Annotated in this window: 106 protein-coding genes, 3 tRNA genes and 2 pseudogenes (1 of these 111 running past the window's edge); 54 read left to right on the plus strand and 57 right to left on the minus strand. The window is 69.8% G+C overall.

The annotated features are described in order from the left end of the window. Positions 1-110: 110 nt before the first annotated feature. The 8 genes and pseudogenes from MA875_RS08415 to galU form a co-directional block, all read right to left on the minus strand. Positions 111-186, minus strand: a tRNA-Ala gene (locus tag MA875_RS08415). Between the two features lie 65 nt (positions 187-251). Beyond that, positions 252-1151, minus strand: coding sequence for a large exoprotein (locus tag MA875_RS08420; RefSeq protein ID WP_248241696.1), 900 nt, complete (start codon positions 1149-1151; stop codon positions 252-254). 70 nt (positions 1152-1221) lie between these two features. Beyond that, a complete protein-coding gene (locus tag MA875_RS08425; protein ID WP_248242134.1) occupies positions 1222-1554 on the minus strand; it encodes an LLM class oxidoreductase in 333 nt (110 codons plus the stop codon). 73 nt (positions 1555-1627) lie between these two features. Next, positions 1628-1969 (minus strand): annotated as a pseudogene (locus MA875_RS08430) (LLM class flavin-dependent oxidoreductase); the annotation flags it as partial. Between the two features lie 309 nt (positions 1970-2278). After that, positions 2279-2485 (minus strand): hypothetical protein, encoded by a 207-nt coding sequence (locus MA875_RS08435; RefSeq protein ID WP_248241697.1) that lies wholly within the window; start codon positions 2483-2485, stop codon positions 2279-2281. Between the two features lie 337 nt (positions 2486-2822). Then, positions 2823-4211: an HNH endonuclease gene (locus tag MA875_RS08440; protein WP_248241698.1), complete on the minus strand. Its 1389-nt coding sequence runs from the start codon at positions 4209-4211 to the stop codon at positions 2823-2825. 86 nt (positions 4212-4297) lie between these two features. Then, the gene (locus tag MA875_RS08445) at positions 4298-4927 is read right to left on the minus strand and encodes a GNAT family N-acetyltransferase (protein WP_248241699.1); all 630 of its coding nucleotides are present in this window, start codon (positions 4925-4927) and stop codon (positions 4298-4300) included. Positions 4928-4963: 36 nt separating this feature from the next. Continuing rightward, entirely contained in the window at positions 4964-5851 is an 888-nt protein-coding gene (galU, locus tag MA875_RS08450; protein WP_308221510.1) for a UTP--glucose-1-phosphate uridylyltransferase GalU, read from the minus strand. 92 nt (positions 5852-5943) lie between these two features. On the opposite strand from galU, the gene MA875_RS08455 reads away from it, so the two are divergent. The 3 genes from MA875_RS08455 to mscL are packed head-to-tail and all read left to right on the plus strand — an operon-like array spanning position 5944 to position 7355. Beyond that, complete coding sequence (locus tag MA875_RS08455; RefSeq protein ID WP_248241700.1) at positions 5944-6540, plus strand: 5-formyltetrahydrofolate cyclo-ligase; 597 nt, start codon at positions 5944-5946, stop codon at positions 6538-6540. A 30-nt stretch (positions 6541-6570) separates the two neighbouring features. After that, positions 6571-6882, plus strand: coding sequence for an FmdB family zinc ribbon protein (locus tag MA875_RS08460; protein WP_248241701.1), 312 nt, complete (start codon positions 6571-6573; stop codon positions 6880-6882). Positions 6883-6917: 35 nt separating this feature from the next. After that, positions 6918-7355 carry a large conductance mechanosensitive channel protein MscL gene (gene mscL, locus MA875_RS08465; protein ID WP_248241702.1) on the plus strand — a complete coding sequence of 146 codons (438 nt, stop codon included), beginning with the start codon at positions 6918-6920 and terminating at the stop codon, positions 7353-7355. Here mscL and MA875_RS08470 read toward each other — a convergent pair. Beyond that, entirely contained in the window at positions 7349-7543 is a 195-nt protein-coding gene (locus MA875_RS08470) for a hypothetical protein (RefSeq protein WP_248241703.1), read from the minus strand. The genes mscL and MA875_RS08470 overlap by 7 nt on opposite strands. Positions 7544-7547: 4 nt before the next feature. After that, entirely contained in the window at positions 7548-11246 is a 3699-nt protein-coding gene (locus MA875_RS08475) for an AAA family ATPase (RefSeq protein ID WP_372492561.1), read from the minus strand. 199 nt (positions 11247-11445) lie between these two features. On the opposite strand from MA875_RS08475, the gene MA875_RS08480 reads away from it, so the two are divergent. Next, positions 11446-11967 (plus strand): methylated-DNA--[protein]-cysteine S-methyltransferase, encoded by a 522-nt coding sequence (locus MA875_RS08480; protein ID WP_248241705.1) that lies wholly within the window; start codon positions 11446-11448, stop codon positions 11965-11967. A gap of 82 nt (positions 11968-12049) precedes the next feature. Here MA875_RS08480 and MA875_RS08485 read toward each other — a convergent pair whose 3' ends face one another. Next, positions 12050-13681, minus strand: coding sequence for a monocarboxylic acid transporter (locus MA875_RS08485; RefSeq protein WP_248241706.1), 1632 nt, complete (start codon positions 13679-13681; stop codon positions 12050-12052). Next, the gene (locus tag MA875_RS08490) at positions 13678-14031 is read right to left on the minus strand and encodes a DUF485 domain-containing protein (RefSeq protein ID WP_248241707.1); all 354 of its coding nucleotides are present in this window, start codon (positions 14029-14031) and stop codon (positions 13678-13680) included. The genes MA875_RS08485 and MA875_RS08490 overlap by 4 nt, the downstream gene beginning before the upstream one ends. 192 nt (positions 14032-14223) lie before the next feature. Between MA875_RS08490 and MA875_RS08495 the strand changes: the two genes are divergently transcribed. From MA875_RS08495 to MA875_RS08510, 4 genes are all read left to right on the plus strand, one after another. Next, positions 14224-15030, plus strand: a complete 807-nt coding sequence (locus MA875_RS08495; RefSeq protein WP_248241708.1) for a LuxR C-terminal-related transcriptional regulator — start codon at positions 14224-14226, stop codon at positions 15028-15030. 60 nt (positions 15031-15090) lie between these two features. Beyond that, a complete protein-coding gene (locus MA875_RS08500; protein ID WP_248242114.1) occupies positions 15091-15438 on the plus strand; it encodes a histone-like nucleoid-structuring protein Lsr2 in 348 nt (115 codons plus the stop codon). 145 nt (positions 15439-15583) lie between these two features. Further along, a complete protein-coding gene (locus MA875_RS08505; protein WP_124293736.1) occupies positions 15584-15868 on the plus strand; it encodes a Fe-S cluster assembly protein HesB in 285 nt (94 codons plus the stop codon). Positions 15869-15945: 77 nt separating this feature from the next. Further along, positions 15946-16017 (plus strand) — tRNA-Arg (locus tag MA875_RS08510). Between the two features lie 207 nt (positions 16018-16224). On the opposite strand, the pseudogene MA875_RS08515 reads toward MA875_RS08510, so the two are convergent. Together MA875_RS08515 and MA875_RS08525 are read right to left on the minus strand one after the other, a co-directional pair. Further along, positions 16225-17354 (minus strand): annotated as a pseudogene (locus MA875_RS08515) (tyrosine-type recombinase/integrase). 402 nt (positions 17355-17756) lie between these two features. Next, positions 17757-20204 carry a GmrSD restriction endonuclease domain-containing protein gene (locus MA875_RS08525; protein WP_248241711.1) on the minus strand — a complete coding sequence of 816 codons (2448 nt, stop codon included), beginning with the start codon at positions 20202-20204 and terminating at the stop codon, positions 17757-17759. A gap of 100 nt (positions 20205-20304) precedes the next feature. Here MA875_RS08525 and MA875_RS08530 point away from each other — a divergent pair, with 100 nt between their 5' ends. From MA875_RS08530 to MA875_RS08555, 6 genes are all read left to right on the plus strand, one after another. Continuing rightward, a complete protein-coding gene (locus MA875_RS08530) occupies positions 20305-23055 on the plus strand; it encodes a type I restriction endonuclease subunit R (protein WP_248241712.1) in 2751 nt (916 codons plus the stop codon). Further along, a complete protein-coding gene (locus tag MA875_RS08535) occupies positions 23052-24350 on the plus strand; it encodes a restriction endonuclease subunit S (RefSeq protein WP_248241713.1) in 1299 nt (432 codons plus the stop codon). The genes MA875_RS08530 and MA875_RS08535 overlap by 4 nt, the downstream gene beginning before the upstream one ends. Before the next feature lie 129 nt (positions 24351-24479). Further along, on the plus strand, positions 24480-25958 hold the full coding sequence (locus tag MA875_RS08540; protein WP_248241714.1) for a class I SAM-dependent DNA methyltransferase: 1479 nt from the start codon (positions 24480-24482) through the stop codon (positions 25956-25958). A 172-nt stretch (positions 25959-26130) separates the two neighbouring features. Beyond that, entirely contained in the window at positions 26131-27243 is a 1113-nt protein-coding gene (locus MA875_RS08545) for a hypothetical protein (protein WP_248241715.1), read from the plus strand. Beyond that, positions 27221-28054, plus strand: a complete 834-nt coding sequence (locus MA875_RS08550; RefSeq protein WP_248241716.1) for a hypothetical protein — start codon at positions 27221-27223, stop codon at positions 28052-28054. The genes MA875_RS08545 and MA875_RS08550 overlap by 23 nt, the downstream gene beginning before the upstream one ends. Positions 28055-28232: 178 nt before the next feature. Next, entirely contained in the window at positions 28233-29522 is a 1290-nt protein-coding gene (locus MA875_RS08555; protein WP_248241717.1) for an ATP-dependent DNA helicase, read from the plus strand. 162 nt (positions 29523-29684) lie between these two features. On the opposite strand, the gene MA875_RS08560 is transcribed toward MA875_RS08555, so the two are convergent. Both MA875_RS08560 and MA875_RS08565 read right to left on the minus strand, forming a co-directional pair. Continuing rightward, a complete protein-coding gene (locus MA875_RS08560; RefSeq protein WP_248241718.1) occupies positions 29685-30206 on the minus strand; it encodes a general stress protein in 522 nt (173 codons plus the stop codon). A gap of 127 nt (positions 30207-30333) precedes the next feature. Continuing rightward, the gene (locus MA875_RS08565) at positions 30334-31431 is read right to left on the minus strand and encodes a fatty acid desaturase family protein (RefSeq protein WP_248241719.1); all 1098 of its coding nucleotides are present in this window, start codon (positions 31429-31431) and stop codon (positions 30334-30336) included. Positions 31432-31624: 193 nt separating this feature from the next. Here MA875_RS08565 and MA875_RS08570 point away from each other — a divergent pair, with 193 nt between their 5' ends. The 7 genes from MA875_RS08570 (at position 31625) to MA875_RS08600 (ending at position 37412) form a co-directional block, all read left to right on the plus strand. Further along, complete coding sequence (locus tag MA875_RS08570) at positions 31625-33010, plus strand: LLM class flavin-dependent oxidoreductase (protein WP_248241720.1); 1386 nt, start codon at positions 31625-31627, stop codon at positions 33008-33010. Between the two features lie 132 nt (positions 33011-33142). Then, positions 33143-34711: a sulfatase-like hydrolase/transferase gene (locus tag MA875_RS08575; RefSeq protein ID WP_248241721.1), complete on the plus strand. Its 1569-nt coding sequence runs from the start codon at positions 33143-33145 to the stop codon at positions 34709-34711. 44 nt (positions 34712-34755) lie between these two features. Then, complete coding sequence (locus tag MA875_RS08580) at positions 34756-35538, plus strand: isocitrate lyase/PEP mutase family protein (RefSeq protein WP_248241722.1); 783 nt, start codon at positions 34756-34758, stop codon at positions 35536-35538. A 13-nt stretch (positions 35539-35551) separates the two neighbouring features. Next, complete coding sequence (locus MA875_RS08585; protein ID WP_248241723.1) at positions 35552-35983, plus strand: SRPBCC family protein; 432 nt, start codon at positions 35552-35554, stop codon at positions 35981-35983. A gap of 76 nt (positions 35984-36059) precedes the next feature. Then, complete coding sequence (locus tag MA875_RS08590) at positions 36060-36230, plus strand: hypothetical protein (protein ID WP_248241724.1); 171 nt, start codon at positions 36060-36062, stop codon at positions 36228-36230. 58 nt (positions 36231-36288) lie between these two features. Beyond that, a complete protein-coding gene (locus MA875_RS08595) occupies positions 36289-37014 on the plus strand; it encodes a VIT1/CCC1 transporter family protein (protein ID WP_248241725.1) in 726 nt (241 codons plus the stop codon). Positions 37015-37118: 104 nt separating this feature from the next. Next, positions 37119-37412 carry a hypothetical protein gene (locus tag MA875_RS08600; protein WP_248241726.1) on the plus strand — a complete coding sequence of 98 codons (294 nt, stop codon included), beginning with the start codon at positions 37119-37121 and terminating at the stop codon, positions 37410-37412. Positions 37413-37449: 37 nt separating this feature from the next. Here the strand turns inward: MA875_RS08600 and MA875_RS08605 are convergent, their stop codons facing one another. The 11 genes from MA875_RS08605 to MA875_RS08655 form a co-directional block, all read right to left on the minus strand. Then, positions 37450-40860, minus strand: coding sequence for an error-prone DNA polymerase (locus MA875_RS08605; RefSeq protein ID WP_248242115.1), 3411 nt, complete (start codon positions 40858-40860; stop codon positions 37450-37452). A 21-nt stretch (positions 40861-40881) separates the two neighbouring features. Then, positions 40882-42450: a DNA polymerase Y family protein gene (locus MA875_RS08610; RefSeq protein ID WP_248241727.1), complete on the minus strand. Its 1569-nt coding sequence runs from the start codon at positions 42448-42450 to the stop codon at positions 40882-40884. Further along, a complete protein-coding gene (gene imuA', locus MA875_RS08615) occupies positions 42450-43166 on the minus strand; it encodes a DnaE2-dependent mutagenesis accessory factor ImuA' (protein ID WP_248241728.1) in 717 nt (238 codons plus the stop codon). Before imuA' ends, MA875_RS08610 begins: the two co-directional genes overlap by 1 nt. Before the next feature lie 102 nt (positions 43167-43268). After that, entirely contained in the window at positions 43269-44537 is a 1269-nt protein-coding gene (locus MA875_RS08620; RefSeq protein ID WP_248241729.1) for an endo-1,4-beta-xylanase, read from the minus strand. Between the two features lie 52 nt (positions 44538-44589). Beyond that, positions 44590-45888, minus strand: coding sequence for an ABC transporter permease (locus MA875_RS08625; protein WP_248241730.1), 1299 nt, complete (start codon positions 45886-45888; stop codon positions 44590-44592). Beyond that, positions 45885-46565 (minus strand): ABC transporter ATP-binding protein, encoded by a 681-nt coding sequence (locus MA875_RS08630; RefSeq protein WP_248241731.1) that lies wholly within the window; start codon positions 46563-46565, stop codon positions 45885-45887. The genes MA875_RS08625 and MA875_RS08630 overlap by 4 nt, the downstream gene beginning before the upstream one ends. Further along, a complete protein-coding gene (locus tag MA875_RS08635; protein WP_248241732.1) occupies positions 46562-48169 on the minus strand; it encodes an efflux RND transporter periplasmic adaptor subunit in 1608 nt (535 codons plus the stop codon). Before MA875_RS08635 ends, MA875_RS08630 begins: the two co-directional genes overlap by 4 nt. Further along, the gene (locus MA875_RS08640) at positions 48166-49140 is read right to left on the minus strand and encodes a hypothetical protein (RefSeq protein WP_248241733.1); all 975 of its coding nucleotides are present in this window, start codon (positions 49138-49140) and stop codon (positions 48166-48168) included. Before MA875_RS08640 ends, MA875_RS08635 begins: the two co-directional genes overlap by 4 nt. Before the next feature lie 151 nt (positions 49141-49291). Next, complete coding sequence (locus MA875_RS08645) at positions 49292-49789, minus strand: HNH endonuclease (RefSeq protein WP_248241734.1); 498 nt, start codon at positions 49787-49789, stop codon at positions 49292-49294. Positions 49790-50143: 354 nt separating this feature from the next. Then, positions 50144-51058, minus strand: coding sequence for a M23 family metallopeptidase (locus MA875_RS08650; RefSeq protein ID WP_248241735.1), 915 nt, complete (start codon positions 51056-51058; stop codon positions 50144-50146). Between the two features lie 173 nt (positions 51059-51231). Continuing rightward, positions 51232-51948, minus strand: coding sequence for an iron-dependent transcriptional repressor DtxR (locus tag MA875_RS08655; RefSeq protein WP_248241736.1), 717 nt, complete (start codon positions 51946-51948; stop codon positions 51232-51234). A 131-nt stretch (positions 51949-52079) separates the two neighbouring features. Here MA875_RS08655 and serC point away from each other — a divergent pair, with 131 nt between their 5' ends. After that, the gene (gene serC / locus MA875_RS08660) at positions 52080-53192 is read left to right on the plus strand and encodes a phosphoserine transaminase (RefSeq protein ID WP_248241737.1); all 1113 of its coding nucleotides are present in this window, start codon (positions 52080-52082) and stop codon (positions 53190-53192) included. Positions 53193-53216: 24 nt separating this feature from the next. Here serC and MA875_RS08665 read toward each other — a convergent pair whose 3' ends face one another. Both MA875_RS08665 and MA875_RS08670 read right to left on the minus strand, forming a co-directional pair. Further along, on the minus strand, positions 53217-53828 hold the full coding sequence (locus MA875_RS08665; RefSeq protein WP_248241738.1) for a DUF3027 domain-containing protein: 612 nt from the start codon (positions 53826-53828) through the stop codon (positions 53217-53219). After that, positions 53812-54195 carry a cold-shock protein gene (locus MA875_RS08670; protein WP_124293764.1) on the minus strand — a complete coding sequence of 128 codons (384 nt, stop codon included), beginning with the start codon at positions 54193-54195 and terminating at the stop codon, positions 53812-53814. Before MA875_RS08670 ends, MA875_RS08665 begins: the two co-directional genes overlap by 17 nt. A gap of 196 nt (positions 54196-54391) precedes the next feature. Between MA875_RS08670 and MA875_RS08675 the strand changes: the two genes are divergently transcribed. The 4 genes from MA875_RS08675 to MA875_RS08690 all read left to right on the plus strand — a co-directional run bounded on the left by MA875_RS08675 (position 54392) and on the right by MA875_RS08690 (position 59338). Continuing rightward, entirely contained in the window at positions 54392-54658 is a 267-nt protein-coding gene (locus MA875_RS08675; RefSeq protein ID WP_248241739.1) for a multidrug ABC transporter ATPase, read from the plus strand. Next, positions 54658-56391 carry a helicase-associated domain-containing protein gene (locus MA875_RS08680; RefSeq protein ID WP_248241740.1) on the plus strand — a complete coding sequence of 578 codons (1734 nt, stop codon included), beginning with the start codon at positions 54658-54660 and terminating at the stop codon, positions 56389-56391. The genes MA875_RS08675 and MA875_RS08680 overlap by 1 nt, the downstream gene beginning before the upstream one ends. A 69-nt stretch (positions 56392-56460) precedes the next feature. Further along, on the plus strand, positions 56461-58104 hold the full coding sequence (locus MA875_RS08685; protein WP_248241747.1) for a DNA repair helicase XPB: 1644 nt from the start codon (positions 56461-56463) through the stop codon (positions 58102-58104). 7 nt (positions 58105-58111) lie between these two features. After that, the gene (locus tag MA875_RS08690; protein ID WP_248241749.1) at positions 58112-59338 is read left to right on the plus strand and encodes a saccharopine dehydrogenase family protein; all 1227 of its coding nucleotides are present in this window, start codon (positions 58112-58114) and stop codon (positions 59336-59338) included. Between the two features lie 19 nt (positions 59339-59357). On the opposite strand, the gene MA875_RS08695 is transcribed toward MA875_RS08690, so the two are convergent. Beyond that, positions 59358-60254, minus strand: a complete 897-nt coding sequence (locus MA875_RS08695; RefSeq protein ID WP_248241751.1) for an alpha/beta fold hydrolase — start codon at positions 60252-60254, stop codon at positions 59358-59360. Positions 60255-60327: 73 nt separating this feature from the next. Between MA875_RS08695 and MA875_RS08700 the strand changes: the two genes are divergently transcribed. From MA875_RS08700 to MA875_RS08715, 4 genes are all read left to right on the plus strand, one after another. Next, entirely contained in the window at positions 60328-60876 is a 549-nt protein-coding gene (locus MA875_RS08700) for a TetR/AcrR family transcriptional regulator (protein ID WP_248241754.1), read from the plus strand. Positions 60877-60961: 85 nt separating this feature from the next. Further along, a complete protein-coding gene (locus MA875_RS08705; RefSeq protein WP_124293769.1) occupies positions 60962-61654 on the plus strand; it encodes a response regulator transcription factor in 693 nt (230 codons plus the stop codon). Positions 61655-61757: 103 nt separating this feature from the next. Then, entirely contained in the window at positions 61758-63446 is a 1689-nt protein-coding gene (locus MA875_RS08710; protein ID WP_248241755.1) for a sensor histidine kinase, read from the plus strand. Between the two features lie 126 nt (positions 63447-63572). Then, complete coding sequence (locus MA875_RS08715; RefSeq protein WP_248241756.1) at positions 63573-63860, plus strand: WXG100 family type VII secretion target; 288 nt, start codon at positions 63573-63575, stop codon at positions 63858-63860. Positions 63861-63934: 74 nt separating this feature from the next. Here the strand turns inward: MA875_RS08715 and MA875_RS08720 are convergent, their stop codons facing one another. From MA875_RS08720 to MA875_RS08745, 6 genes are all read right to left on the minus strand, one after another. Continuing rightward, positions 63935-64603, minus strand: a complete 669-nt coding sequence (locus MA875_RS08720; RefSeq protein ID WP_248241758.1) for a DUF2461 domain-containing protein — start codon at positions 64601-64603, stop codon at positions 63935-63937. A gap of 179 nt (positions 64604-64782) precedes the next feature. Beyond that, a complete protein-coding gene (gene groL / locus MA875_RS08725; RefSeq protein ID WP_179560587.1) occupies positions 64783-66402 on the minus strand; it encodes a chaperonin GroEL in 1620 nt (539 codons plus the stop codon). Positions 66403-66557: 155 nt separating this feature from the next. After that, the gene (locus tag MA875_RS08730) at positions 66558-66758 is read right to left on the minus strand and encodes a cold-shock protein (protein ID WP_248241759.1); all 201 of its coding nucleotides are present in this window, start codon (positions 66756-66758) and stop codon (positions 66558-66560) included. A gap of 130 nt (positions 66759-66888) precedes the next feature. Then, positions 66889-67491 (minus strand): LytR C-terminal domain-containing protein, encoded by a 603-nt coding sequence (locus tag MA875_RS08735; protein ID WP_248241761.1) that lies wholly within the window; start codon positions 67489-67491, stop codon positions 66889-66891. Positions 67492-67570: 79 nt separating this feature from the next. Further along, positions 67571-67822, minus strand: coding sequence for a DUF3263 domain-containing protein (locus MA875_RS08740; protein WP_248241763.1), 252 nt, complete (start codon positions 67820-67822; stop codon positions 67571-67573). A gap of 9 nt (positions 67823-67831) precedes the next feature. Further along, the gene (locus MA875_RS08745; RefSeq protein WP_248241765.1) at positions 67832-68869 is read right to left on the minus strand and encodes a DUF2332 domain-containing protein; all 1038 of its coding nucleotides are present in this window, start codon (positions 68867-68869) and stop codon (positions 67832-67834) included. Between the two features lie 117 nt (positions 68870-68986). On the opposite strand from MA875_RS08745, the gene msrB reads away from it, so the two are divergent. Together msrB and MA875_RS08755 are read left to right on the plus strand one after the other, a co-directional pair. Further along, entirely contained in the window at positions 68987-69394 is a 408-nt protein-coding gene (msrB, locus tag MA875_RS08750) for a peptide-methionine (R)-S-oxide reductase MsrB (RefSeq protein ID WP_248241766.1), read from the plus strand. Then, positions 69391-69960, plus strand: coding sequence for a nitroreductase family protein (locus MA875_RS08755; protein WP_372492553.1), 570 nt, complete (start codon positions 69391-69393; stop codon positions 69958-69960). The genes msrB and MA875_RS08755 overlap by 4 nt, the downstream gene beginning before the upstream one ends. Before the next feature lie 43 nt (positions 69961-70003). Here the strand turns inward: MA875_RS08755 and MA875_RS08760 are convergent, their stop codons facing one another. Further along, positions 70004-70951, minus strand: a complete 948-nt coding sequence (locus MA875_RS08760; RefSeq protein WP_248241769.1) for a DMT family transporter — start codon at positions 70949-70951, stop codon at positions 70004-70006. A gap of 102 nt (positions 70952-71053) precedes the next feature. On the opposite strand from MA875_RS08760, the gene MA875_RS08765 reads away from it, so the two are divergent. Next, the gene (locus tag MA875_RS08765; RefSeq protein WP_248241771.1) at positions 71054-71686 is read left to right on the plus strand and encodes a hypothetical protein; all 633 of its coding nucleotides are present in this window, start codon (positions 71054-71056) and stop codon (positions 71684-71686) included. A gap of 247 nt (positions 71687-71933) precedes the next feature. Here MA875_RS08765 and MA875_RS08770 read toward each other — a convergent pair. Both MA875_RS08770 and MA875_RS08775 read right to left on the minus strand, forming a co-directional pair. Beyond that, positions 71934-72009: transfer RNA gene (locus MA875_RS08770), tRNA-Thr, on the minus strand. A gap of 55 nt (positions 72010-72064) precedes the next feature. Beyond that, complete coding sequence (locus MA875_RS08775; RefSeq protein ID WP_248241773.1) at positions 72065-73027, minus strand: DsbA family protein; 963 nt, start codon at positions 73025-73027, stop codon at positions 72065-72067. 254 nt (positions 73028-73281) lie between these two features. On the opposite strand from MA875_RS08775, the gene MA875_RS08780 reads away from it, so the two are divergent. Both MA875_RS08780 and MA875_RS08785 read left to right on the plus strand, forming a co-directional pair. Next, positions 73282-74388, plus strand: a complete 1107-nt coding sequence (locus MA875_RS08780; RefSeq protein WP_248241775.1) for an ABC transporter ATP-binding protein — start codon at positions 73282-73284, stop codon at positions 74386-74388. Between the two features lie 66 nt (positions 74389-74454). Continuing rightward, complete coding sequence (locus tag MA875_RS08785; protein WP_248241776.1) at positions 74455-75762, plus strand: DUF4032 domain-containing protein; 1308 nt, start codon at positions 74455-74457, stop codon at positions 75760-75762. Positions 75763-75776: 14 nt separating this feature from the next. Here MA875_RS08785 and MA875_RS08790 read toward each other — a convergent pair whose 3' ends face one another. The 3 genes from MA875_RS08790 to MA875_RS08800 form a co-directional block, all read right to left on the minus strand. Then, positions 75777-76418, minus strand: coding sequence for an NAD(P)-dependent oxidoreductase (locus MA875_RS08790; protein ID WP_248241778.1), 642 nt, complete (start codon positions 76416-76418; stop codon positions 75777-75779). Positions 76419-76496: 78 nt separating this feature from the next. After that, the gene (locus tag MA875_RS08795) at positions 76497-77801 is read right to left on the minus strand and encodes a dihydrolipoamide acetyltransferase family protein (protein WP_248241784.1); all 1305 of its coding nucleotides are present in this window, start codon (positions 77799-77801) and stop codon (positions 76497-76499) included. Beyond that, positions 77801-79990, minus strand: a complete 2190-nt coding sequence (locus MA875_RS08800; protein WP_248241786.1) for an alpha-ketoacid dehydrogenase subunit alpha/beta — start codon at positions 79988-79990, stop codon at positions 77801-77803. The genes MA875_RS08795 and MA875_RS08800 overlap by 1 nt, the downstream gene beginning before the upstream one ends. Positions 79991-80135: 145 nt before the next feature. Here MA875_RS08800 and MA875_RS08805 point away from each other — a divergent pair, with 145 nt between their 5' ends. Then, the gene (locus tag MA875_RS08805) at positions 80136-80666 is read left to right on the plus strand and encodes a VOC family protein (RefSeq protein ID WP_248241787.1); all 531 of its coding nucleotides are present in this window, start codon (positions 80136-80138) and stop codon (positions 80664-80666) included. Further along, positions 80663-81346, plus strand: a complete 684-nt coding sequence (locus MA875_RS08810; protein ID WP_248241789.1) for a GntR family transcriptional regulator — start codon at positions 80663-80665, stop codon at positions 81344-81346. Before MA875_RS08805 ends, MA875_RS08810 begins: the two co-directional genes overlap by 4 nt. Here MA875_RS08810 and MA875_RS08815 read toward each other — a convergent pair. Further along, positions 81339-82364, minus strand: coding sequence for a ketopantoate reductase family protein (locus MA875_RS08815; protein WP_248241790.1), 1026 nt, complete (start codon positions 82362-82364; stop codon positions 81339-81341). The two genes, MA875_RS08810 and MA875_RS08815, sit on opposite strands and share 8 nt — an antisense overlap. 172 nt (positions 82365-82536) lie before the next feature. On the opposite strand from MA875_RS08815, the gene MA875_RS08820 reads away from it, so the two are divergent. Further along, positions 82537-82848, plus strand: a complete 312-nt coding sequence (locus tag MA875_RS08820; protein ID WP_248241792.1) for a Dabb family protein — start codon at positions 82537-82539, stop codon at positions 82846-82848. Positions 82849-82853: 5 nt separating this feature from the next. Beyond that, a complete protein-coding gene (locus tag MA875_RS08825; RefSeq protein ID WP_248241794.1) occupies positions 82854-83972 on the plus strand; it encodes a zinc-dependent alcohol dehydrogenase in 1119 nt (372 codons plus the stop codon). Here MA875_RS08825 and MA875_RS08830 read toward each other — a convergent pair. After that, positions 83894-84601 (minus strand): helix-turn-helix domain-containing protein, encoded by a 708-nt coding sequence (locus tag MA875_RS08830; RefSeq protein ID WP_248241795.1) that lies wholly within the window; start codon positions 84599-84601, stop codon positions 83894-83896. The genes MA875_RS08825 and MA875_RS08830 overlap by 79 nt on opposite strands. Before the next feature lie 17 nt (positions 84602-84618). Then, positions 84619-85326 (minus strand): SDR family NAD(P)-dependent oxidoreductase, encoded by a 708-nt coding sequence (locus tag MA875_RS08835; RefSeq protein ID WP_248241797.1) that lies wholly within the window; start codon positions 85324-85326, stop codon positions 84619-84621. Positions 85327-85449: 123 nt separating this feature from the next. On the opposite strand from MA875_RS08835, the gene MA875_RS08840 reads away from it, so the two are divergent. The 3 genes from MA875_RS08840 (at position 85450) to MA875_RS08850 (ending at position 89192) form a co-directional block, all read left to right on the plus strand. Further along, positions 85450-86832, plus strand: a complete 1383-nt coding sequence (locus tag MA875_RS08840; protein WP_248241799.1) for a M24 family metallopeptidase — start codon at positions 85450-85452, stop codon at positions 86830-86832. Next, positions 86829-87698, plus strand: a complete 870-nt coding sequence (locus tag MA875_RS08845; protein ID WP_248241805.1) for an NAD(P)-dependent oxidoreductase — start codon at positions 86829-86831, stop codon at positions 87696-87698. Before MA875_RS08840 ends, MA875_RS08845 begins: the two co-directional genes overlap by 4 nt. A 66-nt stretch (positions 87699-87764) precedes the next feature. Then, positions 87765-89192, plus strand: a complete 1428-nt coding sequence (locus MA875_RS08850; protein WP_248241807.1) for an amidohydrolase family protein — start codon at positions 87765-87767, stop codon at positions 89190-89192. Positions 89193-89238: 46 nt separating this feature from the next. On the opposite strand, the gene rlmB is transcribed toward MA875_RS08850, so the two are convergent. Next, entirely contained in the window at positions 89239-90237 is a 999-nt protein-coding gene (gene rlmB / locus MA875_RS08855) for a 23S rRNA (guanosine(2251)-2'-O)-methyltransferase RlmB (RefSeq protein WP_248241809.1), read from the minus strand. Further along, positions 90230-91636, minus strand: coding sequence for a cysteine--tRNA ligase (gene cysS / locus MA875_RS08860; protein WP_248241811.1), 1407 nt, complete (start codon positions 91634-91636; stop codon positions 90230-90232). The genes rlmB and cysS overlap by 8 nt, the downstream gene beginning before the upstream one ends. An 81-nt stretch (positions 91637-91717) precedes the next feature. Here cysS and MA875_RS17790 point away from each other — a divergent pair, with 81 nt between their 5' ends. Next, positions 91718-92665: a DMT family transporter gene (locus MA875_RS17790; protein WP_248241812.1), complete on the plus strand. Its 948-nt coding sequence runs from the start codon at positions 91718-91720 to the stop codon at positions 92663-92665. A 4-nt stretch (positions 92666-92669) separates the two neighbouring features. Then, the gene (locus tag MA875_RS08870) at positions 92670-93134 is read left to right on the plus strand and encodes a GNAT family N-acetyltransferase (protein WP_308221511.1); all 465 of its coding nucleotides are present in this window, start codon (positions 92670-92672) and stop codon (positions 93132-93134) included. Between the two features lie 42 nt (positions 93135-93176). Here MA875_RS08870 and ispD read toward each other — a convergent pair whose 3' ends face one another. Together ispD and MA875_RS08880 are read right to left on the minus strand one after the other, a co-directional pair. Continuing rightward, positions 93177-94379 (minus strand): 2-C-methyl-D-erythritol 4-phosphate cytidylyltransferase, encoded by a 1203-nt coding sequence (ispD, locus tag MA875_RS08875; RefSeq protein WP_248241815.1) that lies wholly within the window; start codon positions 94377-94379, stop codon positions 93177-93179. A 16-nt stretch (positions 94380-94395) separates the two neighbouring features. Continuing rightward, complete coding sequence (locus tag MA875_RS08880) at positions 94396-94878, minus strand: CarD family transcriptional regulator (RefSeq protein ID WP_124293803.1); 483 nt, start codon at positions 94876-94878, stop codon at positions 94396-94398. 163 nt (positions 94879-95041) lie between these two features. On the opposite strand from MA875_RS08880, the gene MA875_RS08885 reads away from it, so the two are divergent. Continuing rightward, on the plus strand, positions 95042-95569 hold the full coding sequence (locus MA875_RS08885) for a DNA modification methylase (protein ID WP_248241817.1): 528 nt from the start codon (positions 95042-95044) through the stop codon (positions 95567-95569). A 24-nt stretch (positions 95570-95593) separates the two neighbouring features. Here MA875_RS08885 and MA875_RS08890 read toward each other — a convergent pair whose 3' ends face one another. Further along, positions 95594-96277 (minus strand): response regulator, encoded by a 684-nt coding sequence (locus MA875_RS08890; RefSeq protein WP_248241819.1) that lies wholly within the window; start codon positions 96275-96277, stop codon positions 95594-95596. Beyond that, on the minus strand, positions 96274-97509 hold the full coding sequence (locus MA875_RS08895; RefSeq protein WP_248241825.1) for a sensor histidine kinase: 1236 nt from the start codon (positions 97507-97509) through the stop codon (positions 96274-96276). The genes MA875_RS08890 and MA875_RS08895 overlap by 4 nt, the downstream gene beginning before the upstream one ends. A 177-nt stretch (positions 97510-97686) precedes the next feature. Here MA875_RS08895 and phoU point away from each other — a divergent pair, with 177 nt between their 5' ends. Further along, positions 97687-98370, plus strand: coding sequence for a phosphate signaling complex protein PhoU (gene phoU, locus MA875_RS08900; RefSeq protein WP_124293807.1), 684 nt, complete (start codon positions 97687-97689; stop codon positions 98368-98370). Positions 98371-98430: 60 nt separating this feature from the next. On the opposite strand, the gene MA875_RS08905 is transcribed toward phoU, so the two are convergent. Continuing rightward, positions 98431-99183, minus strand: a complete 753-nt coding sequence (locus MA875_RS08905; protein WP_248241827.1) for a phosphoglyceromutase — start codon at positions 99181-99183, stop codon at positions 98431-98433. Between the two features lie 56 nt (positions 99184-99239). On the opposite strand from MA875_RS08905, the gene MA875_RS08910 reads away from it, so the two are divergent. Further along, a complete protein-coding gene (locus MA875_RS08910; RefSeq protein WP_248241829.1) occupies positions 99240-100064 on the plus strand; it encodes a class I SAM-dependent methyltransferase in 825 nt (274 codons plus the stop codon). Between the two features lie 10 nt (positions 100065-100074). Here the strand turns inward: MA875_RS08910 and ygfZ are convergent, their stop codons facing one another. From ygfZ to MA875_RS08925, 3 genes are all read right to left on the minus strand, one after another. Further along, positions 100075-101181 carry a CAF17-like 4Fe-4S cluster assembly/insertion protein YgfZ gene (gene ygfZ / locus MA875_RS08915; protein WP_248241836.1) on the minus strand — a complete coding sequence of 369 codons (1107 nt, stop codon included), beginning with the start codon at positions 101179-101181 and terminating at the stop codon, positions 100075-100077. A 1-nt stretch (position 101182) separates the two neighbouring features. Beyond that, complete coding sequence (locus MA875_RS08920; RefSeq protein ID WP_248241838.1) at positions 101183-101791, minus strand: nitrobindin family protein; 609 nt, start codon at positions 101789-101791, stop codon at positions 101183-101185. Between the two features lie 168 nt (positions 101792-101959). After that, positions 101960-102250 (minus strand): hypothetical protein, encoded by a 291-nt coding sequence (locus MA875_RS08925; protein WP_248241840.1) that lies wholly within the window; start codon positions 102248-102250, stop codon positions 101960-101962. A gap of 146 nt (positions 102251-102396) precedes the next feature. Between MA875_RS08925 and MA875_RS08930 the strand changes: the two genes are divergently transcribed. The 4 genes from MA875_RS08930 to MA875_RS08945 are packed head-to-tail and all read left to right on the plus strand — an operon-like array spanning position 102397 to position 106875. Beyond that, on the plus strand, positions 102397-103113 hold the full coding sequence (locus MA875_RS08930) for a winged helix-turn-helix domain-containing protein (RefSeq protein WP_248241842.1): 717 nt from the start codon (positions 102397-102399) through the stop codon (positions 103111-103113). A gap of 60 nt (positions 103114-103173) precedes the next feature. Then, entirely contained in the window at positions 103174-105339 is a 2166-nt protein-coding gene (locus MA875_RS08935; protein WP_248241850.1) for an RNA degradosome polyphosphate kinase, read from the plus strand. Beyond that, positions 105336-106271, plus strand: coding sequence for an NUDIX hydrolase (locus MA875_RS08940; RefSeq protein ID WP_248241853.1), 936 nt, complete (start codon positions 105336-105338; stop codon positions 106269-106271). The genes MA875_RS08935 and MA875_RS08940 overlap by 4 nt, the downstream gene beginning before the upstream one ends. 4 nt (positions 106272-106275) lie before the next feature. Next, positions 106276-106875, plus strand: coding sequence for a 4'-phosphopantetheinyl transferase family protein (locus MA875_RS08945; protein ID WP_248241856.1), 600 nt, complete (start codon positions 106276-106278; stop codon positions 106873-106875). Here MA875_RS08945 and MA875_RS17795 read toward each other — a convergent pair. Both MA875_RS17795 and MA875_RS08955 read right to left on the minus strand, forming a co-directional pair. Beyond that, positions 106833-108119 (minus strand): M1 family metallopeptidase, encoded by a 1287-nt coding sequence (locus MA875_RS17795; RefSeq protein WP_248241859.1) that lies wholly within the window; start codon positions 108117-108119, stop codon positions 106833-106835. The genes MA875_RS08945 and MA875_RS17795 overlap by 43 nt on opposite strands. 10 nt (positions 108120-108129) lie before the next feature. Beyond that, positions 108130-112098 (minus strand): Pls/PosA family non-ribosomal peptide synthetase, encoded by a 3969-nt coding sequence (locus MA875_RS08955; RefSeq protein WP_248241860.1) that lies wholly within the window; start codon positions 112096-112098, stop codon positions 108130-108132. A gap of 163 nt (positions 112099-112261) precedes the next feature. Here MA875_RS08955 and pstS point away from each other — a divergent pair, with 163 nt between their 5' ends. The 3 genes from pstS to pstA all read left to right on the plus strand — a co-directional run. Continuing rightward, positions 112262-113368 (plus strand): phosphate ABC transporter substrate-binding protein PstS, encoded by a 1107-nt coding sequence (pstS, locus tag MA875_RS08960; protein ID WP_248241862.1) that lies wholly within the window; start codon positions 112262-112264, stop codon positions 113366-113368. A gap of 88 nt (positions 113369-113456) precedes the next feature. Continuing rightward, positions 113457-114410 carry a phosphate ABC transporter permease subunit PstC gene (pstC, locus tag MA875_RS08965; RefSeq protein WP_248241863.1) on the plus strand — a complete coding sequence of 318 codons (954 nt, stop codon included), beginning with the start codon at positions 113457-113459 and terminating at the stop codon, positions 114408-114410. 1 nt (position 114411) lies between these two features. Continuing rightward, on the plus strand, positions 114412-114959 hold the start of the coding sequence (gene pstA, locus MA875_RS08970; protein WP_248241864.1) for a phosphate ABC transporter permease PstA. It continues 562 nt past the right edge of the window; only the first 548 of its 1110 coding nucleotides appear in the window; the start codon lies at positions 114412-114414; its stop codon lies off the right edge, out of view.

Raw genomic sequence — 114959 nt, forward strand, 5'->3', positions numbered from 1 at the left:
GCACCTACTGGCGAAACAACGAAAAAGAGCCCGGCCGATGGCCGGACTCTCCTTCATGACATGTCATCTATGTCGCGACTCAGATGTCTCCTATGTCGCGACTCATCACATGGTGGACCTGAGGGGATTCGAACCCCTGACCTCTTCATTGCGAACGAAGCGCGCTACCAACTGCGCCACAGGCCCGAGAACCTCCGTTACATTATCACCCTCGTCGGGTGACCGACGAATGCCGCCGGGTCACCCCGGGCTCACGCACCGGCGGCGCGACGCTCGAGCAGGCGACGGACGTGATCCTCGATCTCGGCGTCGTCGACGTACCCCATGCGGGCGAAGTCCGGACCCGCCTGTGCGGCACGCGCCGCGCGCGCGACCTCGATCGACGGCGGCTGCTGGGCTTCGGCGCGCATCCGCGCCGCCTCCGAGACCGCGGCCTGACGCAGCTCCTCGCGCGCGTCTTCGACATCGCGCACGGCCGCAGCCTGCGAGCCTGCCGACACCGTGAGCGGCTTCGGCAGTTCGCGCGGTGCCCACGCCGCTCGCTGGCGGGCCGCGGGCAACGCGACATCCTGCACAGCCGGCGCCTCACGGACGGTGGGAACAGCGGATGCCGCGGACCGGCGCGCCACCCGCGCGGCCACGCGCGCCATCTGCGCGAGCACGGAGAGAGCCACCACCACGAGACTCAGACCCCCGATGAGGGCGCCGACCGCACCGGTCGAGACCGTGAGCCACGCACCCCACCCCGCAACGGCCAGGCCCGCAAGACCCAGCGTCGTCGCCACGAGCCTCACGCGCCGGCGGGCGCGCGCCCGGCGGGCTTCGGGTGCGGCCTTGGCCGCGGCCTTCTCGGCGCGGGCCCGTTCGAGGTCGATGCGGGCCTGCTCGAGGGCGGCTTCTTCACGTTCGGCCATGGCCCGCTTGGCGAGCTTCTGCTGCGCCGCTGCGGTGCGGGCCGAGAGCTCGAGGTGCACCTCGGCGGGGGTCTCGCTCGTCTCGGCGAGAACCCGGAGCGCCTGGTTCAGCCGGACGGCGTTGCGCTCCGCGGCGTCGAACTGCCGGCGGCTGTGCCACGAGGGCAAGAGGTAGACCAGCCACAGCAACACCGCCACGAGCACGATCACCCCGCCACCCAGCACCTGTCCGCCCATGCGCATAACGGTATGCGACACCGGCTGGCTGGCCCGGCAAGGCGGTTGCGTGTCGCCGCGTGGGTTCGCCTCATATCTTCGCGAGGGCGGGAAGAACCTCGTCAGCGACGCGCGCCACCCGTCCGACGGGGTCGTCGGGAGAGGCTCCGAGCACGACCTGGGTGATCCCGAGGGCCGACAGCTTCTCCATCTGCGGGAGGAAGTCGGGGTCGTGCGGATCCGAGAACGCGGCGATGACCGTCTTCTCGATCGCGTCGTAGTCGGTTCCGAGGCGATCGCAGTGCCCGCGAAGAACGTCGAGGAGGTGCGCCACCCGCTCGGGGTCCGCGGTGGTGAGGTTCACGATCTGCGCGTACTGCGCGACCAGGCGCAGGGTCTTCCGCTCCCCCTGACCGCCGATCATGATCGGCGGTCAGGGGCCGCTGGATCGGCGCCGGGCTGGAGAGCGTCTCCTCCAGCGCGTAGTGCGTGCCCCGGTAGGCGCCGTTGTCGTCGCTCCACATCTGCAATGCGATCTGCAGTGTCTCTTCCAGTCGTTCGAACCGTTCGGCCAGCGGCGGGAACGGCACGCCCAGGCCGCGGTGCTCCCGGTCGTACCACGCCGCGCCGATGCCGAGCATCGCGCGTCCTTCGCTCAGGACGTCCAGGGTTGTGACGATCTTCGCGAGCAGTCCCGGATACCGGTACGTCACACCGGTCACGAGCGGACCGATCCGCACGGAGTGCGTGTGCGCGGCCAGGAAGCCGAGGGTCGTGAAGGCTTCGAGCATCGGCTCCTCGGCCGGGGCGACGCGCTCCATCTGGAACCAGTGGTCCATGACGGTGAACTGCGTGAACCCGCCCTGCTCGGCGGTACGGGCGGCGCGACCGAGCACCTCGGGGAGGGTGTCGGGAGCGCCGGGGACGGAGAAGTCTCAGAAGTGGAGACCTGCCTGCATGCCGTCACGCTACGACTGCGCCGAGGCATGCAGCGCGGGTTTCCAGGAGTTTTCGCCTGACGTTCACCGTGGGCGAAATGGTCGCTGCGGGCTCGCGTGCATGCGGTCGGTCATCGGGTCGGATTCAGATCATCTGGGATGCCGGCCCCGAGCCCTACCTGCGCGGGGTGAGCGTCGCGGGACGCGAGCTCAGCGCCCGCCCGAAGCCACCCGTCGCGATGGCCGCAGCGACCCGATCGGCATCATCGGCACCGCCAGACCGGCGAACATGATCAGGGGCAGGAAGCTGCTCGACACGACAGCCAAAACGACGCCCAGGACCGCCAGCCCGATAGCGATCGACCAGACGGTGACCTTCACCCAGGTCGGAACCTCTGCCGGTGTCACGCTGCTCATGCCCGAATCGTAGTCGCCGCCCTCACCGGCCCGACAAGACGCACACGACGTTCTCAGCGCCAGCCGCCCCGGGATTCTTGTAGCCACCCCGTCGTGGTCAGAGTCGCCTGTGCAGTCGGGACTCGCCATGGCCTCGCCGGAGAGTCCCCAGGGCACCGGGTCCGGCGGGGTCGGCAGAACAACGCGGTCGTCAAAGGGCGCGGATGGCCAGAACGGCGCGGGCTGTCTGGGGTCGTCAGAACGGCGCGGTCGTCAAGGGCGCGGATCGCCAGACTGGCGGGGTCGGCAGAACAGCTCGGGTTCTCGGAACGGCGCGGTCGTGACAACGGCGGGGTTGTCAGAAGGGTGCGGGCGCTTGTGGGTCGTCGACCGGGTCGTCCGTGAGCCGGAACTCGATGCCGGGGTTGGTCCATTTCGCCCACAGGTCGTCGGGCAGGTCTTCTTCGGGCGTGAAGTGGACCCCGTGGCCGGGTGGGTTGTCGATGTAGACCCGCCCGGTCGGGGAGGTCCATTCGATGACGCCGCCGTCGAGTTGTTTCACTTTCCAGGCGGTGAACTGTTTCATGCTGTGATGCCTCTGGCACAGACAACACAGGTTGCAGATCTCGGTTTTCCCGCCCAGGGCGGCGTCGTGGTTGTGGTCGACTTCGCATTTTCGGGCGGGCATGCGGCATCCGGGCCACCGGCAGTGTTTGTCGCGGCCTTTGAGGTAGCGGTCCATCGCCTTGGTGCGGTGGTAGGTGTCCACCGCCATCGTCAACCCGGTGATCGGGTGGACGAGGAGCCGCTCCCATGTGTCGTAACTGTTCCCTGCCAGGAGCCGTGCCGTTCCCGCGTCGATCGGTCCCACCCCGGCGAGGTCGCAGGGGACATCGCTTCGGCCCATGAGGGCCATGACGGGGATCACGACCTGCACCTTCGCTTTGACCGCGCCCAGCCCGCCCCGCCGGCCACCGGGCTGGTCGCCGTCACCGGTGGGGTCGATGGTGGGGATGGCGGTCAGGAGCATGTCGGCGAACAGGTCCGCACGAACCTCGTCCAAGGACCGGGTGTCACCCGAGCCCGGCTCCCGAGCAGCGATGACGGCGTTGGCCTGGTCGGTGACGCGCTGGAAGATCCCCTCGATCAACACCGAGGAATGCGCAGACCGCAACTCCGACATCCCGTCACCGATCGTGTACCGGACGATCTTCCGCCCCCGGAACGCCTCCGTGTGCCGCTCCGTCAACGTCCGCGGGTTCATCCGCTCCGCGAGGATCTCGAGATCTGCGCGGGCACGGCCCGGGGTCTCGTCCAGGCAGATCTCCGCGGCGAGCTGATCGAACTCACCCTTCAACTCCGGGGGCAGCCGCCGGCCGATGTCCTCCACCACCGTCACGTGCGCGCGGGTGAGCAACCCTTTTTCCAGGCAGTGCACCGTCGCCGGGTAGTCGTTCACGAGCGTGTAGGCGGAGTCGATCTGGCGTTGCACCGCACGGTCGGACACCCGCACCGCGGCGGCGATCTCCGCCGCGACACCGCGGAGCGCCATGTCCCGGTCCCGCACCGCCGCGGGCGACCCCTCCGCAAGCCGCGCCGCGAACGCACCCGCTTTCGCCAACACCCGCGCCTGCGCCGCCTCCGCGGCCGCAAGGACCTGCTGCGCTTCCTCGGCCTCAGCGAGGATCCCGGTCAGCTCACCACGGTCCTCGTCGCTGAGGAGGGTGAGCCGCGGGTTCGAACGCATGTATGAAGCATCCCACCACCCTCCGACATCCACACCCGAAACCCTCAACCACAGGTTGAACCCAATTCGGGCCCGAAGACCAACCCTCAGGCGTGCAGCCGATCCGCCGGAGGGATCGTCGCGGCATCCTGCGGAACACGTCCCTCGAGCCAGCGCGCGAGCACTCCCCCGGGCACGTCCTCACGCACCAGCGCGAAGCAGTAGTGATCGCGCCAGTCGCCGTCGATGTGGATGTACCGGCGTCTGAGCCCCTCGTAGCGGAACCCGAGCTTCTCGACCACGCGCAGGCTCGCGCGATTCTCGGGCCGGATGCAGATCTCCATCCGGTGCAGCCGCGCCTCGGCGAAGCACACGTCGGTCGCGAGCGCCACCGCCGTGGGCGTGATCCCGCGTCCGGCGAACCGCTCGCTCACCCAGTACCCGATGGTGGCGGTGGCCAGCGACCCCCGGGCGATCCCCCACACGTTCAGCTGCCCGGCAATCACGCCGTCGTACTCCATGACGAACGGGATGCCGGCGCCGTCTCGGTACTGCTGCAGCAGACGCCGGATGCCCGAGCGCATGTCGAACGACACCGGCCCGTCGGGGCTGGTGGCCTCCCACGGACGCAACCACGAACGGTTGGTCAGCAACTCGTTCTGCACCACCCGCGCGTCGCGCTGGCGGATGAGCCGGATCGAGATCGGTCCGTGCTGACGAGGGGATGACAGATCCACACACCCCCCTCGCTACGGCGATGTCGCCGTGTCAGGTCACAGCTTCGCCGCGAAATCCTTGAACCAGGGACGCAGCTCGGGGCCGAGGTCCTCTCGGTCGGCGGCGAGCTGCACGATGGCCTTGATGTAGTCCACTCTATCGCCGGTGTCATAGCGACGGCCGCGGAACACCACGCCGTACACGCCCGGTCCGTCGGGGTCGGCCGCCATCTCCTGGAGGGCGTCGGTCAGCTGGATCTCGCCGCCCTTGCCGGGCTCGGTGCGCTCGAGGATCTCGAACACCGACGGCGAGAGCACGTAGCGCCCGATGATCGCGAGGTTGGACGGCGCGTCCTCCTTCGCGGGCTTCTCCACGAGGCCCGTGACCTTCACCACGCCCTCGTCGTCGGTGGCTTCGACCGCCGCCGCGCCGTAGAGGTGGATGGAGTCGGGGTCGACCTCCATGAGCGCCACGATTGCCGCACCGCGCTTGGTGTGCTCGTCGAGCATGGTCGTGAGGAGCGGGTCGCGCTCGTCAATGAGGTCGTCGCCGAGGAGCACGGCGAAGGGGTGGTCGCCCACGTGCGCCTTGGCACGCAGCACCGCGTGACCGAGACCCTTCGGCTCTCCCTGGCGCACGAAGTGGATGTCGGCGAGCTCGCTGGAGTGCTGCACCTTCGCAAGCTTCGAGTGATCGCCCTTGCGCTCGAGCGTCGATTCGAGCTCGGGCACCGAGTCGAAGTGGTTCGACAGGTTGTTCTTGTTGCGGCCGATGATGATCAGCACATCGTCGATGCCGGCGGCGGTCGCCTCCTCCACGACGTACTGGATCGCGGGCTTGTCGACGACCGGGAGCATCTCCTTGGGCATCGCCTTGGTCGCGGGGAGGAACCGCGTCCCAAGTCCGGCGGCGGGAATCACGGCTTTGAATGAGCTACGAGGCACGCCCCCGATTGTAGGGGGTGGATGTTTCACGGAAAGCACTAGCCGCGCCCGATCACCGGGATCCGCCAGACCCCTCCGCCTAAGATCGACGCATGTCAGACGCGATCGCCGACGCCAAACGGGCGCTGCGCGCCGATCTGCGCGAACGCCGGAACCTCCTGTCGGAGACGTCGCGCGAGGCCGCGGAAGAAGGCATCGCCGCCCAGCTCGACGCCCTGGTCGACCGCTACGGCGTCCGCTCGATGTCGTGCTTCCTCTCCACCACGACCGAGCCGGGCACCCGGCGATTCGTCACCGAGGCGGTGCGCCGCGGCATCCGGGTCCTCCTTCCGATCACCCGCACCGACGGGCTCCTCGACTGGTCGGTGGCGACGCCCGATCTCGACATCACCGAGGGGATGTACGGCCTCCCCGAACCCGTCGGCGAAGTCCTCGGGCCGATCGCGGTGAACGACGTCGACCTCCTCGTCATCCCCGCCGCCGCCGTCGGACAGGACGGCACGCGCCTGGGCTGGGGACGCGGGTTCTTCGACAAGACCATCGGATCGATGGAGCGCTGCCCCCCGGTCTACGCCGTCATCTACGACTCCGAGCTGCTCGACACCGTGCCGCGCGACGTGCACGACCAGCCGGTGTCAGGGGTGGTCACCCCGACGCGTACCATCGATCTCGCGCCCACCCGACGCTGACGCGGCGCACCCCCGACGAAAGACACCGCCATGCCCACCTACGCCTACGCCTGCAAGCAGTGCGGGCACCGTTTCGACGCCGTGCAGTCCTTCGCCGACCCGGCTCTCACCACCTGCCCCGAGTGCGAGGGCCCGCTCCGCAAGGAGTACGGCTCGATCGGCGTCACCTTCAACGGCTCCGGCTTCTACCGCACCGACTCCCGGGCCGGCGGCGGCGAGGGCACCAAGAGCGAGTCGAAGAAGAGTGAGAGCGCACCGGCGAGTTCCGGTGGCGAATCATCCGGGTCTTCGACATCATCGAAGTCCGAGGCGAAGGCCTCCCCCGCGTCCAGCGGTTCGTAGCCCGGCGGCAGCCGGCGACGTCGGAAGGCACATCGATGATCAAGGGCTTCAAGGAGTTCATCCTCCGCGGAAATGTGATCGACCTGGCCGTCGCGGTCGTGATCGGCGCCGCGTTCACCGGCATCGTCAACATCTTGGTGACCGCCTTCATCAATCCGCTCATCGGGCTGGTCTTCCAGACCGGCGACCTCGACCAGGCCCTCGTCGTCGAGGTGCCGACGCTTCTCGGCGGCGTCTCGGTCTTCTCCTTCGGCGCCATCATCGCCGCGGTGATCAACTTCCTCGCCGTCGCCACCGTGGTCTACTTCGTCTTCGTCATGCCGATGAACCACTGGAAGAAGCGCCAGGAGGCCCGCGCCGGCGCGACGACCGAGCCCGCCGCCGACCCGGTTCCGACCGAGCAGGAGCTCCTCGTCCAGATCCGCGACCTGCTCGCGACCCAGGGGCGCGCCGAGGGCCAGCCGCGTCAGTAGTGGGGCGGTTTCTCGCGCAGCATCCGTTCGTCATTCGGTCCGGAAAGACCATCGGATGCCGCGGGGGCGGCCTCCTCGCTGTCATCGACGGCCGAGGGCTCGGCCACGGTGTCGGGCGCGGGGGTCAGGCGGGCACGCCGTGACCCGGGCACCCGTTCGACGCGCTGTCGGGGCTCGTCCTCGGGCATCGGACTACTCGATGAAATCGACCGGCTGCGTGTCGGGGTCGGCGGTGATCGCTGGCGCCCCAAGCAGCTCGGCGATGCGCGCGGCGACGCCCGCCGGGTCGCTGTACAGGTCGAAGGAGTGCACGCGCACGTAGTGCCAGCCCAGGCGCCGCAGGATCTGGGGTCGAAGCCGCAGGGCTTCGCGCAGGGACTCGCCCCGGGTCTCGGGATCGGTCTCGGCGACGACGGCCTTGCCGTTGTACTGGGCGACGAGGGGCAACAGCCCCCGGTACTGCACGTCGACCGAGACGCCGAGGCGGCGGAGCTCGCGCGCCAGTGACCGGGTGAGCGGGTCGGCGAGGTCTTCCAGGCGCGCTTCGCGCGCCCGCGCGGCGATGCCGCCGAGGATGCCCATGAGTGTCGCGGCACCGTGCTCGAGCCGTCCCTCGTCGAACGCCGACGGACGGATGGACGACACGATGACCATCGACCGGCGGGCGCGGGTCATGCCGACAGTCAGCAGTCGCTCGCCGTCCGGAGTGGAGAGGTCGCCGAAGTCGCTCAGCACCCGGCCGTGCTTGGTGAGACCGAACCCGAGCGAGAAGATGACGCGGTCGCGGCTCTCGGCCACCGACTCTTCGAGGCTGAGGACGGCGAACGGCTCGGCGGTGTCGCGCCCGACGAAGTCGGCCACGTCGGTCCGTCCGGCGAAGGCGGCGCCGACGGCGGCGCGGATGCGCTCGGCGTGCTTCCGCGACGCGGTGACGACCATCAGCGACTCCGATGCCCGGTTCACCGCGTGCTCGACCACCAGGGTCACCACGCGGGCCACCTCGGCGTCGGGGCTCTCGACGGCGCCGCTGATCGGGTCGGGCGCGCCCGTGCCGCCCTCGACATAGTCGACGCTGAGGCTCCCGCGACCGAGGTACGACCCCGCCCACGGGAGCGAGACGATCTCGCCGCCGTAGAAGGCGTCGTTGACGAGCGCGGCGAGGTCTTCTCCCCCGGCGCGATAGCTGCGGGTCAGGGTCTCGACGGGGAACAGCTCGGAGAGGCGCACGAACACGCTCTCGTCGTCGAACGGCTCGTCCGGCGCGTCGGGGTCGTCGGTCGGAATGGCCGACGCCACCCGGAAGGGCGTGGGCTTCTGCGTCACCGGGTCGCCGAACACGACGAGCTGACCGCCGCGCCGCAGGGCGGGTGCCGCTTCGGCGAGGCAGAGCGCCCCGGCATCCGCGATGATGACGACGTCGAAGCGCAGGGTGTCGGGAATGAGCGGCACGTCGTAGGGCGAGGCGAGCCACACCGGAGCGAGGGTGCGCGAGAGCGTGGGAGCTGCCTCGAGGAACTGCTCGGGGCTGATGTCGCCCGACTTCAGGGCGCTTCGGAGCGCCGCAGCCTCGTCGGCCTCGTCGACGATGCCGATGCGCCACTGCGTCGCGAGCTGCGAAGCCAGGAGCGGGCCCGAGGCGCCGGTGTGTGCCTCGTCGACGAGTCGGAAGTCACGTTCGAGGCGGTCGACGACCGCGGTGTTCGCGCCGAGGAGCGCGCGGTCGGTGCGCAGCAGATACTCCAGCGCCGACTGCCACCAGGCCCACTCGAGCTCGGCGCCCACCTGCTGCTCGGGGACGTGACGCACCGAGAGCTCGGTGAGAAGGGGGTCGAGGCCGAGCCCCGCGAGCTCGGAGCGCAGGGTCGCCCGCTCGACGAGGTTGTCGAAGACATCCGACTCCGCGGCGAGTTCGGCAAGCGTCCGCACCAGCTGCGACACCGGGATCGAGCCGAGCGCGTCGGCGCCCGAGCGTCCGAGGACCTCGTCGAGCTCGGCGAGGTCGGCGTCGACGCGCTGCCAGGCGACCTGCACGTCGGCGAGACCGAACGGCACCTCGGGGATGACACCGGCCTCGACGTAGCGGTGCCATTCGGTGCGCTGCTGCTGCACGCGAAGGAGTGCCTCGTGCATGTCGACGATGTGCACGCCGGGGCGGATGTACTCGCGGGAAAGCCGCTTCAGCCGACGCCGGTTCGACGCGTTCATCGACGGCGAATCACGACGCGGACCGTGCGCCTGGATGAGCTCGCCGAGCGGCCGCTCGAACACCGTCGGGCTGAACCGGTCGAGCGAATCGCGGATACCCGAGAGAAGCCGCAGCTGCACGCCGAGCTCGGCGACGCTCTGGAACGGCCGCATGTGGGTCTGGCCCACCATCGCGTAGCCGCGCTCCAGCAGGGCGGGAACGTCGGCGCGGTGGAGGCGCGCGGCGAGGCCGTGCGCACGACGGGCGTCGGAGGTGGTGGCGAACGAGACGCCGAACCACGGCGAGTCGTGCGGGCCGAACCGGAACTCCCCGAGGCGCGCCGCGGTCGCGAGCTTCGCCGCGGCCTCGCGCCGCTTGCCCGCGAGGCGGATGAGCGTGCTGACATCGAACCGCGCAGCGGTCGTCGGGGCGGGGTCGAGGGCTGACAGCTCGGCGAGGCGCCGCAGCACGTCGAGGGTGCAGATGCCGAGGTCGGAGTGCTTCGTCGTGAGCGCGTGACGGTAGTCGCGGAGCACGGTCCGCAGGCGCACGAGGGCGTCGTCGACTTCGGCGACGGCGGGCTTCTCGGCCTTCTCGTTGCGCCCGATCGCACGGATGAGGTCGCGGCGCACGTGCCGGGGCGAGACGGTGAGGCCCGGGAGACCCACCCCCGCGAGGCGGTGACGGACGCCCTCGAGCGTGGCACGCCGAGCGCTCACCACGAGGACGCGTCGCCCCTCGCGCACGAGCGAACCGACCGCGTTGATGACCGTCTGGGTGCCGCCGGTGCCGGGGAGCGTGTGCACGACGAGGGACTGGCCCGACGCGATCCGCGCGAGCACCCCCTCCTGCTCGGCGTCGGCGTCGAGCAGCAGCGCATCGGCGGCCGGGGGCCGCTCGTCGGCGGGGAGGATCGAGGGGATCTCCCGGCGGTGCATCACCCGTTCGCGATCGGCAGGATGCCCCGCCAGGGCGTTCAGCACAGGGTGGTCGAGGTGGGCCGCGTCGCGCGACATCACCGAGGCGACGTCGGCGAAGGTCGAGACCACCAGTCGCGGCTGGACGGCGACGTTCGGCAGCGACGCGGTGAGCGCCCGCAGGTGGTCGATCACCGGCTGCGGCTTGAACACGCCTCCGTCGTAGGCGAGCGCGGCGAGCGCCCGCGCGTCGACGGTGATGCCGAAGTGGGTCTTCAGCGCCCGGATGAGCTCGGGATTGACCTGGAAGGTGCCGAGCAGCTTCAGCTCGAAGTCGGAGTGGTGTCGCCGGATGGCGAGCGGCCGCAGCAGCACGGGCGCGGTGCACGCGAGGCCTCCCAAGCGCCAGGAGGCGAGGCCGACGGCGAGGTGGACGGCGTCGATGCCCCGGGCGGTCCGCAGCTCGACGTTCTTCGCGGTGATGCGCTCGGCGGCGAGGCGCGCGTTCCGCAGCGCCACTTCGTCGCGGAAGAGCCCCGACAGCAGCGTCGAGCGTCCGGTGATGAACTGCGGGAGGCTCCCCGGGTGGGCACCGGTGATCTCGATGCCCTCTTCGCGGGAGTCGCTGTAGTGCAGCAGCGTCGAGCGCCCGCCCAGTTGCGACGCTTGGCGTCGCAGGCGCTCCCGCGCGGGGTCGGCGATATGCGCAACCGTGACACCCGGTTCGGAAAGACCGAGGTCTCCGGGGTTCACGGCCGCACCGGGCACGGTATTCCCCCGGTTCACCATGACATCGGACTCGACTCGCCACACGTCAGCCACACTAAGCGCCCGCCTGGTCCGGTGCCGTTAGGCGGGGCGGGTTTTCGCGGTATTGGCGACACGCCGAGTGATCGGCCTTTCCTGCACAGGCGCCCCCGATGACCGATCGCTCACAGATGACCCGCCGGCACCCGCGGGCGGGAGCATGACGGGTGAGGATGTCGTCATGATCGCCGCCCTCGCTCCCCGGTTCCTCCTCCACCCCTCCCCCGTCGGCGAGGTGCTGATCGTCGCGTCGGATGAGGCGCTTCTCACCGTCCACCCGATCCACGGACCGGTCGAACCCGAGCTCGAGGGCCTTGCCCACCGATACGGCGATGTGGAGCCCGGTCCCGCGCACCCGCTCGCCCGCCGTGCCGCCGACCAGCTCGACGAGTACTTCGCCCGCGAGCGCCGCGCGTTCGACCTTCCGCTCGACCTCGGAGCGACGAGCGGCTTCACCCGGCTCGCCCTCGAGGCGATCCGGCAGATCCCCTACGGCGAGACCGCCGGCTACGGCGAGGTGGCGATCGCCGCGGGCAGCCCCGGCGCGGCGCGCGCGGTCGGCACCGCCTGCGCGAACACTCCCTTCTCCATCGTCATCCCCGTGCACCGTGTGGTGCGCGCCGACGGGTCGCTCGGCGAGTACGGCGGCCATCCCGAGGTGAAGCGGTTTCTCGTCGACCTCGAGCGCGCGGCGGGCGTGTAGGCCGCCCGTCGCGCGCGGCGGCCCCGCGGGAGTTTCCTCTCCGCGGGGCCGCCGATCCGTGGCATCCGGATGTGAACTCTGCCTAGTGGTTCGTCGCCTTCTCGGCACCGAAGCCGGTGAGCGAGCGCACCTCCATCTCGGCTGCCTTGGTACGGCTCTCGCCGCCTCGTGAGGTGACCGATCCGAGCCAGCCGAGGAAGAACCCGACCGGGATCGAGACGATCCCCGGGTTGTTCAGCGGCCAGATCGCGGTGCCCACCTTGAACACGCTCGTCTCCGACCCCCAGAAGACGGGAGAGAGCACGATGAGGATGATCGCCGCGGCGAGTCCCCCGTACATGCTCCACACCGCGCCGCGGGTGGTGAAGTTCCGCCAGAAGAGCGAGTACAGGATGGTCGGGAGGTTGGCCGATGCCGCCACCGCGAAGGCGAGCGCCACGAGGAACGCGACGTTCTGACCCTGCACGGCGATGCCGCCGAGGATGGCGAGGATGCCGATCACGATGACGGTGCGCCTGGCGACCTTCACCTCTCCGTCGGGCGGGACGTTCCCCTTCTTCACCACGTTGGCGTAGATGTCGTGCGCGAACGACGCCGCCGCGGTGATGGTGAGGCCGGCGACCACGGCGAGGATCGTCGCGAATGCGACCGCGCTGATGAATCCGAGGAGCAGCGGTCCGCCGAGCTCGAGCGCGAGCAGCGGCGCGGCGGAGTTGACCCCGCCGGGCGCCGAGGCGATCCGTTCCGGACCGACGAGCGCCGCAGCGCCGTAGCCCAGCACGAGGGTGAGGAGGTAGAACAGGCCGATCAGCCAGATCGCCCACACCACCGAGCGACGCGCCTCCTTGGCGGTCGGCACCGTGTAGAAGCGCATCAGCACGTGCGGGAGGCCCGCGGTGCCGAGCACCAGCGCGATCGCGAGGGAGATGAAGTCCCACGGGTTGCCGCCGTACTGCAGGCCCGGGCCGAGAATCGCGTCGGCCGGCTCGGTGACCGAGGCGGCCACGGCGTTCTCGAGCAGCGTGTTCAGGCTGAAGCCGTTGATCGCGAGCACCCAGATGGTCATGATCAGCGCGCCGCCGATGAGCAGGAACGCCTTGACGATCTGCACCCAGGTGGTGCCCTTCATGCCGCCGACGAGGACGTAGACGATCATGATGACGCCGACGACGGCGACGACCACCGACTGCCCCACCGCTTCGTTGATGCCGAGGAGCAGGGCGACGAGTCCCCCGGCCCCTGCCATCTGGGCGAGCAGATAGAAGAAGCACACCGCGAGCGTTGTGATCGCCGCGGCCATCCGCACGGGGCGCTCCTTCAGGCGGAAGGAGAGCACGTCGGCCATCGTGAATTTGCCGGTGTTGCGCATGAGCTCGGCCACGAGCAGCAGGGCGACGAGCCACGCGACGAGGAACCCGATGGAGTAGAGGAAGCCGTCGTATCCGTTGATGGCGATCGCGCCGCAGATCCCCAAGAAGGATGCTGCGGAGAGATAGTCGCCGGAAATGGCAAACCCGTTCTGGGGCCCCGTGAAAGAGCGTCCGGCGGCGTAATAGTCCGCGGCGGTCTTGTTGTTCCTACTCGCCCGGATGACGATGAACAGGGTCACCGCGACGAAGGCACCGAAGATCGAGATGTTCAGTACGGGATTGTTCTCGGCGGTGTCGACGGCGGCGCTGACCGCCGACCCGACGGATGCGAAGAATTCGTTCATGCGCCGGCCGCCTCTCGCTGCTCGAGTTCTTCACGGATCTCTTCGGTGATGGGGTCGAGTTTCCGGTTGGCGAACCAGACGTAGAGCATCGTGATGCCGAAGGTGGTGACGAATTGTCCGAGGCCGAAGAGCAGGCCGACGGTGATGTCACCCCAGACGCGCTGCGACATGAAGTCCACCGCGAAAGACGACAGCAGAACATAGGCGAAGTACCAGACGAGGAACGCGATGGCGAAGGGGAAGATGAAACTGCGTTGCCGCCTCTTCAATTCACCGAAACGCGGCGATTCCTCCACCGCGATGTAGTCGATTCCACCCGGCGGGGCGGACTCGGTACGTCGATCGGACATGTGGCCTCCTTGCACACAATCCCTGGGCGCTTTTCGCGCCGGTCCCGAACTGAAGACGCCCAACATCGACGGAGAGCGCCTGCTAGGGTCGACGCTACGAAAGGCGGCGACGCAGCCGTCACCCCCGGAAGTAGGTAGTTCGTGGTCGGTTCGTCAAGCGCTCCGAGCGACGTGCAACTCGTTTCCCGTGCCGTGGGAGATCTCACCCGCCGCACCGGCTTCCCCGTCGCGTTCGGCGGACTCTCGCGCGACGACGCCATTCACGTGTCGGCGATCTCCGGTGCCCGAACCCGGTACCTCGAGGGGCTCGTCGTCCACCCGATGCGCGGACTCGGCGGCCGCGCCTACGTCGAGAAGCGACCGCGGCTGGCGCTGGACTACCGCACCGCGCGTAGCATCACGCACGACTACGACCGCGCCATCCTCGGCGAGGGCATCGCCACCCTGTTCGCCGTGCCGGTCCTGGTGTCGGGGAAGCCGCGGGGCGTCATCTACTGCGGATCGTGGGGCGAACGCCGCGTCGGCGACGTCATCGCCCGCCCGGCCTTCCAGGTCGCCGGGGAGCTCGCGACCGAACTCCGCGTCCGGGACGAGGTGGCCCGGCGGCTGGAGACCTTCACCCCGTTACAGCTGCCGGCGGCCGCGATGCCCGCCGCCGCGCGCGAGGAGCTTCGCGAGAGCTACGCCGAATTGCGCAGCATCGCCGCGGGAGTGGATGACGACGGGCTCCGCCAGCGCTTGGCGCGCGTCGAGCAGCGGCTGGCCGCCCTCACCCACGACGAGCCGAATCCGACGAACACCGACATCCACCTCTCCCCCAGGGAGATCGACGTTCTCGCACGCGCGGCGCTCGGTGAGACCAACAGCGAGATCGGCGAGACGCTCGGACTTCGCGAAGCGACGGTGAAGTCGTATTTGAAATCGGCGATGGCAAAATTGGATGTCTCGACCCGCCATGCCGCGGTCATGCAAGCGCGTCGCGCGGGTCTTCTCCCCTGAAAAGCCGAAAATCGTCGGTGCCGCGCCTTTCGCGTCTTGGTCACCCCATAATGTGTGACCATGGCCCGAAAAATTGTGCACCAGCTCGTCGATGATCTGGACGGAACCGTCCTCGAGATCGGCGAGGGTGAAACCGTCCTCTTCTCGCTCGATGGCGTCGCCTATGAGATTGATCTCACCGTCGATAACGCCGCCGAATTCCGGAATGCCCTGTCCCGCTATGTCGACGCCGCCCGCTCGGTGTCGACCGGACGGCAAGCCGAATCCGCGGCATCCCGCAAGCGCCGCCGCACCGGACAGGCGGACTACACCGCCGTTCGTCAATGGGCGAAGGAACGCGGAATGTCGGTGTCGGAGCGCGGCCGCATTCCGGCGTCGGTGATGGAGGCGTACGAAGCCGCGAATTAAGCGAATCAGGTCGCTCGGTCGGGATCGCGGCTCTTTCCGTGTTTCGTGGGTATCGGGTTGGAGAACGCTGGGTATCGGCGCCCTCGCTTGCAATGACGCTCGATTCTCGGAAGCGTGGCTGACTCCACCACGGAAGGAGAAGCACATGCTCACTCTCACCGAGAACGCCGCCACCGCCGTCAAGGCTGTGGTTGCAGGCACCCCCGACGTCCAGGCCGCAGGTATCCGCATCCGCGGAGCCGAGGCACCCACCGCCGGCTTCGAACTGACCCTGGCCCCGCAGCCCGAGCCTGCGGACGCCGTTGTCGAAGCGGATGGTGCTCGCGTCTTCCTCGACAGCACCGCGCAGGCGGCGCTGGACGACCAGGTGCTCGACGCACAGATGAACGAGGACGGCTCGGTGCGCTTCGCCCTCGCGGCGCAGGCGTAACGACCTGAAGTTTGACGACGGGCCTCGGTGCATACGCACCGGGGCCCTCGTCGTCGGCGGATAGACTCGATCCGCCAGCCTCTGTAGCTCAATGGAAGAGCAGTTGCGTCCTAAGCAAACGGTTGGGGGTTCGAGTCCCTCCAGGGGCACTGTTTTTTTACCTCTGACCAGGAGTTTTTTCTGTGGTCAGACCACGCAAAAGCCATTTTTGCCCGCTTTTTGCCCGCATTCTGAAACTTCGGTGAGCCGAAAATGGTCGTCCGCAACGGCCTGCGCGCGACGTCTGAGAGCGCCAAAATCGAGCGTTTCGGACGAAATCCGCCTCGTCGAAAACCTGAGCAATCTGCTCTCGGCGGTCACTGCGGTCGGGCGTAGCGGGTTTGCGGACCCGAGGGCAGCACCACGAGGGGCATCTGGTCGTTCAGCCGCGTCGCCACGGCATCCAGATCGTCGTCGAAGAGATCGGCGTACGTGTCCAGCGTCATCGCCGCCGACGCGTGCCCGAGCATGCGCTGCACCGCCTTCACGTTCGCGCCCGAGCTGATCGCGAGCGACGCGGCGGTGTGCCGAAGGTCGTGGGGAGTGAGTCGCGGGATCGATGGATCGAACTCCTGCTCACGCCGGACCGCGTTCGCGAACCATCCCTTGTTGCCCGAGTTGCGCATGTGATTGACCTCGTCGCCGAACAACAGACCCTCCGGACCCTTGCCGACGCACGCCTGCTCGATCATCGGCGCGAGACGCTCGGGGTACGGGACCGAGCGCTTCTCGTGCGTCTTCGGCGTGCCGACGTGGATCTCGTACGCGATCGTCACCGCGTTCTCCTCGATGACGAAGCGCCGGCGGAGGCGGTTCACGCTGCGCACCCGCAGTCCCGTCGCCTCGCCCCAGCGCAGGCCGGTGTACGCCAGCGTCAGGACAAGCGTCGGATACGCCGAGCACGCCGCCAGCGTCGCGACCTGGTCGTGAGAGAGATAGACGCGACGCTTGCCAGGCCCGTGCCGAGGGAGACTGCGCACGTGGCGGGCCGGGTTGCTCGCGAGGCGGCGATCGTCGATGGCGACGTCGAGGATGCCGGCGAGGACTCTTAGGGCGCGAACAACGACGGTCCGTGACTTCTGCGTCGCGAGGTCAGACACCCAGTCCTGAACCTCCGAGCGGCGGATCGACGAGATCTCGCGGTCTGCCCAGACCGGAGCGACGTGGTTCTTCCACGCCCGTTCCAGCGTCATGTAGTACGAGGGCTTTGACATCGCGGCTGCTTGGATCGCAGCCAGCTGTCGGCGAACATCCGGACCGGAACCCGCGACGTGGACGGGTCGATGTACTCGCCCTTCGACTTCGACACCGTGACCATCGACAGGTACAGCTTCGCTTCGCGCATCATCGTGAAGCCGCGCTTCTCCGCCTCGGTGCGATCGGGCTTGCGATAGCGCACGCGGTAACGGCGGCCCTTCGCCGATTCGTACGGGGTGATGCTTCCCATTCCGACCTCCGCTCATGCCGGCTCGACGGTCAGTATCGGGCCAGTGTCGGACACTGATCGCGCCTCGTCAACGCGGCCAATGACAGATGTGGACAGATGTCGGAAGACGTCGTCAACTGCCGTTGGCAGAGAGGGGAGCCTCCCTCCGACGCCGAGAGTGTAGCGATCGTTCGCGCCTCCGTCCTCGCCGCTCACTCCTTGCAGACTCCGCGCTGACGCGCTCCGCTTAGCAGCCGTTCGCCGTCGAGCACTGCGTCGCGCCCTATCGCTGGATGGGCGATTGTCAGAGCAAGGGCGAAGACTGATTCTGGCGGAAGGTGATACACGGCGCGTCCGCCAGAGCGGGCGATCCGCTCTCGGCGGCATGCCGAGGAGAGGAAGGCGACAGGTAAACGGCCCCTCTCACTCCTCCGTCAGCAACTCGGCGAGTTCGTCCGCCGTGAGCTCATGCTCGCGCGAGGCGCGCCCTGCCTGGAACAAGACGCCTTCCGCAACGAGCCGTTCTATCGGGTCCCCGCCCGCCTCACTGTCCGACCATCGGAACCCGCCCGACACACGACCGTCGCTCGTGAGAACGCGATAGGCGTTCGTGCACTGTTGGCAATCGGCGACATGTGCCCCGAGCGGCTGGGCAGCCGTGCCGATGACTTCCGCGAGGGCCCCGTACGTGGTCCAGCGACCTGGGGGGATTGCCTCGAGGATCGCGTGCAGAGGCGCCCAGTCGAACCGAGGTGCGGAGACCGGTTGCCCACGGTGGATGGCGCGTAGATCCTCGAGAAGACGACCGTCGGGTAAGAACCAGAAGTACCACCCGTTCACCGCTCGGCCGAGCGCGAAGGCGCCCGCTCCGGAGGGAGTCGCGAAGACTTCCTCTCCAATGCGCAATCTGCCGTCTTTCGCGACTACCGCTTCAAACTGGGCGGGATCGCCATGACGTGGTCGAAGCCGAGTGCCGGCCGACAGCGCCCCACTCTTGATCAGGTCGCGAATGGTCACCTCCGCACTTACACGAGATTGCGGATCAGCAATGGCCCCGATGTGACCCGGTGATACCGGCCAGATTGCGAGCAGCGCGTCCGTGAGCAGGTCGGTCCGCGCGTCGATCGTCGACTCATCCCAATCCGCTCCTTCGACAGATTTCAGCAGTCGACTCGTGAGAAGGAGGGTGTCGTGTTCTTGGAACGCTTCGCGCTTCACCTCCCAAGGCCCGTTCGAGACCTTCGAGTTCAGGCTCGTCGTCAGGAGCGTCAGATTGCCGAGTCGATGGATGTGGTCCGCGCGTATCGCGGCGCTTTCCTCGTCGGGCACCGGCCAGTTGTCCTCCCACTTCTGCGGAAGGACGTGCTCGATGGGATAGCCGCGCCGAGGAACTTGTGGCTGGTTGGTAAAGGAGCGAAAGCGGTTCTCCACTGCTTCGAGAATCACGCGGAGGCGACCCCGATTGAAGCGTCTGTAGACCGGATCCGTGCGTAGCGCCTCTCGAAGCTCTTCGTCTCCTGGCCAGTATGTGCTCGCTCGGTTGAGTCGCTCGAGGTGAGAACGGACGCGACTCTCCAGTTCATCGGGGGCGGCGTCGCGGTTCGCCTTGATCACATCTGCGACGATTCGTCCGAGATCGGAAGTTGTTAGACGCAGGAGCAACCGGCGCATGACCCAGCTCTCAAGGACCGCGATCACGGCGTCGGCGACATGCTGAGCGATTCCGAGATCCGGCTCGTGAAGCCAGATCATGGCTGGCTTCAGTACTTCGATTGAGTTGCTTCGCATGCGGTACATGCACATCTCGACTGGCGATAGCTGTCTGTCGGCCTGCTCTGAATGGCGCGTCCACGCTTCGTACAGGTCGGCCTGACTCCTGATAACGGGAAGCAGGGTCCTCAGCGGCGTGTCGGATTCATGCTCGACGTAGGTCTTGAATCTGGTGAAGGTCGAGAGCGGGCTGATTTCTTCGCCGGTACGCGATGCCAGCCACTGATTGAAGAACAGCGAGCTCCGGCTTACGAAGTAGCGACCAACGCTCACCTCGCGCTCCCAGAAGTCGGTTTCGAACGGCCAATGCTCCTTATGAGCCGTCGTCGTGTCCACTCCCTCCTGCACTAGCTTCTGGAACACGAAGTTGCGGATGAGGTCGGCCGCGGACAACGGCGTACCACGCGCGTTGAGCGTCTCGAAGATCTCCTGCGAATTCTCGCCGGCCGTCAGCGTGATTGTTACGAGGTGAAGCCCGTGTTCCAGCACGCTGACGAGTGCACTCGCGCGCGCGGACCGTCCTTCGGGCGCTGCCTCATCCAACCAGGTTCGGCACGACCCGACGAAGTACGCATGCGCCTGAACGATCCTGCTGCCGGAGTGTCGCAACGATCGGTGATCGACCGGCGGCTCCGCGTTCATGACCTCGTCGAACGCCAACGCGTCCCGATTGGTATGCCGAAGCTTGAGTGGGCTTTCACCATCTGGGACGAAGATTGGCTGGTTGTGTGTGAGGTTGGCCAACCGGCCCGACAATGTGTCCTCACCGAACTCATCGAGGACGGCGCCGGCCGCATCCATCAGGAGCTGCAGGGTAGTGAGACGCTGCTGACCGTCAATCACATTGCTCGCTGGGACGGAGCCGTGCGACGCCTCCTGCATCTGAAGCACGACTGCACCGAGAAAGTGCGAGGCGCTGGACTGGGGAGAGCCGAGCCTCAGCTCGGCCATCCGTCGAACGTCATGCCAAAGCGGCGCCCACTGGTCGTCCTCTTTCCACACGTACGGACGCTGATAGATCGGAACCACAAGATGCTGCGGCAGCCCAAATACCTTCATCGGCGTCTGCAGGTCAGGTTGCATGTTCACATTCTCGTGCACCGCCGCGATCCTTAACGGGAAGCGCTGAGATTCGCCGAGACCAGCGCAGCCGGACCGGTCAATGCGATGGCAGACTCACCTGCTTCGATACTCTGACGTCATGCCTGCCGATGACCGCCTCCCTGCCGAAGCGCGGGCGAGGAAGCTCATCGACTCTCAACTCGAAGCTGCGGGTTGGATTGTGCAGGATCGCAAGGCGATCAACCTCTTCGCCGGGCAGGGCATCGCCGTTCGCGAATTCGTTATGGCGCCGGGCCACGGTCGTGCCGACTACCTCCTGTACGTCGACAAGAAGGTCGTCGGCGTCATCGAAGCGAAGCCCGTCGGTACGCCGCTGTCGGGCGTCGAGTGGCAATCAGCGATGTACGCGACAGGTCTGCCTGATGCGCACGCCAAGCGCGCCGTGGTCGTCGACGGGCGTCTGCCGTTCGTGTTCGAGGCATCCGGAGTCGAGACGCACTTCACGAACGGCTACGACCCGCATCCGCGCGCCCGACGGCTCTTCGCGTTTCCCCAACCCGGGACTCTCGCGCGACACGTTCGGGAGGCTGTCGAAAGACCGAATGCCCCTACCTGGCGCGCGCGTGTTCGCTCCTTGCCCGCGCTCGACACGTCTAGTCTGCGACCGGCGCAGATCGACGCGATCGAAGGGGTCGAGCGCTCGCTGCGCGAGCAGCGGTTCTCGCGATCACTCATCCAGATGGCGACCGGCGCCGGCAAGACCTTCACGGCGGTCACGCAGGCGTATCGCCTGCTCGCCTTCGGCGGGTTCACCCGCATCCTGTTCCTCGTCGATCGCAACAACCTCGCAGATCAGACACTCGCCGAGTTCCAGAACTATCGCACGCCCGGGGACGGGCGGCGATTCACCGAACTTTACCCGGTGGCGAAGCTCACGAGCGCCGGGATGCTGCAGTCCTCGAGCGTCATTATCTCGACGATCCAGCGCGTGTATCGGGCGCTTCAAGGCAAGGAAGTGGACGACCGCGACGATCAGGGCATCGACGACTTCGTGCCGGACGCGCCGGTGTCGGTGGCCTACAGCGCAACGCTGCCGCCCGAAGCCTTCGACCTCGTGATCGTGGATGAGGCCCACCGCTCGATCTACGGGGTGTGGCGCGGCGTGCTCGAGTACTTCGATGCACACATCGTCGGGCTCACGGCGACGCCGGGCAAGCAGACGTTCGGCTTCTTTCAGCAGAACCTCGTGTCGGAGTACACCTACCCCGAGTCGGTCGCTGATGGCGTCAACGTCGACTTCGACATCTACCGCATCAAGACGCGAGTCAGCGAAGAAGGCGGCCTGATCGAGGCGGGAACCGTCGTGCCGAAGGTCGACAGGCGCACGCGTCAGCAGCGGCTCGAAGCACTCGACGAGGACCTCGACTACACGCCATCCCAACTCGACCGCGCCGTGACGAACCTGTCACAGCTGCGAACGATCCTCGAGACGTACCGCGATCGCATGCCCGAGATCTTCCCGGGGCGTCACGTCGTGCCCAAGACACTGATCTTCTGCAAAGACGACAACCACGCCGAGACCGTCGTTACCCTCGTCCGCGAGGTGTTCGGAGAGGGCAACGATTTCGCCGCGAAGATCACCTACAACGCCAAGGATCCCAAGGGCCACCTGCAGGCGTTCCGCACATCGCCGACACTGCGCGTGGCAGTCACTGTCGACATGATCGCGACAGGCACCGATGTGAAGCCGCTCGAGTGCGTCTTCTTCTTGCGCGACGTGCGCAGCGCGCAGTACTTCGAGCAGATGAAGGGTCGCGGCGCGCGCACGATCGCATCGGCGGACTTCCGGGTGGTGACTCCTGATGCCACGGAGAAGACGCGCTTCGTCATTGTCGACGCCGTCGGTGTGACCGAGCACGCCTTCGTCGAACCGCCGCTCAACCGCGACCGCGGTATCTCGCTGCAGAAGCTGCTCGCGAAGGTCGCCGACCTGTCGATCACCGAGGATGAGACGGCGACACTCGCCTCACGCCTCGCCGCCCTGGAGCTGCAGCTGACGCCTGCCGAGCGCACCGAACTCGACGAGGTCGCCGGCGGATCGTTGCGCGACATCGTCCGCGGCATCGTGGATGCCGTCGATACTGACAAGCAGGCCGCCGCGGTGGCGTCGGCCATCGACCAAGACCAGGCCGTCGCCGCGCTCATCGAGCACGCCATCGAGCCACTCGCCGCGAACCCCGAGCTGCGAGCGCGCATCCTCGAGCTGCGCCGCGCGCACGACCAGGTGATTGACGAGGTCACCGTCGACGAGCTCGTGGACGCGTTCGGCGTCGTCGACACAAGCCGCGCCCGGTCGATCGTCGAGTCGTGGCGCGCCTACCTCGACGAGCATCGCAGCGAGATCAGCGCGATCCAGCTGCTCACCGAGGCGAAGACCCGACGCGTGCCGTTCACTGCGATCTCGGAGCTCGCCGACCGCATCGCACGGCCACCGCACAACTGGACCGTCGACCTCATCTGGCACGCTTACGACGCCCTGCAGATCGAGCGGGTCAGGCCCAACGACCACGCGCGACTGACTGACCTCGTCTCGCTCCTCCGTTACGAACTAGGGGAAGACGCCGAGCTCGTCCCCTACGCAGACATCGTGCGCTCGCGCTACAACGAGTGGTTAGGTCGCCAGCAGTTCGCCGGCGTGATATTCACCGACTCCCAGCGCTGGTGGCTCGACCGAATGGCGGATGTCATCGCGAATTCGGCAGGATTGACGGATGCCGATCTCGATGCCGCTCCCTTCACAGAGCGCGGCGGGGTCGATGGTGCAGTGCGTGATTTGGGAGCTGGTGCGGGAATGCTGATCGAGGAACTGAACGCGGAGCTTACCGCGTGACCTGGGAGCGCCTACCGCTGCGTGAACTCGCTCGTGAAATTCGTGGTTCGGTTCTGCCGCTGCCAGGACGCACATACGAGCTCTGGAGCGTGCCGTCCTTTCGGAGGGGGATGCCAGAAACTGCCCTTGGTGAGTCCGTCCGGAGCGCCAAGCGCCCCGTCGACCCAGGGGACGTCCTCCTCTCCAAGATCAACCCACGGATCAATCGCGTCTGGATCGTGGCAGAGCGACGCGGGTATGAGCAGGTTGCGTCCCCGGAGTGGATTGTCATTCGTACCGATCGTCGGCGACTCGACTCGAGATTCCTAATGTATTACCTCCGATCTCCGCGCTTTCGGCATTGGATTGAGGGGGCTGTTTCGGGCGTGACGGGTAGCCACACGAGGGCGAAGCCGGCGGAGGTCATGCAGCAGTTGGTTCCTCTTCCCGCTCTTGCTGAACAGAGGCGGATCGTCGACATTCTGGAGGACCACCTTTCCCGCCTCGATGCCGCTGTCGCAACGCTTGAGATCTCCGAGCGGCGACTATCAGTGCTCGACGAGCGAGCGGTGTTGGCCACTCTCCTTGGAGAGAACGAGCGGGTGACGTCGGTGCTAGGCGAGATCAGTCAGGGCAGCCTCCCCTCCCTGCCCACGGGATGGAAGTGGTCCACACTCGGTGAACTTGCCGAGGTTGTGGGCGGAGTGACAAAAGACGCCAAGAAGCAGTCCGACCCTTCACTGGCCGAGGTGCCGTATCTTCGCGTCGCCAATGTCCAACGCGCCCGACTCGATCTCTCAGACGTCGCGACGATCCGAGTGCCGGCGGGCGCAGTTCAGCGACTCCGCCTGCAGACGGGGGATGTTCTACTAAACGAAGGGGGCGATCGCGACAAACTTGCGCGCGGGTGGGTGTGGAACGACGAGGTTCCGGTCTGCATTCATCAGAATCACGTTTTCCGTGCACGACCCGATCGGGCGTTGGTGGACTCGTATTGGCTCTCTTGGTGCACGAATAGTTATGGCTCCCTGTGGGCACAGCGCCACGGAAAGCAGAGCGTGAACCTCGCATCCATTAGCCTCTCGACGGTGCGCACGATGCCGATCGCGGTTCCCCCGCGCGACGAACAGACCTCCTTGCTCGCAGCGCTTGCTGAGACGCAGGAGGCGAACGCGCGTCTGAGAGTTGCGATCGAAAGAGCTCGAGCGCGGTCAGTTGCCCTTCGGCGCGCATTGCTCACCGCAGCGTTCTCCGGCCAGCTCACTGGTGGGGCGTCCGATTCAGACCGCATCGAGGAAGTCGCGGCGGCGCTGTGACAGGCACGTGGCGAACCGATTCGCTCGGGGCGAGAACCCTGAAAGAAACGACGTGACCATTGAGCGTCGCCGGAAAGTAACCTCAGTTCCTCCGTCTTCGATCCGAACCGAACATCTGGAGCTCTGCCCATGACCGATCCGCGTCGGCTCGTCAACAAACTTTGGGCGTACGCGAACGTGCTGCGCGATGATGGCGTCGGGACGATCGACTACACCGAGCAACTCACCTACCTGCTGTTCTTGAAGATGGCCCACGAGCGGGCAACTCGACCACTGAGGCCAGAGCGAATCGTGCCTGACGAGTACTCGTGGCAGCGACTGCTCGACGCCGACGGGACGGGGCTCGAGACGGAGTACTCCCGCATCCTGCAAGGGCTCGGCCGCGAGCCGGGCACCCTCGGCGTGATCTTTCGCAAGGCGCAGAATCGCGTGCAGGATCCGGCCAAGCTTAAGCGGCTCATACACGACCTAGTCGACGCAGAGCAGTGGTCGCAGACGGGCGTCGACATCAAGGGCGACGCCTACGAGTCGCTCCTCGCCAAGGGTGCCGAAGACGTCAAGTCTGGCGCGGGCCAGTACTTCACGCCTCGGGCGATCATCGACGCGATCGTCGACTGCATCCGCCCCACGGTTGCCGACACGGTGACAGACCCGGCCTGCGGCACGGGCGGTTTCCTCCTTCAGGCCTTCGAGTACGCGTCGAGGGATGCGGCATCATTCACACCTCCACAGCGCGAGCATCTGCAGAAGAAGCTTGTACACGGCGTCGAGCTCGTCGACGGCACGGCGCGCCTGGCCGCGATGAACCTGCTGCTGCACGGCGCCGGCGAGGCCAACGGCCCGTCGCTCATCGAAGTGAAGGACTCGCTCATCGCCGATCCGGGTCGGCGCTGGAGCGTCGTGCTGTCGAACCCGCCGTTCGGGCGCAAGTCGTCGCTCACGATGGTGGGCGCCGACGGACGGGAAGCTCGCGAAGACCTCGAGATCGAGCGCCAGGACTTCGTTGTGACGACTTCCAACAAGCAGCTCAACTTCCTTCAGCACATTGCGACGATCCTCGACATCAATGGCCGCGCCGCCGTCGTGCTGCCCGACAACGTCCTGTTCGAAGGCGGTGCCGGGGAGACCCTGCGGCGACGTCTGCTGAAGGACTTCGATCTGCACACGATGCTGCGGCTGCCGACCGGCATCTTCTACGCAGGCGGTGTCAAGGCCAACGTGCTGTTCTTCGACAAGAAGCCGGCGGGCGAGCGCCCCTGGACGACGAAGCTCTGGATCTACGACCTCCGCACCAATCAGCACTTCACGCTCAAGCAGAACCCGCTGACCCGCGCCCATCTCGATGAGTTCGTCGAGTCGTTCGGGAGCGACAACGACGCGCGCGTCGAGACCGAGCGGTTCAAGGCCTTTGGCTACGACGAGCTGATCGCTCGCGACAAGGTCAACCTCGACATCACCTGGCTGCGCGATGAGTCCCTGGAAGATCTGGACAACCTGCCGGCACCTGAGGTCATCGCGCGCGAAATCGTTGATGATCTTGCTGCCGCGCTCGCTGAGTTCGACGCAGTGGCGACGGCCCTCGAAGAAGGCGGGCCGAGGCGGCCCTAGCTCCACTTCAGTTGAGGTTCGCTTCCGTCTTGCCGCGGCGTCTGGCTCGATTCCGCTTATTAGCCGGCTCCGTTCGGGTCGGAAATCGTTAATATCCGGAAAAGACCATATTCCGTCGAGAGCGGAGGCGTATGATTCCCGGAAGTGCAACTGAGTCGCGCGAGGAGAGTTGATGGCAAGGCCCGACACGCCCCTGCTGAGTGAGGCAGACATCCTCAGCGCCGCCCTCGCCGCGCTGACCGAGCGTCTACCGAGCGACTGGAGGGCAGACATCCAACGAGAGCCAGCGATCGGCCGCTATCGCGCAGATGCTGTCGTCATGATCATCGCACCAGGTGGCGCCAGCGCGGCTCTATACGCCGAAGTGAAGCGAAGCCTTGTTACGAAAGACCTCCCCGGGATGGTGGAGCAGACACAGGCGTACATCGAGGCCGACACGGCGCCCAGACGAGACGCCGCCAAACCGCTGATTATTGCCAGATATCTTGCTCCGCCCCTTCAGCATTGGCTTACTGAGCGCGAGATCCCATATGCGGACGCTACGGGGAACATCCGAATCTCGCTGAGGGAGCCCGCGCTGTTCGTCCGCGATGTGGGTGCGCAGCGGGATCCGTGGCGTGGGCCAGGTCGCCCGAAAGGCAACTTGACCGGGCCGTCGGCAGCGCGGATCGTGCGAGCCCTGGTCGACTTTCGTCCTCCATACACGGTACCGGCTCTCATGAAGCTGGCGGGTACGCCGAGCGGAAACACCTACCGCGCTGTTGATTTCATCGAGCAGCAGGATCTCTTAAGCCGAGCTGACAACGGCACGATCGTTGATGTGCGTTGGCGCGCTCTGTTGGAACGGTGGTCCAAGGACTACAGCTTCGCAACGCTCGCGGTTGGGAACACTTACCTCGCTCCGCGTGGATTGCCCGACCTCATGAACCGGCTCGCCGGCCTGCATGATGATGACGTGGCTGGACGATACGCGGTGACTGGTTCGATGGCCACGCCTAGGTGGGAGGCGTATGCGCCAGCAAGAAACGCGATGATCTATGCAGAAAAGCCCAACGAGCTCGCTGCTCGCGCCGACCTCCGACCGGTCGAAGCGGGCGCGAACGTGCTCATTGCAAATGCTGACGCAACCGCCGCTTTCGACCGCACAGAGCAACTAGGGGGAGCTGTCGTCGTTGGTCCCAGTCAAGCAGCGATCGATCTCCTCACCGCGCCGGGGCGGGGTCCGGAGGAAGGACACGCTCTTCTGAACTGGATGGAGAAGCATGAACTCGACTGGCGCCAGTGAACACGACCTCGTTGTTCGTGCGCGGTCTGTGCTCATCGACGCTCTGGTTGCCCTCGAAGCTCACCGAGACGCGGTGATCGTTATTGGCGCGCAAGCCGTCTACCTGCACACCGGCAGTGCGCCCGTGGCGGTCGCAGAAGCGACGAAGGACAGCGATCTCGGCATTGATTTGCGCACCCTGGGTGACGATCCCCTGATCGAAGAGGCGATGACTCACGCCGGCTTCTACCACGACCCTGTGGCAGGCCAACCAGGATCCTGGCTAAGCCCGGACGGTATTCCGGTCGACCTCATGGTTCCCGAAGCAATGGCTGGAAAGGGCAGCCGAAGTGTAGAAGCGCCGCCCCATGACAAGCGAGCACTACGCCGAGCGGTAGGGCTCGAAGCCGCGGTAATCGACAACGCCCCGATGCTCATTCATGCGATTACGGTCGACGATCCTCGTTCCGTTGAAGCACGAGTTGCCGGTCCCGCGGCGCTGGTCGTTGCCAAGCTGCACAAGCTTGGCGAACGCCTGGAGACACCGCACCGTCTCCTCGATAAAGACGCCTATGACGTGTATCGGCTCCTAGTAACCGTGCCTACGGGAGAACTCGCCGAATCACTCGAGCGCCTACTCGCCGACGACCTAGCCGGCGAAGTCACACGCGTCGCACTGGAGTTTCTGGGGAAGATGTTTGCTCAGCCCGACAGCGTCGGGTCCGTGATGGCCGGCCGTGCGGAGGAGCTTGTGGGTGACCCCGCTGTTGTGGCGGCGGCGTGCGCTGCACTCACTGATGACTTGTTGGTCGCGCTGGGCTGCACCGGCTAACCCGGACCCACCCCGGACCCACCCCGGACCGGTCGACGCTGGGGGCCTTCGAAAGGTGAAGAGGTTGGCACCCCCGTGTCGATTTTGAGGGCGACTGACCCAACAGGCTGGTTCGTCCGAGGACGCAAAGCCGACCCAACGCGTTGCCGCGTGCGCCATCGCCGGCTCGGACGGGCTCGTGACGGTGACCGGCCCCGCCGGCGCGGGCAAGACGACGATGCTGCGCGCGGCGTTCACGGCGCTCACGTCCCAACGGCGGCGGATGCTCGTCGTTGCTCCTACGCGAAAGGCGGCATCGGTGGCGTCTCGCGAGGTCGGGGCCGCGGCATCCAGTATTCATGCCTTGCTTTCGGACCATGGCTACCGATGGGGCACCGACAAGGCCGGCGCGAAGGTGTGGAGCAGGCTTCGAGTGGGAGAGGTCGATCCGCGCACGGGCGCCGTGTACGACGGACCAACCCAGTACCTGTTGCGTTCTCGCGATCGTATCGTCGTCGACGAAGCCGGCATGGTCGACCTGCAGACCGCGAACGTCCTCGTGGAGCTCGCGATCGAGCAGGGTGTCGGGTTGGCGTTCGTGGGTGACACGCATCAGGCATTGCCGGTCGGGCATGCGGGTGCGATGGGTTCTGCGATCCGGCACGCGAACGCTGCGGTCGAGCTCGACACGGTGCACCGGTTCCGTGATCCCGGTTACGCGGAGCTCACACTGCGGCTCCGGGATGCGGGTGATCGCGAGCGTGCGCTGGTGGTTGCGGGCGAGCTTGCCGAACGCGGTCACGTCGCTCGGGTCGATCATCACGAAGCGGCGCGTGGGCGGATGATCGACGCGTACTTCGAGTGGCACGCGCGCGGCAAGCGGGTGACGTTGGTTTCCGGTACCAACGCTGAGGCGGATGCGATCAACGACGCGATCCAGCAGCGGCGAATCGATCGGGGCGAGCTCGACGTCCGCGTCGCTGCGTGGGGGATCGGGCAGCAGCGAATCCTCGTCGGCGACACCGTCCAGACCCGTCGCAACGACCGGCTCACGGGAGTTGAAAATCGCGCGCAGTGGATCGTGCGCGGCATCCGCGACGACTTTCGCGGCATCCGCGACGACTACCTGTCCCTAGTCTCCGTGAGCGACGGCGGCGAGGTGGCGCTTGTGTCCACCGAGTACGCGCGCGAGCACCTGCAGCTCGCCTACGCGTCCACCGTCCGCGGGGTGCAGGGCGACACCGCCGAGGCGTCCGTGGTCGGGCCTGACGTGGATGCCGCGGGACTCTACGTGGGCCTCACACGCGGTCGGTTGAGCAACGTCGCGATCGTTGTGGCACGGACGGATGCCGCGGCCCGCGAGTGCCTCGCCGAGTCGATGCAGCGCGGCACTCCGGAGCTGACGTGCGGGATGCTGTGCGTGCAGCAGAGGCCGAGATGCGGCTGGCGGCGAGGACCCGGGAGGCGGCGATGGCGACGGCGCCGTTGAGCAGTGCGCCAAGTTCGGGGCGCGGGATAGGGATGTAGAGGCGCCCGATGGTCGGGCGCTCAACGAGGACAGCTCGGGCCGACTATTCGGGCGCGACCTGCGAGGGCCCGGCCTCGACAGTCTTGTTCGAGTCCCTCCAGGGGACCACAGACCTCTGAGGGGTCACGCCTGGGGGTGCGCCGTGTCACCTATAGGCGGAGCGGCCGACGTGCTCTGCGTCGTGTTCGCCAGCACGCTCTGGGCCCGCAGCAACTCGTCGGGCCTCACGGTAACGTCCCACCGCTCCGCGAGGAACTGCTTGATGGAGCTGAAGTCGCGGCGGCCTCGGGTGGCCGCATGTCCGACGAAGCCGAACACCGCTCCCCAGAGCGCGCCGAGTCCGAGGCCGAGGAGCAGCAGCAAGATCCACGCCGCGATGTTGTCGGACAGCAGCCCGAAGAGCAGCCCGATGAGGAGGCCGAACCAGGCGCCGGAGGCGGCGCCGTAGCCGGCGGCCGTCCAGTTCGTCATCCGCCCGGTCACCTGCTCTTCGATCCGGACGTTGTAGCCGATGATCGCGACGTGCTCGACGGGGAACTGCTGGTCGGACAGTCTGTCGACCATCGCTTGCGCGTCGGCGTACTCGGTGAAGCTGGCCAGCACGGAGCGTGCCTGGCTGGAAGCTGATGCGTCGGTCACGGTCATCCCCCCGATTCCTGCGGTATCGCGCCCCTCGCCGGATCCCCGGCTGGGTCTTGAGCCCATGGTGCGACACCACGTCGATCGCGTCAACAGCCCGGGAGAACGCCGCTTCGACCGTGGTCCCCCGCCGTCACGCGCCGGCGATCAGATGACGTCGCTGGTCCACGAGTGGGCAGGTGAAGACATCGCGTTCGCCCAATCCGACGCGGTTGATGTACCGCAAGACGATGGCGTAGGAGGCGAACAGCCCGGTCTGGGTGTACGGCACCCCGCGATCGCGGCAGTAAGCGGCGATGATCGGCGCCGATCTGCGAAGGTGCGGGCGCGGCATCGACGGGAAGAGGTGATGCTCGATCTGGTAGTTCAGGCCGCCCATCAGGAAGTCGACGATCCGGTTGCCGCGGATGTTCCGGCTCATCCTCACCTGACGCTCGAGGAAGTCCAGCGACATCCCCTTCGGCACGATCGGCATGCCCTTGTGGTTGGGTGCGAACGACATCCCCATGTAGAAGCCGAACAGCGCCAGCTGCACCCCGAGAAAAGCGAAGGCGATTCCGGGCGAGAGGACGAGGAAGACCAGGGTGGTGAACCCGATGAGGCGAACGCTCAAAAACGCGATCTCGACCCACCGGCGTTTCAGCGCACCCCCGGCGAACACCCGGCGCACGCCGGAGGCGTGGAGCGAGATGCCCTCGAGGAAGAGGATGGGGAAGAAGAACAGGCCCTGATGCGCACGGAGCCACGACACAACGCGCCCCCTCGGCCGCGGCGCCGACCCGGGTGCGACCGTGATGACGGGCAGGTCGATGTCGGGGTCGGCACCCACCTTGTTCGGGTTCGCGTGGTGGCGGGTGTGCTTGTGCTGCCACCACCCGTAGCTCATCCCCACGAGGAGGTCGCCGAGGACGAGGCTGGTCCAGTCGTTCCATCGGCCCGACGCGAACATCTGCCGGTGGGCGGCGTCGTGCCCGAGGAAGGCGATGTGGGTGAAGACGACGGCGAGCGCGGCGGCGGTAAAGAGCTGCCACCAGGTGTCGCCGGCCCAGACGAAGAGCACGAGGGTCGCAGCGAGAACGAGCGGGAGCACGATCAGCTTGGCCCAGTAGTAGCCGTACCGGCGGCGCAGCAACCCGCTCTCGCGGATGTGCTCGGCCAGATCGGTGAAGGCGCTCGCCGCACGCGCGGCGCCGCCCTTCGGGCGTGGAGTGGTGGAACGGATGGCGGACATCGGGGGGATCGTCGCCGCGTCGGTGGCCGCGTCAGCGGCCGAGGTGCGCCTGTAGGGGGGTATTCATGTCTGGACAGTACGCCTGCATTCTGTGCGGCTCTCAGGTAAGGGGTCTCCCCCGACATCCCTCTGTTCTGTGACGCCCGATGACGGCCGGTTCGGTCACCGCAGGCTCGGTCCCGATGCTGGAGGCATGAGCAAGCAGATCCGGTTCAACGCCTTCGATATGAACTGCGTCGCGCACCAGTCATCCGGCATGTGGCGGCATCCCGATGACCAGTCCGCCCGATACAAGGACCTCTCCTACTGGACCGACCTCGCTCGCCTCCTCGAACAGGGCACCTTCGACGGCATCTTCATCGCCGACGTGCTCGGCACGTACGACGTGTATGGCAACTCCAACGAGGCCGCGATCCGCCACGGCGCGCAGGTGCCGGTGAACGACCCGATCCTGCTCGTGTCGGCCATGGCCGCCGTCACAGAGAACCTCGGGTTCGGGGTGACCGCGGGCACCGCGTACGAGCACCCCTACCCGTTCGCCCGGCGCATGTCGACGCTCGACCACCTCACCAAGGGCCGGGTCGGCTGGAACGTCGTCACCGGATACCTGCCGAGCGCCGCGCGGAACATCGGGCACGACGACCAGCTCGAGCACGACCAGCGCTACGACGTCGCCGACGAATACCTCGAGGTGCTCTACAAGCTCTGGGAAGGCTCCTGGGAGGATGACGCGGTCATCCGCGATCGCGAGAGCGGCGTCTTCACCGACCCCAGCAAGGTGCACGAGATAGGCCACTACGGCACTCACTACACCGTCCCGGGCATCCACCTGTGCGAACCGTCGCCGCAGCGGACGCCCGTGATCTACCAGGCGGGGGCCTCACCGCGCGGGATCGCGTTCGCCGCCGGCAACGCCGAGGCGATCTTCGTCGCTGCGCCCACAAAGCACGTCTTGAAGGCGACGGTCGCGCGCATCCGCGACGCCCTCGAAGCGGCGGGGCGCCCGCGCGACGCGGCGAAGATCTACACCCTGCTGACGATCATCACCGACGAGACCCCGGAGAAGGCGCGGGCCAAGCACGCCGACTTCCTCCAGTACGCCAGCCCCGAGGGCGCGCTGGTGTTCATGTCGGGGTGGATGGGCGTAGACCTGTCGGAGTACGACCTCGACGACCCGATCGGAAACGTGAAGAGCAACGCGATCCAGTCGACGGTGTCGAACTTCCAGGCTGCGAACGATGACGGCGAGGAATGGGTCGTCCGCGACATCGGCCGTCACAGCGCGATCGGGGGCCTCGGCCCGCTGATCGTCGGAGGGCCCGAGGAGATCGCCGACGAGCTGCAGGCGTGGGTCGACCAGACCGACGTCGACGGCTTCAACCTCGCCTACGCGATCACCCCCGGCACGTTCGAAGACATCGTGAAGTGGGTCATTCCCGAGCTGCGGCGCCGGGGCGTCTATCCCGAGGCGTACGCGCCCGGCACCCTGCGGCAGAAGCTGCACGGGCGCGGGGACCGCCTCCCGACCGACCACCACGGATCGCGCTACACCGTCGGGCAGGCCCTCCCCGTCGGGTAGCGTCGCGGTATCGGACAGGATGCCACGGCTGCCGCGCCGCACCCGCAGAATCGTCACCTCGGTGGCGGGCTTGAGGTTGCGCCGCGGCCCCCGGCGAGCGGGCGGGCGTCGATCGTCACGGCTCTCGCCTGGGTGACGGTCATCGGCGCACCGCTCCTCGCGGGGGCGCTCGACCCTGGCACGGGCCTGGCGCTGCGGGTGCCGGTGGAGACGATCCTCGTCCTGCTGATCGCCGTCGCCGTTCCCGAGGGCGTGATCCGGCGGGTCGTCGCTTACGCGTTCGGGGCCGTCACGATCGCCGCGGCCCTCGTCGCGCTGCTCGACCTGTCGTTCCGGGGAACGATCGACCGCGGATTCGCCGCCACCGAAGACTGGCGCGCCGTCATCAACGCCTACAAGGTCGTCCAAGACGTGGTGGGGCCGATCACCGCCGCTCTCCTGGCCGCCGTGGTCATCGCGCTCGCGGTCGCCGCGGTGGCCGTCGTCGGCCGGTGCGTGCTGCGGTGCGCGCGGACGGTGTCGCACCTGGGCGCGCGGGGGCGGATGGCGGTCGCCGCCGCGGCGACCGCATGGGTGATCTTGTCGGTCGTCGGGGCGCAGCATCCCACCGGAGCCGCTGTCGCCGCGGCGGATGTCACGACCACCCTTGTCGGCGAAGCCGTGCAGGCGGCGAAGAGCATTCCCGAGCAGGAGGCCTTCGAGCGGGCGGTCCAGGACGACACTCTCGCGGGGGCAGCCTCGGACGAGCTGCTCGCAGGGCTGCGTGGCAAGGACGTCGTCATCGCGTTCGTCGAGAGCTACGGCGAGGTCGCGATGGCCGGCTCCGAGCCGATGGCGGGCATCACCCGGGTGATCGACGACAGCGCCGCGCGGCTGGAGCAGAACGGGTACCGCGCCCAGAGCGCGTTCCTCACCTCCCCCACCTTCGGCGGTGTCAGCTGGCTCGCCCACGGCACGCTGCAGAGCGGGGCGTGGGTCGACACGCAGCAGAAGTACGATGCGCTGCTCTCGAGCGACCGGATGACGCTGAGCCGCCTCTTCGGCGAGACCGGCTGGCGCACGGTCACGGTCAACCCCGCCCACACCGAGCCCTGGCCGGAGGGTGAGGCGTTCTACGGATTCGACCGGATGCTCGACGAACAGGAACTGGCCTACGACGGCCCCGCCTTCGGCTTCGGGCGCGTACCCGATCAGTTCACCTGGCAGCGCTTCGTCGACGAGGAGCTGGGCCGTGACGACGCACCGATCATGGCCGAGGTCTCGCTCGTCTCATCCCACACGCCCTGGACGCCGACGCCCCGGCTCGTGCCGTGGTCGGACCTCGGCGACGGCAGCATCTTCGCCGGTCAGCTGGACGACGCGGCCGCGGCGAGCCTCTGGCCCGACGAGCGACGCATCCGCGCCGACTACGCCGAGGCCATGCAGTACTCCCTCGGCGCGACCCTGTCGTTCGTCGAGACCTACGACCCCGACGACCTCGTGCTCGTGCTGGTCGGCGATCACCAGCCCTCCCGCGTCGTCAGCGGGCCGGACGCCGACAGCGACGTGCCCATCACGATCGTTTCGAAGGATCCCACGGTGTTCGAGCGGATCGAGGCCTGGGGGTGGGATGCCGGGTTCCGGCCGTCGGCGGACGCGCCGGCGTGGCGCATGGACGCCTTCCGCGACCGGTTCGTCGACGCGTTCAGCGACGGACCCTGAGCCCACCGGCCGTCGGGCCGCCTCGGTCGGGTAGCGTCGCGGGTATGACCTCCGGTACCACCATCCAGGACAAGGCCCGCACGCTGGAGGCGCTTCACCAGGCGCCCGAGATCCTCCAGGTGGTGAACGTCTGGGACGTCATCAGCGCCAAGACGATCGCCGACCTGCCGGGCACCCGCGCCCTCGCCACCGCCGGGCACTCGATCGCCGCGAGCCTGGGGTACCCCGACGGCGGGATGCCGCTCGACACCGCCCTGGAGGCCGCGGGACGGATCGCGCAGTCGGTCGACCTGCCGGTCAGCGCCGACCTCGACGACGGCTACGACGAGCCGGGCGAGACCGTGCGCCGGGCGATCGGGCTCGGCATCGTGGGCGCCAACGTCGAAGACCGGATGCGGCCCTTCGACGAGGCCGTCGCGCGGGTCCGGGCGATCATGCAGGCGGCGGAGGCCGAGGGCATCGCCTTCCAGCTGAACGCCCGCACCGACGCCCTCATCCGCGGCGGCGACGCGCCCATCGATGAGCGCATCGACGAGGCCATCCGACGCGGCCAGGCGTTCCTCGACGAGGGCGCCGCGGTGGTGTTCGTCCCCGGCGCGATCCAGCGCCCACACGTGGAGCGCATCGTCGAGGGGCTCGGTCGCGGCAAGCTCTCGGTCATCGGCTTCCCCGGCGCGCTTCCGGCGAAGGAGTACGAAGAGCTGGGCGTCGCCCGCATCTCGTACGGCCCGCTCACCCAGCGCGTCGCGCTCCGCGCGCTTCGTGACCTCGGTGAGTCGCTCTACGCCGGCGGGGTCATCCCGGCCGACACCCCCGAGCTGAACTGACGCCGCTTCGCTCATGTTCACCGTCACCGAGGTCGTCGTGATCGCGCGTTCACGCTCCGACGTGTTCGCCTACCTCACCGACGCCGGCCGGCGCCCGGACTGGGATGACACCGTCATCTCCGAGTCGCTGACATCCTCGCCCCCGGTCGGGGTGGGGAGCACCATCCACAGCGTGATGCGCGTCATGGGCCGCGAAGTGGAGTTCGACTGGCAGGTCACCGAGTACGTCCCGCCGGGACGGATGGCCATCAACAGCACGAGGGGGACGTTCCCGACATCCCTGCTGTTCGATCTGGCCGACCACGGCGACGGAACCCGCGTGAGCGCCACGATCGACGGCGAGCCATCGGGCATGCTGCGGCTGGTGGAACCGATGATCGAGGACACCATCCGCTCGACCCTGGCGACCGGGCTCGGTCGCGTCGTCCGCATCCTGGAGGCGTGACCCGGTCTATCGGGATCTCGGGTGCTGTCGAGACATCCTCGGTCACCGGATGACGCGGATGCGCCATCATGGAGGGGTGACCTCCCGCCTCCCGCTCCTGCTGTCCCTGGCCTCGCTCGGCATCCTGTTCCTGTCGATCATCTTCGTCTTCCTGCTCGTGACCGGCAGCTACTTCGGCATCGTGCCGTTCACCGAGAACCACGAGTCCACCGAGGCGCTCGCGCACGCGCTCGCTCTCGTCGCCTGACCGCCGCCCGGGGCCAACGACCCTGGTCGCGGCTCCGCCGCCCTGGTAGCGTCGGCACATGACCGAGGAACCCGCGACGACAGGGCATCCCGACGAGCCGCACCGGCCCGGGCTCGCCCAGCGCCTGAACGGACTGCGCGCCGGCGTTCTCGGTGCCAACGACGGCATCGTCTCTACCGCCGCGGTGGTCGTGGGTGTGGCGGGTGCGACGGCGGAGGTCGGTCCGGTTCTGCTCGCGGGCGCCGCGGCCCTCGTCGGCGGCGCGGTCTCGATGGCCCTCGGCGAGTACGTGTCGGTGTCGAGCCAGCGCGACAGCGAGCACGCGCTGATCGAGAAAGAACGTCGAGAACTCGCCACCGACCCCGAGGGCGAGTTCGCCGAACTCGTCGGGCTCTACCGCGCCCAGGGGCTTAGCGAGCAGACCGCGACCGCGGTTGCGAGGGAGCTGACCGACAGCGACGCCCTCGCCGCGCACCTCTCGATCGAGCTGAACATCGATCAGAGCGACGTCGTCAGCCCCTGGTCGGCCGCCATCGCCTCGGCGATCGCGTTCACGATCGGCGCGCTCCTCCCCCTCGCCACGATCCTCCTCGTCCCCCACCCGGCCCGAATCTGGTTGACCTTCGCGAGCGTGCTCGTCGCGCTGGCCGTCACCGGGTACGTCGCGGCGTGGATCGGTGGCGCTCGTCGAGGGCGCGCCGTCATCCGCACGGTGATCGGCGGAGCCTTGGCGCTCGGCGCCACCTTCCTCATCGGCTCGCTGCTCGGAACCGGGGTGGCTTGACCGCGCGGGCGGATTTTGCCACACACTGACTCGAAGCGAAAGGGAGCAGTCAGCACGCCGGAAGTGGAGTTCACTGGTGTTCCAGGCAGAAGGACGAGGACGCCATGCTGACCGAGTCACCGCGCACATCGCCGGAGCCGTTCGACAGAGAGCCCTTCGGTAGAGAGCCGCTTGGAACGGACCAGCTCGAACTGGTGCGGCTTGCGGCCGGAGGATGGGTCATCACCGATCTCGCACTGCCGCACGACGACCCGGCGTGCCTCCTCGCCTACGTGCAGGAAGACGGGGCGCGTTTCGAGGTCGTCTGGGTCCAGTCACCGGTGCGGACGGCATGGTTCGACTCGCTCGACGCGATCCTCGACGAGGCCCGCGCCCGCCGGCACCGTCGCGTCGCCTGAGCGTCGCGTCACCGTCGGCCCGAGGCATCCACCGCCATCAGCGGAAGTCCCGCGAGCGGTGACCTACCCCTACCCGCAGGTCTTCGAACCGGTCGGCGACGAGGTTCGTCACCCCCTCCTCCGACCTCTCGAGCATTCCCCGCACGATGAGCGCCGGCGCATCCCGGGCCACCCGTCGGTAGCGGTTCCACACCCCGACCGAGCAGATGACATTGACCACCCCGTGCTCGTCCTCGAGGTTGAGGAAGGTGATGCCCGACGCCGTGGCGGGGCGCTGACGGTGAGTGACGAGCCCCGCCACCTCTACGCGCCGCCCCGGGTCGTGCGTCCGCAGCTCGCGTGAGGTGAGCACTCCGCGGGCATCCAGCCCTGAGCGGAAGTGCGTGAGGGGATGATCGTCGGTGGAGATCCCGGTCGCCCAGAGATCCGCGGCGAGGATGTCGTAACTGGACTGGTCGGGGAAGAGCGGCGGCTGGACGGCGACCATCGAGTCGGGGAGGAACTCTGCACGATCCTGCGCGGCGGAGCCGGCGATCCACAGCGCCTCGCGCCGGGTGATGCCGAAGCACTCGAACGCCCCCGCCGTCGAGAGCGCCTCCAGCTGCGCAACGGTCGCTCCGGTGCGACGGACGAGATCCCGCATGTCGCGGAAATCACCGCGCTGCCGTCGCTCCGTGACGATCTTCGTCGCGAGCGTCTCACCGATCCCCTTGATCGCCGCGAGCCCGAGACGCACGGTGTGATTCCCGTCGCGCCGATGCGCGGCGGACTCGTCGGGCGCGGCCGGATCGAAGGCCGGCACCGGAGGCTGGGTGCGGTGCGCGCACTCGGGGCGGCCGGTGACCCCGCTTTCGTCGCCGAGGGCTTCGAGGGTCGCGTGCACATCGGAGCGGAGCAGATCGGGGCGCTGCACCTCGACCCCGTGCCGCCGCGCGTCGGCGACGAGGGTGGCGGGCGAGTAGAACCCCATCGGCTGCGCCCGCAGGAGCCCCGCGAGGAAGGCGGCCGGATAGTGCAGCTTGATCCAGGAGCTTGCGTAGACGAGGAGCCCGAACGACAGCGAGTGCGACTCGGCGAAGCCAAAGTTGGCGAAGGCCTGGATCTGACGGTAGATCGCGTCGGCGTCCTCTCCGACGAGGCCGTTGCGCGCCATCCCCTCATAGAGCCGCTCGCGCAGCGACTCGATCCGCTCGACACCGCGCTTGGATCCCATCGCGCGACGCAGCAGGTCGGCATCCTCCCCCGAGCAGTCTCCGATGGCCATCGCCATCTGCATGAGCTGCTCCTGGAACACCGGCACGCCCAGCGTGCGCTGCAGCACGGGCGCGAGCTTGGGGTGGGCGTAGGTGACCGGCTCCTGCCCGAGTTTCCTCCGGACGAACGGGTGCACCGCCCCACCCTGGATGGGCCCCGGACGGATGAGGGCGATCTCCACCACGAGGTCGTAGAACCGCCGCGGCTGCAGCCGCGGGAGCAGGCCCATCTGGGCGCGAGACTCGACCTGGAACACCCCGATCGAATCGGCGCGGCAGAGCATGTCGTACACCGCCTGCTCCTCTTTCGGCAGGGTGGCCAGCTCCCACCGCTCCCCCGTGGCGGTGTGGATCATGTCGAAGCAGTACTGCAGGGCCGCGAGCATCCCGAGGCCCAGCAGGTCGAACTTGACCAGCCCCATCCAGGCCGCGTCATCCTTGTCCCACTGGATGACGGTGCGATCCTCCATGCGAGCGTGCTCGATCGGGACGACCTCGCCGACGGGGCGGTCGGTGAGCACCATCCCCCCGGAGTGGATGCCGAGGTGGCGGGGGGCCTTCAGCAGCTCGGAGGCGTACTCGATCACCTGGTCGGGGATGTCGTTGTCGGGACCCGACTCCAGCGACGCCCCCCAGCGCTCGACCTGCTTCGACCACGCGTCCTGCTGGCCGGTGGAGTAGCCGAGGGCCTTGGCGACGTCGCGGACGGCGTTCTTCGGCCGGTACTGGATGACGTTGGCGACCTGGGCGGCGCGGTCGCGACCGTAGGTGGCGTAGACCCACTGGATGATCTCTTCGCGCCGGTCGGAGTCGAAGTCGACGTCGATGTCGGGCTCTTCGTCGCGGAGGCTGGAGAGGAACCGCTCGAAGGGCAGCTCGTAGGCGATGGCGTCGACCGCGGTGATGTCGAGCAGGTAGCAGACCGCGCTGTTGGCGGCCGACCCGCGCCCCTGACAGAGGATGCCGCGGCGCCGCGCCTCTTGCACGATGCCGTGCACGATGAGGAAGTAGCCGGGGAAGTCCTTGGTCTCGATGACCTGCAGCTCGCGTTCGATGCGGGCGCGGTTGTCGGCGGACAGGTCGGGGTACTTGCGGGGAACGGCCTCCCAGACCAGGTGCCGCAGCCACGACATCGGCGTGTGCCCCTCGGGGACCTTCTGGCGCGGCAGCGCCGGGCGCGCGCGCCGGAGCGGGAAGGCCAGCTCGTCGGCGAGCTGCACCGTGCGTGCCACCGCTCCGGGGTAGCGGGCGAAGCGCTCGGCCATCTCGGCCCCGGAACGCAGGTGCGCGGCGGCGTGGGCGGGCAGCCACCCGTCGAGTTCATCCAGGCCCCGGCGCGCACGGATCGCGGCGACGGCGGCGGCGAGCCGCGCCCGTTCGGGGGCGGCGTAGTGGACGTTGTTGGAGGCCAGCAGCGGCAGCCCGCGCTCCCGGGCGAGGGCGGTGAGGAGGTCGTTGTCGCGGGTGTCGGTCGGGTTGCCGTGGTCCACGAGCTCGACGTTCACCGCCTCCGGACCGAACAGTGCCACGAGGCGGTCGAGCGCCGCGGCGGCCCCGGTCGGTCCGTCGTCGGCGAGCGCCCGGCGGACGGCTCCCTTGCGGCATCCGGTGAGGATCGCCCAGTGCCCGTCCGCCCGCTCGGCCAGCTCATCGAGGTCGTAGACGGGACGCCCCTTCTCCGACCCCGCGAGCTGGGCACGGGTGAGGGCGGCGGCGAGGCGGTGGTAGCCCTCCTCCCCCCGGGCGAGGACCAGCAGGTGCGACCCCACCGGGTCGGGATCGCCCGCCCGCGACGGGGTGGGAGCGCGATCGTCGTGCCCGAGCGACAACTCCGCTCCGAACACCGTCTTCACCTGCAGGTTCTCGGCGGCCTCGGCGAACCGCACGATGCCGTAGAACCCGTCGTGGTCGGTGACGGCGAGGGCATGGAGGCCGAGACGCTCGGCCTCCTCCGCCAGCTCCTCCGGCGAGGACGCCCCGTCGAGGAACGAGAACGACGAGTGCGCGTGCAGCTCGGCATAGGGCACCGTCTCGGCGGGCCGCTCGATGGCGGGCGGGACGTAGGGGCCCCGCTTGTGCGACCAGGCGGGACTGTCACCCCCGTCGGCACCCGCGGGGATGTTGCGTGGTCGACGCCGGTCGCTGAGGACGCGCTCGAGCTCCGACCAGGGGACGCCGGGATTGTTGAAGCCCATCAGCGGACCCGACCGCATCGATCAGTCATAGCGGCCCTCGGCGATCCACGAACCTCCGGCGCACACCAGCAGCCAGGCGGTGCGGTCGGCGTCGACCACCTGGAACCGGTGCGCCCGGCGGCTGCGGGCGGCATCCCAGCTGCGCTCCACGATCGGCCACGGGCCCGCCCACTCCCGGATCGCCCGGGGGCGCCCGGACTCCACCAGCACCGACGGCGTCGCCGTCATCCGGTCGCGGTCGTCGACGGCGACCGGCCCGCCCTCGCCGGTGACGACCTGCACCGGCACCGGCTCGGGGAAGACCGTGCCCGGGAGGGGATCGGGAAGGCTCCCCGGCCAGGGCCGGGTGCGCTCGGCGGTCACGACGGTGCGGTCTCCCCACGGCACGAGCACCTGGCGCTCGGCGAGCCACCGGCCCCCTCCCACCTCGGCGGTCAGCACGCCGCGATGACCGAGCATCGCCTGCACCCGGGAGAGGACGTGATGGACCCGCTCATCGGTGCCGGCGCCGAACATCGCCGGAGCGTGGTGCGAGGCGGCGTCGACGGCCTCGGGTGAGACGCGCACCAGTGCCACGCCGCTGGCGAGCACTCCCCCGTCCTCTCCCGCCGCCTCCTCGGCCAGCTGCCACCGGACCCGGTCGACGACGGCCGCCGCGTCGAAGGAGTGGGGGTGGAGCCAGACCCGTTCGCTCCGCTCCCCCCGGTCACCGGTGAGCTCGACCCGCAGCTCGGTGCAGACGAGGTCGATCGCACCGAGGCGCGCGATGAACTCGTCGGCGGCGATGCGCAGGGCGAACGCCACCTGCTCGGCGATCTCGAGGGGCGGTTCGAAGGCGACCTCGCGATGCAGCTCCGGTGGCGGCACACGCGGTTCGACGGGACGCGAATCCAGACCCGAGGCCAGCCGATGCAGCCGCATCCCGGCCTCTCCCAGCCGTTCCCGCACCCGGTCGGCGTCGAGGCGGCTGAAGTCGCCGAGCGTCTGCACGCCCAGACGCGCCAGGAGCGCCACGACGTCGGGATCGGCGAGCGCGGTGATCGGAAGCGGCGCGAGGAAACCCGCCGCTCCCCCGGTGGGAACGATCGACACCGGGTCGGAGGGGCGGGTGATGCGGGCGGCCTGTTCGGCGGTGAAGGGTCCGTCGGCGACGCCGGCACGCACGTCGGCGACACCGAGTGCGCGGACCGTACCGAGGAGCACGCGGGCGGCCTCGAGCTCACCCCCGTAGTACCGGGCGGGTCCGCGGGCACGCAGCGCGCACAGCCCCGGACGGATGATCTGCACTCCGGGTGCCCGCTCCTCCAGCGCTGCGACCAGCGGCGCGAACGCGCGGTGGTCGCGGGCGTCGTCAGCGTCGACGACGCGCAGGCCCGGGCATCGCGACTGCGCGTCGCGGCGACGCTGTCCGCGGCGGACGCCGTCCGCGCGGGCCGTCGCCGAGCAGGCGGTCACCATCCCCCCGCCGATAATGGCCACCGGGGCGTCGTCGGTCGCCGAACCCGCACCCGCAGCATCCCGCGACAGCGCCGCCACGGGCCAATCCGGAAACCACAGCACGAGGCTTCGCACCGGCGCGTCGGGGCGCATCAGCCGACCGCCTCGAGGCGGGGAAGAGCCGGAACCGAGGCCCCCGACGATCCGACGGCACCGACGCCGCCGTCAGCCGCGGGCAGGGTCATCCGCACCCGCCGGGGCATCGGCCACCGTCTGCTGCGCACATCGATCGTGACCTCGCGCGCCGCGAGGTATCCGTGGCCGCGCCCGACCCCCGACCACTCCGGCTCGGCGAGGTCGAGCGAAGCCTCGGCCTGGGGCCAGGGCCCCTGCACCAGCAACACCGCACCGCGATCGCGCAGGCGTGCCCCCAGCCGCGACACCTCGGCGTCGGCCGTGCGGGACGCCGGGCGCACCGCCACCACGGGGATGACCTCGGCGAGGGTGGCGGCCACCGCCAGCCAGCGGGGACCGGGGTCGGGGACGAGCACGAGGTGGGAGAGGTCGACACCGGCGCTCTCGGCCGCTTCGACACCGAAGTCGGGCATGCCCACCACCGCGCACCACGTGCCGTTCTGCGAGGGACCGGCCAGCAGCCCCGACACCAGCGACGAGGAGCGGGCGAGGGAGTACGCCGACCCGGCGCGGAGGCCGCCACCGGGCAGGACCTCGGCGAACGGTTCGAGAACCGGCAGCACCGGAGCATCCATCCGACGCCCCTGCACACGCTCGAGTTGCGCGCGGAGGCGATGCACTTCGCCGCGAACGTCGTCGCGGGTCGTCGTCTCGGTCTGCACGATCGCCCTCACCTCCACAGGCTAGAACATGCGTTCTATGATCTCAACGCCTGTGATGAGCGTAGGAGGGGCCTCCGACATCCTTTGCGCCCGGAAACGCGGAGGATGTTCGAATCACGGCCGCGTCGGCGACATCCTGATCTCCTCGACGACCGCGTCGCGGCCGAGGCGGACGGGAACCGCCGGCTCCCCCGCCACGCTCACGGAGTACTCGCCCCGGAAGCCCGACACCCGCACCCGCCCCTCACCGTCGGTGCGCACGGTCGCGGGCGACACCCACCACTCCTCGGCGATGATCCGGCGGAGGGCCTCGTAGGCGGGCTTCGGTGAGCCGTCGGCGCGGACCAGCCCGCCGGGCGCACCCAGCCACATACCGCGGTCGCTGAACCCCCAGTAGGTGATCGCCTCGACGGCGGGATGCGACACCAGCGACCGGTAGTGACGCTCGATCTCGTCGGCCTGCCGGGCCTCGCCTTCGGCGGTCGAGGGCCACGAGGTCACCTGATAGTCGTTGAGGTCGTCGATCTCGGGGGGCATGAGATCACCCGACAGCAGCGTCGTCTCGGTGAAGTGCAGGGGCAGATCGAAGCGCGCGAACCGGTCGGCGACGGCGAGGATCTCCTCCTCGCCGCGGTACCCCTGGTGCATGTGCGTCTGCAGCCCGATGGCGTCGGGGCGGATGCCGGCCTCGAGCATCTCGTCGATGACCCGCTCGTACGCCGGCGACAGATCGAAGTCGTTCACCAGCAGGACCGCGTTCGGGTTGGTCTCGCGCGCCTCCTCGAACGCCAGCCGCAGCATCGCCAGGCGCCCCCGGTCTTTCGCGAGCCGGGTGATGCCGTTGTCACCGTTGTCGAACACCGGCATGATCACCGTCTCGTTGATGGCATCCCAGGTGTCCACCAGCCCGGCGAAGTCGGCGACGTCGCGCCGGATGCGCTCGCGCTGCGCGCGTTCGATCTCGTCGAGCTCGAGGTCGAGCAGCCACGGCGCGGTCACGGTGTGCCAGACGAGCGGATGCCCCTTCAGCGCCACTCCGCGCTGACGAAGCCACTGCGCGGTGCGGCGCATCTCGTCGGTGCGCGGAGCCCCGCGCACGGGCTCGAACCGGCCCCAGTAGAACGGGAGGGTCGCGGCGTTGTGGATCTGCAGCCACAGGTCGGCCTCGGCGGCGCTGAGCATCCACTCCTCCCCCGGAGCGTCGCCCGGCTCGTCACCGCCCTGCACGTCGAAGCCGGTGTTGCCGAAGAGGAACTCGTGGCGGGTCTGGGCGATCGTCACCTCCACTCCCGCGCAGGGGCGGCCGTCGGCATCGACGACCTGGATGACGGCCTCGCCGAGACGGTGGGCGGGAACGATGGCGGAGAGCTCGACGGTCTGCACCCGACGATGCTATGCCGATGCCGGCATTCGTCGCGGGGCCCTTGACGCCACCCTAGGTGGCACTCGCGCGGAGCGCCGTGATCGGCTCGATCCTGCTCGCCCGCCGAGCGGGGATGCCGCCGGCGAGAAGCCCCACGACGGCGCCGAGGATCACTCCGCCGATCGCGACGAGCGGATCGGCGACGGGCGCCCAGCCCTGGACGGCGGAGACGACGAGGATGGCGAACACCCCGACCGCCGCACCGAGCAGCCCGCCCAGCAGGCCGATGACGATCGACTCGAGCACGAACTGCGCGGCGATCTGCCGGCGCGTCGAGCCCAGCGCCCGACGAAGACCGATCTCGCCGACCCGCTCCATGACCGAGAGGGTGGTGACGTTGGCGATGCCGAGGCCACCGGCGAGAAGCACGATGACGCCGAGGATCACGAACACGACCGTGATGTCGGACTGCACGCTCTGCCCGAGCTCCGACCGTCCGGCGGGCGCACTCACGTCCAGGCTCTCGGGCGCGTCGGGGACGAGGGCGATCGGTGCCTGCCGTTGTAGCTGCGGCCCTGCGCCCACGACGATCCGCGCCTGCAGCTCCTCCGGCGCCGCCACCGCGAAGTCCGCCCGGGCGGCGCCGGTGGGGACCACGACGGCGTTGAGGAGCTCCCCCCGTTGCTGCACGTCTGCGAACACGCCGATGACGGCATAGGCGAGTCCGTCGATGAAGATCGACGGCTGCGTGTCCACCCGCATGACGCCTAGCTGCTCCGCCGCGCGCGAGCCGACCAGAGCCACCCGGTCACCGCGTGCATCGTGACCGACGTCGAAGCCGCGCCCTGTCACGATGGAGCCGCCGACGGTGTCGATGAGTCCCGCCGAGGCGGCGACGAGCGGCGGCGGGGCGGCCGCCGCAGCGGATGGGTCGTTCACCGGCACGGAGGTGATGGTCATCCCGGCGGTGTTGACCTCGGTGACGAGCGCGGCCGACTCCACGCCGGCCAGGGTGGTCACGCGGTCGACGGCGTCCCACGGCAGCGTGCCCGCGGCGACCGCTCCTCCGTCGCGCGTCTGCGCCTCGGCCGGCGACACGACCAGCTGCGTCGCGGCGGCCGCATCGAACTGACGCGCGATCTGCGCCGCCGCGGTCTGCGAGAAGCCGATCGTCGCCACCAGCGCGGCGGTTCCGAGCACCGTCCCGGCGAGGGTCATCACCAGGCGAGCGGGGCGGGAGCCGATGTCGGTGGTGGCCTCGGTGAAGAGGTCGCCGAACCCGAAGCGATCCGCCCTGGCGATCGGCCGCAGCGGAAGGCCGTCGTCGGCTGGGTCGGAGCGTCGCCGACGCACGGGAAGCCACCGTCTCATGCGCTCACCAGCTCGCTCAGCCGACCGTCGGCGATGCGGATGGTCCGGCCGGCGCGACGCGCGACGCCGGCGTCGTGGGTGATCACGATGAGGGTGAGACCATCGGCGTTCAACTCCTCGAACAGCGCCATGATCTCGCCGGTGGTGACCTGGTCGAGGTTGCCGGTCGGCTCGTCCGCGAGCAGCACGCGCGGTCGCGTGACGATGGCACGGGCCACCGCGACCCGCTGTCGCTCACCGCCCGAGAGCACACCGGGCAGAAAGCCGATCCGGTGCCCGAGACCGACGCGTTCGATCGCCGCGCGGGCCAGCTCGTCCCGGCGCCCACGCGGGGTGCCGCTGTAGAGCATCGGCAGCGAGACGTTCTCGAGCACCGTCCGCCGCGACATCAGATGGAAGGACTGGAAGACGAAACCGAGCAGCTGCGCGCGGAGCGCCGCGCGTTGATCCTCGGTGAGCCCGCCCGTCAGCGCGCCCGCCAGCCGGTATTCGCCGACGGTCGGGCGATCGAGGAGCCCCAGGAGGTTCAGCATCGTGGATTTGCCCGAGCCGCTCGGCCCCACGATCGACAGGTAATCGCCGGCATCGACCCGGAGGTTGACGCCCTTCAGAGCCTGCACCTCGGGCGGCCCGGGGAAGGACCGGGTCACATCGCGCAGCTCGATGACCGGGCTCATCGGCCCACCACGACGAGGTCGCCCTCATCGAGGGCGCCGTCGACCGGCGTGACCTCGACCGCCCCGGTGGCGGCGAGACCGGTCTCGACCACGACCAGCCGTGTCTCGGCGCGGGCCCCGTCCCGCGGGTCGCCGACCACCACTTCGACGCGCGACTCGCCTCCCGGCCCCGCGGACAGCGCCGCGAGGGGGACGAAGAGCACTTCCCCGGTCGTGGATCCCACCGGGATCGAGACCCGGACGTTGGTGCCCTGCAGTTGCAACAGCTCCTCGGGGGTCAGCGGGGCCGGTTCGAGCGTGACCGTCCACCGGGTCTCGCCGTCGGCGGGTGAGGTGAGGGCCGTCACGACCGCGGGATGCGGGGTGTCGTCCGGCAGCAGGAAGCTTGCCGCCGCCCCCACCTCCAGGAGAGCGGCATCGGCCTCGGCGGCCGATCCGGTGAGGGCGACCGTCGCTCCCGAGACCGTCATCGCCGGGTTGTCGACCACCGACCCGCGCTCGACCGACACCGCGTCGACCCGCCGGGGCAGCTCCGTCAGGTACAGTACCTCCCCGGAGGGGAGGAACGGCAACGCGTCCTGCGTCGTCTGCTGAAGCGCCTCGCGGGCCTGCGCCAGCGCGGCGTTCGCGGCGTCGACGGCGGCGCGCTGCGAGCTGGTGTCCTGCGGCACGTCGAGCGACTGCCGCCGCAGCTCGGCGAGCGCGAGCGCATCCTGCAGGTTTCCGATGAGCACCGCGTCTGCGGGGTCGGTGGCGCGAGCGGCGTCGAGTTCCCGCCGCGCGGAAGCCACGGCGTTGTCCGCTTCGCGGATCTCGACCGCCGACGGACCGCTCTGAGCCTGCGCGAGATCGTTCTGCGCGGCACGCACCGACTGCTCCGCGGCGCGGACGTTCTCCTCCGCGGCCCGGACGGCGTCACCGGCATCGCCCTCCAGGACGGGGGGCGGGTACCCGGCCTGCGCGTACAGCGTCGTCACCGCGCGGGCGGCGGTCTCGTCGAAGACGTTGCTGGAGGGATCGCCCGCGTCGATGCCGACGGCGCGCATCGCTTCTTTGAACTGCACGACGTCGGGGCCCGAGACGCCGAAGCGGAGCGTGCGGTATGCCGGAAGCTCGCCGGGGAGGACGATGACCGGACGCCCCGCAACCTCGAGGGCGACCCCCAGCGCAGCGAGTTCGGCGCCGACCGCGGGCACCTGGCCGGTCACGACCGCGGGGCCGGAGAAGGCTGACGTGTCGACATCCACCTCGACGGGGTCGACGTACCCGAACTCCCCGCGAATCGTCACGTCGTTGCTCAGCTCGCCGAACTCGACCGGCACGGTCACGAGGCCCGCCGCGGGCGGCTCCGCGCCCGCAGCCTCGGCGGGGGCGATGAGGTAGCGCCCGGCCAGCAAACCCGCCACGAGGGCCACGACGGCGACGGCCGCCGTGATCCACAGCGCGCGGTTGCGCGAGACCAGCGCCGGCAGCGCCGCGAGCCGGCGGCGGATTCCGCCCGGTCGTTCGGCAGCGTCGGCACCCTCAGGGGTCAGCAGATCCGTCTCCCAGGCGTCGTCGTGGGCGACCTCGTCCGTCGGCGAGGTCTCGGAGTTCCCGATCACGAGGCGCGCTGAGCGGCCGCGGCCTTGAGCGCGTCGAGGTCGGCCTTGTGGTCGGCGATGAACTCCTCCTCCGCGGCGAACTGGACGGTGCGGTAGCGGTCGCGGTAGTCGACCTCCTCGCGGCAGTCGAGATCGGCGAGAGCGAGCTCGATCTCCTTCTCCTGCAACGCCTTCATGTCGGCGTCGTCCATGCCGGGCGCCTCTGGGTTGCTCTCCCAGTACGCGTTCTGCTCTTCGATGATGGACTCCTGCGCGTCGGTCTGCGCCGCGAAGCCGGGGAAGCCCGCCTCATCCATGCAGGTCGACCACTCCGCGTCGAGCTCGACGAACTCGGGCCGGGTGGGGAGGCCGGTCCAGAACTCGTCCATCGCCTCCATGAGCGGGGCGAACTCGTCGGACTGCGTGGGGTCCTCCTGCGACATCTCGTTCTGCGCCCAGCCGTAGCATCCGGCGGTCTCCCAGTCCCATTCGTAGGAGCCGTCATCGTTCATCTGGTCCTCGGGCACCGGCGGACCGTAGAGAGCCTCGTAGAAGGCCTCCTGCTCGTTCTCCGACAGGCTGTTGACGTAGTCGGCGTTGGGGTCGACGTACTCCTCGTCGGGCGGAACGTCCGACCCCGGGCTGTCCACCATCCCATAGCCGTACTTCTCGACCCAGTCCCGGTCATCCGGTCGCCAGTCGTCGGCGCTGCCGAACGACAGACTGCCGGTCTGGACATTGGGGACGTAGTCGAACCCCTCCTCCGCCATGCATTCCGCGGTCAGCTCCTCGCGCTGGCGGTCCTCCTTCTCGAACCGGGCCTGCTGCTCCTCCTCGCTGAGGTCACCGCCCCACACCGCGTTGAGGTACTCCGCCAGCGGCGACGGCGGCTCCTCTTCAGACGACGTCGCGTTCGGCGACGAGCAGGCGGTCAGCACGAGCAGGAAGCCGATGGCTCCCGAGACGGCGATGGACGAACGCTTCTGGCGCACCAGTTCTCCTCGGTGTGTTCACGCTCCTCCCCCCTGGTGAAGCGGCACCACCGAAGCTACCCGTCGACCGCGCGCCTTCCATCCATCCAGAGGATGAGAAGTCCCTCACGCAGCGTCGTGCTGCGGGATGACCCGGCCGCCGACGTCGACGTCAGGCGGCGAGGGCCAGGTACGGCTCCCAGCGGGGGTCGGAGCGCTCGGTGCCGCGCACCGTCCACTGCCCACCGCGTGGCGGTTGCGGCGTGACCCGCAGCTCCCACGCCATCTCCTGCGGAGTGCGATCACCCTTGACGTTGTTGCAGCGCAGGCAGCAGGCGACGAGGTTCTCCCACGAGTCGGCGCCGCCCCGCGATCGGGGCAGGATGTGGTCGATCGTCGAGGCCGACTTCCCGCAGTAGCCGCAGCGGTGCCCGTCGCGGCGGAGCACGCCCCGCCGGGTGACCGGTACGCGCCGGCTGCCCGGTACGCGCACGTATCTGGTCAGCAGGATGACCGCGGGTCGGTCGTACGCCCCCGTGGCCCCCCACACCGGTTCGTCGCGGATGTGCTCCACGACGGTGGCCTTGTCGTTCATGACGAGCACGAGCGCCCGCTTGAACGACACGACGGCCAAGGGCTCGTAGCCCGCATTCAGCACCAGAGTGCGCATTCCTGTTCCCCTCGAATGGCCGGGACGGCTTTCACGGTTATTCGACTCGTGACGTTTCGAGGGGCGGAGGGCATGAAAAAAGGCGCTGTCTACAGACAGCGCCTTGGCGCCACGGTCATCCCGTGGCCTCCATCGACATGATGCCGAAGGACGAGCAGTCCCAACGCATCCATGGTTCGGATACGTGGTGCGCCGTTCATCGGCTCCCTCCGCTTCTCTTGAGCGTCAGCTGAGGCCAGGCTAGTACACGCGACACGCCCGGGGGTTCAGCGACGTGAACATCGTGTGACGTGTCGGAGAACGGCGAAGGGCGCCGGGGATGCCCCGGCGCCCTTCGTCAGTGATCGCTGCGTGTCAGCCCGCGTTGGCGAGGAGCCATTCGTAGGAGTCGACGACGGAGCCGTTGATGTAGGTCTCGAAGTGGACGTGGCACGCGGTCGAGCGACCGGTGCTGCCTACGAGACCGATGATCTGCCCGGCAGAGACGGTCTGACCCGCCTGGACGGCGCGGCTGCCGTAGGTCATGTGGCCGTAGAGCGTGGACACGCGCTGGCCGTTGATGACGTGGTCGATGGTGACCGCGACGCCGTAGCCGCCGTAGCTCTCCTGGGAGACGCGGACGACGCCGGCGGCGGCGGCGAACAGCGGCTCACCACAGGGGGCGAGCATGTCGGTGCCCATGTGAGCCCCGCCGCGGGCGAACGTGCGGTCGCCGACGGTGAAGCCCGAGAGCGGCCAGCGCACCTCGCCGGTGCCCGGGGCGACCATCGAGAGGTCGACATTGGCGCGCGAGCCCGACGACGAAGAGGACGACGCCGCGGAAGCGGCGAGCTCGGCCGCGATGCGCGCACGCTCCGCGGCGGCCTCCTCGGCCTTCTTCTTCTCGATCTCCTCCGCGGTGGTGGCGGAGTAGCTGCTGCGCGAGAGTTCTGATCCTCCGGCGTCCGAGGCGACCACGAGCGACTGGGCGTCGTCGACGGCCACCTGCTGCAGGGTCATCGGGTCGGCGGTGGCGCTCTCGACGGCGGCGTAGGCGGGCAGCGCCACGGTGGCGATGAGGCCACCGACCATCGTAAGGATCACGAGGGTGCGCGCCGGCTTCCGGCCGTTTCGAGGCCGTCGGCTCTTCGGCGGAGCGGCAACCGCCGGGCGGGCGGTCTTGAGAGTGCTGGTGCGAGCCGCGGGCTTGCGTCGGGTGCGGTCTCGGCGTTCGAGCCCCGGTCCGTCGGTCGCCGACGGGGAATCGGGGGTGTTGTCTAGATCGGCCATTGTCCTCCGGCGCCTCCGCGCATTCCTGCGCTGGCTCGTCGACACTCAGTGTGGGGGCACGATGTGCGGGGCGGGCCGCGTGAACGACGAGCCGATGAGGCAATTCACGCGGAGTCCGTCGGCGGGCTTCTCGCCTGTGGACCCTCAGAGGCTACCCGAAGGTAACGAATAAGTCACGTTGCGATCGCTCGCGCCCCGTCGTCGACGAGGAAGATGTGGGATGCGACCTCGACCGGAAGCTCCAGCGCCTCGTCGTTGTCATCCATCTCGACGAGCACGTATCCCTCGCTGTAACGGTAGGTTCCGGTGCCCCCGGGGACGACGCCGGCGGCCTTCAGCTGCTGCAGCAGTTCGGGGTCGACCTGCGCCGGTTCGGCGAGGCGCCGCACGGTTCCGCGCATCGGTCCGCCGTCGGCGTTGAGCTTGGTCACCAGGCCGATGACGCCCTGCTCGAAGGTGTTGGCCGGGATGTCGCCGAGCTGGTCGAGCCCCGGGATCGGGTTGCCGTAGGGCGACTCGGTGGGATGCCCGAGAAGCTCGACGAGACGCCGCTCGACCTGCTCGCTCATGACGTGCTCCCAGCGGCACGCCTCCTCGTGCACGTAGGCCCAGTCCAGGCCGATGACGTCGGAGAGGAGGCGCTCGGCGAGGCGGTGCTTGCGCATCACATCGACCGCCTTCTGGCGCCCGGCGTCGGTCAGCTCCAGGCGACGGTCTTCGGAGACGACCACGAGCCCGTCGCGCTCCATCCGCCCCACCGTCTGCGACACCGTCGGCCCCGAGTGGCCCAGGCGCTCGGAGATGCGCGCGCGCAGCGGCACGATCCGCTCCTCCTCGAGCTCGAGGATGGTCCGCAGGTACATCTCGGTGGTGTCGATGAGGTCGGTCATGGGGCGGTGTCCTCGCGGGTCTCAGGGGTGTTTCCAGCCTAGTCGCCGCCGCCGACGCCGAGCCCTGGGCCGGCCCCGGTTGCGGCCGCCCGCGACAACGACGCGGACGCGACATCCCTAGAATCGCTCGCATGGCCCACGTCGAACTGCCCCGCGAACTGCTGCCCGCCGACGGTCGATTCGGCTGCGGCCCGTCGAAGGTGCGCGGCGCACAGCTCGAAGCGCTGGTGACCCGCGGCGCGACGCTCCTCGGCACCTCCCACCGCCAGGCGGGTGTGAAGAACCTCGTCGGTTCGGTGCGCGAGCGCCTCGCCTCTCTCTTCACGCTGCCCGAGGGATACGAGATCATCACGGGCAACGGCGGCTCGACGGCGTTCTGGGACGCGGCGGCCTTCGGTCTGATCGAGCGTCGCAGCCAGAACCTCGTCTTCGGCGAGTTCGGTGGCAAGTTCGCCGCCGCCGCGCGCGCCCCCTGGCTCCAGGCGCCCGACGTGCGCACCGCCGACCCGGGCGGCCGCGCGCGCCCTGAAGCCGTCGAGGGCGTGGACGTCTACGCCTGGCCCCACAACGAGACCTCCACCGGCGTCGCCGCGCCCGTCGAGCGCGTCACCGGCGATGACGGCGCGTTGACGGTCATCGACGCGACCAGCGCCGCGGGCGGGATCGACGTCGACATGTCCCAGGCGGATGTGTACTACTTCGCCCCGCAGAAGAACCTCGGCTCCGACGGCGGACTGTGGTTCGCCGCGGTGTCGCCGGCCGCGATCGAGCGGATCGAGCGGATCGCGGCATCCGACCGGTACATCCCCGAGTTCCTCAGCCTGAAGAACGCCCTGGACAACTCCCGCCTGCAGCAGACGCTGAACACACCCGCGGTGGCCACCCTGGTGCTCCTGGACGAACAGCTCGGCTGGATTCTCGACAACGGCGGGCTGTCGTGGGCCGACGCCCGCACCCGCGAGTCGTCGGGGGTCTTGTACGGCTGGGCCGAGGCGTCCCCGGTCGCCACGCCCTTCGTCGCCGACCCCGCCGACCGCTCACCGGTCGTGGTGACGATCGACTTCGATGATTCGGTGGATGCCGCGGCGGTGGCGGCGAGCCTGCGCTCGAACGGGATCGTCGACACCGAGCCGTACCGCAAGCTCGGCCGCAATCAGCTGCGCGTGGCGACGTTCGTCTCGATCGAACCCGACGACGTCCGCGCCCTCGTGGGCGCGATCGACTACACGCTCGAGCGGATCTGACGCCCGGACGGTGTGCGCGAGGAGTCAGTCCTCGTCGTCGCCGTCCGCGTCGTCGTCATCCGCGTCGTCGTCGCCGTCCTCGTCGTCGTCATCCGCGTCGTCGTCGTCGTCATCCGTGTCGCTGTCGGCGAGCTCGTCGATGTCGACGCCGTCCAGATCTCCCGCGTGGAGGATCGGCGACCCGTCCTCGTCGAAATCCGAGGCGTCCAGGTCGTCGAGGTCATCGACGTCGGCGTCATCGTCGTCCTCGTCGAACTCGGCGTCGTCGTCCTCGTCCTCGTCGGAGTCGTCATCCTCGCCCGATTCGGCGGCCGCGGCCTGGGCGGCCTGATACTCCGCCAGGCGCACCGCCCACGGAACCCACTCCGGCGCGAGGAGCGCGCCGTCGCCGGGGAGCAGCTCGACCTCGAGCACCGTCGGCTCGGCATCCTCGACACGGGCGAGGCTCACCGTCCAGAACCACCCCGGATAGCCGTGCAGACGGTTCTCGAACCGGAGCGAGACGACACCGTCGTCTTCGATCCGGTAGTCCGCGGGCTCGCCGATGGTGTCGGCGGGCGTGATCTCGCGAAGCGCCGCGAGGGCCAGATCGTGGGCTTCGAGCAGCCGGGGATCGGGCTCAGGCTTCGAAGTCATCGGCGACCTTGCGGAGGACGGCGGCGACCTTCTTCGACTGCGACGAGCTGGGGTACCGGCCGCGACGCAGGTCGGCGCCGATGCCGTCGAGCAGCTTCACCAGGTCCTCGACGATGACGGCCATGTCGTCGGCGGGCTTGCGGGCACGCTTGGCCAGGCTCACCGGAGCCTCCAGCACCCGCACCGACAGCGCCTGCAAACCGCGGCGGCCGTCCGCGACGCCGAATTCCACGCGCGCGCCGGGCTTGGGCGCCGCCGAGCCCGCGGGGAGCGCGGTGGCGTGCAGGAACACGTCCTGGCCCTCATCGGTGGTGATGAAGCCGAAACCCTTCTCCTCGTCGTAGAACCTGACCTTGCCGGTGGGCATGAGACCTCGCTGAAATCGGTGCCTGCGTGTCGCGGGCATGACGGATGACGGGCAGAGTTGTGCCCGCCCCAAGCCTACGCGGGCGGGCGCGACATCGTCACCGCGGGGTCACCGCGGGGTCGCGGCGAGCTCACCGCACGTCACCGCGGGTCATCCGATCACCGCCGCGAGGGCGGAGCAGATAGGCTGATCGTCGATGAGCACGCCGACTTCGAACGCCGACCTTCCGGTGCGGCGGATCGACCGCATCCTGGCCTTCATGTCGCTGGGCCTGATCCTGCTGTCGATCGTGTGCTTCCTGTCGATCATGATCGGCTCGGCCGCCGGCGCCGACATGGCCGGCGGGATCTGGCCGACCGTGGGCGTGATCGTCTGGATCGCCCCGCCGCTGGCGTTCGTGCTGATGCTGACCGTCCTCATCATGAGCTTCGTCCGGAGGGCACGGGCCAACCGGGCGGGCTGATGGCTTCCGACGAGCGCGCCCTCGCGACGTGGCTCGCCGGTCGCGACGACCGCGAGCTCGCCGACATCCTCGCCGCCCGGGGCATCTCCCCGACGGCGCCCTGGAAAGACTTCTTCGATGCGGCCGACGCCCTGCTGGAGCCGTCGTCGATCGACCGCGCGCTGGTCCACCTCACCCGCGGGGAACTGATCGCCCTGGCGGCAGCCGCCGACGACGCCGACCCGTCCGCGGAAGCTCCGGCCTCGGCGACGCGTCTGGCCCTGACGGGCGAGGACGGCGCCCCGTGGCATCCCGTGACGGAGGCCCTCCGCCGGCTGCGCGCGGATCGTCCCGACGCCTTCGTCGCCGGGGCGGAGGAGACCCCTCCCGAGCCGGCCTCCGAGGAGGAGACGCTCGCCTCGGCCGAAAGGGTGTTCACCACCGTCGGATCGCTGGCCGATGTGCTCGCGGCGGCCCTGCACACCCCCCTCACCCGGATCACCTCGGGCGACATCAGCGCCGCCGACCGGCGCAAGCTCGTCGACGCCGGGGCCCTCGGCGACGGCGCAGAGCTCGACGACATCGTCGGCGCCGCTGCCGCCGCCGGACTGCTGACCTCGAGCGGACGGGACTGGGAGGTCGCCGAGGCGGGTTCACGCTGGCTGGAGACATCGACCCCCGAGCGCTGGCGCATCGTCGTCACCGGCTTCCGGGCATCCCTGCCGTCGGGGCTCCGCACCCCCGACGGCGGCTATCTCCCGGTGACGGCCTGGCCGGCGCGATATCCGCTCGACGAGGACTGGGACCGGCGAGCGGCGTCCCTGGCACGGATCGCGGTGCAGTGGGGCCTCCTCACCCCGGAGAGTCGCGAGCCGGCGTGGGCGACGACGCTCCGAGACGGCGACGCCCCGCAGACCCCCGAACTGGCCCGGCACCTCCCCGCCGAGATCGACCGCGTCTACCTTCAGGCAGACCTCACCGCGATCGCGCCCGGTCCCCTGGCGCCGCGCCTCGAGCTGCGGCTGCGGCGGCTGGCGGCACGCGAATCGCGGGCGCAGGCCTCGACGTACCGGTTCACCGCCGAATCCCTCACCGCGGGGCTCACCGAGGGTGAGACCGCGGCGTCGATCCGCGAGTTCCTCACCGGACTGTCCCTCACCGGTCTCCCCCAGCCCCTCGGCTATCTCATCGACAGCACCGCGGCCCGGCATGGTCTCATCCGGGTCCGGACGGATGCCGCGACGCGGCGCACCATGGTCGAAAGCGGCGATCCCGCGCTGTTGGACGCGGTCTCGGTCGATCAGGGCCTGCGGGCCCTCGGCCTCGTCGCCGACGGCGACGCCCTCACCACCGGCGTCTCGCAGGACACGGTGGCCTGGGCCCTGAGCGACGCACGCTATCCGGTGATCTCCGTCGGCGAGGACGGCGCCCCGGCCAGGCTCCGCCATCGCGTGCGACCGAACCCCGAGCGGAGCGAACCCGCGCCCGAACCGCACGCCGCCCTCATCCGCGTGCTGCGTGGATCGCACGACGCCGATGCCGAGAACGCCTGGCTCGAGCGCGAGATCGTCCAGGCGGTGCGCACCCGCGCGGTGATCGACGTCGTCGTCCGGATGCCCGACGGCACCGAGCGCACCTTCACCCTGGAGGCGACGGGATTCGGCGGCGGGCGCCTCCGCGGGCGCGATCAGTCGAGCGACGTCGAACGCACCCTTCCGCTCTCGCACGTCGTGACCGTCCGCAGCGTCGCCTGAGCGTCGCCGCCCCGTCTGATCGCGGCCGCCACCGCCCGGGGCATCACGGCCCGGGTAGACTGGAACGCTATGGCTGACGGACCCCTCATCGTGCAGAGCGATCGGACGGTGCTGCTGGAAGTCGCCCATCCCGAGGCGGAATCCGCGCGGCACGAGCTGGCGATCTTCGCCGAGCTCGAACGCGCGCCCGAGCACATCCACACCTACCGGATCACCCGCCTGGGGCTGTGGAACGCCCGCGCCGCCGGCCACGGGGCCGACGACATGCTCGCCACCCTCGACCGGTGGTCGCGCTTCCCCGTCCCGCCGTCGGTGTCCCTCGACATCCGCGAGACCGTCGGACGGTACGGCCGACTCGTCATCGAGCGCGACGAGGACGGCACCCTCGTGCTGCGCTCCGGCGACGCCGCGGTGCTGGCGGAAGTATCGCGGAACAAGCGGATCCAGCCGCTCCTCATCGGCCACCCCGCACCCGACACCTACGTCGTCGACGCCTGGGCTCGCGGTCAGATCAAGCAGGAGCTGCTGAAGATCGGCTGGCCCGCCGAAGATCACGCCGGGTACACGCCGGGGACGCCGCATCCGATCGATCTCGCTGAGAACGGCTGGCACCTGCGCCCCTACCAGCAGAAGGCCGTCGAGACCTTCGCCGACGGCGGCTCGGGCGTCGTCGTCCTCCCCTGTGGTGCCGGAAAGACCCTCGTCGGGGCCGGAGCGATGGCCGAGACGAAGACGACCACGCTCATCCTCGTCACCAACACCGTCAGCGCCCGGCAGTGGCGCGACGAACTGCTGCGCCGCACCAGCCTCACCCCCGAGGAGATCGGCGAGTACTCCGGTCAGGCCAAGGAGGTCAAGCCGGTCACGATCGCGACTTACCAGATCCTCACCGCCAAGCGGAAGGGTCAGTACGCCCACCTCGCGCTCCTCGACGCCCTCGACTGGGGACTCATCGTCTACGACGAGGTGCACCTCCTCCCCGCCCCGGTGTTCAAGCTCACCGCCGACCTGCAGGCGCGCAGGCGCCTGGGCCTCACCGCCACGCTCGTGCGCGAGGACGGGCGCGAGGGCGACGTGTTCAGCCTCATCGGCCCGAAGCGGTTCGACGCCCCCTGGAAGGAGATCGAGGCGCAGGGCTTCATCTCCCCCGCCGTCTGCTACGAAGTGCGCGTCGACCTTCCCGCCGGCGAGCGCCTCGAGTACGCCGCCGCAGCCGACGAGGAGCGCTACCGGCTGGCCGCCACGGCCCCGGCGAAGATCGACGTCGTGCGGCAGCTCGTGTCGCGTCACCCGGGCGAGCGCATCCTCGTCATCGGGCAGTACCTCGACCAGATCGACGAGCTCGCCGAGGCCCTCGGCGCACCCAAGATCACCGGAGCGACCCCCGTCGACGAACGCGAAGAGCTGTACGGCGCTTTCCGCGACGGCGAGATCTCGCTGCTCGTGGTGTCGAAGGTGGCGAACTTCTCCGTCGACCTGCCCGAGGCGTCCGTCGCCATCCAGGTCTCGGGCTCGTTCGGTTCGCGTCAGGAGGAGGCGCAGCGCCTCGGACGGCTGCTGCGCCCGAAGGAATCGGGCCGCACCGCGAGCTTCTACACCCTGATCGCCCGAGACACCGTCGACCAGGACTTCGCCCAGAACCGCCAGCGCTTCCTCGCCGAACAGGGCTACAGCTACACGATCCTCGACGCGGAAGAGGTCGCGGCAGCCTAGCCGGCTCATGGGCAGCGGGGAGCGGGACTACGACATCGTCCTGGTGGGCGCCACCGGCTTCGTCGGGCGGCTGACCGCCGAGCACCTCTCGCGCAGCGCGCCCGAAGGTGCGCGCATCGCCCTCGCGGGCCGCTCCCCCGAGCGTCTGGCGGCCCTCCGCCGGGAGCTGGATGTCGCGTGGGACACGCTCGTCGTCGATATCGCCGACGCCGCGGCGCTCGACCGGCTGGCCGCCTCCGCACGCGTGATCGCCTCCACCGTCGGGCCCTATGCGCGACACGGCCTCCCCCTGGTGCGGGCCTGCGCCCGCGCCTGCACGGCGTACGCCGATCTCACCGGGGAGAGCACGTTCGCCGCGCGGAGCGTGGCGGAGGTGCACGCCACCGCGCGGGACAGCGGCGCGCGGATCGTGCACTCGTGCGGTTTCGACTCGATCCCCTCCGACCTCGGCGTCGGGCTCGCCCACGCAGCCGCCGGCGGCGGGCCGCTCGCCGAGGCGGACGTGCAGGTGCGCGCGATCAAGGGCGGGGTGAGCGGCGGGACGATCGACTCCCTCCGCCAGCAGCTGCTCGACGCCCGCCACGACGGGTCGGCCCGACGTGTCGTGGCCGACCCTTACGCGCTCACCCCCGGTCCCTCCCGGCGCCTCCCCGCGAGCAGCCGGCCGCGCGGGCTGCGCCTCGACGAGGCATCCGGAATCTGGCAGGCCCCGTTCGTGATGGGTGCCTACAACCAGCAGATCGTGCAGCGCACCAGCTGGCTCGGCGGCTGGTCGTACGGCGAGCTGATGCGCTACCGCGAGGTCGTCGACACCACGACCGGTGCGCCCGGACGCATCATCGCCGCCGCCGTGTCGGCGGCGACCGGAGCCCTCGTCGCGGGGCTTCTGTTCCCTCCCACCCGCGCGCTCCTCGACCGCATCCTGCCGAAACCCGGAGAGGGGCCGAGCGCGCGGGCGAGGGAGGCCGGCCGGTTCACGGTCGAGGCCGATGTCTATCCGGTCGAGGGCACGCCGACGCGCACCCGGATCTCGGCGCCGTACGACCCGGGCTACGACGGCACGGCGGTGATGCTCGGCGAGTCGGCGCTCTGCCTCGCGTTCGACGACCTGCCGCCTCGCGGCGGCGTGCTCACTCCGATGTCGGCGATGGGCGAGGCGCTCGCCGAGCGCCTTCGGCGGCATCGCTTCGTGATCCAGACGGCACCGCTGAGCGAGACCGCCGGCTCACGCTGACGGCGGTGCGCCCCGGACATCACGCCGCGCGGGCGAAGAACTCCCTCGTGAGCTCGGTGACGGCGCCGGGGTTGTCGTCCGTGGCGAAGTGTGCGGCGCCGGGCACCGGAGCGAACTCGACGTGGTCGGCGAACCGCGAGACATCGCCGCTCTGCGTCCGCACGAACGAGGCCGTCAGCGGCTCGTCCCTCTCGCCGAAGCAGTACAGGGTCGGAACCGTCAGACGTCGCCGGCGGTAGGCGCCGGTGGCCAGCGCCGGCATCTCACCGCCGATCAGCAGGCCGCGATAGACCTCGCTGATCGCGGCATCCTTGGCGGGGTCGCGGAGCGGCGCCAGGTAGGTCATCTTCGTCGGCTCGCTCATCGGTGTGGCGACGTAGGGCGGCGCGAGGACCCAGTCCAGCGAGGAACCCGCCCGGCGCCATCGGAGCTTGGGCACATGACGCATCGCCGGCAGCATCCCGAGGCCCAGCCTCATGAAGGGCGGCGGCACGCTGAGGATCACCATCGCCCGCACGCGATCGGGATTCCCATAGGCCAGTTGCGCCGCTACGACCGCTCCCATGTCGTGCGCGACCAGACGGACCCGCTCCAGCTCAAGGGCGTCGAGGAGGGCCAGCACGTCGTCCCGCATCGCATAGCGGGAGATCCGCGGCGACTCGGCCTGCGTCCAGCCGAAGCCCCGCGCATCCGGACAGACGACGCGATAGCGTTCGGCCAGCGCGGAACCCACCGCCCGCCACTGCCACCAGTGCTGGGGCAGTCCGTGCAGCATGAGGACCGGCTCGCCCTCTCCGGCCGTGGCCACGTGGACCCGAAGACCCGGGATGTCGACGAACTTGTGCGTGAAGCCGGGAACCGCCGGCATCTGCGGCACCTCCGCCGGAAGTCCCGCGCGGGTCACCTTCTCGTCCATGTCTGCACGATACTACGTCTCTAGTGCCGTGTCACTACTTCTCTAGTAGCGTCGCGACACCTAGGGTCAAAAGGTGGCCACCACTCGGGACAGAGCCCTGGACGCGGCCCTCGCGCTCGTCGGCGAGCAGGGCATCCGCGCTCTCACCCATGCGCGCGTGGACGAGCGGGCGGGGTTGCCGAAGGGATCGACGTCGAATTGGTTTCGCACTCGCGACGCGCTCGTCGCCGGGGTGGTCACGCACCTGGCCGAGAGAGAGCGGGCCGATTTCGCCGCCGCCCCGCTGCCGCCGATCGAGACACCCGAGCAGCTGACGGACGCCCTGACGTCGATGGTCGACGTCGAGACCGGTCCTTTCGCCGCCCGAACCCGGGCCCGGTTCGCGCTCTTCCTCGAGGGCGCCGCCGACCCCGAGGTGCTGACGCCGCTCCTGGAGCAGCGCCGCACCTACGTCAGGTGGATGGTCGAACTGCTCGCGCAGGTGGGTGCCCGCGCGCCCGCCGAGGCATCCCGCTCGCTCATGGCGGCTGCAGACGGTCTCGTGCTGCACCGCGTGACGGTGGATCCCGACGCCGCCATCCGACCCGTCATCGAGCGCGCCGTCCGGGCGAGCCTCGACTGAGACGGCGTGAGAGCGGGAGAAGCCGCATCCCGCCTCTCCGCGCGATATCCAGACAGCGCGTAGCCCACCTCGACATAATGAGGGGATGACTGCACCCCGCATCCTCGTTGTGGACGATGAGCCGAACATCCGGGATCTGCTCATCACGAGCCTCCGTTTCGCCGGCTTCCAGGTCAGGGCCGTCTCCAACGGTGCGCAGACGATCTCGGCTGTGCTCGAGGAAGAACCCGACCTCATCGTGCTGGACGTCATGCTCCCCGACATGAACGGGTTCAGCGTCACCAAGCGCCTGCGCGGCGCGGGGTACACCGCCCCCATCCTCTTCCTGACGGCGAAGGACGAGACCGAGGACAAGATCACGGGCCTGAACGTGGGAGGCGACGACTACGTCACCAAGCCCTTCAGCCTCGACGAGATCGTGGCCCGCATCCAGGCGATCCTCCGCCGCACGATGCAGGCCGACGAGGAGTCGGTGATCCGCGCCGGCGAGCTGACGATGGATCAGGACACCCACGACGTCCGGGTCGGCGACGTGTCGATCGACCTCTCCCCCACCGAGTTCAAGCTGCTGCGCTACCTCATGCTGAACCCCAACCGGGTGCTGTCCAAGGCGCAGATCCTCGACCACGTGTGGGAGTACGACTTCAACGGCGACGCCGGAATCGTCGAGAGCTACATCTCCTACCTCCGCCGCAAGATCGATCCGCACTCGTCCGAGGCGCTGATCCAGACCAAGCGCGGATTCGGATACATGCTCAAGGCCGGCAAGACCGTCTGACGCGAGGCGCCCCCGCGCCCCGGACACGCCAAGGAGCAGACCCCTGGGAACACAGCCCGACGCGATCACGCGATGGTGGCGCGGCACCAGCCTGCGCACGAAGGTGACCGGGGTCACGGTTGCGCTGCTCATCGTGGGTCTCTTCGCGGCCGGCGTCGGCACGGCGATCTTCCTCCGCAACAGCCTCGTCGCAAGCCTGGACACACAGGTCGAGGCTCTGGCGACGACGGACTCCGCCGACCCGTTGATCGACATCGGCGTCGAGGACGGCGTTCTCACTGCGCGAGCGATCCCGGGCGCACCGCTGGCGGACTACTTCGTGGCGATCTACGACCGCAACGGCGAGCTTCTGACGACAGCAGGCGGTCGCGGCGGCACGCAGCCTCAGCCGCAGTTCCCCGACGCTTACCCCGTCGCAGACGCTCAGACGAATCAGCTCAACATCGTCACTCTCCTCTCCCGCAACGGGGAAGCGGAGTTCCGGGCGACGGTGGCGGTCAGCGAGTATCCCGGCGGTGGCGGCCTGTACTCCGAGATGGTCGCGCTTCCCGTCTCGTCGGTGAACCGCACGATCGCCAACTACATCGCGATCTACGGCATCCTCGCCGTCATCATCATCGGTGTCGCCGCCGCGCTCACGCGATTCCTCGTGACCCTCACCTTCCGCAGCCTCGGCCAGGTGGAGACCACCGCCGATGCGATCGCCGCCGGCGACTTCAGCCAGCGGATGACCGACATCGAGCCGAAGACCACCGAGGTGGGCCGGTTGAAGACCGCGATCAATGCGATGCTCTCTCGCGTGGACGCCGCGATCTCGCAGCGTGACGCGACCGTCCGTCAGATGCGCCGCTTCATCGGCGACGCCAGCCACGAACTGCGGACGCCCCTCGTGACCGTCCGTGGTTACGCCGAGCTTTACCGCATGGGAGGGATCTCCGGCGACGAGGCCACCGGCCAGGCGATGGAGCGCATCGAGAAGGAGGCCGTCCGGATGGGCCTTCTCGTGGAGGACCTCCTCGCCCTCGCCCGCCTCGACGAGCGCAAGGATGTCGCGATCACCCCCGTCGACCTCGTGCCGATCGCGCGGGACGCGGGCCTGGACGCTCGGGCCGCCTCCCCGCAGCGCACGGTGACCGTGCTCGACGCGACCGTGCACCAGCTCCGCCCCGCGCTCGCCCCCGAACCCGAGCCCGAGGCGGCCGACGGCGGACGCCGCGGAGGTTCGCCCCGCACCGCTGCCATTCCTCGCCGCGGCGCGTCGCTCTCACGCCTGCGCCGGCGCCCGCGCACTCCCGCCGACGCCCCCGTGGCGCCGGAGGCGACGGCACCCGCAGCTCCTGCCGCCGTCACCGCGGCCGCGGCCTCCGCCGTCGTGGTCTGGGGCGACGAGAACCGCATCCGGCAGGTCGTCGCGAACCTCCTCGGAAACGCTCGGCGATTCACCCCCGACGACTCCCCCATCGAGCTGCGGGTGGGCGTGGACCGCGACGCCAACCTGGGCTGGATCGAGGTGATCGACCACGGGGAGGGCGTCCCCGACCAGATAAAGGACAAGATCTTCCAGCGGTTCTGGCGAGCAGACACCTCCCGCACCCGCGAAACGGGGGGAACAGGGCTCGGGCTGTCGATCGTCGCCTCCATCGTCGACGCGCTGCACGGGTCGGTCGAGGTCTTCGACACCCCCGGCGGCGGGGCGACATTCCGGGTCGGCTTCCCGCTCGCCGAATCGAGGGATGCCGCGGAGCACCTGCTGCTCGAGACGCAGCCGCTCCCGCGCCCGCCTCGCGACTGACGCGGATCCGTCCTCTCCTGCACAGCCTGGGTGCTCCCGCAGTTCTCCACGGATGAGTCCGCCGTCGCCGATCGGACCCGGCCGGCTCTCTAGCGTGAGCGGTGTCCACTTCGAAAAGGAGCACCCATGGCCACCTACTCCGTCGACAGCGATTCCCTCCTCGCCGCGACATCCACCATCCGCGGCACCATCGACCGCATCCAGGCCGACACGCAGTCGATGTTGGCGCAGCTGACCCACCTGCAGGGCACCTGGACCGGAAGCGCCGCCGTGGCGTTCCACTCGGTTGTCGACCAGTGGCGCGCCACCCAGCGTCAGGTCGAAGACAGCCTGAACGGCATCAACACCGCCCTGGCCTCCGCCGGCCGGCAGTACGCCGACGCCGAGCTGGCGACCGCGAGCCTCTTCCGCTGACCCCCACACGAAGCTGCAGCGGAAGACCGAACGGTCCCTCCCCCGGAGGGACCGTTCACCCGTGCGGGCGTCGGCTACCGCCGACCGGGCCGCTCGCGATCAGGGCGGATCAGCAGGTCCCCCAGGTTCTCCGAGAGCCAGCCGTTCCACATCCCCACGCCGCGCCATGCGTCGCTGACGATGTCGAACACCTCGGGGCCCCACATCCAGTCCGCGAGCGGCTCGGTGCGCCCGACGGCGAGGTGCTTCAGCCGCAGCAGGTCGATCCGGGGGTGCTCGACCGAGTATCCCCTCGGAGCGGTGCGCACCGCGTCCTCGCTCATCGGCACGAGGTCGTCCTCGGCGAGAGCAGAGACCAGCCCTGCCACCTCGGGCCCGCGGCGATCGTCGTCGACGAGCTCACGGAAGCGGGCGAGTGCGGCCGGCGGGACGTCGTACGCACCGCCGCCGACGAGGAGTCCCGTCGCCGAGAGCTGGAGGTAGTACGCCACCGGCGCGAGCGAGACCATGCCGATGTGGAGCTTGTAGGGCGACTTGTCGGCGCTGAAGCGCACGTCGCGGTTCGGCCGGAAGATCTTCAGCTGACCGAACTCCGGCTCGAGCTCGGCGGCGAGCGCCTCGAACGGTCCACGGACGACCTCCTCGTAGCGCGCCTTGTTCGCCAACCACCACTCGCGGGTGTTGTCGGCCGCGAGGTCGTCGTAGAAACGCGGGGCGGCGGGGTCCAGTCCGTCGAAGGTCATGCGGCAGATGGTAGTTGGCGCGGTGGGATGCTGCGGCGAGACGCAGAAGAGCCCCCTCCCGGAGGAGGGGGCTCTTCTTGGTTCGGACGATTTGGGTCTCGATACGCCGCCTGCGGCGGCTACTCGACCTTGATACGCCCGGGACTCAACGCCGCTGCGCGGCATTGCGTCCCGTCGTATCAAAAGTCCATGCCACCCGTGGGGTCGGCGGGCGCCGCGGCAGCCTTCTCGGGCTTGTCGGCGACCACGGCCTCGGTGGTGAGGAACAGACCGGCGATCGACGCGGCGTTCTGCAGCGCCGAACGCGTGACCTTGGCGGGGTCGATGATGCCCTGCGCGAACAGGTCACCGTACTCGCCGGTCGCGGCGTTCAGGCCGTGACCGACCGGAAGGTCGGCGACCTTGTTGGCCACGACACCGGGCTCGAGACCGGCGTTGAGCGCGATCTGCTTCAGCGGAGCCTCGATGGCGACCTTGACGATGTTCGCACCGGTGGCCTCGTCACCCGAGACCTCCAGGGCCTCGAAGGCGATCTTGCCGGCCTGGATCAGCGCGACGCCACCACCGGGGACGATGCCCTCTTCGACGGCGGCCTTCGCGTTGCGGACGGCGTCCTCGATGCGGTGCTTGCGCTCCTTGAGCTCCACCTCGGTGGCCGCACCCGCCTTGATGACGGCCACGCCGCCGGCGAGCTTGGCGAGGCGCTCCTGGAGCTTCTCGCGGTCGTAGTCGCTGTCGGTGTTGTCGATCTCGCGACGGATCTGGGTCACGCGACCCTCGATCTGCGCAGCGTCACCGGCACCCTCGACGATGGTGGTCTCGTCCTTGGTGATGATGACCTTGCGCGCACGACCGAGCAGGTCGAGGGTGGCGTTCTCAAGCTTGAGACCGACCTCCTCGGTGATGACCTGGCCGCCGGTGAGGATCGCGATGTCCTGCAGCTGAGCCTTGCGGCGGTCGCCGAAGCCGGGGGCCTTGACGGCAGCCGACTTGAAGATGCCGCGGATCTTGTTCAGCACCAGGGTCGCCAGGGCCTCGCCCTCGACGTCCTCGGCGATGATGACGAGCTCCTTGCCGTCCTGGATCACCTTGTCGACGACGGGCAGAAGGTCCTTGATGTTCGAGATCTTCTGGTTCGCGATCAGGATGTAGGGGTCCTCGAAGACCGCTTCCTGACGCTCGGGGTCGGTGACGAAGTAGGGGTTGATGAAGCCCTTGTCGAAACGCATACCCTCGGTGAGCTCGAGCTCGGTGCCGAACGTCTGCGACTCCTCGACGGTGACGACGCCCTCCTTGCCGACCTTGTCGATCGCCTCGGCGATCAGGTCGCCGATGGTCGGGTCAGCGGCCGAGATCGACGCCGTGGCGGCGATCTGCTCCTTGGACTCGACCTCCTTGGCGTCAGCCAGCAGCTGGTCGGTCACCGCCTTGACGGCCTTCTCGATACCGCGCTTGAGCGAGATCGGGTCGGCACCGGCGGCGACGTTGCGCAGACCCTCGCGAACGAGCGCCTGAGCGAGAACGGTCGCGGTGGTCGTGCCGTCGCCGGCGACGTCGTCGGTCTTCTTCGCGACCTCCTTGACCAGCTCGGCGCCGATCTTCTCGTAGGGGTCGTCCAGCTCGATCTCCTTGGCGATCGAGACACCGTCGTTGGTGATCGTGGGGGCGCCCCACTTCTTCTCCAGCACGACGTTGCGACCGCGGGGACCCAGGGTCACCTTGACGGCGTCGGCCAGGATGTTCAGGCCGCGCTCGAGGCCGCGACGGGCCTCCTCATCGAAAGCGATGATCTTTGCCATGTGTGTGTCGTCCCTCCCGGACGTTGGCTTTCGGACTTAGCACTCAACAATCACGAGTGCTAATCCATTCTGGCACTCGGCATGGGTGAGTGCAAGCCACGCCCACACACGGCGTGTGGCGGGTCGAGCGGGACGCCGACGCGCGTCATCCGCTCTCAGACGACGCGGACCGATTCGGCCTGCGGTCCCTTCTGACCCGACCCGACGGTGAACTCGACGGTCTGGCCCTCCTCGAGCACCCGGAAGCCGGACATGTCGATGTTCGAGTAGTGGACGAAGACATCCTGACCGTCACCGGCGGTGATGAAACCGTAGCCCTTCTCGGCGTTGAACCATTTGACGGTGCCCTGTGTCATTGCGAACTCTCCTGTACTGCGGCGGGACAGGGCCCATGCTAGGGATCGCCGACACCGCGGAAAGTGCCTTCAGGCAACTGTTGACATGCCCGCTGTCAAACATTTACGCGGGCGAAACACGCACCCCGGTTCAGGGCGCGGGAGCCTCGTCGACCGGCGCGTCGGCCGTGCGGTCCAGCCCGATGACGACGGTCAGCTGCAGCGCCTGACTCTCGTCCTCCGGGGTGTTCGGGTCATCGGCGAGCTGGTAGACGTCGGTCTGCTCGATGCGCGCGCCGCCGAGCACAAGGTCGGCAAGACCCGCGGCGGCCGCCTGGTCGCCGGGGAAGGCGTAATAGACCGTGGTTTCGGCGAAGTCGGTCGTTCCGGCACCGCTGGCCGTGACGGCATCGGCGGACCACCCCGCCGCGACGATCTCGTCCTTCACCTGGGTCGCCAGCCCCTGCTCGGGCGTGGCGTTGAGCACCTGCACCGCGTAGGACGTGTCGATCACCGGCTCGACGGTGGGCTGCGGTGATGGCGTGGGCTCGGCATCGGGGGCGAGCTGGATGCGCCCCGACGTCAGCAGGGTGCCGAAGATGCCGACGACGATGAGGACGATGGTGGCCAGGCTCGCCCAGAGGAGCACCGCCCACGGACGCATCCGGGGGTTCTCCGCCCGGTGCGCACCGACCCGCCCGCCGTCCGCGGGGAGGTCATCGAAGCGATCCCGCGGATAGGTCCTTTTCGGCACCAGAAGATGGTACCGAAGCGGGCCAGGGCAACCTAAGCGCCAGCTGGACGGGTGCGGGAGGATGCGGGAGCCGCGCCTCTCAGCCGGATGACGCCGCCGTACGGATGACGCGTGCGCGCAGGCGCGCGTCGCGGATGCGGCGCAGCCGCTTGACCAGCATGGGGTCGTACTCCTGCGCCTCGGTCGTGTCGATCAGCCGTGTGAGCAGCTGGTAGTAGCGACCCGGCGACATGCCGAGACGGAGGCGGATGGCCTCCTCTTTGGCGCTCCCGTGTCGGGTCCACAGCGCCTCGAAGTCGAGGATCAGCCGATCCCGTTCGCTTAAGGGCACCCGCTCACGCTAACGCCGCGCCTCCGGTTCCTCGGCGCGCCACTCCACGAATGCGCCGAGCGGATCGACCTCGGCGCAGGGCACCCCGTCGATGGCCAGCACGAACCCCGACCACCGGCGCGGATCCAGGGGCGGATGCCACTGGTCGGCCATGCCCGCGGGAGTGAGGGTGACCCAGCGTGCCCCGGTCGCGACGCGGACGGCGTCGATCTCGGCGCGCAGACGTCGCCTGCCGGCGACCGGGATGTGCGGTAGGACACCCGGCGTGGTGATGACCAGCGTGGCGCCGGGCGGAGCCTCGGCTGCCGCCGCAGCCACGACGCCCGGCTCCGACGCGTCGCCCCGCGACATCCGGGGCGGGTCGGCCGCGACGATCTCGAGAGCCGCGCCGATGCGTTCCCATCTCCCCCTCTCGCCGGGCCAGACGAGGGCGGCGAGGAACGCGCGATCCGCCGGGTCGGCGGCGTCGAGAGGGGCGAGGTCGACCCCCGCCCGCCAGACGACCTCGGGAAGGGCGAGGGTCTCCCGCGCCCGCGCGGCGCCAGGCCCGCGCAGCGCGCTGTCGAGCACGATTGCCGACGGGCCGTCGACGGGGTCGAGGGCGGGGCCTCCAGCGTAGCGGTAGGAGTAGCGGTCGGGGTACAGGCACAGCCCCGCGCTCGCCCCGATCTCCAGCAGCGCGATCGGCCCGGGAATCGTCGAGAGGGCGGGAAGGAGCGCCGCGCAGCGGAGGGGCTCGTTGGTCTGGAGGGACCGGGCCGTGCACTCCGCGATCACCGTGAGGGCATGGCGATGGGTCCACGCCGCCCACGTGGGATAGTCCGCTTCCGGGGCTCCGAGGAGGCGCGTGACGGCGAACACGAGAGGCGGCTGACGACGGGCGGCGGGGATCTGCGCGAGGAGCCGCTGCATCGCCGGATCGCCCGCCACCCCCGCGGCCCACTCCTCGTACCGCGCGGAGCGCCCCGGCGCCTCGCTCTCGGCGAACCTCCGGTACCGCTCCGAGACCGCGTCCATATCGGCAGGCAGGGCATCGGGCTCGGGCACTCCCCCATCGTGCCGCGCGGGTGCGCGGCATCCCGGATATGTCGCCGCGTGTACGCGCACAGCGCACCCGCGCGCCCGGGGTCGCGGGTCTGCGGTTGAATGGGGGCAGGAGGTTCCATGTCTTACACGGTGGACAAGTCCGACGAGCAGTGGCGGGCCGAGCTCAGCCCCGAGCAGTATGCGGTGCTGCGCGAAGCGGCGACCGAGCGCCCCTGGACCGGGGAGTTGCTCGACGAGGAACGCGCCGGCCTCTATACCTGCGCCGCCTGCGGCGCAGAGCTGTTCAAGAGCGGCACGAAGTTCGACTCGCACTGCGGGTGGCCGAGCTTCTACGAGTCGATCCGGCCCGAGGCGGTCGAACTGATCGAGGACAACAGCCACGGGATGGTGCGGACGGAGGTGCGCTGCGCGTCGTGCGGGTCGCACCTGGGCCACGTCTTCCCCGACGGCTTCGGCACCCCGACCGGCGACCGCTACTGCATGAACTCGCTCGCCCTGGACTTCACGCCCGAATCGCCCGCGTGAGCGCGCTGAGCGAGGCGGTCTACGAGGCCGTCGCCGGTCGACGCTCGTGGTCGCGGGTCACCGCTGATGCACCGACGCACGAGGAGCTGGCGCGACTCGTCGGCGCCGCGGGCCGGGTCGCCGATCACTCGTCGCTGCGCCCCTGGCGTCTGATCGAGCTGCGCGGCGACGACCGCGAGCGGCTCGGCCGGGCGATCAACAAGGCGGAGGGCCAGAAGGGCGCATCGACGAAGCCGCAGCGTGCTCCGCTGCTCATCGCCGTGGTCGCCAGCTACCGCAAGAGCGGGAAGGTGCCGCGATGGGAGCAGGAGGCGGTCGCGTCCGGTGTCGCGCATGTGCTCAGCCTCCTCCTCGACGACGCGGGCTGGGGTGTCATCTGGCGGACCGGCCACTACACCCGCAGCAAGGCGGTCGCCAAAGCCCACGGGCTGAAGAAGAACGAGGAGCTCCTCGGCTGGCTCTACGTCGGCGGGAAGCCGGCCGACGCACGGCCGGGTCGACGCACGCCGATCGAGCCCGACCGCTTCCTCTCGCGGATGCCCGCACCCAAGGGCGACACGCGCTGAGCGGCGCGGGGGCGCGCCGCGGGAGGTTGCGCTGCCGTGATCGTCAGCGCCGTCGCATCCGTCCCCAAGGCAGGCTCACGACGATCACCGACAGCAGCGCGAGCGTGACCATCGCGGCGGCCTGGAGTGTGCCGGGATTGCCGACCGCCGGCCAGAGTGCGTCGATGAGGACGGATGTCGCGAGCTGCCCGACGACGGCCCCGAGGCCCAGGAGGAGCACACCGGTCGAGCCGACCACCGCCGCCGAGAGGACGATGTAGACCACGCCCGCGGCTCCGCCGAGGTAGAGCAGCGGGTCGGTGGGGAACGGACCGGGAGGGCCCGTCAGCGCGATGCTCGCACCCGCCGCGACGGCGAGGATCGCCGTCCCGCCGATGAAGTTGACCAGGGTGGCGGTCAGCGGCGATCCGACACGGGCCCGCAGCCGCCCGTTCGTCGCCTGCTGCCACGCGATGCCGGCTCCCGCCAGGAGCGGGAGCACGAGCATCCAGAGCGGAACGGTGGCCAGGGTGTCGCCGCTGAGCGCGAACGCGACGGCGCCGATCGACAGTGCGGCGCCGACCAGTCGCGGCACCGTGACGGCGACGACGCCCGCAGGGCCGTAGCCGACACGGTCGAGGACGAGCCCCGACACGGCCTGCCCGGCCACCGCCCCGACCGTGAAGAGCGAGACGCCGATGATCCCCACGGCCAGCCCCTGCGTCGCCGTGGTGAGGGCGCCGGCGGCGCCGCCCAGCAGCATCCACCCGGGAATCCCGCGCTCGCGCAGACCCCGCACCAGGCGCCGGTACCCGCGGCGCCCGTCGGGCGACGCCACGCTCAGGAGCACGACGAGGACGAGCCCCGAGGCGAAGGAGATGAAAGCGGCGACGATCCCGTCGCCGATCGTGACCCCGAGCTGGCCGTTGACGCGCGCCTGGAGCGCGGTGAGCACCCCGACGAGGACCGCACCGCCCACGGCGAGGGTGAGCGGGAGGCGCGGCGCGGGCATCCCTTCATCTTGCAGTCTTCGACGTGGTGGTCGGGACCAGGCCGGATGCGCGGCGCCGACGTACGCTGGAGTGTGCCCCTGACCCGACGGACCCGAACCCTCTTGAGCTGGCTGCCGGCCGCGCTCTTGGTGCTGATCATCGGCGCGATCGTCGTGGGGACCTTCACGGTGCAGGCGTCGTGGTGGGCCGAGGACGACCCGGAGGCCTCGAGCGATCAGAAGGCCGCCGACGGCGGCAGCATGCTCACCGACGCCGGGTTCGACTACGTCAATGTCGAGGGGGTGCTGCGGGTGCGGGTCGGCGACGGGGCCCTCCCCGCCTCCGACCTCGGGTTGCGCGCCAACGAGACCAAGGAGGCCGAGTTCCGCCGGCCCGTGCGGGCGCTCATCGCCGCGGGCGACGAGGTGCACGTGGTTGAGGATGTCGTCACCGCCACCGCGACGGCGACCGATGACAGGCTCGCGGCGGTGACGGTGGGGATCGACGGCGCCGGGTCGTGGCGTGGCGCGATCGACGGGCTCCGAGCGCGGGCGGACGAGTTCGGCTGGGACGCCTCGCAGTTCGAGGGCCTGGACGAGCGTCTGCTCGCGTTCAACTCGACGGGGTCGGGCGAGGTCTTCGAGGTCGAGATCGGATCGGGAGCGGATGCGGACACCGCCGTCACGGCCGAGGTGGCGTTCTTCCGTCAGGGCGGTGCCACGACGGTGTCGTTGCGCTTCGCGCCGCCGGAGTAGCGCGCCGCGGCGCGCGGCGCGCGACCCGTCACAAAACGCCGCCTGAATGAGCTCGAGGCCGCATCCATCGACGGGTCGCGGACATCAGCGCGTCGCTTCGCGGCACCGCGCCGCGGCGCGCGGCGCCCGACCCGTCGCAAAACGTCGCCTGGGGGAGCCTGAGGCCGCATCCATCGACGGATCGCGGAAGGGTGGAGCCGGCGACGGGTCGCGGAAGCGTGGAGCGGGCGAGGGGTCGCGGACGGGATGGAGCCGGCTACGGGACTCGAACCCGTAACCCCCTAATTACAAGTTAGGTGCGCTACCAATTGCGCCAAGCCGGCAAGGCATCCCATCCTACCGAGGGGCGGGAGGCGCGGTGCGGCGCCGGAGCCGGCGTCAGGGGGTCGCGGTGGGCGACGGCGACTCCGACGGGTTCGGCGAAGCGGTCTTGTAATACGCGTCGCTGCCGATCGTCAGGACGAACTGCGAGAACTCCTGCGGGTCATCCAGCGCGCCGACGTAGGGCACACCGTTCACCAGCACCATCGGGGTACCGGTCAGGGTGACGCCGTCGGTGTCGGGGATGCCGGTCAGCGCCCGCTCCGTGGCATCCCGAGCCCACCCGAGGAACGACTCCTCTTCGATGCACGACCGCACGAGCTTGGGCGATTCGGCGCCGGCGGCCTGCGCGAGGTCGGCGAGCTGGGCGTCGGTGAAGCCGTCGGTGTCGACATCGGGCTGCTCGCGCAGCAGAGCGTCGTTGAACGCGAAGAACTCCTCGGGCGAGTGCGTCGCCACACAGGCGGCCGCGGCCGCCGCGCGCAGGGAGTACTTCGTTCCGTTGGACTTCGCGGTGAGCATCGCCACCGGGTGATAGGTCAGCTCGGCCGCACCCTGGGACACCCAGGTCCGCAGCTGCTGCACGTTGGCCAGCTGGAACTCGCGCGACCCGGTCGACAGGTAGTCGACGTAGACGCGGATGTCGACGACCGGCGCCTCGGTGGGAGTCGGCGTGGGAGTGGGGGTGGCCTCGGGCGTCGCCTCGACCGTCGCGCTCGCCGCGGCATCGTCGGGCGCCGCAGCGACCTCCGGAGCCGCCACGCCGCTGACCGAGGTGACCGCGAAGCCGTCGTCGGTGACGTTCTGCGGCCGCAGCTCCGGTCGTGACATCGCCGAGCCGACCGCCCAGGTCACCATGACGGCCGCCACCGTCACGACGCCCGCGACGAGCAGCGTCACACTGCCGCGACGCAGCCAGCGGAGGCGCGACTGGCGCGCCTGCACCTGCTGGGCCTTCTCGCGGACCGCATTCCGGCGTTCGCGTGGTGCCGGAACGTTCGGTGACTGGTCGTGGGACATGAAACCTCTCGGACGAGTGGAGCTGCCGATGGGCAACGAAGCGGGGCGCGGGCGGGGCGAGCCGGGGACGATGCTAATCAGGCAGGCTGGGAAAAGCCCAGACGGGAGCCCCTCGAGCCCTGGACTGCGCCGTTCACGCTCGCGCGCACGCGTGACATACTGAGGGGGGCGCCCGATGGTGGGCGTCTGCGGTCATACCGCTCCATTCACAACGGATCGTCCGGCACGTACCTGCCGGTGAAGGAGAAGAACACATGGCGTCCGTCACTTTCGACAACGCAACCCGTCTGTACCCGGGCGGCACCCGCCCGGCCGTCGACAAGCTCAACCTCGAGGTGGGCGACGGCGAATTCCTGGTCCTCGTCGGACCCTCCGGCTGCGGCAAGTCCACGTCGCTGCGCATGCTCGCCGGCCTCGAAGAGGTCAACTCCGGCCGCATCCTCATCGGCGACCGCGACGTCACCGATGTGCCGCCGAAGGACCGCGACATCGCGATGGTCTTCCAGAACTACGCGCTGTACCCCCACATGACCGTCGCCGAGAACATGGGCTTCGCCCTGAAGATCGCCGGTGTCGGCAAGGAGGAGCGCGCGCAGCGCGTCCTCGAGGCCGCCAAGCTCCTCGACCTCGAGCAGTACCTCACGCGCAAGCCCAAGGCGCTCTCGGGTGGTCAGCGTCAGCGCGTCGCGATGGGCCGCGCGATCGTCCGCCAGCCCCAGGTGTTCCTCATGGACGAGCCCCTGTCGAACCTCGACGCCAAGCTCCGCGTGCAGACGCGCACCCAGATCGCGTCGCTCCAGCGCCGCCTGGGCGTCACCACGGTCTACGTCACCCACGATCAGACCGAGGCCCTCACCATGGGCGACCGCATCGCGGTGCTCAAGGACGGTCTGCTCCAGCAGGTCGGCACCCCGCGCGACCTCTACGAGCGCCCGAACAACGTCTTCGTGGCCGGCTTCATCGGCTCGCCCGCGATGAACCTGTTCCCGTCCTCGCTCGCCGAGGGTGGCGTGATGTTCGGCTCGGAGATCGTGCCGCTGGACCGCGACACCGTCGGCCGCGCCCACGGCTCGGAGGTCACCGTCGGCGTCCGCCCCGAGGACATCGTGGTCGGCCCCGCCGACGGCAAGGGCCTGTCGGTCACGGTCGACCTGGTCGAAGAGCTCGGCGCCGACGGCTACCTGTACGGCCACACCGACATCAACGGCAAGCGCACCGACATCGTCGCCCGCGTCGACGGACGCCGCCACCCGATGGCCGGCGACACCGTCACCCTCGCCGCGACCGCGGGCCATGTGCACGCGTTCGACATGGAGACCGGCGAGCGCCTCAACGACGCCCCCGTCGCCTCCGGCTCCTGACACACCACGACGCGGCGCGGGCGGGTTCCTGAACCCCCCGCGCCGCGGCATGTCCCGGGAGGCAACATGGTCGAATCCCTGAGCATCACCGCCAGTGCGGTGGACCCGGGACTGCTGACCCTTCCCTGGTCGACGCCGCTGGCCGACTGGCCCTCGAACCACATCGTCTTCCTCCCCAAGGGCATCTCCCGTCACCTCGTCCGCTTCGCCACCCTCTCCGGCCGCGTGGTGGCGATCAAGGAGACCACCGAGGAGATGGCGCGCCGCGAGTACGACATGCTCGGCAACCTGCAGCGGCTCGACGCCCCCTGTGTGGAACGCGTCGCGGTGATCGCAGGAAGGACGGATGCCGCGGGCGAGCCTCTCCCCGCGGCTCTCGTCACCTCGCATCTGCGCTTCTCGCTCCCCTACCGGGCCCTGTTCACCCAGGTCCTGCGCCCCGACACCGCCACGCGGCTGGTCGACGCGCTGGCCCTCCTGCTGGTGCGCCTGCACAACGTCGGCTTCTTCTGGGGCGACGTCTCGCTCTCCAACACCCTCTTCCGCCGTGATGCCGGCGCCTTCGCCGCCTATCTCGTCGACGCCGAGACCGGCGAGCTGCACGAGAGCGGGCTGACCGCGGGGCAGCGGGCTCACGACCTCGACGTCGCGCGGACGAACATCGCCGGCGAGATCATGGATCTCGAGGCGGGGGGCCGCCTCGAAGGAGGCGTCGACGCCATCGCGATCGCCGACGGCATCATGGAGTCGTATCACTCGCTGTGGGGCGCCCTGACCGACACCGAGACATTCCAGTCCGACGAGATCTGGCACATCACCGAACGCGTGCACCGCCTCAACGACCTCGGCTTCGACATAGGCGAGATGTCGATCGAGACCACCCGGGACGGCACCCGGGTCTCGATCCAGCCGAAGGTGGTCGACGCCGGCCACCACCAGCGCCGCCTCCTGCGGCTGACCGGTCTCGACGTCGAGGAGAACCAGGCGCGCCGCCTCCTCAACGATCTGGACGAGTACCGGGCCCGGGTGTCACGGCTCGGCTCCGACGAGGAGATGGTCGCCCACGAGTGGCTGACCCGGGTGTTCGAACCGGTCGTCAAGGCCATCCCGTTCGAGTATCGCGCCAAGCTCGAACCCGCCGAGGTCTTCCACCAGGTGCTCGAGCACCGGTGGTACATGTCGCAGGAGCGCGGCCGCTCCGTGCCCCTGGCCGAGGTGCTGACGAGCTACATCGACGACGTGCTGCGTCACCGCCGCGACGAGGCGACGGTGATGGGCCCGCCGACCGAGACCACGGGCATCCCCGTCATCACCGGCGAACTCGCCCTCGCCGACAGCGACGAGGACGAGGTCGACTGGCGAGACCTGGTCTGAGACGTCGCCGCCCGTCAGTATCCGACGGTGAACCGCTCGCGGTGGTGCTTGGGCTGCTCGATCTCGTCGACGACGGCCACGCCGAGGTCGGGACCGGAGATGAACGACTCGCCGTCGGCGTCGGTCACCAGCACGTCACCGCCGTCGCGATAGGTCCCGGTCCGCTCACCCGGGTTCCATGCGCCGAAGCCGCCCGCGGGGTGGACGTAGAACCAGTCGCGATCCCCCGAGCCCGCCTGCAGATCCTCGAGCACACCGATCGCCTCGAGCGCCTCGGGCTTGTACTCCTCGGTGAAGCCCGGGGTGTCGACCACGCGGGGTCCCCCCGGCGACACCAGGCTCCCCCCGGCTCCGCCGATGACACCGACCCGCACCGACGCCGGCAGCTCGCGGACGAGTTCGGCGACGGCCGGACGCACCTGGCCGGCCATCTCCCCACGGGCGGGAACGCTGATGACGACGACGTCGACGCCCTCCAGTTCGGCGACGAGACCTGGCACATCAAGGATCGTCCCCTCGATGTAGGTGACGTGGTCCAACCGCTCGCTCGGCACCGAGCGGGCGACCGAGACCACGGTGTGCCCGCGCGAGGCGGCCTCCGCGGCGATGTGACCTCCGGCGTAGCCGGTGCCTCCGATGACGGCGATACGAGCCATGGTGGTTCCTTCCGTAGTCCTGGGATCATTCAAGCCGAGATTCGCCCCGGATCGCGCCGTCAGACCCGGGCCGCGCCGTCATACCAGGATGGAGAGCGGATTCTCCATCCTCGCGGTGAACGCCGCCAGCCACTGCGCGGCCACCGCGCCGTCGATGACCCGGTGGTCCGCCGACAGGGTCACCGTCATGACGGTTCCCGCCGTCAGGTCGCCGTCCACCACGACCGGAGAGGGCCGCGCGGCTCCCACCGCGAGGATCCCGGCGTGCGGTGGATTGATGATGGCCGTGAACTCCTCCGTGCCGTACATCCCGAGGTTCGACACCGAGAAGCTGCCGCCCTCGAGCTCCTCCTGCTTCAGCCTCCCCGCCCGGGCGCGCTCCACGTGATCGGTGATCGCGGCGCTCAGCTCGCCCAGCGACATCCGATCGACCCCGCGGATGACGGGGGTGACGAGCCCGCCGGGAACGGAGACCGCGACGGCGACGTCGGCGTGGGTGAAGCGGTGCATCGCCTCGTCGGTCCAGATCGCGTTGGCCTCCGGCACCTCGATGAGCGCCGCCGCGACGGCCTTCACGACGAAGTCGTTCACCGAGATGCGGTGCGTCCGTCCCTCGTTGATGCGCGCGCGGAGCGCCAGGAGCTCGTCGACACGGATGCGTGCGCGCAGGAAGAAGTGCGGCACGGTCGAGGTGCTCTCGGTCAGTCGGCGGGCGATCGCGCGCCGCATCCCGGTGTGGCGCACGACCTCGACGTCGGCCGCGGGGGACTCCTCGGTGCGGGGCGCGGCAGGGGGAACCGCGGGTGCGCGCACCTGGGGAGCGGCCGGCGTCGAGGGGGTCTGTGCAGGGGGCGAGGGGTGGGCATCGAGGTCGCGGCGGACGATCCTGCCGTTCGGCCCGGTGCCCACCAGGCTCGACAGGTCGATGCCGCGCTCGGCGGCCAGGCGTCGCACGAGCGGCGAGGCGAAGATCCGGCGAGACGGTTCGGCGGGCGGGAGGTCCTCGGCCTCCGGCACCGCGCGGGGCGGCAGGAGGGTGCCGTCCTCGGAGGACTCCGTGCCCAGGGCCGCGCCCGTCGTCGCGGGCGCGGCGTCGGAATCCGCGGCCGTGGCCACGCTCTCCCGGGCTTCGGCCACATCCTCCCCTGCCGCGGCGAGAACCGCGATCGGGGATCCGACCTCGGCCGACGCGCCCTCGTCGACGAGGATCCGGGCGAGCACGCCCGCCTCCTCCGCTTCGTACTCGACGACGGCCTTCTCGGTCTCGATCTCGACGATGGGCTGCCCGGCCGACACCTCGTCGCCGACGGCGACCAGCCAGCTCTGGATCGCCGCCTCGGTCGCCCCGGCGGCGAGCGCCGGCATCCGCACCACCGCGGGCATCAGCGACCTCCCCACTCGGACCGGACCCGTTCGAGTCCGCGCGCCACCTCTTCGGTGCGGGCGATGGCGGCACGCTCGAGCACCTTGGAGATGCTGGGGCTCGCCTCTCCCCCGGTGACCCGCTGCACCGGCTGATCCAGCCAATCGAAGAAGCGGCGCTGGATCTCGTCGGCGAGCCACGCACCGTACGAAGGCCCCTGCGACCCCTGCTCCACGATCAGGACGTTGTTGGTCTTGCGGATGCTCTCGCCGACGGTGTCCCAGTCCAGTGACGCCCGATCGAGCCACCGCAGATCGATGACCTCGGCGTCGATTCCCGTCTGCGCGACCGCTTCGAGGCTGTGGGACACCATGGAGAGGTAGGTGAGCACCGTCACCTCATCCCCCGCGCGGCGGATCGCCGCACTGCGCGGCGGGATGATGTAGTCCAGGTCGCCGCCCGGAACCCGGTCGGCCACCCCGTAGAGATCGACGTGCTCGATGACGAGCACCGGGTCCTCCAGCGCGAGCGCGGCGTTCATGAGCCCGACGTAGTCGGCGGCGGTCGAGGCCGCCACGATCCGCCACCCGACGCTGGTGGCGAAGATCCCCGCCGGATCCATCAGGTGCTGAGACCCGTACCCCGAGCCCATGGCGACCTTCGTGCGCAGCACCAGCGGAACGCGGTTGTTGTCGCCGAACATGTGGCGGGCCTTGCCGACCTGGTTGAACACCTGATCGGCGGCGACCCACAGGAAGTCGGGGTACATGAACTCCACGACGGGGCGGAAACGGCCGTCCATGGCGATGCCGCCGGCGAGTCCGAAGAAGCCGTTCTCGCTGATCGGCGTGCCGATGACCCGATCCGGTCCGAACGCCTTGGCCAGTCCCTTCGTGGCGCCGTTCGTTCCGCCGTTGAGGCGATGGACGTCCTCGCCGAGCACGATGATGCGCGCGTCCTGCGACATCCGCCGGTTCATCGTCTCGGCGACGGCGTCGACGAACTTCACCTCTCGCCATCCCCCGGTGTGCGCGGCGGGGTCGGCCACCGGGAGCGGGGCCAGCTCGCTCTCATCGCCGCGGATGCCGCGGTCGACGTGAGCCGGGTCGGGCCAGCGGGAGGGACGGATGCGGGAGCGACCCGTGTTTTCGGGATCGTCCTCGATCAGCGCCGAGACCGCATCGGCCATCGCGGCGACGGCCTGTTCGCGCACCGCCTGGATCTCCTCCGGAGACGCGATCCCGAGGCGCGACAGCTCGCGCGCGGTCTTCTCCAGCGGGTCGCGCGACTTCCACTCGGCCTCCTCCTGCTTCGTGCGGTAGCCGAAGGCGCTTCCCGGGTAGGGCCCGTTCTGGTGGAAGAAGCGGTACACCTCCGCCTCGATGACGGCCGGCCCCTCCCCCGCCCGCATGCGCTCCAGGGCCTCCTGCGTGGCCAGGTGCACCGCGAGCGGGTCCATGCCGTCCACCCGCCATGCGGGGATGCTGAACCCTTGGGCACGGATGGAGAACCGCGGATCCGCCGACGCCTCGCTGGCGTGGGTCGACACGGCGTAGAGGTTGTTCTCGATGAAGAACATCACCGGCAGCCGCCACGTGGCGGCGAGGTTCATCGACTCCAGGACGGAGCCGATCTGACTGGCCCCGTCACCGAAGTAGTTGATGCTGATGTCGCTCGTACCCGCGTGCTTCTGCGCCCACGCGTTGCCGGTGGCAAGCGGCGCACCGCCCCCGACGATCGCGTTCGTGCCGAGCGCCCCGGCCTCCAGCCACTGCAGGTGCATGGATCCGCCCCGCCCGCCGGAGAATCCCTCGGCGAGGCCCAGGATCTCGGCCAGGGTGCGCTGCAGGAGAGTCTGCAGGTCGCCGGTCACGAGCGCGTCGAGACGCAGCGCACCACCGGACACGTGGGTGATGGCCTTGGCCAGGAACTGGTGGTGGCCACGGTGCGACCCGTTGACGGCGTCGGACGAGCGCAATGTCACGATGGACCCGACCGCGCCGCCCTCCTGCCCGATGCTCGAGTGCGCGGGGCCGTGGACGAGGCCCTGGGCAGCAAGGTCGAGGACGGACTCCTCGAACGCCCGGATCAGATGCAGCTGGCCGAGCATGGTCGCCAGCAGCGCCGGATCGGCGGTTTTCCAGTCCGCGGCGGTGGTGCGCAGCTCCACCCAGGGTGTTCCGGTGTCCAGCCGACGTCGTCGCGGCATCGCATCTCCTTCGATGGTCGGCGGCCGCGGGACGCGGCACTGCACACGATACGACCGATTGGATCCAATCTCAAGAGTCCGGAACGTGATCCGTGGCGATTCGGCCTCGTCAGTGGCATCCTGGATCCAAACGGAAGGCGACGCGATGACACGAGGATTACCCGGGATGCGCGGGATGGACCACGTCGGCATCACCGTGCCCGACCTCGACGAGGCCGAGCACTTCTTCGTCGAGGTTCTCGGCGCCGTACCCGTCTACCGGCTCGGCCCCAAGCGCGCGGATGACGACTGGATGAGCGTGCAGCTGGGCGTCCACCCGCGCACCCAGATCACCGAGATCCGCTTCTACCGCCTCGGGCATGGAACCAACATCGAGGTCTTCGCCTACGACGCCGCGGACGGACAGGCGCCCCCTCCCCGCAACAGCGACATCGGCGGACATCACCTCGCGATCTACGTCGACGACATGGATGCCGCGATCGCGCACCTGCGCGCGCACGGCGTGGAGATCATGGGAGAGCCCGTCGCGAGCGCGGGCGCGAGCGCCGGTCAGCGCTGGCTCTACTTCCGGGCCCCCTGGGGGCTGCAGCTGGAGCTCGTGAGCTTCCCCGCCGGCAAGGCGTACGAGACCGAAGCCGAGACGCTGCTGTGGCACCCGGCGAGACCCGCCGAATGAGCACGACCGACATCCGCAGCCGCGACGGCGACGCCGGGGCGCGCATCGCCGATCGCGTGCGCGAGGGAATCGTCGGCGGAACCTTCCCGCCGGGCACCCGCATCCGCCAGGAGGACCTCGCCGAGCAGTTCGGCGCCAGCCGGGTGCCGGTCAGGGAGGCGATCCGCCAGCTGGAGTACGAGGGCCTCATCACCGTCGTGCCGAACTCGGGGGCCTGGGTGTCTCGACTGACCCTCGCCGAGTGCGAGGAGGTCTATCGCATGCGCGAGCGGCTCGAACCCCTGCTGCTCGGGTACAGCGCCCCGCTCCTGACCCCCGAGGAGGTCGCCGGGCTCGGGTCGCTCGCCCGGCGGATCAGCGACGTCGGCGCCGACACCGATGCGTTCCTGGCCCTCGATGCCGAGTTCCATCTCCGCAGCTACCGCGCCGCCCGCACCGCGCATCTCGGCGAGCTGGTGGGGCGGCTGTGGAACATCACGGCGCCGTACCGCCGGGCCTACGTGGCGTCGTGGGCGGAGGACTCCCGGCGGATCGCCCACGAGGAGCACCACCTCATCGTCGCCGCCCTTCAGGACGGCGACGCCGAGGAGGCCGAGCGCGTGCTCGCGGGTCACATCCGGCGGACGCGACGTCAGCTGGCGCGCACGCCCGACATCTTCGCCCCCGAACCGCTCAGCTGAGCGCGCTCCGCAGCAGCGCGAGGTGCGAGACGTCCGGATCGAGCTCGCCGCGTTCGATGCGGTGCGCGATCTCGGTGACCCGCGTGTTGACCGGCGTGGCGATGCCGAGCTCGGCGCCGCGACGCGCCACCTCGCCGTTGAGGTCGTCGACCTCGCTGCGCCTGCCCTTCCGCCAGTCCTGCAGCACCGTCGTCGTCGCACCCGGCACGACGAAACCGGCGAACAGGCGATCGGTCATGACCTCGACGACGCCCCGCGGGTCGTCGAGGTCGGCGGGCTCCAAGCCGAAGATCGGCAACGTCCGGTGACCGAGGGCGGCGCCCACTGCGAGCGCCTCGTTTCCGGCCGCGACCATCACCGATCGGAATCCCGGCTGGTGGAGGGCATCGAGCATCGGCAGGCCGAGGATGGCCGAGGTCACGAGCAGAGTGGAGTTGCTGACGAGCTTCATCCACTTGGCGCTGAGGATGTCGTCGAAGCGCGCCACCGTTCCCGAGAGCGCCAGCAGGTCGGCGACCGGCTCGATCCGCCCGGTTCCGCCGGGGAGCGCGCCCACGGCGAACCACGAGCGCTCCCGCGGGGTGTGCCGGTGGACCACCCCCGGATCGGTCATGGTCGCCGAGCATTCGATGACCGCTCCCACGCTGCGCGACGCACCGACCGCCTCGACGACGGCGTCCGCGGTCATCCCGTTCTGTACCGCTGCCATCACGCCGTCGGGTGCGAGATAGGGCGCGATCATCCTGCTCGCCCAGCCGGCGTCGTACGCCTTCATGACGAGGAGGACGACGTCGAACCCCGATCGCAGCTCGGCCACCTCGCACAGATGGATGACGCGGGGGTGCACGTGCAGCGCATCGTCGGGTGTGACGATGCGCAGGCCCTGCGCCCTGATCGTCTCGACGTGCACGGGCCACTGCTCGACCAGCGTCACATCGACCCCCGCCCGGTGCAGATCGGCACCGATCGAGGCGCCGTTGGCGCCCGCTCCGACGACGGCGACACGGGGACCGACCATGGTTCCTCCGATCTCGGCAACGGGCGACCGTGCCCGTCGAGACTGCATAACTATCAAGCCAGAGTGTACAGTCCGGGTTGCTGCGCGGCAGAGGGTCGGTCTAGCGTAGGGACACGTCCGCTGATGCTGGACACACGCTCCGGCTTTCGACGAGGAGAGCGAGAACCAACCGATGATCCTGCACCTGGTCACCTTCCGATGGGTCGACGGCGTCACCGATGAGCGCGTCGCCGCGCTGACGGAGGCGCTCTATCGCATGGCCGAGGGCATCGACGTGCTGAAGTCCTACGTGGCCGGCGCGAACCTGCACCTGCGCCCCGGGGGCGCCGATTTCGCGGTCGCCGCGGTCGTCGAGGATGCCGCGGCCCTCGACGCCTACCTGGATCACCCGCTGCACGCGGCGGTGTACCGCGATCACCTCGGACCGATGGTCGCCGACCGTTCGGCGGTGCAACTGCCTCTCACCGCGGGCACTCTCACGTGAGGACGATGCGCGCCGCCGTCCTCCATGCGGTCGGCGATCTCCGGGTGGAGGACCGCCCGATCCCCTCGCCGGGCGCGGACGAGGTGCTCATCCGGGTCGCCGTGTGCGGGGTCTGCGGGTCGGATGCCACGGAATTCGGGCGCGGGAAGGTCCTCGCCGAGCCGCCGGTCGTGCTCGGGCACGAATTCGTCGGCACCGTCGAGGCGGTCGGTTCGGCGGTCACGGATCTCTCCCCCGGCGCCACCGTCGTCTGCGGCGCCGGAGTGTCGTGCGGCGACTGCGGCCCGTGCCGGGCCGGGCGGACCAATCTCTGCCGCACCTACCGCACGCTCGGCTTCCACCTCGACGGGGGCCTGGCGGGGTACGTCGCGGCCCCGGCGGCGATCGTCCTCGACGTCAGCGCCAGCGGGCTGAGCACCGACACGCTGGGCCTTGCCCAACCCATGGCGATCGCCGTCCACGCCGTGCGTCGCAGCGGCCTCCGGGCGGGGCAGGACGCGGTGGTCGTCGGGGCCGGGGGCATCGGCGCGTTCATCGCCTTCGCCGCCGCGAGCACCGGCGCCCGCGTCCTCGTGCTCGACCGCAACGACGACCGGCTGGACCTCGCGCGCCGACTGGGCGCCTTCGCCGCCCGCAACGCCCGCTCGACCGACCTGTCCGTCGCGATCGAGGACGCCGCGCTCGAACCGGAGGTGTTCTTCGAGGTCTCGGGGACCGCGGAGGGCCTGGCGCAGGTGCTGGGCGCCGCGCGGCCCGGCGCGACCATTGTGCCGGTCGGTATCCAGCGCGAGGACCCCACCCTCCCCCTCGGCTCGTTCACGCTCCGCGAGTTCACGATCGTCGGCACCGTCGCCCATGTCTTCCGCGACGACATCCCCGAGGCGGTGAGACTGCTCGCGACGCGAGCGGACTGGGCGGATGTCGCGGCGACGGTCGTGCCGCTCGAGGATGTCGAACAGGCGGCGCTGCGGCCGCTCCTGGCCAGCGGCCCGCGACAGATCAAGACGCTCGTCGATCCGTGGATCGACGAGCCGCGCCCGGCCGCTCACCGGGCGGCGGAGTCTGCCAGGCCTTCCATCGCCCGCAGCACGTCCACCGCCGACGCCGGCGGGCCGGCGGCCTGACCTGACGCGTCGCTGTCGGCGCGCCCGGGCGCGACGGGCATCTCCTGGTGGTGCTGGCGCCTGCCGACGACGAACCAGACCCCGCGCGCGGGTCGCTCGGCGCGGTTGGAGAAGAGGTGCGGCCGCGTGGAATCGAAGTGGAGGGAGTCCCCGGCACGGAGGACGTGGGTGTCGAACTCCAGCTGGAGGGTCAGCTCGCCCTCCAGCAGGTAGGCGTACTCCACGCCCGCGTGCCGCATGAGCTTGCCCTCGATGGAACTGCTCGCCCCCGGCTGGTACGTCACGAGGAGCGCGTCGGCAGGGCCGCCGGGCCGCCCCGCCAGGCGCTCCCACCGCACGCCGTTCTCCATCTCGATGGCGGGATTGTCGGCACCGCGCTGGATCGCCGACACCGGCGCGTCGGCCGGTGCGTCCACCGGCGCTGCCGCGGCGCCGCCGACCAGCTCGTCCAACGACACGCCCAGGTGACTGGCGATGGCGTAGAGCGTCGACACCGACGGCTGGGTCTTCCCGATCTCCACCTGCGACACCAGGCTCGCCGAGACCCCGAGCGACTGGGCCACCGATCGCAGGCTCAGCCCGCGGCTCACGCGCGCGGCTCGGATCCGGGCTCCCAGGTTGTCAGCCATGCCCTGATTCTCGCCGGTCAGAGCAGTGCCGTGCCACGGTCGACCGGAAGGTTGACCGCCGAGACGCCGCGATTGCGCAGGAGGAACTGCGTGGCATCCACGACATCGGCCATCGTGGCGAGCTCTCCACCCGGAGTGTGCCGCTCGTACTGCTCGAGCACGCCGGCGGGCTTGGACGCCCAGAACGGGCTGTCTCCGATGATCCCGGGGTGGAGGGCGTTCACGCGGATCGGGGCCAGCTCGAGAGCGAGGGTGTTGATGAGGCCGGTCACCCCGCCGTTGATCGTCGAGACGGTCGTGGAGCCCGGGTAGGGAAGGTCCTTCGCGCGGCCGCCGAACAGGACGATGCCGGTGTCGACCGAGACGGGCATGCGGTCCAGCAGCGCGCGGATCGTCGCGGCGTAGCCGACGAGCTTCAGGGTCGTGAGGCGGATGGCGCGATCGATGTCGTACTCGCGGATGGTGTTCGCATCCCGCTCGATCGCCGCGAGGACGAGACCGTCTACCCGGTCGATCGCCGACAGACTCGCGGCGACGGTGTGCGGTTCGGAGATGTCCAGGGCGACGCCTCGGGCGCCGGGACCGAGGTCGGCGGCGATCGCCTGGGTGCGGTCGTGGTCGCGACCGGTGATCACCACCCGGTCGCCGCGTCGCACGCAGTCCGCGGCGATCTCCCGTCCGATGCCGGAGGTTCCTCCGACGACGACGATGGTGCGCTCGCTCACATCTCCTCCTCGCGATGTTGGAAGCAGCACTGGACATCAGTGTCCAGTAGCGCTTTACTGAGGAAGTCAACTCGACGCGAGCGGTGAAGTCAAGACACCCTCGCCGGCGAAGGGGAACACTCGATGAAGAGCACCGGTACCACGGGACCCGCAGCGGTCGACTGGGAAGAGCGCGTGGACATGGAGAGGCTGCGCGACGCGCGCCTGGCCCGGCTGCACGCCGAACTCGACCGCTCCCACCTCGGAGCCGTGCTGGCGTTCGACTTCTCCAACATCCGCTACATGAGCGGCACCCACATCGGCACCTGGGCGATGGACAAGCTCATCCGCTTCGCGCTGCTCACCCGCAAGACCGACCCGATCGTCTGGGACTTCGGCTCTGCCGCCAAGCACCACTCGCTGTACAACCCGTGGCTGGACGTCACCACCGCGGAGGCGGACGCCGACCCGCACCGGCCGCACGAGGGCGCCAAGCGACCCCGGATGGAGAGCGGCGCGCGGGCCGGCATCTCCACGCTCCGCGGCGCGTTCCCCCCCGACGCGGATCTCGCCGGCGACGTCGCCCGCAAGATCAAGCGCGAGCTGGAGAAGTTCGGGCTCGCGAACGAGCCGCTCGGCGTCGACGTGGTCGAGATGCCCGTGCTGCTCGCCCTGCAGCGCGAAGGCATCGAGGTCGTCGACGGTCAGCAGGTGTTCATGGAGGCGCGACGGATCAAGACCCATGACGAGATCCGACTCCTGACGCAGGCGGCGTCGATGGTGGACGCCGCGTACGAAGAGCTCTACCGGTTCCTGCGCCCCGGCGTCCGCGAGAACGAGGCGGTGGGCCTTGTCGCCAAGACCCTCTACGACCTGGGGTCGGAGTACGTCGAGGGGGTAAATGCGATCTCGGGCGAGCGCTGCTCCCCGCACCCCCACGTCTTCTCCGACCGGCTGATCCGTCCGGGAGATCCCGCCTTCTTCGACATCCTGCACAGCTACAACGGGTATCGCACCTGCTACTACCGCACCTTCGCCGTCGGGTCGGCGAGCCCCGCGCAGAAGGATGCCTACACCCGCGCCCGCGAGTACATGGATCGGGCGATCGCCCTGGTCAAGCCCGGCGCCACGACCGCCGACATCGTCGCGGTCTGGCCGAAGGCCGAGGAGTTCGGCTTCCCCGACGAGATGGCCGCCTTCGCGCTGCAGTACGGCCACGGTGTGGGCCTGTCGATCTGGGAGAAGCCGATCTTCTCGCGCCTGACCTCCTTCGATCACCCCGAGACCCTCGAGGAGGGCATGGTGTTCGCCCTCGAGACCTACTGGCCCGCCGCCGACGGCTGGGGTGCCGCGCGGATCGAGGAGGAGGTGGTCGTCACCGCCGACGGGTGCGAGGTCATCACCAAGTTCCCCGCCGAGGAGCTCATCGTCGCCGGGAGGCGTTACTACACCATCGACGGTCCGCTGAATCTGAACCGCGACGCGCAGTCGCATCTGAACACCGTCTGGGGGCGCGGCGAAGCGTGACGACGATCGCATTCCTGGGGCTCGGCTCGATGGGGTCGGCGATGGCCGGCCGACTGATCGACGCCGGACACGACGTCGTGCTGTGGAACCGGTCACCCGGTGCCGTGGACCGGCTGCTCGAGCGCGGGGGCCGGCGCGCGGCATCCGCAGCCGAGGCCCTCGAGGCCGACGTGTCGTTCTCGATGCTCGCCGACGATGCGGCGATGACGGCCGTCTTCACCGACGAGGCCGTCGACCGCGCCCGCGACGGCATCCACGTCGCGATGGGGTCGATCAGCCCGTCGCTCGCCGAGGAGCTCGACACCCGGTTCGGCGCGGTGGGCGCGCGGTACGTCGGCGCCCCCGTTCTCGGGCGCCCCGCGGTCGCCGCGGAGGGGAAGCTGAACATCCTCGCCGCCGGCCCCGATGAGGCGGTGGACACCGTCGCGCCGCTCCTGGACGTCCTGGGGGTCCGCACCTGGCGGCTCGGAACCCGGCCCGCCGTGGCCAACGCGGTCAAGGCGGCGGTGAACTACAACATCATCCACGCCATGCAGGCGATCGGCGAGACCGTGGCCATGACCGAGCGCCTCGGCGTCGACCCCGGGCAGTTCACCCGGCTGCTCGCCGAGACCCTGTTCGGCGGCGTGGTCTACACCGGGTACGGCCGGATCATCGCCGAGCGCGCCTACGACCCGCCGGGGTTCCACATCGCCCTCGGGCGGAAGGACCTCGATCTCGCACAGCAGGTCGCCGCGTCGGTCGACGTCGACCCTGCCACCCTCCCCGCCCTCATCTCCGTGTTCGATCGCGCCCTCGCCGATCCCGAGCTGAAGGACCTGGACTGGTCCGCCATCGCGGAGGTGAGCAGACGCCGGCCGAGCTGACACCCGACACCCCGCCTTCGATCGCCACCATCGCACCGAACCGCCCGTCAAGGAGGATGAGCGTTTATGCCTGAAACCCCGCTGCCGCACAGTGGCCAGCCCATCGTGTTCCGTCACGGCATCGTCTTGACCATGGATGACGCCCACACCGTGATCCCCGACGGCGACGTCCTCGTCGTCGACGGGAAGATCGCCGAGGTCGGAACGAACCTCTCGGTCCCCGACAACACCTTCGAGATCGACGCCGCCGGCGGCATCCTCATGCCCGGCATGGTCGACACCCACCGCCACATGTGGCAGACCGCCATGCGCGCCTACGGCGCGGACTGGACGCTGACGCAGTACTTCGTCTGGTACTACCTGCAGCACGGCGCGAAGTTCCGTCCCCAGGACTACGCCGCCGGCAACCTCATCTCGGCCCTCGACGCGATCGAGTCCGGCGTCACGACGAGCGTCGACTGGTCGCATGGCCTGCGCACCCCCGAGCACGGGTGGGCCGCGTACGAGGCCCTGGCGAACTCCCCCGGGCGGTTCGTCTTCGCCTACGGCAACATCCACGTCTCCCCGTGGGAGTGGACCGCCGACCCCGAGGTGCAGAAGATCCTCACCGCCTCGCGCGACGACTCCCGCATGTTCGGCACCCAGATCGCCTTCGACGTGCCCAATCAGGACGAGAACTTCCCCGAGCTCGCCGCCTATCGGGTGGCGAAGGATCTGGGCCTTCGCGTCACCACCCACGCGGGCGTCTGGGGGGCGACGAACGACTGGGGGATCCGCAACGCCTACGCCGCGGGGGTGATGGAGGAGGGATTCACCTACGTCCACGCCGCGACGCTGTCGGCCGACTCGTACCAGAAGATCGCCGCGACCGGCGGCAACGTCTCGCTCGCCACCGAGTCGGAGGACACCTGCGGCCAGGGCTACCCGCCCGTGCACCAGCTGCGCAAGTACGGCATCCCCACCTCGCTCTCGGTCGACACGAGCGTCTGGTTCAGCGCGGATCTGTTCTCCGCCATGCGGGCGACCGTCAACGCCGACCGTGCGCTGGAGCACTACCTCGCCCACCAGCTCGAGCCGGCCGAGACCGTCACCCACGTCAAACTCCGCGCCGAGGACGTGGTGCACATGGCCACCCGCGGCGGCGCGCAGGCGCTCGGCAAGGACGGAGAGATCGGGTCGTTGGAGAAGGGCAAGCTCGCCGACGTCGTGCTGCTGAAGAACGAGCACTCGGCCACGTGGGCACCGCTGGTGAACCCCTGGGGACAGGTGGTCTACCAGGCTCAGCGCGGAGACGTGCACACGGTGCTCGTCGGCGGCGAGGTCGTGAAGTCCGACGGTCGCCTCGTGGCCGGAGACCTGCCGGGCGTCAAGGCGAAGCTCGACGACACGGTGTCCTACCTCGAGCGCGAGGTCGGCGACGAGTGGGTCGCGGGCATGCACCCCGAGATCCCCGAGGTCGAGGTGCTCTACAACCCCTACCAGTACAAGAAGTGACGGACTCTGCGGGCGGCGTCAGGACGAAGCCGGACGCCGCCCGCAGTCATCCTGCCGTTCTCGCTGCCCGCAGCGTCGCCACCTGGTAGAGGGCGACGGATGCCGCGATACCGGCGTTCAACGACTCGGCGGCGGTGGAGATCGGAATCGAGACGATCTGGTCGCAGGTCTCGGTCACCAGGCGCGACAGCCCCTTTCCCTCCGACCCGACGACGATCACGACCGGACGGTCGGCGAGCTGCAGATCGGGAAGGGCGACCTCTCCCCCGCCGTCGAGCCCGAGGACGAAGACGCCCTGCTTCTTGAACTCCTTCAGCATGGTGGTGAGGTTCGCCGCCAGCGCGACGGGCACACGAGCCGCAGCCCCGGCGCTGGTCTTCCACGCCGCCGAGTTCACCCCGGCGGAGCGCCGCTGGGGGACGATGATGCCCTGCCCGCCGAAGGCGGCGGTGGAGCGGATGATCGCGCCGAGGTTCCGCGGATCGGTGATGCCGTCCAGGGCCACCAGCAGCGGCGTCTGGCCGCTGTCGATGATCTTCTCCAGCAGATCCTGCGGGTGGGCGTACGCGTACGGCGGCACCTTCAGCGCCACCCCCTGGTGCACGCCGTCGAATCCCGCCATGCGGTCGAGTTCGGGACGGGTGACTTCAAGGACCGGGATGTCGCGGTGCGTCGCGATCGCGAGCATCTCCTTCACCCGATCGTCCATCTCCACCCGCTGGGCGATGTACAGCGCCGTCGCCGGGATCTTCGCCCGAAGGGCTTCGAGCACGGAGTTGCGGCCGGTGACGTTCTCGGTGTCGTCGTCCTTCTTCGGCGCGCGGCGAGGCGCGGAGGCCGCCGAGCCGCTCGGACGCGCCTTACCGCCCGCGGCGGCGTATCGCTCCGCAGCCGCCTTCCGCTTGCCGGCGGGGTGCCAGGCGCGGTCCTCGGCCTTGGGCGTGGGGCCTCGACCTTCCAGCGAACGGCGGTTCTTCCCCCCCGAGCCTTTCGTCGCGCCCTTCTTCTTGCCGCGACCGGCGGCGGGGTTTCCCGGCTTAGCCATTCTCCAGACTCCAATGCGTTCCGTCGGCGGTGTCCTCCAGGACCACGCCTGCTGCGGCGATCGCGTCGCGGATGCGGTCCGCGCTCGCCCAATCCTTCTCCGCGCGCGCCTGCGCGCGCTGCGCGATCATCGTGTGCACGAGCGCGTCCAACGCCGCAGCCTCCGCCCCGCCGCCCGCGCGCCAGCGCGGGTCCTCGGGGTCAAGGCCGAGGATCCCTACCGAGACGGCGACATCGGCCCACGCCGCGCGCGCGGCATCCTTCTCTCCCGCGTCCAGCGCGGTGTTGCCCTGCCGCACCCGCTCGTGCACCACGGCGAGGGCCTGCGGCACGTTGAGGTCGTCGTCCATCGCGGCGGCGAACGCCGGGGGCACGGTCGCCTCCACCACCGTGTCATCCTCCGGCCGGGCGAGGGTGCGGGTGGCCCGCTCGAGGAAGGAGCGGATGCGCTCGAGCGCGGCCGCCGCCTCTTCGAAGCTCGAGGTCGTGAGATCGAGGCTCGAGCGATAGTGGGCCGCGGCGAGCGCGTAGCGCACCACGAGCGGGTCGTGGTCGCGCAGCACGTCGGCGGCGAGGAGGTAGTTGCCGAGCGACTTCGACATCTTCTGGTCGCCGACGGTGACCAGGCCGTTGTGCACCCAGTACCGGGCGAAGCCGTCACCGGCCGCCGCCGACTGCGCCAGTTCGTTCTCGTGGTGGGGGAAGCGAAGGTCCAGTCCCCCGCCGTGGATGTCGAAGGAGGGCCCGAGGTACCGCCGCGACATCGCCGAGCACTCGATGTGCCATCCGGGGCGGCCGGCCCCCCACGGCGACTCCCACGTCGCCGACTCGGGCTCACCGGGCTTCGCGCCCTTCCACAGCGCGAAGTCGCGGGGGTCGCGCTTGCCGCGGGGGTCGGCGTCGGCGGCGGGCTCCATCGCGTCCAGACTCTGCCGGGTCAGCTCGCCGTACGACGGCCAGGAGCGCACGTCGAAGTAGACGTCCCCCTCCGCCGCATAGGCATGGCCTCTCTCGACGAGGCGTTCGATGAGGCTCAGCATCTGCGGGATCGAGCCGGTGGCACGCGGTTCGTAGGTGGGGGGAAGGATGCCGATCGCGGCATAGGCGCGCGCGAACTGCTGCTCCATGCGGTACGCCAGCGCCCACCACGACTCCTCCGACGTGGCGTTGGCGAGCACCTTGTCGTCGATGTCGGTGACGTTGCGGACGAAGGTCACCCGGCCGTACCGGTGACCAAGCCACCGGCGGAGGATGTCGAAGCTCAGCGCACCGCGGAGGTGCCCGACGTGCGGGCCGGACTGCACGGTCGGCCCGCAGACGTACACGGTGACCTCGGCGGGGTCGAGCGGCACGAACTCGCGCAGAGCCTGCGCTTTGGTGTCGTAGAGCCGGAGAGTCACCGATCCAGCCTACCGGCGGCGCCCGCCCGGCCCATGCCCGACCGGTCGGGTGCCCGCGCCGCGGGCCGGTAGAACTGTAGGGTGCACGTTCTCGCCGTCCTCGCCGCCGCGGTGCTGTTCGGCACGACCGGCACGTCGCAGGCCCTGGGTCCCGGCGACACCACTCCCCTCTCGATCGGCGTCATGCGCATGGTCATCGGCGGCACCGGGCTCGCGCTCCTCGCGGGCGTCCTCGCTCGCCGTCACGCGCGGCGACGCCCGGTCGACGCGCCGCCTCCGCCGCGCCTTCGCACCCGTCCCCTGCTGCTGATGACCGTCACCGGTGTCTGCCTCGCGCTCTACCAGCCGCTGTTCTTCCTCGGCACCGAGCGCAACGGAGTCGCGGTCGGCACGGTGGTGGCGCTCGGCTCGGCACCGGTGATGGCGGGCCTGCTCGAATGGCTGCTGACCAGGCGCCTCCCCACCGCCACCTGGGCGCTCGCGACCGGCGCGGCGACGGTCGGCGTCCTCCTCCTCGGCATCGGCGGCGGCGATGTCGGCGGCGGTGTCGGCGGCAGCGGCGGAACCGACGCGGTGGGTCTCCTGGGCTCGCTGGGCGCCGCCGCCTCCTTCGCCGTCATCGCGAACGTGCAGCGCACGCTCCTGGATTCCGGCTGGGATCCCTTCACGGTCGTCGCCGGGATGGGCGCGAGCGCCGCCCTGGTGTCGTTTCCGGCGCTGCCGTTCGTCGATGTGTCGTGGCTCGGAGAGCCGGTCGGGCTCGCGATGGCCCTATGGCTCGGCCTCGGCACGATCTCCATCGCCTACGTCCTGTTCACCTGGGGGCTCGGCGGCCTCACCGCCGCGACCGCGGCGACCCTCACCCTGGGCGAACCGCTGACCGCGGCGATCCTCGGACTCACCCTCCTCGGCGAGCGGCTGTCCGCGCTCGCGGTGGTGGGGCTCGTCGTTCTGGGAATCGGGCTCGCCCTCCTCGCCCGCGGATCCCGGGCGCCGCGGGATCCCCGGCCCTTCGCGGTGGAGGGCTAGGACGGTGTCGGAGATCGTGCTGCAGCAGGCCTCGGTCGGTGACCCCGCGGTGCGGGCGCTCATCGACCTGCACCTGCGCGACATGCACGCGCTGTCCCCCGCCGAGAGCGTGCACGCGCGCGGGGCCGATGCCCTCGACGACCCGGCCGTGGAGCTCTGGGGCGCATGGGACGGCGCGGTGCTCGCGGGCATCGGGGCGCTCGCGGCGCTCGACGACGCCCGCGGAGAGCTGAAATCCATGCGCGTCGCCGACGAGTACCGCGGCCGCGGCGTCGGGCGGCGGATCCTCCGCCACCTCGTCGAGCGCGCCGCGCGACGAGGGATGACCTCGCTCTGGCTGGAGACGGGGTCGGCGCCGGCCTTCGCGCCGGCACGCGGGCTCTACGTCAGCGAGGGCTTCGCCTTCTGCGACCCGTTCGCGCCTTACGTGCCCGACCCGCACTCAGTCTTCCTCACCCGGCAGGTCTGAGGCTCCCCGATTCGGGCGCTTCCGAGGACACGGCGACCGCCGTCAGGCGGGCAGGACGAGCGCGACGGCGAACGCGGCCACGCCGTCCCCGCGGCCGGTGAACCCGAGGCCGTCGGTCGTCGTCGCCGACACCGACACGGGGGCACCCCCGAGGGCCCGAGAGAGCACCGCCTCGGCCTCGGCGCGGCGCATGGCGAAGCGCGGGCGCCTCGCCTGCACCTGCACCGAGACGTTTCCGATCCGAAAGCCCGCCTCGCCCAGCAGAGCGTGCGTGCGCGCGAGGAACGCGTCGGCGTGGGCCCCGGCGAATTCCGGCCTGTCGGTGCCGAAGTGCGTGCCGATATCGCCGAGGCCGGCCGCGGCCAGAAGCGCGTCGACGATGGCGTGGGCGACGGCGTCGCCGTCGGAGTGGCCCGAGAGCGCGGGTTCGCCCGGCCATTCGAGTCCCGCGAGCCACAGCGCGCCGTCGCCGCCGACGGCGTGCACGTCTGTGCCGATCCCCACGCGGGGCACGGCCGGTGCGGGATGGAGCGAGGACGGCACCGCGGCCACCGGCTCGGTCGCGACGAGACTCCTCGCCCGATCGAGGTCTGCAGGGGTCGTCACCTTGAACGCCCGGGGATCCCCGTCGACCGCGAGGACGACGTGCCCGGCGTCGGCCACGAGGGCGGCGTCGTCGGTGAACTCTGCGGTCGCGGAGCGGTACGCGGTCTCGAGGATGTCGCGGCGGAAACCCTGCGGTGTCTGCGCCGCAGCGAGCTCGCTGCGATCCACGACACCGACGATGAGGTCGTCCTGGACGCGCTTGATGGTGTCCACGACGGGCAGCACCGGCACGGCGCCCGCATGCCCGAGCTCCAGCGCAGCGATCACCCGGTCGAAGACCGCGGCGGGCGTCAGGCACCGCGCGGCGTCGTGGACGAGGACGTGATCGATGTCGGCCCAGAGCGCCGCGATCCCCGCGGCGACCGACGACTGCCGTGAGGCGCCGCCGGTCACGACGCTGACGAGATCGCGACGGTCTCCGGCCGCTTCGAGCGCGTCGGTGAGCGCATCGCCCTCGCGGCCTGACGGCGCGACGATCACCACCTGCGCCGGCGCGGTCTGGAACACCCGCGTCAACGCGTGACGGAGGATCGTGTGCTCGTCCAGTCCGACGAAGGCTTTCGGACCGGCACCGAGCCGCGTGCCGGAACCGGCAGCGACGACGATGACCGCGACGCGGGGAACGGGGGTGATGCTCACACCCCCACGCTATCGACTAGGAGGCCAGAACCTCATCGAGAAGGACGCTGGCCTTCTCCTCGTCGGTCTTCTCCGCCAGGGCGAGCTCGGAGATGAGGATCTGCTTCGCCTTGGCCAGCATGCGCTTCTCGCCGGCGGACAGACCGCGATCCTGATCGCGGCGCCACAGGTCGCGGACGACCTCGCTGACCTTGATCACATCACCAGAGGCGAGCTTCTCGAGGTTCGCCTTGTAGCGGCGCGACCAGTTCGTGGGCTCTTCGGTGAAGGGAGCGCGCAGAACGTCGAAGACGCGCTCGAGGCCTTCCTTGCCGATCACATCGCGGACACCGACGAGGTCGACGTTGTCAGCGGGGACCTCGATGGTGAGGTCGCCCTGTGTGACGCGGAGCTTCAGATAGACCTTCTCTTCGCCTTTGATGATGCGGGTCTTCACTTCCGCGATCGTCGCCGCCCCGTGGTGGGGGTAGACGACCGTCTCGCCAACCTCAAAAAGCATGGAGTTATGTCCTTTCGGCAACGTCCAGAATACCACAGGCGACATACGCTAGAGTTCGCCGGTCCGCCGCGCACGTGCACCGCGCCGCGCCCCCGGTGGCCCGCCCCGGGCGGCCGCACCCCATAGAATGCAAGGGTTGCCGCCATCCGTTCCGGGAGGATCCGTGATTTCGTTGAACAGCACTTTCCGCACGGGACGCTCGCGGACCGCCGCCCGCATGATGGCCGCCGGCGCCCTCGGTGCCGCCGTCCTCCTCGGGGCCAGCGGGTGCGCTCTGATCTCCACTCAGGCGACGACGATCACCTACTCCCCCTCCGACGGCATCATCGTCTCGCCCGAGAGCGGCCCGGTGCAGATCCGCAACGTCCTCATCGTCGCGAACGAGGACGGCTCGGCCGGCAATCTCCTCGGCGCCTTCGTCAACTCCACCGATGAGAACCACACCGTCAGCATGGAGTTCGGCGAGCCCGGCAGCGGCGTGTCCGAGACGATCCGCGTCCCGGCGAACACGGTCATCAGCCTCGGGGTCGACGGCGAGGACCCGATCCTGCTCGAGGGGATCGAGATGCTCCCCGGCAGCGATGTGCCGGCGAGCTTCCAGTCCGGCGACGGCGAAACCGTGCTGACCGATGTGCCGGTGCTGGACGGCGAGCAGGAGTACCTCGCGCCGTTCGTCCCCTCGGCCTCCTGACCCGCGCGAGGCACGGCCCCGGGCTCAGCCCTCGAAGCGGTACCCGAGCCCCCGCACGGTGACGAGCATCGTGGGGTCGGACGGGTTCTCCTCGATGCGCGAGCGGATCCGCTTGATGTGCACGTCGAGGGTCTTGGTGTCGCCGAAGTAGTCGCTGCCCCACACCCTGTCGATGAGCTGACCGCGGGTGAGCACGCGACCGGCGTTGCGCATCAGCACCTCGAGCAGCTCGAATTCCTTCAGGGGCATGTTGATCTGCTCGTCGTCGACGCTGACCGTGTGCCGGTCGATGTCGAGCACGACCCGCCCACCGACGAGGACGTGGTCCTGCAGATCGGCATCGGTCTGCTGCAGGCGCCGGAGCACCGCGCGCATCCGCGCCAGGAGCTCCCGGGCCGAGTAGGGCTTGGTGACGTAGTCGTCGGCGCCGAGTTCGAGCCCGACGACGATGTCGACTTCGGAGTCCTTCGCGGTCAGCATGATGATCGGCACGGCCGAGGTCGTGCGGATCTGCCGGCAGACCTCGGTGCCCGGCATGCCGGGAAGCATGAGATCCAGCAGCACGATGTCGGCTCCCCGCTCCCGGAAGGCGGTGAGCGCGAGCGCCCCGTCCTCGGCGATCTCGACCTCGTAGCCCTCTCGCTTGAGCAGGTAAGCCAGGGGGTCGGCGAGATCGGGTTCATCCTCGACGAGCAGGACGCGGGTCATTCGGGTTCTCCGTTCGGAACGGGGCGAGAGGGGACGGATGCCGCGGCGCGGCCGGCCGCGGACGCGGGACGCTTGCGCCGCGGGCGGCGGCCGGGAGTGTCATCCAGGGGCGGGTCTACCAGCGGCAGACGGACGGTGAAGGTCGAGCCGCGCCCCGGCCGGGACCACAGACGCACCTCGCCGCCGTGCCGCTGGACGGCGTGCTTGACGATGGCGAGCCCGAGACCGGTCCCGCCGGTGCGTCGCGACCGCGCCTGATCGGTGCGGTAGAACCGTTCGAAGATGCGCTCCTGATCGGCCTCGGGGATGCCGATCCCGCGGTCGGTGATCGCGATCTCGACGATGTCGTCGACGGCTTTGACACCGACCCCGACGCTCGAGCCCTTCGGCGAATACGCGATCGCGTTGGCGATGAGGTTGCCGATCGCCTCGCTGAGGATCTGCCCGTCGCCGCGGACGTACAGACCACGCGTGCCGCCGCGGGTCAGGGTGACGTCGGCGGACTCGGCCTGCAGCGTGTGCGCATCCACCGCGGCGGCGATGACCTCGTCGATCGACACGCTGCGCTCCTCGGAGAGCTCGTCGGCGGACTGCAGCCGCGACAGGTTCATGATGCGGGAGGTCAGGAGGGCGAGCCGGTTCGCCTCGGCCGTCAGGCGCGCGGAGAACACCCGCACCTGATCCGGATCGTCGGCGGCGGACTCGATCGCCTCGGCGAGCAGACTCACCGCGCCCACCGGGGTCTTCAGCTCGTGGCTGGTGTTGGCCACGAAATCGCGCCGCATCTGCTCCACCCGCTCCCGCTCGGTGATGTCGCGGAGCACCAGGAGCGTCAGGCGCGGGGAGATCCGCGTCGCGCGGACCGACACCAGTCGGGGCTCGGCGGGCGGGGCACCGCGCTGAAGGCGGATCGTCGACGACGCCGACGTGGCGTCATCCTTCATCTTGCGCACGAGCACCCGCAGATCGTCGCCGGGAAGCGCCGACCCCTCGATGAGGTGGAAGGGCGTCGCCGAGGCGGAGGCGGCGAGGACCGTGAAGGAGTTGTCGACGACGACGGCGGGGTCGTCCATGCCGTGAAGCACCTCGCTCATGCCCTCGGGGAGCTCGCGCGAATCCGCCGCCCGAAGGCGATCGCGGGCACGCATCGAGATCAGGACGATCGCGCTCAGAAGTGCCCCGATGACCACCCCGGCGAGGAGGGCCAGCAGCGCGAGCTGCGTCGTGTCCATGTCATCCAGCGTAGAGTGCCAGGCACCGGCGCTCCGGCGCGAGGAGCGGCGCCGCGAGGGCGGGGCCGGTACTGTTCACTGTTCGGGCACCATTCGTTAACCTCTGCTGACGACAATCGCGGGGGTCGTGCGTGCACGCCCGAGGTGGACGACGACACAAGACGAAAGGTGCGTGCGATGCGCGAGGTATTCCATCAGTCGCTGGAGGACGTGCAGTCGCGTCTGGTCGAGATCTCCGAGCTCGTCACGGTGGCGATCGACAAGGCCACCCGTGCCTTCGGCTCCAGCGACGTCTCGCTCGCCGAGGAGGTCATCGACGCCGACCTCATCATCGACCAGAAGACCGTCGAGCTCGACGAGCTGGCCATCGAGATCCTGGCCCGTCAGCAGCCCGTCGCCCGCGACCTCCGCATCGTCGTCAGCGCGCTGCGGGTCAGCGCGTCGCTGGAGCGCATGGGCGACATCGCCGAGCACATCGCCCAGCTCACGCGCATGCGCTTCCCCGAGCGCGCGGTGCCGAAGGGACTGAAGTCGACGTTCTCGAAGATGGGTCAGCTCGACGTCGAAGCCGCACGGCTGCTCACCGAGCTCCTGCGGACGATCGACCTGACGATCACCGATCGCATCCGCGACCTCGACGACAAGATCGACGACCTGCACGTCAGCGTCTTCGAGAAGGTGCTCTCCGACAGTTGGGAGGGTGAGGCCTCGGCGACCGTCGACGCCACGCTGGCGAGCCGCTACCACGAGCGCTTCGCAGACCACGCCGTCTCGATCGGCAAGAAGATGATCTATCTCGCCACCGGCGACTGGGCGAGCCACGGCGAGGCCTTCGAAGAGGCGCAGGCCGCGAACGCCTGACCCACCCCGAACGAACGAAACGGGCCCGCGCGGGCCCGTTTCGTCGTCGCAGGGGAGGCGCTACTTCTTCGCGCCCTGCGCGGCCACGGCCGCGGCGCCGGCGGCGGCGGCCTCGGGGTCGAGGTACTGCCCGGGGCCGTCGGGCACGAGGTTCTCGTCGAGGCGGTAGACGAGCGGAATTCCGGTGGGGATGTTGACCTCGGCGATGTCGGCGTCGCTGATGCCCTCGAGGTGCTTCACCAGACCGCGGAGCGAATTGCCGTGGGCGGTGACGAGCACGGTCTTGCCCGCTTGGAGGTCGGGGACGATGTCGCTGTTCCAGTACGGCAGCAGTCGGTCGATGACGAGCGCCAGCGATTCGGTGCGGGGCACCTCGCCGTCGATGCCGGCGTAGCGCGGGTCGCCGACCTGGCTGAACTCGGAGTCGTCGGCCAGCGGGGGCGGCGGGACGTCGAACGAGCGGCGCCAGAGCATGAACTGCTCCTGCCCGAACTCCGCCAGGGTCTGGGCCTTGTCCTTGCCCTGGAGCGCCCCGTAGTGGCGCTCGTTCAGCCGCCACGACCGCTTCACAGGGATCCAGAGTCGGTCGGCCGCGTCGAGGGCGAGGTTCGCCGTCTGGATCGCGCGGCTGAGCACGGAGGTGTAGAGGATGTCGGGGGCCAGCCCCGACTCGGCCAGCAGCTGGCCGCCGCGGATGGCCTCGGCCTTGCCCTGTTCGGTCAGGCGGACATCGACCCACCCGGTGAAGAGGTTGAGCTCGTTCCACTCGCTCTGGCCATGACGAAGGAGGATCAGCGTAGAGGGCTCGGTCATACCTTCATGCTACTGAGCGGTCCGGCAGCTCCCGAACCCGCTGGCATCATGGGGGGATGGCCGCCGGACGCGCTCCCATCGGGCGGATCACCCGCGGGACGACCGGCACGAATCGGCTCCGCCGCATCGACCGGTGGATCTCCCGCCACCCCGCCCTGCGACGCACGGACGATCCCCTCATCGTCGATCTCGGCTACGGCGCGCGTGGATGGACGGCGCTGGAACTGTGGTCTCGGGTCTGCCGTGCGCGCCCGGACGTCGAGGTCGTCGGGCTCGAGATCGATCCGGCGCGGGTCGACGTCGCCCGTGAGGAGCTCGAGCGGGTGCGCGCCGGGCAGACCGCCTTCTCGCCCGACGCCCGCGTGCGGTTCGACCGCGGTGGTTTCGAGGTTCCCCTTGCGGGCGACCGTCGCCCCGTGGTCATCCGGGCCATGAACGTCCTCCGTCAGTACGACGAGGCCGACGTCGCGGGTGCGTGGCAGCGCATGGCGTCGCGGCTGCAGCCGGGCGGGATCCTCGTCGAGGGCACGTGCGATGAACGGGGCAGGGTCGCGAGCTGGATCGCCGTCGACGACTCCGCCCTCCCCCGCACCCTCACGATCTCCCTCCGCCTGACCGACCTCAACCGACCCGGAGTGGTGGCCGAGAGGCTTCCGAAGGCGCTCATCCACCGGAACGTGCCGGGCGAGCGCATCCACGACGTGCTGCGGGCCCTGGACGAGGAGTGGGAGCGCGCCGCAGGTCTTGCCCCGTTCGGTCCGGTGCAGCGGTGGGAGGGCGCGCTTCGGGGTCTGCGCGCCCGGGGCGTGGATCTTCCCGACAGATCCCGGTGGCGTCTGGGAGAGGTGACGGTCCCGTGGGAGCACGTCGCCCCGCGGTGACGCGCGGTGATCAGGCTTCGGCGACCTTGCGCCGCGACAGACGGGTGATGCGCGGCACGCCCGCCACCGCGCCGGCCTCCGGCGGCACGATGGCGACCTGGGCCGCCGCGACCGCGCCGACCTCGGTGTCCACCACCAGCTCGGCGTCGATCGGGGTGTTACGGCGCACGAGCGCCAGGGCGATCGGCCCCTCCTCGTGATGCAGCGCAGACGAGGTGATCGCCCCCACCGCGTCCTCGCCGATCCGCACGGGTGACCCCGGGGCGGGGAGGACGCTGTCGCTCCCGTCCAGGTGGAGGGCGACGAGGCGGCGGGGCGGATGCCCGAGGTTGTGCACCTTGGCCACTGTCTCCTGGCCCCGGTAGCAGCCCTTGCTCAGGTGCACGGCGGTGCGCAGCCAGTCGGCTTCGTGGGGCAGGGCGCGGTCATCGGCCTCACCCCGCCAGCGCGGACGCCACGCCGCGATGCGCAGCGCGTCGGCGGCGAGCGATCCGGCGAGGGCGATGTCGCCGCGACGCGCGTCGGCGAGCAGCCGATCCGCGTCCTCGGGCGCGAGGAGCGCCTCGGTCCAATCCCAATCGGCGCCGGGGTGGTCCTCGTCCGGGCCGTAGGCGTGCCCGCCGACCTGCACCCGGGGCCACGGATCCTGCCACATAAGGGCGCGACCCTCGGGCGCGGCAGCGGTGACACGGCGCACCGCGGCATCCGTCCCGCCGACCACCACGAGATCGCCCGTGGCATCCCTGATCTCCACGCGCAGCCGGAAGCGCATCCGGGTCAACCACGCGCTCAGCGACTCGACGTCGGCCGCGTCGACGATCAACCAGGTCGTCTCACCGTCGTCGAGGACGGATGCCACGTGCTCGACGTGTCCGTGAGGATCGAGGACGAGCAGCTCGGTGCTCTCCCCGGGAGCGAGGTGCGCGACGGCCTGGGAGGTGAGCGAGTCCAGCCACGACAGCCGGTCGGGCCCGGAGACGGCGATCACTCCGCGATCGCCGAGGAGGGCCACCGCGTGCCCCTGAGCGAGCGCCCGCTGCTCGCCGAGCGGATTGCCGAGGTGCTGCAGCACCCCGTCCTGCACGATCGCGCCGGGGAGATCGAGGGGAGGGAGCATGTCAGTCCGCCTTCGCCAGTCGGGCCGAGGCGTGAGATCCCAGCCGCGCCCCCACCGCGGCGATGTCCCACGCCCACAGCAGATGACCGTCGACGAGACCGTACATCCGTGTGGCGGCCGTGTAGGACTTGGCGCCGGCGGTGCGCACGACGGCGTCGGTGGCGAGGTCGATGCGGGGCCCGCGGACGCGACCGAGGTAGAGCTCGCTGATGCCGTCGGAGTGCACGATCGCCGCTTCGACCTCGAAGTCGCCCTCGGGGGTGCGCAGCGACTCGACGTCGTCGACCGTCCGGGTGGGTCCGGCCTCGACCGGCGGCAGGAGACCCGGGCCCGGATCCGCGGCGGTGGCGGCGCGCGAGAGCCGCCAGAACCCCGTCTCCGAGACCAGCTCCTGCGGCTGGGGATCGGGCGCGGGAGCGAGCAGCCAGGCCCGGGCCGCGTAGTTCAGGTGGTCTCCCCCGTCGTGGCTGAAGCTCACCCGGTGGCGGAACTCGCCGGTGTAGTGCCGCTCAGGGGTGTCGTAGTCGATGACCCCCGTGCCCTCCCAGACGCCCAGAAGCCACGAGAGGGGAGCGAGATCGGCGGGGAGGTCGGTCGGCAGCTCGAGCACGAAGGGCTCGTCAGCGCTGACCGCGGTAGAGGTTCTTGATCACGACGGCCGACACGAACGCGATCGCGACCGAGGCGAGACCCAGCAACCCCAGGTAGAAGATTTCCAGCGCAAGGAGGTCCATAGCCCCGAGTCTAACGCCGATGGCGGATGCGAGCCGTGACGCGGCTACCCCGTGACGACCGCGGCGAGTGCGAAGCCCATGCTGAGCACTCCGAGGACCAGCAGCGCGCCGAGCACGCTGGCCGCCACCCGCTCGGTGAACCCCTGCGAGCGGCCGTACCAGAGCTGCACCGCGAAGGCCACGATGAGGCACCCGCCGAGCGTCACGGTCAACCACGCCGCCCGCCAGTCCACCGGCACGAGCAGCCCGATCGCCACCCCCGCGACCGCCGCCAGCACCCAGACGGCGATGATCCCGCCGACGGTGCGGCGCGGAACGAGCTCGATCTCGGACATCCCCTTCATTGTGGCCTATCCGACGCGGCGGTACACCCCGGCCCGCCGCCCGCGTCGAGCGACTTCCTCCCACGCTCTACACTGGGCTTCACGACGTGAAGTCAAGGTGAACGACGCCCGTGGCGTCGGGAGGACGGTCGCAGCGAGTGGCGCAGCTTCTGGTGTTGAGCTCCACGCAGGGAGCAGGTCCCGTCCTGCCTGCGCTCGAGCTCCTCAGCCACCGGGTGCGTCTCATCCCCGCCGAGCCGGCCCAGCTCGTCAACGCGCCCGCCGCCGACGTCATCTTCGTCGATGCGCGCGTCGACCTCGTAGGGGCGAAATCGCTCTGCAAGATCCTCAACACCACGGGCCTGGACGCACCCCTGGTCCTCGTCGTGACCGAGGGCGGTCTGACGGCAGTGTCCACCGACTGGGGGGTCGACGACGTCATCCTCGTCACCGCGGGGCCGGCGGAAGTGGACGCCAGGGTGCGGCTGGCGATCGGCAGGGTGTCGAAGGAGCAGGTCTCCACCCGCATCCAGACCTCCGGCATCAGCATCGACGAGTCCTCGTACTCCGCGAAGGTCCACGGCAAGCCGCTGGATCTGACGTACAAGGAGTTCCAGCTCCTGCACTTCTTCGCCACCCACCCCTCGCGGGTCTTCACGCGTGAGCAGCTGCTGAGCGAAGTGTGGGGCTACGACTACTTCGGGGGTACCCGCACCGTCGACGTCCACGTGCGGCGCCTGCGCGCCAAGCTCGGCGACCTGGAGCAGCTGATCGGCACGGTCCGCAACGTCGGGTACCGGTTCAACGTGTACGAGGACGATCAGATCCCCGCGCCGCGCGACCGGACCGCGAACCGGGAGCGCACGGAGGCCTGACCACGCCTTCGATGCGGGACTGTTCACGCGTCCGACACCTCACCCTGCAATGATGTGGGGATGATCGAACACGACGTGCTCGACGCCGGCCTCGGCGACGCGGATGACGACGACTTCGACGTTCCCGAGGCGTTCGACTCCGAGCTCCCCGACGATCGCTACCTCGACCGCGAGCTGAGCTGGCTGGCTTTCAATCAGCGCGTCCTCGAGCTGGCCGAGGACCCCACGCTCCCGGTGCTCGAGCGGGCGAATTTCCTGGCCATCTTCGCGAGCAACCTCGACGAGTTCTTCATGGTCCGGGTGGCGGGGCTCAAGCGCCGCATCCTCACCGGACTCGCCGTCCCCACCAACGTCGGCCGCGCGCCGCAGGAGGTGCTCGCCGACATCTCCTCCGCGGCGCACGCGCTCCAGCTCCGGCACGCCGACGCCTGGACGAGCCTGGTGCGGCCGGGGCTGGCGGAGAAGGGGATCGAGATCCTCTCCTACGACGATCTCGGCGACGACGAGCGCACCGCCCTGTACGACTACTTCCAGGCGCAGGTCTTCCCCGTCCTGATGCCCCTCGCCGTCGACCCGGCCCACCCGTTCCCCTACATCTCCGGCCTGTCGCTGAATCTCGCCATCCGCATCCGCAACGCCCGCACCGGCCGCCAGGAGTTCGCTCGGCTGAAGGTGCCGCCGATGCTGCCCCGGTTCGTCGAGGTCGCCCGCGACGGCGAGCGCGTGCGCTATCTCCCTCTCGAGGACCTGATCGCGCACAACCTCGACGATCTGTTCCCAGGCATGGAGATCCTCGACCACCACGCCTTCCGCCTCACGCGCAACGAGGACATGACGATCGAGGAGGATGAGACCGAGAACCTCATCCAGGCCCTCGAAGCGGAGCTCCTGCGGCGCCGGTTCGGTCCCCCGATCCGCCTCGAGGTCACCGAGGACATGGACGACCTGACGCTGGACCTCCTCCTCAGCGAACTCGACATCACCGCGCAGGAGGTCTACCGCCTCCCCGGGCCCCTGGATCTGCGGGGCCTGTTCGACCTGTCGCGGATCGACCGCCCGGAGCTGCACTACAAGCCCCACCTCCCCACCACCGCTGTCGCGTTCCAGCCCGGTGACAACAACGAGCGCGCCGATATCTTCGCCGCGATCCGCAAGGCCGACGTCCTGGTCCACCACCCGTACGAGTCCTTCGCCACGAGCGTGCAGGCGTTCCTCGAGCAGGCTGCCAAAGACCCCCACGTCCTGGCCATCAAGCAGACGCTCTACCGCACCTCCGGCGACAGCCCGATCGTCCAGGCCCTCATCGACGCCGCCGAGGCAGGCAAGCAGGTGCTGGCCCTGGTCGAGGTCAAGGCGCGGTTCGACGAGGCCGCGAACATCGTCTGGGCGCGAAAGCTCGAGAAGGCCGGCGTCCACGTCGTCTACGGGCTCGTGGGGCTGAAGACGCACTGCAAGCTCGCGCACGTCATCCGCGAGGAGGACGGGGTGCTGCGCTCCTACTCCCACGTCGGGACCGGCAACTACAACCCCAAGACCAGCCGCATCTACGAGGACTTCGGCCTCTTCACCGCGAACGACCAGGTCGGCCGCGACCTCACGCGCCTGTTCAACGAGCTCTCGGGGTACGCGATCGAGAAGAAGTTCAAGCGCCTCCTCGTCGCTCCGCTCCACCTGCGGAAGGGACTGCTGCGCCTGATCGACCGCGAGCGCCGGAATGCGCTCGCGGGCAAGCCCGCGCGCATCCGGATCAAGGTCAACTCGATGGTCGACGAGCAGATCATCGACGCGCTGTACCGGGCGAGCCAGGCCGGGGTGCCCGTCGAGATCTGGGTGCGCGGGATCTGCTCCCTCAAGCCCGGGGTGGCCGGGATGAGCGAGAACATCACCGTCCGCAGCATCCTGGGTCGGTATCTCGAGCACTCGCGGATCTTCTCCTTCGCCCACGACGGCGACCCGCAGGTCTTCATCGGCAGCGCCGACATGATGCACCGCAACCTCGACCGTCGCGTCGAGGCGCTCGTGCGGGTCACCGCCGAGCAGCACCTCAAGGAGCTCTCGGATCTGTTCGACCTCGCCATGAACGACGGGACGAGTTCGTGGTGGTTGGGTCCTGACGGGGAGTGGACCCGGCACAGCGTCGACGAGAACGGCAAGGCCATGGCCGACCTGCAGGACCGCACGATGACCAATGTGCAGCGCCGCCGGCGCGCACGGGCGGTGCGATGACGGCCGACACCGTCTACGCCGCAGGCGGGGTCGTCTGGCGGGTCGTGGAGGGGAAGCTGCGCATCCTCCTCATCCACCGCACGAAGTATCGCGACATCACCCTCCCCAAGGGCAAGGTCGACCCGGGCGAGACCCTCCCTGAGACCGCGGCGCGCGAGATCCACGAGGAGACCGGGATCAAGGTGAGCCTGGGCGCCCCGGTCGGCGTCTCGCGCTACCACCTGCCCAGCAAGCGCGAGAAGGTGGTGCACTACTGGGCGGCGGAGGCGACCGAGACCGCCATCCGCACCTCCTCGTTCGTTCCCAACCGCGAGATCGCGGCCCTGGAGTGGCGGTCGCCCAAGAAGGCCCTGAAGCTTCTCAGCTACCCCGTCGACATCGACATCCTCGAGCGGTTCCTCGCCCTCCGCGAAGGCGACCCGCCGCGGACCTTCCCCGTCGTCGTGCTCCGCCACGGCAAGGCCCTGGCGCGGGAGGACTGGGACGGCACGGACAGCGACCGACCCCTCACGGTCCGCGGCAAGAGACAGGCGTCGGCGCTCGTGGGTCAGCTTCAGGCTTTCGGGGTGCGGCAGGTGCTCTCGAGCCCGGCCGTGCGCTGCGTGAAGACCGTCGCCCCCTTCGCCGCCGCTGCCGGTCGGAAGGTGGAGTTCTGCCGCAACATCAGCGAGGACGCCTGGGGTGACGGCACGGCCGACGTCCGCCGCGTGATCGGCGAGCGGGTGCGCAGCCGCAAGCCCGTCGTGCTCGTCAGTCACCGACCGGTGCTCCCCACGATCCTCAGCGAAGTGGTGCTCGCGACCGGGACGCTTCCGGGAATGCTGGCCAAGACGCCCGCGCTCGAGCCTGCCGGCTACTCCGTCCTCCACGTCTCCGCCGACGCGCCGGGGTCCGGCGTGCTGTCCATCGAGACGTTCACGCCCGCGCTGTGAGCACGTGTCCGGCGCGCTGAGTGCCGCGCCGTGGCGTCCGCCCGGGTTCGCCATCGCCTGGGCAGGCGTTCCCGACGGGATGCCGCGGCGTGAGGTCGCATGGTCGCTGCTGGCGGATCTCGCCGGAAACCCCACGGACCTTCGCCTGCGAAACCCCTGCCCGCGCTGCGGCGGTCCGCACGGACCGGTCGTCATGGCCGGGACGCGCCTGCGCGGTTCGGTGGCCTACGCCGGACGATTCGCCGTCGCCGCCGTCGTGTTCGCGCCGGGACTCCGGGGATTCGGGATCGATGCCGAGATGCGCACCGACCCGGTGCGCGACGCTGCGGGATGGGGCGGGATCCCCGGGCCCGGTGCGCGGGGGACCGTGCGGGGGTGGACACGGATCGAGGCCGCGCTGAAAGCGGACGGGCGAGGCCTCACCGTCGACCCCGCGGCCGTCTCCGTGCGCGAACGCCCGGACGGGCGCTGGAGCGCTGCCCTCCCTGAACGGGAGGATCTTGTCGAGGGGTGGGATGTCGCGGCACCGGCGGAGCTCGTCGTCAGCGCCGCAATCGTCCGTCACGGCAGCGGCGGAAGCGCGGCGGTGTCGATCCAGCGGTGAAGCAGCGCCGATTCCCGTTCACCGAAGGACTCCGACACGGCGAGCCGGAGGTCGTCGCTGCCCACGAGCTGATGCCGGTGCGCGGTGGTCCAGCGCCGGAGGAAAGCGAAGAACGCCTCGTCGCCCACGGTGCGCCGCAGGGCGTGCAGCGTGAGCGCCCCGCGCTTGTAGACGCGGTCGTCGAACATCGCCACCGGTCCCGGGTCGGACAGGATGAGATCCGCCGGCTCCGCCGCCACGCGCGCCCAGTGCACGGCGGCGTGGGCATCGGCCGTCGACCCGCCCGAGCGCTCCGACCAGAGCCATTCGGCGTAGCAGGCGAAACCCTCATTCAGCCAGATGTCGCTCCAGTCGTGGAGCCCCACGCTGTTGCCCACCCACTGGTGCGCCACTTCGTGTGCGATGAGCCGCTCGAAGGAGAGATCGAGATGATTGGCGCCGAACAGGGCCATCCCCTGCGCCTCGAGCGGGATCTCCAGCACGTCGGAGGTGACGACCATCGTGCAGCGCTCCTGCGGATACGGGCCGAACACGTCCTCGAAGACGGCGATCATGCGCGGGAGCGGCGCGAACGCCCGCGCGGCGCTGCCGGCGAGATGCGGCGGGTGGACCAGCTCGGCCGCCACCCCGGGGATCTCGATCCGGGTCGTATCGAAGCGGCCGACGTGCGCGGCGACCAGGTAGGTGGGCGTCGGGGCGCTCAGCTCGAAGGTGCGCGACACCAGCCGGCCCCGACGACCCTCGGCGACTGGCACCCCCGTCGCAAGCGGACGGTACGGCGATTCCGAGGCCAGGGTCACCCGGTAGGTCGCACGGTCATCGGGTCGGTCGTTGCAGGGGAACCAGGTCGGAGCGCCGATCGGCTGAGCGGCGACGAGCGCGCCGTCGGCGAGCTCCTCCCAGCCGAGCGTCCCCCAGCGACTGCGCCGCGGCCTCGGGGAGCCGGCGTAGGAGACATCCATCGAGAATCGCTCCCCCGGCGCCAGCGGCGTCGGGAGAGTGAGATGGAGGGCACGGGCGTCCTGCCGGAAGGCCACCGCGTCACCGTCCACGCGCACGGTGGCAGCGCGCAGGCCGACGAGATCCAGGCGCACCCGGTCGGTCGGCAGCGCGGCGACGGCGTTCAGCAGCGCCCGACCCTCGAGACGGTTGGTGCGCACGCGATAGGTGAGATCGAGGTCGTACGACTCGACGTCGAACGTGGGGTCCCCGCTGTCGGGGGTGTACGCCGAGACCGGGGTCACGAGGCGGACGTCACGAGGTCGCCTGGTAGGCGCGCACCTTCACCGCGCGCCACGGGCCGATGGGATTGCCGCTCCAGCGCGTGCCGACGGGGACCGCTTCGCCGCGCATGACCAGCGACGCCGGCCCCACGGTCGCGTGCGAGCCGATGACCGCGCCGGGCAGGATGACGCTGTGCGGTCCGAGCGTGGCCCCGGGTTCGAGCGTGACGGTGTCCATACTCATGATTCGATCATGGAACAGGTGGGTCTGGACGACGCAGCCCCGGTTCACCGTGCTGCCGTCGCCCAGCGTCACCAGATCGGGTTCAGGCAGCCAGTAGCTGTCGCACCAGACGCCCCGTCCGATCCGGGCTCCCAGAGTGCGCAGCCACACCGCCAGCGCGGGCGTGCCGGCGGCTGCCCGCGCGAACCAGGGCGCAGCAACCATCTCGGTGAAGGTGTCCGACACCTCGGTGCGCCAGACGAAACTCGACCACAGCGGCGATTCGCCGGCGCGGATCGGTCCGACGATGAGCCACTTCGCCGCCGTGCTCACCAGCGCGGCGACGGCGCCCGCTGCCAGGAGTACGACACCCGAGAGCAGAAGGGCGACGAGCGGTCCCGCCCCTTGCAACAGCGCGGCGAGGGAGAAGAGCACTCCGAGTCCGATCCCACAGGTGACGACGACGGGCAGGAAACGACAGAGTTCCCAGAGCGTCCGCGCGACGCGCAGCCGGGCGGGCGGGTGGTAGGTGCGCGCGTCGTCGCCGTCGGCGGTGACGCGACGCAAGCGCACCGCCGGCGAGCCGAGCCAGGACGACCCCGCCTTCGCCTTCCGCGGCGCGGAGGAGAGCACGGCGACCAGGCCATCGCGCGGGACGCGGTGGCCAGGCGCTGCCATGCCGGAGTTCCCGAGGAACGCGCGCTTTCCGATGCGGACCGCACCGATCCGCACCCACCCGCGGCGAAGCTCGTAGGAGGCGACCATTGTGTCGTCGGCGAGGAAGGCCCCGTCTTCGATGCGGGTCATCGACGGCAGGAGGAGCACGGTCGACGCCTCGACGTCCTTCCCGACCTCCGCGCCCAGCAGGCGCAGCCACAACGGAGTGAACAGGCTCGAATAGAGCGGAAAGAGGACGGTGCGTGCGGAGTCGAGCAGTCGCTCGATGGTCCAGGCGCGCCATCCGTTCGGGCTGCGGACCGGGAAGGTCCCCTCGGCGAGTCCGATGGACAGCAGTCGGACCGCGATGACCACGGTGAGCGAGAAAACCACCCCGGCGACGAGGACTCCCGGGACGAGCAGCGCGAGCGCGCCGAGAAAGGCGGTGGCGAGGTCATCCGCCCCTCGGATCCCCGCTGCGACGACCGCCCCTCCCGCAGAGAACGAGGCGATCGGCAGAAGTGCGAGCAGTACGGATGACGCGGCGTACGCCCATAGCCATCGGGTCGGCGCGGGGGCTCGGTCGGCCGGCCACCCCGACGCGACCTCGCCGACACGGACGGCCGGCGATCCCGCCCACGACTGGTCTGCCTTCACCCGTCCGAAGACCGCCGACCCCGGGGCGATCTCCGCGCGCTGCCCGATGCGCGTGCCCGGCGCGAGGGTAGACCGCGCGCCCACGGCGGCGTCCGCGCCGATCCGCACGCGACCGATGCGCACGACGTCGCCGTCGATCCAGGTGCCCGTCAGATCGACCTCGGGTTCGATCGCGGCCCCGTCGCCCACCTCGAGCATGCCGGTGATCGGCGGGAGGGTGTGCAGGTCGACCCCGCGACCCACCTTCGCGCCGAGGGCGCGGGCGTAGTAGACCACCCATGGGGCGCCGGCGAGCCCGACCGCATCGACCTGGTCGGCGATCTGCTCGGCGAGCCACAACCGCAGGTGCACGGCGCCGCCGCGAGGGTAGTCACCGGGCTTCACCCCGGCGAGCAGCAGTCGCGCCGCCCCCGCGGAGATCGCCATGCGGCCGAACGGTGTGGCGAAGACCAGCAGCCCGGTGAGGACCACCGGCCAGGGTGCGGCCGGCAGCACCTCGAAACCCGGCAGCGCCTGCAGGATCGTCGAGGCGGTGAGGAGGTACAGCAGCCACCGGATGCCGCTGAGCACGAACAGCGGAGCCGCCAGCAGCGTCTGCGCCCACTGCGTGCGGCGCGGTGTCGGCACCGGGCGGTGGAAGTCGGTGCGGGTGTCCTCGGCGACCGCGCTCACCGCGCGCGCCATCGCCGCGAGCCGCGGCACGTCGTAGATGTCGGCGACGGAGAACTCGGGCACCCGCACCCGAAGACGAGAGACCAGCTGCGCGGCGGCGAGCGACCCGCCGCCCAGGTCGAAGAAGTCCGCCTCCCGGTCGGCCACCGGCATCCCGAGCACCGCCTGCCACTGCGTGGCGAGCCAGGCCTCGTCGGGACTGAGGCCGCTGACATCGAGCTCGACGCCCGGGAGCGGCCAGGGCAGCGCCGCACGATCGACCTTTCCCGACGTGCGGACGGGCAGGTCCTCGACCACGGCGAGAAGCGGCACGAGCGCCGCCGGCAGACGTTCGGCGAGGAAGGCGCGCGCCGCGCCTCGATCGAGATCCTCGGGGGCGACGAGGTAGCCGACGAGGAGGGGCACTCCGGCATCGCTCGTTCGGACGGCAGCGGCCGCCGCCGCGACACCCGGGATGTCCTGCAGGGCGGATTCGACCTCGCCGAGCTCAATGCGGCGGCCGCCGACCTTGACCTGATCGTCAGCGCGACCGACGAACACCAGTCCCTCCGGGTCGTACCGCACGAGGTCGCCCGAACGGTACGCCCGCTCCCACCCCAGCTGCGGAAACGGCGCGTACTTCTCGGCGTCCTTGGCCGGGTCGAGATACCGGGCGAGGCCGACGCCGCCGATGATCAGCTCCCCGATCTCCCCCGGTGCGACCCTCACGCCGTCGGCGTCGACCACGGCGAGCGCCCATCCATCGAGCGGGAGGCCGATCCGCACGGGGCCGGCGCCCCCGAGCGGTGCAGCGCAGGCCACGACGGTCGCCTCCGTGGGCCCGTAGGTGTTCCACACCTCGCGCCCCTCCACCGACAGACGCGCAGCGAGCTCGGGCGGGCACGCCTCTCCGCCGAAGATCAGCAGCCGCACGCTCTCCAGTGCGTCCTGCGGCCACATGGCCGCGAGGGTCGGCACGGTCGAGACCACCGTGATCCCCTGGCGGATGAGCCACGGAGCGAGGTCCTCCCCCGACCGCACCAGCGCGCGTGGCGCGGGTACGAGGCAGGCCCCGTGCCGCCAGGCGAGCCACATCTCCTCGCACGACGCGTCGAAGGCGACCGACAGCCCCGCCAGCACCCGGTCCTCCGGCCCGAGAGGTGCCCCCTGGAGGAAGAGTCGGGCTTCGGCGTCGACGAAGGCCGCGGCCGACCGGTGAGTCACCGCGACTCCCTTCGGCACGCCGGTCGACCCGGAGGTGAAGATGATCCACGCGTCGTCGTCGGGCGTCGGCGGGGTGAGCGCCGCCAGGGCCGCCGTGTCGGTGGACGGGACAGCGTCCTTCGCGACATCGGATGCCAGGCCGGATGCCGCGGCACCGCCGCCGACGAAGACGAGGCCGTCGGTGAGGATGCCCGCAACGCCTGCCTCACCGAAGACCAGACGCGCTCGTTCGTCGGGGTCATCGGCGTCGACCGGCACATACGCCGCGCCCGCGGCGAGGATGCCGAGGATCGCCAGGTAGAGGTCCTTCGAGCCCGAGGCGATCCGCACCCCGATCCGGTCGCCTCGGACGACACCCTCCGCGCGAAGGCGGAGAGCCAGGCGACCCGCGGCGCGCACCGTCTCACGGTAGCTGAGCGGAGCCGAACCGTCATCGAGGGCCGACGCCTCGGGGTGGCGCGAGGCGGTGTCGCGCACGATGTCCCACAGGGTGCGCGGTGGTGCGGCGGCCGCAGCGCGATCGAGCCCTGACTGGCCGCGGTCGTGTGCCTCGGAGGCTGGGAGCGGATCGGACGCAGGCGCGGACATGCCTCGGATGGTATCGAGTCGAGGTAGCGGATCCGTCGCGCGACGGGGATGCCCCGTTCACCTGCCGTTCACCGTCTCAGCGCACTCTCTTAAGAGTCGATGCTTAGCGTGCCTTCCGGACCCTGCACCGGGCATCCATTCCCCAACCCGAAGGATTCACACAGTGAAGATCTCTCGCATTGCTCAGCTGGGCGCCGTCGCGGCCGTCGCGGCGCTCACGCTCACCGCCTGCGCCGCCAACGAGGGCACCACCTCCGGTGGCGACAGCTCCGACGCCCCCGAGTCAACCCTCTCGGGCGAGCTCGTCGGTGCCGGTTCCTCCGCTCAGGAGGTCGCCGTTCAGACGTGGGGCGCGGGCTTCCAGACTGCGAACCCCGACGTGACCGTCAGCTACGACCCCTCCGGCTCGGGCGCGGGGCGCGACTCGTTCCAGGCCGGCGCAGTGGCCTTCGCAGGATCGGACCGCGCCTTCACGGCCGACGAGATCGCCGAGGGCCCCTTCGATGGGTGTGTCGAAGGTACGGACATCATCCAGCTCCCCGCCTACATCTCGCCCATCGCGGTGATCTTCAACCTCGAGGGCGTGGACGCGCTGAACCTGGACGCCGCAACGATCGCGGGCATCTTCGCCGGCGAGATCACCAACTGGAACGACCCGGCGATCGCGGCGACCAATGAGGGCGTCGAGCTGCCCGACCAGGCGATCACGCCGGTGCACCGCGCCGACGACTCGGGTACCACCGAGAACTTCACCGACTACCTGTACCAGGCAGCGCCCGATGTCTGGACCTACGAGCCCGACGGCGTGTGGCCGCTGCAGTCCGGCGAGGCCGCTCAGGGCACCTCGGGTGTCGTGGCGGCGGTCGAGGGCGGCGTCGGCACCATCGGCTATGCCGATGCGTCGCGCGCCGAAGGCTTCGGTCAGGTGTCGGTCCAGGTCGGTGAGGAGTTCGTCGCCTTCTCGCCGGAAGCTGCGGCCGCCATCGTCGACGCGTCCCCGCGCGAAGAGGGTCGTACCGAGGGTGACCTCGCCGTGGCCATCGACCGCACGCCTGACGAGGCTGCCTACCCGATCGTGCTCGTGGCGTACAGCATCGCCTGCGAGGAGTACGCAGACCCGGCTCAGGCGGCGCTCGTGAAGGGCTTCCTCGAGTACGCCATCAGCCCCGAGGGACAGGACGCGGCAGCCGAAGCCGCCGGCTCGGCCCCCGTCTCCGACGCGCAGCGCGAGGCGATGCAGGGCGCGATCGACCTCATCGTCACCGAGTGACACGATGGTGTCCGACCCGCTGCGGCGGGTCGGACACCATTCCTCTCCCCTGCGAGAGATCTGCACCCCACCCCGAGAACAGGATGAGATGACCACTCTGGCTCCCCCGCCGGTCGAAGACCGCGCGAAGCCGAAGCAGCGGCCCGGCGACCGCTGGTTCTCGGGCACCGCCCTCTTCGCCGGTTCGATGATCCTCGTGACCCTCGCCGCGGTCGCGATCTTCCTCATCGTCCAGTCGATCCCCGGCCTCACCGCCACGAGCGAGAACGCCTCGATCCTGACCTCGACGTTCTGGTCCTACGTCTGGCCCCTCGCCTTCGGCACCCTGTGGGCCTCCATCCTCGCGCTGGTCATGGCGGTGCCGCTCTCGGTCGCCGTCGCCCTGTTCATCTCCCACTACGCCCCGCGCCGTCTGGCCCAGACCCTCGGCTACATCGTCGACCTCCTGGCGGCCGTGCCCTCCGTCGTCTTCGGCCTCTGGGGAATCCTGGTCCTCGCACCCGCCGTGCAGCCCGTTTACACCTGGCTCGTCGACAACGCCGGGTGGTTCCCCCTCTTCGCCGGCCCCGTCTCGGGGACCGGCCGCACGATCTTCACCGCCGCGATGGTGCTGGCGGTCATGGTCACCCCGATCATCACCGCCATCTGCCGCGAGATCTTCCTGCAGACGCCGGTCCTCCACGAAGAGGCCGCCCTCGCCCTCGGCGCGACGCGCTGGGAGATGGTTCGGATGGCCGTCTTCCCCTTCGGCCGCTCCGGCATCGTCTCGGCCTCGATGCTGGGTCTCGGCCGCGCTCTCGGCGAGACGATGGCCGTCGCCATGGTGCTCTCGGCCACCGGCGTGGTGACCTTCCGACTCTTCACCTCCGAGAATCCCAGCACGATCCCGGCGAACATCGCGCTGACCTTCCCGGAGGCCTATGGCGTGAATGTCAACGTCCTCATCGCGACGGGCCTCATCCTCTTCATCGTCACCTTCGCCGTCAACGCGCTCGCCCGCTGGATCGTCAGCCGGCGCAAGGAATTCTCGGGAGCGAACTGACATGGCACTCACCTCTGCTCCCCCCACCGAGACCCCGTCGGCACCCCAGGTCGCCGTCGACCAGCGCATCACCACCGGGCGTCTTCCGAAGTGGGCGCCCTGGACGATCCTCGGCGCCAGCATCCTGCTCAGCCTGGTGCTGTTCGGGATCCTGGCCCTCACCCCCGAGGGAAGCTTCAACATCGCCGGCTTCGCGGTGGTCGCCGCCCTCGCCTACCTGGTCCTGATCACCGTCGTGTCCGGTTTCATCGAGGGACGGCGGAAGGCCGCCGACCGCCTCGTGACCGGGGTGGTGACGACGGCTTTCGCCATCGCCATGGTTCCGCTGGTCTCGCTCGCCTTCACCGCCATCACCAACGGCATCGCGGGCATCTCGGCGGAGTTCTTCACCTCGTCGATGCGCAACGTCGTCGGCGAGGGCGGCGGAGCCCTGCATGCCATCGTCGGGACGCTCTTGATCACCGGCGCCGCCGCGATCATCTCCATCCCGATCGGCATCTTTACCGCGATCTACCTCGTCGAGTACGGCGACGGCAAGCGGATCGCGCG

Origin of the sequence: Microbacterium kunmingense (assembly GCF_023155745.1) — a bacterium.
Taxonomy (GTDB): domain Bacteria; phylum Actinomycetota; class Actinomycetes; order Actinomycetales; family Microbacteriaceae; genus Microbacterium; species Microbacterium kunmingense.

Coding starts and splice junctions, on each gene's coding strand:
- MA875_RS08880 (WP_124293803.1), bottom strand. CDS start 94,878: ATGCTTTTTGAGGTTGGCGAGACGGTCGTCTACCCCCACCACGGGGCG.
- MA875_RS08630 (WP_248241731.1), bottom strand. CDS start 46,565: ATGAGCCCGGTCATCGAGCTGCGCGATGTGACCCGGTCCTTCCCCGGG.
- msrB (WP_248241766.1), top strand. CDS start 68,987: ATGTCTTACACGGTGGACAAGTCCGACGAGCAGTGGCGGGCCGAGCTC.
- MA875_RS08690 (WP_248241749.1), top strand. CDS start 58,112: ATGGGCAGCGGGGAGCGGGACTACGACATCGTCCTGGTGGGCGCCACC.
- MA875_RS08720 (WP_248241758.1), bottom strand. CDS start 64,603: ATGACCTTCGACGGACTGGACCCCGCCGCCCCGCGTTTCTACGACGAC.
- MA875_RS08890 (WP_248241819.1), bottom strand. CDS start 96,277: ATGACCCGCGTCCTGCTCGTCGAGGATGAACCCGATCTCGCCGACCCC.
- MA875_RS08560 (WP_248241718.1), bottom strand. CDS start 30,206: ATGACCGTGACCGACGCATCAGCTTCCAGCCAGGCACGCTCCGTGCTG.
- MA875_RS08530 (WP_248241712.1), top strand. CDS start 20,305: ATGCCTGCCGATGACCGCCTCCCTGCCGAAGCGCGGGCGAGGAAGCTC.
- MA875_RS08420 (WP_248241696.1), bottom strand. CDS start 1,151: ATGGGCGGACAGGTGCTGGGTGGCGGGGTGATCGTGCTCGTGGCGGTG.
- MA875_RS08565 (WP_248241719.1), bottom strand. CDS start 31,431: ATGTCCGCCATCCGTTCCACCACTCCACGCCCGAAGGGCGGCGCCGCG.
- MA875_RS08550 (WP_248241716.1), top strand. CDS start 27,221: ATGAACTCGACTGGCGCCAGTGAACACGACCTCGTTGTTCGTGCGCGG.
- MA875_RS08820 (WP_248241792.1), top strand. CDS start 82,537: ATGATCCTGCACCTGGTCACCTTCCGATGGGTCGACGGCGTCACCGAT.
- MA875_RS08475 (WP_372492561.1), bottom strand. CDS start 11,246: ATGGTGAACCGGGGGAATACCGTGCCCGGTGCGGCCGTGAACCCCGGA.
- MA875_RS08580 (WP_248241722.1), top strand. CDS start 34,756: ATGACCTCCGGTACCACCATCCAGGACAAGGCCCGCACGCTGGAGGCG.
- MA875_RS08825 (WP_248241794.1), top strand. CDS start 82,854: ATGCGCGCCGCCGTCCTCCATGCGGTCGGCGATCTCCGGGTGGAGGAC.
- MA875_RS08435 (WP_248241697.1), bottom strand. CDS start 2,485: ATGAGCAGCGTGACACCGGCAGAGGTTCCGACCTGGGTGAAGGTCACC.
- MA875_RS08830 (WP_248241795.1), bottom strand. CDS start 84,601: ATGGCTGACAACCTGGGAGCCCGGATCCGAGCCGCGCGCGTGAGCCGC.
- MA875_RS08455 (WP_248241700.1), top strand. CDS start 5,944: ATGTCAGACGCGATCGCCGACGCCAAACGGGCGCTGCGCGCCGATCTG.
- MA875_RS08500 (WP_248242114.1), top strand. CDS start 15,091: ATGGCCCGAAAAATTGTGCACCAGCTCGTCGATGATCTGGACGGAACC.
- MA875_RS08955 (WP_248241860.1), bottom strand. CDS start 112,098: ATGTCCGCGCCTGCGTCCGATCCGCTCCCAGCCTCCGAGGCACACGAC.
- MA875_RS08480 (WP_248241705.1), top strand. CDS start 11,446: ATGATCGCCGCCCTCGCTCCCCGGTTCCTCCTCCACCCCTCCCCCGTC.
- ygfZ (WP_248241836.1), bottom strand. CDS start 101,181: ATGCTCCCTCCCCTCGATCTCCCCGGCGCGATCGTGCAGGACGGGGTG.
- MA875_RS08485 (WP_248241706.1), bottom strand. CDS start 13,681: ATGAACGAATTCTTCGCATCCGTCGGGTCGGCGGTCAGCGCCGCCGTC.
- MA875_RS08585 (WP_248241723.1), top strand. CDS start 35,552: ATGTTCACCGTCACCGAGGTCGTCGTGATCGCGCGTTCACGCTCCGAC.
- MA875_RS08490 (WP_248241707.1), bottom strand. CDS start 14,031: ATGTCCGATCGACGTACCGAGTCCGCCCCGCCGGGTGGAATCGACTAC.
- MA875_RS08815 (WP_248241790.1), bottom strand. CDS start 82,364: ATGGTCGGTCCCCGTGTCGCCGTCGTCGGAGCGGGCGCCAACGGCGCC.
- MA875_RS08605 (WP_248242115.1), bottom strand. CDS start 40,860: ATGGGCTTCAACAATCCCGGCGTCCCCTGGTCGGAGCTCGAGCGCGTC.
- phoU (WP_124293807.1), top strand. CDS start 97,687: ATGCGCGAGGTATTCCATCAGTCGCTGGAGGACGTGCAGTCGCGTCTG.
- MA875_RS08625 (WP_248241730.1), bottom strand. CDS start 45,888: ATGAGACGGTGGCTTCCCGTGCGTCGGCGACGCTCCGACCCAGCCGAC.
- MA875_RS08665 (WP_248241738.1), bottom strand. CDS start 53,828: ATGACTTCGAAGCCTGAGCCCGATCCCCGGCTGCTCGAAGCCCACGAT.
- MA875_RS08425 (WP_248242134.1), bottom strand. CDS start 1,554: ATGATCGGCGGTCAGGGGGAGCGGAAGACCCTGCGCCTGGTCGCGCAG.
- MA875_RS08505 (WP_124293736.1), top strand. CDS start 15,584: ATGCTCACTCTCACCGAGAACGCCGCCACCGCCGTCAAGGCTGTGGTT.
- MA875_RS08670 (WP_124293764.1), bottom strand. CDS start 54,195: ATGCCCACCGGCAAGGTCAGGTTCTACGACGAGGAGAAGGGTTTCGGC.
- MA875_RS08850 (WP_248241807.1), top strand. CDS start 87,765: ATGCCTGAAACCCCGCTGCCGCACAGTGGCCAGCCCATCGTGTTCCGT.
- MA875_RS08800 (WP_248241786.1), bottom strand. CDS start 79,990: ATGCCGCGACGACGTCGGCTGGACACCGGAACACCCTGGGTGGAGCTG.
- MA875_RS08730 (WP_248241759.1), bottom strand. CDS start 66,758: ATGACACAGGGCACCGTCAAATGGTTCAACGCCGAGAAGGGCTACGGT.
- MA875_RS08545 (WP_248241715.1), top strand. CDS start 26,131: ATGGCAAGGCCCGACACGCCCCTGCTGAGTGAGGCAGACATCCTCAGC.
- pstC (WP_248241863.1), top strand. CDS start 113,457: ATGACCACTCTGGCTCCCCCGCCGGTCGAAGACCGCGCGAAGCCGAAG.
- MA875_RS08805 (WP_248241787.1), top strand. CDS start 80,136: ATGACACGAGGATTACCCGGGATGCGCGGGATGGACCACGTCGGCATC.
- MA875_RS08840 (WP_248241799.1), top strand. CDS start 85,450: ATGAAGAGCACCGGTACCACGGGACCCGCAGCGGTCGACTGGGAAGAG.
- MA875_RS08460 (WP_248241701.1), top strand. CDS start 6,571: ATGCCCACCTACGCCTACGCCTGCAAGCAGTGCGGGCACCGTTTCGAC.
- MA875_RS08675 (WP_248241739.1), top strand. CDS start 54,392: ATGAGCACGCCGACTTCGAACGCCGACCTTCCGGTGCGGCGGATCGAC.
- MA875_RS08595 (WP_248241725.1), top strand. CDS start 36,289: ATGACCGAGGAACCCGCGACGACAGGGCATCCCGACGAGCCGCACCGG.
- MA875_RS08775 (WP_248241773.1), bottom strand. CDS start 73,027: ATGTCCCACGACCAGTCACCGAACGTTCCGGCACCACGCGAACGCCGG.
- MA875_RS08715 (WP_248241756.1), top strand. CDS start 63,573: ATGGCCACCTACTCCGTCGACAGCGATTCCCTCCTCGCCGCGACATCC.
- MA875_RS08470 (WP_248241703.1), bottom strand. CDS start 7,543: ATGCCCGAGGACGAGCCCCGACAGCGCGTCGAACGGGTGCCCGGGTCA.
- serC (WP_248241737.1), top strand. CDS start 52,080: ATGGCCCACGTCGAACTGCCCCGCGAACTGCTGCCCGCCGACGGTCGA.
- MA875_RS08790 (WP_248241778.1), bottom strand. CDS start 76,418: ATGGCTCGTATCGCCGTCATCGGAGGCACCGGCTACGCCGGAGGTCAC.
- MA875_RS08895 (WP_248241825.1), bottom strand. CDS start 97,509: ATGGACACGACGCAGCTCGCGCTGCTGGCCCTCCTCGCCGGGGTGGTC.
- MA875_RS08610 (WP_248241727.1), bottom strand. CDS start 42,450: ATGCGCCCCGACGCGCCGGTGCGAAGCCTCGTGCTGTGGTTTCCGGAT.
- MA875_RS08680 (WP_248241740.1), top strand. CDS start 54,658: ATGGCTTCCGACGAGCGCGCCCTCGCGACGTGGCTCGCCGGTCGCGAC.
- MA875_RS08810 (WP_248241789.1), top strand. CDS start 80,663: ATGAGCACGACCGACATCCGCAGCCGCGACGGCGACGCCGGGGCGCGC.
- MA875_RS08540 (WP_248241714.1), top strand. CDS start 24,480: ATGACCGATCCGCGTCGGCTCGTCAACAAACTTTGGGCGTACGCGAAC.
- MA875_RS08925 (WP_248241840.1), bottom strand. CDS start 102,250: ATGTCCGAGATCGAGCTCGTTCCGCGCCGCACCGTCGGCGGGATCATC.
- MA875_RS08910 (WP_248241829.1), top strand. CDS start 99,240: ATGGCCGCCGGACGCGCTCCCATCGGGCGGATCACCCGCGGGACGACC.
- MA875_RS08785 (WP_248241776.1), top strand. CDS start 74,455: ATGGTCGAATCCCTGAGCATCACCGCCAGTGCGGTGGACCCGGGACTG.
- MA875_RS08645 (WP_248241734.1), bottom strand. CDS start 49,789: ATGCGCACTCTGGTGCTGAATGCGGGCTACGAGCCCTTGGCCGTCGTG.
- MA875_RS08935 (WP_248241850.1), top strand. CDS start 103,174: ATGATCGAACACGACGTGCTCGACGCCGGCCTCGGCGACGCGGATGAC.
- MA875_RS08655 (WP_248241736.1), bottom strand. CDS start 51,948: ATGACCGACCTCATCGACACCACCGAGATGTACCTGCGGACCATCCTC.
- MA875_RS08570 (WP_248241720.1), top strand. CDS start 31,625: ATGAGCAAGCAGATCCGGTTCAACGCCTTCGATATGAACTGCGTCGCG.
- mscL (WP_248241702.1), top strand. CDS start 6,918: ATGATCAAGGGCTTCAAGGAGTTCATCCTCCGCGGAAATGTGATCGAC.
- MA875_RS08795 (WP_248241784.1), bottom strand. CDS start 77,801: ATGCCCGCGGTGGTGCGGATGCCGGCGCTCGCCGCCGGGGCGACCGAG.
- rlmB (WP_248241809.1), bottom strand. CDS start 90,237: ATGGCTAAGCCGGGAAACCCCGCCGCCGGTCGCGGCAAGAAGAAGGGC.
- MA875_RS08695 (WP_248241751.1), bottom strand. CDS start 60,254: ATGGACGAGAAGGTGACCCGCGCGGGACTTCCGGCGGAGGTGCCGCAG.
- MA875_RS08705 (WP_124293769.1), top strand. CDS start 60,962: ATGACTGCACCCCGCATCCTCGTTGTGGACGATGAGCCGAACATCCGG.
- MA875_RS08905 (WP_248241827.1), bottom strand. CDS start 99,183: ATGACCGAGCCCTCTACGCTGATCCTCCTTCGTCATGGCCAGAGCGAG.
- MA875_RS08940 (WP_248241853.1), top strand. CDS start 105,336: ATGACGGCCGACACCGTCTACGCCGCAGGCGGGGTCGTCTGGCGGGTC.
- MA875_RS08780 (WP_248241775.1), top strand. CDS start 73,282: ATGGCGTCCGTCACTTTCGACAACGCAACCCGTCTGTACCCGGGCGGC.
- MA875_RS08440 (WP_248241698.1), bottom strand. CDS start 4,211: ATGCGTTCGAACCCGCGGCTCACCCTCCTCAGCGACGAGGACCGTGGT.
- MA875_RS08600 (WP_248241726.1), top strand. CDS start 37,119: ATGCTGACCGAGTCACCGCGCACATCGCCGGAGCCGTTCGACAGAGAG.
- groL (WP_179560587.1), bottom strand. CDS start 66,402: ATGGCAAAGATCATCGCTTTCGATGAGGAGGCCCGTCGCGGCCTCGAG.
- MA875_RS08685 (WP_248241747.1), top strand. CDS start 56,461: ATGGCTGACGGACCCCTCATCGTGCAGAGCGATCGGACGGTGCTGCTG.
- MA875_RS08760 (WP_248241769.1), bottom strand. CDS start 70,951: ATGCCCGCGCCGCGCCTCCCGCTCACCCTCGCCGTGGGCGGTGCGGTC.
- MA875_RS08650 (WP_248241735.1), bottom strand. CDS start 51,058: ATGGCCGATCTAGACAACACCCCCGATTCCCCGTCGGCGACCGACGGA.